The sequence below is a fragment of the Burkholderia sp. BCC0419 genome, assembly GCF_902830285.1.
GTDB lineage: Bacteria > Pseudomonadota > Gammaproteobacteria > Burkholderiales > Burkholderiaceae > Burkholderia.
Window position 1 is genome coordinate 171,840 of sequence record NZ_CADESR010000009.1, and the last position, 94,601, is coordinate 266,440.

Annotated in this window: 90 protein-coding genes and 1 tRNA gene (1 of these 91 only partly in view); 48 read left to right on the forward strand and 43 right to left on the reverse strand. The window is 66.4% G+C overall.

The window, feature by feature from the left end:
* The 15 genes from HWW87_RS30305 to HWW87_RS30375 form a co-directional block, all read right to left on the reverse strand.
* Positions 1–108 carry the beginning of an SLC13 family permease gene (locus tag HWW87_RS30305; RefSeq protein ID WP_175823382.1) on the reverse strand. It extends 1,023 nt beyond the left edge of the window, so only the first 108 of its 1,131 coding nucleotides appear in the window; the start codon lies at positions 106–108; its stop codon lies off the left edge, out of view.
* 10 nt (positions 109–118) lie between these two features.
* Positions 119–1,012 (reverse strand): ParB/RepB/Spo0J family partition protein, encoded by an 894-nt coding sequence (locus HWW87_RS30310; protein WP_174388700.1) that lies wholly within the window; start codon positions 1,010–1,012, stop codon positions 119–121.
* Between the two features lie 31 nt (positions 1,013–1,043).
* Positions 1,044–1,823 (reverse strand): ParA family protein, encoded by a 780-nt coding sequence (locus HWW87_RS30315; RefSeq protein ID WP_174388699.1) that lies wholly within the window; start codon positions 1,821–1,823, stop codon positions 1,044–1,046.
* A gap of 51 nt (positions 1,824–1,874) precedes the next feature.
* Positions 1,875–2,561 (reverse strand): 16S rRNA (guanine(527)-N(7))-methyltransferase RsmG, encoded by a 687-nt coding sequence (gene rsmG / locus HWW87_RS30320; RefSeq protein WP_175823383.1) that lies wholly within the window; start codon positions 2,559–2,561, stop codon positions 1,875–1,877.
* A complete protein-coding gene (mnmG, locus tag HWW87_RS30325; protein WP_175823384.1) occupies positions 2,558–4,528 on the reverse strand; it encodes a tRNA uridine-5-carboxymethylaminomethyl(34) synthesis enzyme MnmG in 1,971 nt (656 codons plus the stop codon). Before mnmG ends, rsmG begins: the two co-directional genes overlap by 4 nt.
* 536 nt (positions 4,529–5,064) lie before the next feature.
* Positions 5,065–5,820 carry an ABC transporter ATP-binding protein gene (locus HWW87_RS30330; protein ID WP_175823385.1) on the reverse strand — a complete coding sequence of 252 codons (756 nt, stop codon included), beginning with the start codon at positions 5,818–5,820 and terminating at the stop codon, positions 5,065–5,067.
* Complete coding sequence (locus HWW87_RS30335) at positions 5,820–7,604, reverse strand: branched-chain amino acid ABC transporter ATP-binding protein/permease (protein WP_175823386.1); 1,785 nt, start codon at positions 7,602–7,604, stop codon at positions 5,820–5,822. Before HWW87_RS30335 ends, HWW87_RS30330 begins: the two co-directional genes overlap by 1 nt.
* Before the next feature lie 4 nt (positions 7,605–7,608).
* Entirely contained in the window at positions 7,609–8,664 is a 1,056-nt protein-coding gene (locus tag HWW87_RS30340) for a branched-chain amino acid ABC transporter permease (RefSeq protein WP_175823387.1), read from the reverse strand.
* 198 nt (positions 8,665–8,862) lie between these two features.
* Positions 8,863–10,020: an ABC transporter substrate-binding protein gene (locus tag HWW87_RS30345; RefSeq protein WP_174432111.1), complete on the reverse strand. Its 1,158-nt coding sequence runs from the start codon at positions 10,018–10,020 to the stop codon at positions 8,863–8,865.
* Positions 10,021–11,073: 1,053 nt separating this feature from the next.
* Positions 11,074–12,051, reverse strand: coding sequence for a branched-chain amino acid ABC transporter permease (locus HWW87_RS30350; RefSeq protein ID WP_175823388.1), 978 nt, complete (start codon positions 12,049–12,051; stop codon positions 11,074–11,076).
* The gene (locus HWW87_RS30355; RefSeq protein ID WP_175823389.1) at positions 12,051–12,935 is read right to left on the reverse strand and encodes a branched-chain amino acid ABC transporter permease; all 885 of its coding nucleotides are present in this window, start codon (positions 12,933–12,935) and stop codon (positions 12,051–12,053) included. The genes HWW87_RS30350 and HWW87_RS30355 overlap by 1 nt, the downstream gene beginning before the upstream one ends.
* A gap of 128 nt (positions 12,936–13,063) precedes the next feature.
* Entirely contained in the window at positions 13,064–14,263 is a 1,200-nt protein-coding gene (locus tag HWW87_RS30360) for an ABC transporter substrate-binding protein (protein WP_174432108.1), read from the reverse strand.
* Between the two features lie 77 nt (positions 14,264–14,340).
* Positions 14,341–15,096, reverse strand: coding sequence for an ABC transporter ATP-binding protein (locus tag HWW87_RS30365; protein ID WP_174432107.1), 756 nt, complete (start codon positions 15,094–15,096; stop codon positions 14,341–14,343).
* Entirely contained in the window at positions 15,093–15,872 is a 780-nt protein-coding gene (locus HWW87_RS30370; RefSeq protein ID WP_027783147.1) for an ABC transporter ATP-binding protein, read from the reverse strand. The genes HWW87_RS30365 and HWW87_RS30370 overlap by 4 nt, the downstream gene beginning before the upstream one ends.
* Before the next feature lie 428 nt (positions 15,873–16,300).
* Positions 16,301–17,986: a choline dehydrogenase gene (locus HWW87_RS30375; protein ID WP_175823390.1), complete on the reverse strand. Its 1,686-nt coding sequence runs from the start codon at positions 17,984–17,986 to the stop codon at positions 16,301–16,303.
* 191 nt (positions 17,987–18,177) lie between these two features.
* Between HWW87_RS30375 and HWW87_RS30380 the strand changes: the two genes are divergently transcribed.
* A complete protein-coding gene (locus tag HWW87_RS30380) occupies positions 18,178–19,077 on the forward strand; it encodes a LysR family transcriptional regulator (RefSeq protein WP_175823391.1) in 900 nt (299 codons plus the stop codon).
* A gap of 265 nt (positions 19,078–19,342) precedes the next feature.
* A complete protein-coding gene (locus HWW87_RS30385; RefSeq protein WP_174432104.1) occupies positions 19,343–19,876 on the forward strand; it encodes a class IV adenylate cyclase in 534 nt (177 codons plus the stop codon).
* A 66-nt stretch (positions 19,877–19,942) separates the two neighbouring features.
* Here the strand turns inward: HWW87_RS30385 and HWW87_RS30390 are convergent, their stop codons facing one another.
* On the reverse strand, positions 19,943–20,428 hold the full coding sequence (locus HWW87_RS30390) for an Lrp/AsnC family transcriptional regulator (RefSeq protein ID WP_050016018.1): 486 nt from the start codon (positions 20,426–20,428) through the stop codon (positions 19,943–19,945).
* Positions 20,429–20,566: 138 nt separating this feature from the next.
* On the opposite strand from HWW87_RS30390, the gene phhA reads away from it, so the two are divergent.
* Together phhA and HWW87_RS30400 are read left to right on the forward strand one after the other, a co-directional pair.
* Positions 20,567–21,460: a phenylalanine 4-monooxygenase gene (gene phhA, locus HWW87_RS30395; protein ID WP_244107365.1), complete on the forward strand. Its 894-nt coding sequence runs from the start codon at positions 20,567–20,569 to the stop codon at positions 21,458–21,460.
* A 62-nt stretch (positions 21,461–21,522) separates the two neighbouring features.
* Complete coding sequence (locus tag HWW87_RS30400) at positions 21,523–21,900, forward strand: 4a-hydroxytetrahydrobiopterin dehydratase (RefSeq protein ID WP_279608059.1); 378 nt, start codon at positions 21,523–21,525, stop codon at positions 21,898–21,900.
* A 92-nt stretch (positions 21,901–21,992) separates the two neighbouring features.
* On the opposite strand, the gene HWW87_RS30405 is transcribed toward HWW87_RS30400, so the two are convergent.
* Entirely contained in the window at positions 21,993–22,223 is a 231-nt protein-coding gene (locus HWW87_RS30405; protein ID WP_006401493.1) for a DUF3717 domain-containing protein, read from the reverse strand.
* 122 nt (positions 22,224–22,345) lie between these two features.
* Here HWW87_RS30405 and HWW87_RS30410 point away from each other — a divergent pair, with 122 nt between their 5' ends.
* Both HWW87_RS30410 and HWW87_RS30415 read left to right on the forward strand, forming a co-directional pair.
* Positions 22,346–23,038 carry a response regulator transcription factor gene (locus HWW87_RS30410; RefSeq protein WP_006401494.1) on the forward strand — a complete coding sequence of 231 codons (693 nt, stop codon included), beginning with the start codon at positions 22,346–22,348 and terminating at the stop codon, positions 23,036–23,038.
* Positions 23,039–23,158: 120 nt separating this feature from the next.
* Positions 23,159–24,643 carry a sensor histidine kinase gene (locus tag HWW87_RS30415; protein WP_175823393.1) on the forward strand — a complete coding sequence of 495 codons (1,485 nt, stop codon included), beginning with the start codon at positions 23,159–23,161 and terminating at the stop codon, positions 24,641–24,643.
* Between the two features lie 147 nt (positions 24,644–24,790).
* Here HWW87_RS30415 and HWW87_RS30420 read toward each other — a convergent pair whose 3' ends face one another.
* The 7 genes from HWW87_RS30420 to mnmC all read right to left on the reverse strand — a co-directional run bounded on the left by HWW87_RS30420 (position 24,791) and on the right by mnmC (position 33,645).
* On the reverse strand, positions 24,791–25,312 hold the full coding sequence (locus HWW87_RS30420) for an SET domain-containing protein-lysine N-methyltransferase (protein WP_174388681.1): 522 nt from the start codon (positions 25,310–25,312) through the stop codon (positions 24,791–24,793).
* A gap of 177 nt (positions 25,313–25,489) precedes the next feature.
* Positions 25,490–26,602: an NADH:flavin oxidoreductase/NADH oxidase gene (locus HWW87_RS30425; protein ID WP_175823394.1), complete on the reverse strand. Its 1,113-nt coding sequence runs from the start codon at positions 26,600–26,602 to the stop codon at positions 25,490–25,492.
* A 210-nt stretch (positions 26,603–26,812) separates the two neighbouring features.
* Entirely contained in the window at positions 26,813–27,523 is a 711-nt protein-coding gene (locus HWW87_RS30430) for a glutamine amidotransferase (RefSeq protein WP_175823395.1), read from the reverse strand.
* Positions 27,524–27,551: 28 nt separating this feature from the next.
* Positions 27,552–28,190, reverse strand: a complete 639-nt coding sequence (locus tag HWW87_RS30435; RefSeq protein ID WP_175823396.1) for a MarR family winged helix-turn-helix transcriptional regulator — start codon at positions 28,188–28,190, stop codon at positions 27,552–27,554.
* 507 nt (positions 28,191–28,697) lie between these two features.
* Positions 28,698–29,813 (reverse strand): YbdK family carboxylate-amine ligase, encoded by a 1,116-nt coding sequence (locus tag HWW87_RS30440; RefSeq protein WP_059829849.1) that lies wholly within the window; start codon positions 29,811–29,813, stop codon positions 28,698–28,700.
* 14 nt (positions 29,814–29,827) lie between these two features.
* The gene (locus HWW87_RS30445) at positions 29,828–31,042 is read right to left on the reverse strand and encodes a cation:proton antiporter (RefSeq protein ID WP_175823397.1); all 1,215 of its coding nucleotides are present in this window, start codon (positions 31,040–31,042) and stop codon (positions 29,828–29,830) included.
* A gap of 671 nt (positions 31,043–31,713) precedes the next feature.
* Entirely contained in the window at positions 31,714–33,645 is a 1,932-nt protein-coding gene (gene mnmC, locus HWW87_RS30450; protein ID WP_175823398.1) for a bifunctional tRNA (5-methylaminomethyl-2-thiouridine)(34)-methyltransferase MnmD/FAD-dependent 5-carboxymethylaminomethyl-2-thiouridine(34) oxidoreductase MnmC, read from the reverse strand.
* Between the two features lie 388 nt (positions 33,646–34,033).
* On the opposite strand from mnmC, the gene HWW87_RS30455 reads away from it, so the two are divergent.
* A complete protein-coding gene (locus HWW87_RS30455) occupies positions 34,034–34,312 on the forward strand; it encodes an HU family DNA-binding protein (protein WP_006401505.1) in 279 nt (92 codons plus the stop codon).
* Between the two features lie 130 nt (positions 34,313–34,442).
* Here HWW87_RS30455 and HWW87_RS30460 read toward each other — a convergent pair whose 3' ends face one another.
* Together HWW87_RS30460 and HWW87_RS30465 are read right to left on the reverse strand one after the other, a co-directional pair.
* Entirely contained in the window at positions 34,443–35,756 is a 1,314-nt protein-coding gene (locus HWW87_RS30460) for a GTP-binding protein (protein ID WP_279608060.1), read from the reverse strand.
* A gap of 154 nt (positions 35,757–35,910) precedes the next feature.
* Positions 35,911–36,378, reverse strand: a complete 468-nt coding sequence (locus HWW87_RS30465; protein ID WP_175823400.1) for a lytic transglycosylase domain-containing protein — start codon at positions 36,376–36,378, stop codon at positions 35,911–35,913.
* Between the two features lie 379 nt (positions 36,379–36,757).
* Here HWW87_RS30465 and gspD point away from each other — a divergent pair, with 379 nt between their 5' ends.
* From gspD to gspF, 3 genes are read left to right on the forward strand one after another with little or no spacing between them, the layout of a single operon-like run.
* Positions 36,758–39,103 (forward strand): type II secretion system secretin GspD, encoded by a 2,346-nt coding sequence (gspD, locus tag HWW87_RS30470; protein ID WP_175823401.1) that lies wholly within the window; start codon positions 36,758–36,760, stop codon positions 39,101–39,103.
* A gap of 5 nt (positions 39,104–39,108) precedes the next feature.
* Entirely contained in the window at positions 39,109–40,599 is a 1,491-nt protein-coding gene (gene gspE / locus HWW87_RS30475; protein ID WP_347879307.1) for a type II secretion system ATPase GspE, read from the forward strand.
* Positions 40,600–40,603: 4 nt separating this feature from the next.
* On the forward strand, positions 40,604–41,821 hold the full coding sequence (gene gspF / locus HWW87_RS30480; protein ID WP_175823403.1) for a type II secretion system inner membrane protein GspF: 1,218 nt from the start codon (positions 40,604–40,606) through the stop codon (positions 41,819–41,821).
* Between the two features lie 37 nt (positions 41,822–41,858).
* Here gspF and HWW87_RS30485 read toward each other — a convergent pair whose 3' ends face one another.
* Positions 41,859–42,269 (reverse strand): general secretion pathway protein GspC, encoded by a 411-nt coding sequence (locus HWW87_RS30485; protein ID WP_174432091.1) that lies wholly within the window; start codon positions 42,267–42,269, stop codon positions 41,859–41,861.
* A gap of 177 nt (positions 42,270–42,446) precedes the next feature.
* Between HWW87_RS30485 and gspG the strand changes: the two genes are divergently transcribed.
* The 8 genes from gspG to HWW87_RS30525 are packed head-to-tail and all read left to right on the forward strand — an operon-like array spanning position 42,447 to position 48,431.
* The gene (gene gspG / locus HWW87_RS30490) at positions 42,447–42,899 is read left to right on the forward strand and encodes a type II secretion system major pseudopilin GspG (RefSeq protein ID WP_175823404.1); all 453 of its coding nucleotides are present in this window, start codon (positions 42,447–42,449) and stop codon (positions 42,897–42,899) included.
* A 39-nt stretch (positions 42,900–42,938) separates the two neighbouring features.
* Positions 42,939–43,508, forward strand: coding sequence for a GspH/FimT family pseudopilin (locus HWW87_RS30495; RefSeq protein ID WP_174432090.1), 570 nt, complete (start codon positions 42,939–42,941; stop codon positions 43,506–43,508).
* Between the two features lie 2 nt (positions 43,509–43,510).
* Positions 43,511–43,912: a type II secretion system minor pseudopilin GspI gene (gene gspI, locus HWW87_RS30500; RefSeq protein ID WP_175823446.1), complete on the forward strand. Its 402-nt coding sequence runs from the start codon at positions 43,511–43,513 to the stop codon at positions 43,910–43,912.
* The gene (locus HWW87_RS30505; RefSeq protein ID WP_175823405.1) at positions 43,890–44,591 is read left to right on the forward strand and encodes a prepilin-type N-terminal cleavage/methylation domain-containing protein; all 702 of its coding nucleotides are present in this window, start codon (positions 43,890–43,892) and stop codon (positions 44,589–44,591) included. Before gspI ends, HWW87_RS30505 begins: the two co-directional genes overlap by 23 nt.
* A 2-nt stretch (positions 44,592–44,593) precedes the next feature.
* Complete coding sequence (gene gspK, locus HWW87_RS30510; RefSeq protein WP_175823406.1) at positions 44,594–45,703, forward strand: type II secretion system minor pseudopilin GspK; 1,110 nt, start codon at positions 44,594–44,596, stop codon at positions 45,701–45,703.
* Between the two features lie 26 nt (positions 45,704–45,729).
* Positions 45,730–47,103 carry a type II secretion system protein GspL gene (gene gspL, locus HWW87_RS30515; RefSeq protein ID WP_175823407.1) on the forward strand — a complete coding sequence of 458 codons (1,374 nt, stop codon included), beginning with the start codon at positions 45,730–45,732 and terminating at the stop codon, positions 47,101–47,103.
* Entirely contained in the window at positions 47,100–47,606 is a 507-nt protein-coding gene (locus HWW87_RS30520) for a type II secretion system protein M (RefSeq protein ID WP_175823408.1), read from the forward strand. The genes gspL and HWW87_RS30520 overlap by 4 nt, the downstream gene beginning before the upstream one ends.
* A gap of 36 nt (positions 47,607–47,642) precedes the next feature.
* The gene (locus HWW87_RS30525; protein ID WP_175823447.1) at positions 47,643–48,431 is read left to right on the forward strand and encodes a type II secretion system protein N; all 789 of its coding nucleotides are present in this window, start codon (positions 47,643–47,645) and stop codon (positions 48,429–48,431) included.
* Positions 48,432–48,456: 25 nt separating this feature from the next.
* Here the strand turns inward: HWW87_RS30525 and HWW87_RS30530 are convergent, their stop codons facing one another.
* Positions 48,457–50,022, reverse strand: coding sequence for an efflux transporter outer membrane subunit (locus HWW87_RS30530; RefSeq protein WP_175823409.1), 1,566 nt, complete (start codon positions 50,020–50,022; stop codon positions 48,457–48,459).
* A 281-nt stretch (positions 50,023–50,303) separates the two neighbouring features.
* The gene (locus HWW87_RS30535) at positions 50,304–50,588 is read right to left on the reverse strand and encodes a multidrug ABC transporter ATPase (protein ID WP_175823410.1); all 285 of its coding nucleotides are present in this window, start codon (positions 50,586–50,588) and stop codon (positions 50,304–50,306) included.
* Positions 50,589–50,761: 173 nt separating this feature from the next.
* Between HWW87_RS30535 and HWW87_RS30540 the strand changes: the two genes are divergently transcribed.
* Together HWW87_RS30540 and HWW87_RS30545 are read left to right on the forward strand one after the other, a co-directional pair.
* Positions 50,762–51,250, forward strand: a complete 489-nt coding sequence (locus HWW87_RS30540; RefSeq protein WP_175823411.1) for a MarR family transcriptional regulator — start codon at positions 50,762–50,764, stop codon at positions 51,248–51,250.
* Between the two features lie 178 nt (positions 51,251–51,428).
* A complete protein-coding gene (locus HWW87_RS30545; RefSeq protein WP_175823412.1) occupies positions 51,429–52,991 on the forward strand; it encodes a DHA2 family efflux MFS transporter permease subunit in 1,563 nt (520 codons plus the stop codon).
* 72 nt (positions 52,992–53,063) lie between these two features.
* Here HWW87_RS30545 and HWW87_RS30550 read toward each other — a convergent pair whose 3' ends face one another.
* Positions 53,064–53,990 carry a LysR family transcriptional regulator gene (locus HWW87_RS30550; protein WP_175823413.1) on the reverse strand — a complete coding sequence of 309 codons (927 nt, stop codon included), beginning with the start codon at positions 53,988–53,990 and terminating at the stop codon, positions 53,064–53,066.
* Between the two features lie 142 nt (positions 53,991–54,132).
* On the opposite strand from HWW87_RS30550, the gene HWW87_RS30555 reads away from it, so the two are divergent.
* The 9 genes from HWW87_RS30555 (at position 54,133) to fliR (ending at position 60,089) form a co-directional block, all read left to right on the forward strand.
* Complete coding sequence (locus HWW87_RS30555) at positions 54,133–54,606, forward strand: CidA/LrgA family protein (protein WP_174433866.1); 474 nt, start codon at positions 54,133–54,135, stop codon at positions 54,604–54,606.
* Positions 54,607–54,619: 13 nt separating this feature from the next.
* Complete coding sequence (locus tag HWW87_RS30560) at positions 54,620–55,342, forward strand: LrgB family protein (RefSeq protein WP_175823414.1); 723 nt, start codon at positions 54,620–54,622, stop codon at positions 55,340–55,342.
* A 273-nt stretch (positions 55,343–55,615) separates the two neighbouring features.
* A complete protein-coding gene (gene fliL / locus HWW87_RS30565; protein ID WP_175823415.1) occupies positions 55,616–56,116 on the forward strand; it encodes a flagellar basal body-associated protein FliL in 501 nt (166 codons plus the stop codon).
* A gap of 22 nt (positions 56,117–56,138) precedes the next feature.
* Complete coding sequence (gene fliM / locus HWW87_RS30570; protein WP_174389746.1) at positions 56,139–57,137, forward strand: flagellar motor switch protein FliM; 999 nt, start codon at positions 56,139–56,141, stop codon at positions 57,135–57,137.
* Entirely contained in the window at positions 57,130–57,618 is a 489-nt protein-coding gene (gene fliN, locus HWW87_RS30575; RefSeq protein WP_175823416.1) for a flagellar motor switch protein FliN, read from the forward strand. Before fliM ends, fliN begins: the two co-directional genes overlap by 8 nt.
* Positions 57,615–58,190 carry a flagellar biosynthetic protein FliO gene (gene fliO / locus HWW87_RS30580; protein WP_175823417.1) on the forward strand — a complete coding sequence of 192 codons (576 nt, stop codon included), beginning with the start codon at positions 57,615–57,617 and terminating at the stop codon, positions 58,188–58,190. The genes fliN and fliO overlap by 4 nt, the downstream gene beginning before the upstream one ends.
* Positions 58,191–58,226: 36 nt before the next feature.
* A complete protein-coding gene (fliP, locus tag HWW87_RS30585) occupies positions 58,227–58,988 on the forward strand; it encodes a flagellar type III secretion system pore protein FliP (protein ID WP_059580391.1) in 762 nt (253 codons plus the stop codon).
* A gap of 17 nt (positions 58,989–59,005) precedes the next feature.
* Positions 59,006–59,278, forward strand: coding sequence for a flagellar biosynthesis protein FliQ (fliQ, locus tag HWW87_RS30590; protein ID WP_006491272.1), 273 nt, complete (start codon positions 59,006–59,008; stop codon positions 59,276–59,278).
* 28 nt (positions 59,279–59,306) lie between these two features.
* A complete protein-coding gene (fliR, locus tag HWW87_RS30595) occupies positions 59,307–60,089 on the forward strand; it encodes a flagellar biosynthetic protein FliR (RefSeq protein ID WP_174433861.1) in 783 nt (260 codons plus the stop codon).
* 128 nt (positions 60,090–60,217) lie between these two features.
* On the opposite strand, the gene HWW87_RS30600 is transcribed toward fliR, so the two are convergent.
* The 3 genes from HWW87_RS30600 to HWW87_RS30610 form a co-directional block, all read right to left on the reverse strand.
* Positions 60,218–60,682 (reverse strand): CPBP family glutamic-type intramembrane protease, encoded by a 465-nt coding sequence (locus HWW87_RS30600; protein ID WP_244107366.1) that lies wholly within the window; start codon positions 60,680–60,682, stop codon positions 60,218–60,220.
* 153 nt (positions 60,683–60,835) lie between these two features.
* Positions 60,836–61,063 (reverse strand): hypothetical protein, encoded by a 228-nt coding sequence (locus HWW87_RS30605; protein WP_175823419.1) that lies wholly within the window; start codon positions 61,061–61,063, stop codon positions 60,836–60,838.
* Between the two features lie 31 nt (positions 61,064–61,094).
* On the reverse strand, positions 61,095–62,237 hold the full coding sequence (locus tag HWW87_RS30610; RefSeq protein WP_175823420.1) for a cupin domain-containing protein: 1,143 nt from the start codon (positions 62,235–62,237) through the stop codon (positions 61,095–61,097).
* Between the two features lie 484 nt (positions 62,238–62,721).
* Between HWW87_RS30610 and HWW87_RS30615 the strand changes: the two genes are divergently transcribed.
* From HWW87_RS30615 to HWW87_RS30625, 3 genes are read left to right on the forward strand one after another with little or no spacing between them, the layout of a single operon-like run.
* Complete coding sequence (locus HWW87_RS30615) at positions 62,722–64,080, forward strand: TolC family outer membrane protein (protein ID WP_244107367.1); 1,359 nt, start codon at positions 62,722–62,724, stop codon at positions 64,078–64,080.
* The gene (locus HWW87_RS30620; RefSeq protein WP_175823421.1) at positions 64,077–65,336 is read left to right on the forward strand and encodes an HlyD family efflux transporter periplasmic adaptor subunit; all 1,260 of its coding nucleotides are present in this window, start codon (positions 64,077–64,079) and stop codon (positions 65,334–65,336) included. The genes HWW87_RS30615 and HWW87_RS30620 overlap by 4 nt, the downstream gene beginning before the upstream one ends.
* A gap of 40 nt (positions 65,337–65,376) precedes the next feature.
* Complete coding sequence (locus HWW87_RS30625; RefSeq protein ID WP_175823422.1) at positions 65,377–67,524, forward strand: peptidase domain-containing ABC transporter; 2,148 nt, start codon at positions 65,377–65,379, stop codon at positions 67,522–67,524.
* A gap of 184 nt (positions 67,525–67,708) precedes the next feature.
* On the opposite strand, the gene HWW87_RS30630 is transcribed toward HWW87_RS30625, so the two are convergent.
* Positions 67,709–68,422, reverse strand: a complete 714-nt coding sequence (locus HWW87_RS30630; protein ID WP_244107368.1) for a response regulator transcription factor — start codon at positions 68,420–68,422, stop codon at positions 67,709–67,711.
* A 323-nt stretch (positions 68,423–68,745) separates the two neighbouring features.
* Between HWW87_RS30630 and HWW87_RS30635 the strand changes: the two genes are divergently transcribed.
* The 8 genes from HWW87_RS30635 to HWW87_RS30670 all read left to right on the forward strand — a co-directional run bounded on the left by HWW87_RS30635 (position 68,746) and on the right by HWW87_RS30670 (position 80,511).
* Entirely contained in the window at positions 68,746–69,750 is a 1,005-nt protein-coding gene (locus HWW87_RS30635) for an ABC transporter substrate-binding protein (RefSeq protein WP_175823423.1), read from the forward strand.
* Positions 69,751–69,862: 112 nt separating this feature from the next.
* Complete coding sequence (locus HWW87_RS30640) at positions 69,863–70,660, forward strand: ABC transporter ATP-binding protein (protein WP_174389756.1); 798 nt, start codon at positions 69,863–69,865, stop codon at positions 70,658–70,660.
* A gap of 58 nt (positions 70,661–70,718) precedes the next feature.
* On the forward strand, positions 70,719–71,567 hold the full coding sequence (locus HWW87_RS30645; protein ID WP_175823424.1) for an ABC transporter permease: 849 nt from the start codon (positions 70,719–70,721) through the stop codon (positions 71,565–71,567).
* An 88-nt stretch (positions 71,568–71,655) separates the two neighbouring features.
* Positions 71,656–73,023: a sensor histidine kinase gene (locus HWW87_RS30650; protein ID WP_175823450.1), complete on the forward strand. Its 1,368-nt coding sequence runs from the start codon at positions 71,656–71,658 to the stop codon at positions 73,021–73,023.
* 13 nt (positions 73,024–73,036) lie between these two features.
* Positions 73,037–73,714 carry a response regulator gene (locus HWW87_RS30655; RefSeq protein WP_175823425.1) on the forward strand — a complete coding sequence of 226 codons (678 nt, stop codon included), beginning with the start codon at positions 73,037–73,039 and terminating at the stop codon, positions 73,712–73,714.
* A gap of 282 nt (positions 73,715–73,996) precedes the next feature.
* The gene (locus tag HWW87_RS30660; RefSeq protein WP_175823426.1) at positions 73,997–75,127 is read left to right on the forward strand and encodes a porin; all 1,131 of its coding nucleotides are present in this window, start codon (positions 73,997–73,999) and stop codon (positions 75,125–75,127) included.
* 339 nt (positions 75,128–75,466) lie between these two features.
* Positions 75,467–77,485 carry a site-specific DNA-methyltransferase gene (locus HWW87_RS30665; protein ID WP_175823427.1) on the forward strand — a complete coding sequence of 673 codons (2,019 nt, stop codon included), beginning with the start codon at positions 75,467–75,469 and terminating at the stop codon, positions 77,483–77,485.
* A complete protein-coding gene (locus HWW87_RS30670; RefSeq protein ID WP_175823428.1) occupies positions 77,485–80,511 on the forward strand; it encodes a DEAD/DEAH box helicase family protein in 3,027 nt (1,008 codons plus the stop codon). The genes HWW87_RS30665 and HWW87_RS30670 overlap by 1 nt, the downstream gene beginning before the upstream one ends.
* A gap of 267 nt (positions 80,512–80,778) precedes the next feature.
* Here the strand turns inward: HWW87_RS30670 and HWW87_RS30675 are convergent, their stop codons facing one another.
* The 5 genes from HWW87_RS30675 to egtB form a co-directional block, all read right to left on the reverse strand.
* Entirely contained in the window at positions 80,779–81,147 is a 369-nt protein-coding gene (locus tag HWW87_RS30675; RefSeq protein ID WP_175823429.1) for a hypothetical protein, read from the reverse strand.
* Between the two features lie 187 nt (positions 81,148–81,334).
* A complete protein-coding gene (locus HWW87_RS30680) occupies positions 81,335–81,589 on the reverse strand; it encodes a hypothetical protein (protein ID WP_175823430.1) in 255 nt (84 codons plus the stop codon).
* Between the two features lie 37 nt (positions 81,590–81,626).
* On the reverse strand, positions 81,627–81,932 hold the full coding sequence (locus tag HWW87_RS30685) for a hypothetical protein (protein WP_175823431.1): 306 nt from the start codon (positions 81,930–81,932) through the stop codon (positions 81,627–81,629).
* A 292-nt stretch (positions 81,933–82,224) separates the two neighbouring features.
* Positions 82,225–83,238, reverse strand: a complete 1,014-nt coding sequence (gene egtD / locus HWW87_RS30690) for an L-histidine N(alpha)-methyltransferase (RefSeq protein ID WP_175823432.1) — start codon at positions 83,236–83,238, stop codon at positions 82,225–82,227.
* Entirely contained in the window at positions 83,222–84,448 is a 1,227-nt protein-coding gene (gene egtB / locus HWW87_RS30695; protein ID WP_175823433.1) for an ergothioneine biosynthesis protein EgtB, read from the reverse strand. The genes egtD and egtB overlap by 17 nt, the downstream gene beginning before the upstream one ends.
* Positions 84,449–85,029: 581 nt before the next feature.
* On the opposite strand from egtB, the gene HWW87_RS30700 reads away from it, so the two are divergent.
* Positions 85,030–85,506 carry a carboxymuconolactone decarboxylase family protein gene (locus tag HWW87_RS30700; protein WP_011544480.1) on the forward strand — a complete coding sequence of 159 codons (477 nt, stop codon included), beginning with the start codon at positions 85,030–85,032 and terminating at the stop codon, positions 85,504–85,506.
* On the forward strand, positions 85,506–86,387 hold the full coding sequence (locus HWW87_RS30705) for a sigma-70 family RNA polymerase sigma factor (protein ID WP_175823434.1): 882 nt from the start codon (positions 85,506–85,508) through the stop codon (positions 86,385–86,387). The genes HWW87_RS30700 and HWW87_RS30705 overlap by 1 nt, the downstream gene beginning before the upstream one ends.
* Positions 86,388–86,487: 100 nt before the next feature.
* Here the strand turns inward: HWW87_RS30705 and HWW87_RS30710 are convergent, their stop codons facing one another.
* Together HWW87_RS30710 and HWW87_RS30715 are read right to left on the reverse strand one after the other, a co-directional pair.
* Positions 86,488–87,003, reverse strand: a complete 516-nt coding sequence (locus tag HWW87_RS30710) for a DUF2628 domain-containing protein (protein WP_175823435.1) — start codon at positions 87,001–87,003, stop codon at positions 86,488–86,490.
* Positions 87,004–87,313: 310 nt separating this feature from the next.
* Positions 87,314–87,390, reverse strand: a tRNA-Val gene (locus HWW87_RS30715).
* Between the two features lie 983 nt (positions 87,391–88,373).
* Between HWW87_RS30715 and HWW87_RS30720 the strand changes: the two genes are divergently transcribed.
* The 4 genes from HWW87_RS30720 (at position 88,374) to HWW87_RS30735 (ending at position 90,909) form a co-directional block, all read left to right on the forward strand.
* Complete coding sequence (locus HWW87_RS30720; RefSeq protein WP_175823436.1) at positions 88,374–88,940, forward strand: hypothetical protein; 567 nt, start codon at positions 88,374–88,376, stop codon at positions 88,938–88,940.
* Positions 88,941–88,956: 16 nt separating this feature from the next.
* Entirely contained in the window at positions 88,957–89,862 is a 906-nt protein-coding gene (locus HWW87_RS30725; protein WP_175823437.1) for an Imm72 family immunity protein, read from the forward strand.
* A 15-nt stretch (positions 89,863–89,877) separates the two neighbouring features.
* A complete protein-coding gene (locus tag HWW87_RS30730; protein WP_175823438.1) occupies positions 89,878–90,195 on the forward strand; it encodes a hypothetical protein in 318 nt (105 codons plus the stop codon).
* A gap of 450 nt (positions 90,196–90,645) precedes the next feature.
* Positions 90,646–90,909: a hypothetical protein gene (locus HWW87_RS30735; protein ID WP_175823439.1), complete on the forward strand. Its 264-nt coding sequence runs from the start codon at positions 90,646–90,648 to the stop codon at positions 90,907–90,909.
* A 136-nt stretch (positions 90,910–91,045) separates the two neighbouring features.
* Here the strand turns inward: HWW87_RS30735 and HWW87_RS30740 are convergent, their stop codons facing one another.
* On the reverse strand, positions 91,046–91,804 hold the full coding sequence (locus HWW87_RS30740) for an anti-sigma factor (protein ID WP_175823440.1): 759 nt from the start codon (positions 91,802–91,804) through the stop codon (positions 91,046–91,048).
* Entirely contained in the window at positions 91,801–92,322 is a 522-nt protein-coding gene (locus HWW87_RS30745; RefSeq protein WP_175823441.1) for a sigma-70 family RNA polymerase sigma factor, read from the reverse strand. The genes HWW87_RS30740 and HWW87_RS30745 overlap by 4 nt, the downstream gene beginning before the upstream one ends.
* Before the next feature lie 158 nt (positions 92,323–92,480).
* On the opposite strand from HWW87_RS30745, the gene HWW87_RS30750 reads away from it, so the two are divergent.
* Positions 92,481–93,569: a catalase family peroxidase gene (locus HWW87_RS30750; protein ID WP_175823442.1), complete on the forward strand. Its 1,089-nt coding sequence runs from the start codon at positions 92,481–92,483 to the stop codon at positions 93,567–93,569.
* A complete protein-coding gene (locus tag HWW87_RS30755; protein ID WP_175823443.1) occupies positions 93,566–94,099 on the forward strand; it encodes a cytochrome b in 534 nt (177 codons plus the stop codon). Before HWW87_RS30750 ends, HWW87_RS30755 begins: the two co-directional genes overlap by 4 nt.
* The last annotated feature ends 502 nt before the right edge of the window (positions 94,100–94,601 follow it).

Sequence of the window (94,601 nt, forward strand, 5' to 3'; positions counted from 1 at the left end):
ACGCACCCATTGCAGCACGATCAGGCCAAGCGCGAGCACCGACAGTACCGGTTCCTGCGCAAGCCAGCCGAGCCACCGGCGCGGCGCCGGTGTGCCCATCTGTTCCATGGGTTGCCCGTTACTCTTCGGTCGCGACGTTGCCGCGCAGTCGCGCGAGAATGCCCTCGAGCGCGTCGAGGTTGCCGAAGTCGATCAGCACCTGTCCTCGCCCGCGACGGCCGAGCTTGATCTTCACCGTCGACGCGAGCAGGTCGGACAACTCCTCTTCGAGGCGACGCGTATCGCGACCGCCATCGTCCTTCGCACGCGCCTTCACGGCCGGCGCTTCCTTCGTCGTGTGCGCGACGAGCTTCTCGGTCTCGCGCACCGACATGCGCTTGTTGACCACCTGATGCGCGAGCGTGATCTGCGTGGCCGCATCGACGGCGAGCAGCGCACGCGCGTGCCCCATGTCGAGATCGCCGGCCAGCAGCATCGTCTGCACCGGCGACGCGAGATTCAGCAGGCGCAGCAGGTTCGACACCGCGCTGCGCGAACGGCCGACCGATTCGGCGGCCTGTTCGTGCGTGAAACCGAATTCGTCGATCAGGCGCTGGATGCCGTGCGCCTCTTCAAGCGGATTCAGGTCCTCGCGCTGGATGTTCTCGATCAGCGCCATCGCGGCGGCAGCCTGATCGGATACGTCCTTCACGAGCACCGGCACTTCATCGAGGCCGGCCAGGCGCGCGGCACGGAAACGCCGCTCGCCCGCGATAATCTCGTATTTGTCTGATGAAATAGGCCGTACCAGGATCGGCTGCATCACGCCCTGTGCGCGAATGCTTGCCGCGAGCTCCTGCAGGCTGCCCTCGTCCATCCGCGTGCGCGGCTGGTACTTGCCGGCTTGCAGCTTGCCGAGCGCGAGCGTGTTCGGTGCCCCTTCGATCTTCACCGCTTCGGTGATATCGGCACTGCCGCCGAGCAGCGCTTCGAGGCCACGTCCCAAGCCCTTCTTCTTTGGTACCGCGTTCATGTCTTTCTTCCTCGCTTCGCTCATGTCCGGATCACGACACCTCGAACGCGCGCACGCGCTCGATCATCTCGGCACCGAACTGGATATACGCCTGCGCACCGCGCGAACTGCGGTCGAACACGACGCCCGGCAACCCGTAACTCGGCGCTTCCGCCAGGCGCACGTTGCGCGGAATCACCGCGTCGAACACCTTGTCGCCGAAGTGCGCTTTCAGTTGATCGGAGACTTGCTGCTGCAGCGTGATGCGCGGATCGAACATCACGCGCAGCAAGCCGATGATCTTCAGGTCGCGGTTCATGTTCGCGTGAACCTGCTTGATCGTGTTGACGAGGTCCGACAGCCCTTCCAGTGCGAAGTACTCGCACTGCATCGGGATCACGACGCCATGCGCCGCGCACAGCCCGTTCAGCGTCAGCAGCGACAGCGTCGGCGGGCAATCGATCAGCACGAAATCGTAGTCGTCGGCCACGTGCTCGAGCGCGGCCTTCAGGCGGCGCTCGCGGTTGTCGATGCTGATCAGCTCGATCTCGGCGCCGGACAGCTCGCGGTTCGCGGGAAGCACGTCGTAAGTGACACCTTCCGGACGCACGCGCGCGTCGGTCACCGACACGCCGTCGATCAGCACTTCGTACACGGTCGCTTCGCAGGCGGCCTTGTCGATCCCGCTGCCCATCGTCGCGTTGCCCTGCGGGTCGAGATCGATCAACAGGACTCGTTGCTCCTGCGCTGCAAGGCTTGCGGCGAGATTGACCGATGTCGTCGTCTTGCCGACGCCCCCCTTCTGGTTCGCAACGCAGAAGATCTTTGCCATCGTTGGTGTGTTCCCTTTACCTTCAAACAAACGGCGCGCTACTGCGCGCCTTCAATTCGCGTCGTCGACGGTCACTTCGAACAGATGCCGCTCCGCATCGAGCATCGGCACCGCCAGCCGGATCGTCTGCTTCACGCGGCTGCCTTCCGGCAACCGCGCAATCTCGTCGTCCGGGTGAACGCCCTTCATCGCCCAGATCGACCCGCCCGGCGCAACCAGATGTCGAGCAAGTTTAACGAAGTCGGACAGGTCCGCGAAAGCGCGGGATACGATCATGTCGAATTTTTCCGGCACGTCGACACCCGGCTGCAGCGATTCGACCCGCCCAGTGACGACCGACAGGTTCGCGAGCTTCAGCTCCGCGCGCATCTGCGTCTGGAAGGCAGACTTCTTCTGCACGATATCGTTCAGCGTGATCTGCCAGCCCGGCTCGACGATCGCCAGCACGATACCGGGCAGCCCGCCGCCCGAGCCGACGTCGAGCACACGCGCCGATGCACGGCCGCGCAGATGCGGGACGATGGAAAGCGAATCGAGAATGTGCTGGATCAGCATCTGCTTCGGGTCGCGGATCGCGGTCAGGTTGTAGACCGCGTTCCACTTGCCGAGCAGCGCGACATAGTCGAGCAGCTGGTTGCGTTGTGTATCCGTCAGCGTGAGGTCGAGTGCCGCCGTACCTTCGACGAGCATCTGTTCCAGTACGTCCCGATTAACCGCCGGCGCGCGACGCGCCGTCATTGTTGCGTCGGGACGCTGCCGTCCCCCTGCTCCGCGGCCTCTGCGGCCGTGCCGTTACGACGGCCCAGGCCGCGACGCTTCAGGTGCACCATCAGCAGCGAGATGGCCGCGGGCGTGACGCCCGAGATGCGCGACGCCTGCCCGATCGTTTCCGGCCGGAACTCGTTGAGCTTCTGGCTCACCTCGAACGACAGACCGCGGACTTCGCGGTAATCGATGCCGTCCGGCAGGCGCGTGTTCTCGTTCGCGTCGTTGCGCTCGATCTCGGATGCCTGACGCTCGATATAGCCCTGATACTTGATGGCGATCTCGACCTGCTCCTTGATCTGCTCGAGCAGCACCGGATCGTCCGTCAGCGGCTCCGCAGGACCGCACTCGCCGCCCTTCAGCCCGCACACGCCGTCGTAGCTCACGCCCGGGCGCCGCAGCAGCTCGGCGAGGCTGTATTCGTGATCGATCGCCTTGCCGAGCAGCGCGGTCGCCTCTTCCGCCGGCAGCGTCTTCGGCGTGACCCACGTCGACTTCAGGCGTTCGGTTTCACGTGAAACAGCGTCGCGCTTCCGGCTGAAGGCGTCCCAGCGCGCGTCGTCAACGAGCCCCAGTTCACGGCCGATCTCGGTCAGGCGCATGTCGGCGTTGTCTTCGCGCAGGCTCAGGCGATACTCGGCCCGGCTCGTGAACATCCGGTACGGCTCGGCCACGCCGCGCGTGACGAGATCGTCGACCAGCACGCCCAGATAGGCCTGGTCGCGACGCGGGCACCATGCATCCTTCTCTTGCACGTAGCGGCCCGCATTGAGGCCGGCCAGCAGACCCTGCGCAGCCGCTTCCTCGTAGCCGGTCGTGCCATTGATCTGGCCCGCAAAGAACAGCCCGTTGATCGCCTTCGTCTCGAGCGACGCCTTCAGCGCACGCGGATCGAAGTAGTCGTACTCGATCGCGTAACCGGGGCGCAGGATATGTGCGTTCTCAAGGCCGCGCATCGAATGCACGAGCTCGAGCTGGACATCGAACGGCAGGCTCGTCGAGATCCCGTTCGGGTAGAACTCGTTGGTCGTCAGCCCTTCCGGCTCGAGGAAGATCTGATGCGATTCCTTCGACGCGAACCGATGGATCTTGTCCTCGATCGACGGGCAATAGCGCGGCCCGACGCCTTCGATCACGCCTGTATACATAGGCGAACGGTCGAGACCGCCGCGAATGATGTCGTGCGTGCGCTCGTTCGTATGCGTGACCCAGCACGGCAACTGCTGCGGATGCTGCTCCGCGCGGCCCAGGAACGAGAACACGGGGATCGGATCGAGGTCGCCCGGCTGCTCGTCGAGCTTCGAGAAGTCGATCGTGCGGCCGTCGATACGCGGCGGCGTACCGGTCTTCAGGCGGCCCTGCGGCAGCTTCAGCTCCTTCAGGCGCGACGACAGCGACACGGCCGCCGGATCGCCCGCGCGACCGCCCGTGTAGTTGTTCAGGCCGACGTGGATCTTGCCGTCGAGGAACGTACCGGCCGTCAGCACGACTGCGCGAGCGCGGAAGCGGATGCCGATCTGCGTGACGGCGCCCACCACGCGGTCGCCTTCGACCATCAGGTCGTCGACGGCCTGCTGGAACAGCCACAGGTTCGGCTGATTTTCGAGCCGGTGGCGGATCGCGGCCTTGTACAGGATGCGATCGGCCTGCGCACGCGTCGCGCGCACGGCCGGTCCCTTCGACGAATTGAGGATCCGGAACTGAATACCGCTTTCGTCCGTCGCGGCGGCCATTGCGCCGCCCAGCGCGTCGACTTCCTTGACCAGATGGCCCTTGCCAATGCCGCCGATCGACGGATTGCAGCTCATCTGCCCAAGCGTTTCGATGTTGTGGGTCAGCAGCAGTGTCTTTGCGCCCATACGGGCGGACGCCAGCGCGGCTTCCGTGCCGGCGTGACCGCCACCGACGACGATGACGTCAAATTCTGTGGGAAAAAGCATGGTGGACTCCGTACGCAGAGCTGCGCACGAACCTATCAGAGAAATGTATGGGCCGAATTATAGCGGGTTCGCTTTTCACCCGAAGGCCGTCCGAATGGTAGGGTCTGTGCATTTCGGCGTTTTTTTAGGGGGGAAAGGCGAATTGCCGCGCCGGGTCTGCTTCGGCGGTGTGTACGAGTGTTCAACGCACATCGTCGTGCCTGTGCAAAAGCCGGGTTGATAGTCGCGCCCGCAAGTGTGGAACCCTAACCTGACCCATGTCTGTGGCAAGCCCAACACTCCGACCCGGACACCCTGTGCCCTCTTCCTCACAGCATTTCCGTCGGTTGTCCCGGGACTTATCCACTGAAGTGCGACGCATCGTCGGCCTGTGGAACAAGCCTGAGCAGCGCCGCACAGAGCTTCCGACTATTCCGGCGCGACTTATCCCCCGGTCCCGAACCGGCGATGTATCGAGCCTCCTCGCGACCTCGCAAACAAAAACGGCGTGTTTCACGTGAAACACGCCGCCCGTTTCCCGCCCACCGCACCGACAATCAAGCGGTTTTCTTCGCCAACCCGAGATACGTCTCGATTACACGCGGATTCTGCGCGAGCTCGGCAGCCGGCCCTTCCAGCGCAAACTCGCCCGTCTCCAGCACATAGCCGTAGTCGGAGATCTGCAGCGCCGCGCGTGCGTTCTGCTCGATCAGCAGCGTCGCAACGCCGGTACCGCGCAACGCGCTGATGATATGAAAGATCTCCTTCACGATCAGCGGCGCCAACCCAAGACTCGGCTCGTCGAGCATCAGCAGGTCGGGCTTGCCCATCAGCGCACGGCCGACCGCCAGCATCTGCCGCTCGCCGCCGGACAGCGTGCCGGCCGCCTGCCTGCGGCGCTCCTTCAGCCGCGGAAACAGCGCGAACACGTGATCGAGCTGATCGAGGAAGTTCGCTTCCCCAGCCAGCTTGCGCCGATATGCGCCCAATATGAGGTTGTCCTCGACCGTCATCGTACTGAACAGCTCGCGCTTTTCCGGTACGAGGCACATTCCGCGCGCGACGCGCTGCTCGACCGGCAACGCGCCGACGTCGTTGCCGCGATACACGACCGCGCCCGCCGCGTGTCCCGTTACCGGCAGCGCCCCCATGATCGCGTTCAGCAGCGTCGATTTACCGGCGCCGTTCGGGCCGATCACGCTGACGATCTGCCCCGCCCCGACCTTGATGGCAGCCCCGTGCAGCGCCTCCACCTTCCCGTACCGCACCGCCAGCCCGCGCACTTCGAGAATCGGCATCGTCGTGTCCGTCATCACTCCACCCCGCCCAGATACGCTTCGAGCACGGCCGGATCCTGCTGCACATCCTGCGGCAGCCCTTCCGCGATCCGCGTGCCGAACTCCATCACGACCAGCCGGTCGGTGAGGTTCATCACGAAATCCATGTCATGTTCCACGAGCAACACGCTCATCCCTTCGGCCTTCAGCCGCCGCAGCAGGTCGGCGAGTTGCTGCTTCTCCTGGTAGCGCAGGCCGGCGGCCGGCTCGTCGAGCAGCAGCAACGTCGGATCACAGCACAGCGCCCGCGCGATTTCGAGAATCCGCTGCTGGCCGAGCGCGAGGCTGCCCGCTTCGTCGTACATGTGCTTCTCGAGCCCGACGCGGCGGATCTGGCGCGCGGCTTCGGCCAGCAACTGCGCTTCCTCGTGTGCATTGAGCCGCGCGATGCTGCGCCACACGCCCGTATGACCGCGAAGATGGGCGCCGATCGCGACGTTCTCGAGCACCGTCATCGCCGGCAACAGCTTCACGTGCTGGAACGTGCGACCGATGCCGCGGCGGACGATCTGACGCGACGTCAGCCCGTCGATGCGCTCGCCACGAAACGTGATCGCGCCGCCGGTCGGCTTCAGCACGCCGGTCACGAGGTTGAACGTGGTCGATTTGCCCGCGCCGTTCGGGCCGATCAGCCCGATGATCTGCCCGGCTTTCACGTCGAAGCTGACGTCGTTGACGGCCACCAGTCCGCCGAACTGCTTGCGCGCGCTGTCGACGACGAGCAGCGGCTCGCCGGCCACGGGCTTCGCGCGCTGCGGCAGCGGGTCGGCCTGCTCCGGCACATGCGCGCGCGGCCCGCGCGGGAACAGCTTCGCGACGAACGGCCATACGCCCTGGCGCGCGTACTGCAGCAGCAGCACCATCAGTACGCCGAACACGATGATCTCGAAGTTGCCTTCCGAACCGAGCAGCTTCGGCAGCAGTGTCTGCAGGTAGTCCTGCAGCACGGTCAGGATCGCCGCGCCGAGCACCGCGCCCCATACGTGCGACACGCCGCCCACCACCGCCATGAACAGGAATTCGATCCCGTGGTTCAGGCCGAACGGGGTCGGATTCACCGCGCGCTGCAGGTGCGCGTACAGAAAGCCCGACACGGCTGCGAGCACGGCCGCGTAGACGAAGATCACGACGCGCATCCACGCGGTGTTCACGCCCATCGCCTCGGCCATCACGCCGCCGCCGCGCAGCGCGCGGATCGCGCGGCCCGGGCGGCTGTTGAGCAGGTTCTGCACCGACACGATCGCGGCCAGCACCACCGCCCAGATCAGGAAGTACAGGCTGCGGCCGCTTTCGAGCGGGATGCCGAACAGGTTCAGCGCCGGAATCCCGTTGATCCCGTCGTACTTGCCGAGCAGTTCGAGGTTGCCGAACAGGTAGAACAGCGCGAGGCCCCACGCGATCGTGCCGAGCGGCAGGAAGTGCCCGGACAGCCGCATCGTCACGGCGCCGAGCACGAGCGCGACGAGCGCCGTCAGCACGACGCCGACGATCAGCGCGAGCCACGGCGACACGCCGTACCGCGTCGTCAGGAACGCGGTCGCATACGCGCCGATGCCGACGAACGCGGCCTGCCCGAAGCTCGTCATCCCGCCGACGCCCGTCAGCAGCACGAGCCCGATCGCGACGATCGCATACAGGCCGATGTAGTTCAGCAGCGTGATCCAGTACTCGGGCACCTGCAGCGCGCCGGGCAGCACCGGCAGTGCGAACAGCACCACGAGAAACAGCCAGAAGGTCTTGTTGCGTACCATCGTCTTCATCGCGTCACTCCTCTTCCTCTTCCGCATGCGGCGTCACGAAGCTCCGCCACAGCAGCACCGGAATGATCAGCGTGAACACGATCACCTCCTTGTAGGCACTCGCCCAGAACGACGAATACGATTCGAGCACGCCGACGAGCAGCGAGCCGGCGGCCGCGAGTGGGTAGCTGACGAGCCCGCCGATGATCGCGCCGACGAAGCCCTTCAGGCCGATCAGGAAGCCCGAGTCGTAGTAGATCGTCGTCAGCGGGCCGACGAGGATCCCGGACAGCACGCCGAGCCCGGCCGCGAACGTGAACGCGAGCCGCCCGGCGTCGGTCGTGCCGATGCCGACGAGCTGCGCACCGAGCCGGTTCACCGACGTCGCGCGCAGCGCCTTGCCGGCGATCGTGCGGCCGAAGTACACGTAGAGCGCGCCGATCAGCACGAGCGCCGTGACGACGACCAGGATGCTCTGCACCGACACCGTCATGCTGCCGACCGCGAGCGACGCGTCCGAGAACCCGTTGGTGCGCGAGCCTTCCGCGCCGAACATCACGAGGCCGAGGCCGACCATCGCGAAATGGACGGCGACCGACACGATCAGCAGCAGCAGCGTCGTGCCTTCGGCGATCGGCTGGTACACGAGCCGGTAGACGAACGGCCCCATCGGCACGACGATCGCGAGCGTCAGCGCGATCTGCGCGAGCATCGGCATCGGCTGCGCGGCAAAGCTGCGCGTGATCGCGAACACCGCGAGCGGCAGCAGGATGTAGCGGCTGCCGAGCGTCGCGAGCGTGCGGCCGAGCTGATGGCGGCGTTCGCGATGCCGGATCAGGCCGCCGGCTTCGAGCAGGAAGCACGCGATGCCCATCACGAACAGCAGCCAGCAGGTGGCGGGGAATTTCTGCGCCTGCAACGCGGCCAGCGTCAGCGCACCGTAGGCGACGAATTCGCCCTGGGGAATGAAGATCACCCGCGTGACGGAAAACACCAGCACGAGCGCCAGCGACAACAATGCATAAATGGCGCCGGTCGTGATGCCGTCTTGCGCGAGGATCGCCGCAATCGAGAGATCCATACGTTTCGTGTATCGAGAAAATGCTGCGGAGAAACGAAAGGCGGAAACGGCCGGGGCGCGCGCCGCGATCGGCACGTCGCGCGCCATGCGGCGGGCCCCGGTAGTTCCAGGCGGCACGGGTGCGGCCATGGGGCGTGCCACCCTGCCGACGGCACACGCGGCGCCGTTCGCGCCGCGCACGCCGGTTTCACGTGATGCTTACTCGGCCTGCAACTTCCACTTGCCGTCGACGATCTGCACCATCACGCGCGCACGCGTGTCGAAGCCGTTGTGATCGGTCGCCGTCATGTTGATCACGCCGTGCGAGACGGGCAGGTCCTTCACGCTCTCGAGCGACGCGCGCAGCGCTTCGCGGAACGCCTCGGTGCCCGGCTGGCCCTTCTTCAGCGCTTCCGGGATCGCCCGCTGCAGCAGCAGGCCCGCATCCCACGCATGGCCGCCGAAGGTCGCCAGCGAACCGGCGCCGTACGCCTTCTCGTACGCGGCCTTGTAGCCGAGCGCCGGCTTCTTCACCGGATTCGAATCGGGCAGCTGGTCGGTCACGAGCACGGGGCCGGCCGGCAGGATCTCGCCTTCGCAATCCTTGCCGCACACGCGCAGGAAATCGTTGTTCGCGACGCCGTGCGTCTGGTACACCTTGCCCTTGTAGCCGCGCTCCTTCAGCGTCTTCGCCGGCAGCGCCGCCGGCGTGCCGGAGCCGGCGATCAGCACCGCATCCGGGTTCGAGCCCAGCAGCTTCAGCACCTGCCCCATCACCGACGCATCGGTCCGGTTGTAGCGCTCGTTCGACACCAGCTTCAGCCCGTTCTTCGCGGCCGCCGCGTCGAACGTCTTGTACCAGCTGTCGCCGTACGCATCGGCGAAGCCGATGAAGCCGACCGTCTTCACGCCGTGCTTCGCCATGTAGCCGGCGATCGCGTCGGCCATCAGCTGATCGTTCTGCGGCACCTTGAACATCCACGCGCGCTTCGCGTCCATCGGCGCGATGATCTGCGCGCTCGCCGCGAGCGAGATCGTCGGCGTCTTGCCCTGCGACACGGGATCGAGCATCGCGAGCGAGTTCGGCGTGACGGACGAGCCGATGATCGCGTCGACGTGGTCCTCGTCGATCAGCTTGCGCACGTTCTGCACCGCGCGGCTCGTGTCGGAGGCGTCGTCGAGCACGATGTACTGCACGCTCTTGCCCGCGATTTCCTTCGGCAGCAGCGCGATCGTGTTCTTTTCCGGAATCCCGAGCGAGGCGGCCGGCCCGGTGGCCGACAGTGTCACGCCGATCTTGACCTGCGCCGACGCCGTGGCCGCCGCACACACGAGGCCCGCGGCAAGCAGGGCCTCCATCCATCGATTCATCTTCATTTTCGTTGTCTCCAAACGCTGCTCGAAAAAACCATGGGTCGCTCGGGCGGCGCCCGGCTCCCAAAACAAGTTAATAATTTAACTATCTCGCCTGACCGCGCCTACGCTCGTTTTCCCGCGACACGCCGCCACGCGCCGCGCACCGATTGAAACGGCCGTTCGGCCGTCACGATGCGCAGCAGCGGTGTCGTCAGGATGAAGAAAGCGAAGAAATGAGGAAGCGCGCGGAAGAACGTTGCGCGCGCATCGATGGTCGGCACGCATGGCGAGCGATGAAACATCGGGACGCCGGCCGCTCATGCGAATGCGAATGCGGATGCAGATACGGATGCGAGTGCAACGACCCGCGCTGGCGCTGGCACGCGCATACAGGCCGCGGAACGGCTCGGGAATGCCGCGATGACCCGTCGCCCACCCCAAGACGAACGAACGGCGCCCGCCGCCTCTCCTGCCCCGCTCCACCGTGCTGCGCTGCTCATCCAACCGTACTCCCTCTTCTGCGTTGTGCTTGTAGGAGAACTGCCGACCGATTTTCCCGACCGCACGGTCGGCGAAAGCCGAGTGTAACGGACGCATTTCGCGCACGCCAACCGGGTAAGCCCGGAGCGCCTGTGCAGGATTGCGCATCGGCTGCGAACGGATCGCGGGAAAGGGAAAAACGGGGGACGCGGCGAAGCGCGGAAAAGACGCGGTGCGAATGCAAACGCGAAGGTGGCCGTCACGCGAGCCGATGCACCATCGAGGGAATCCGTGCACGCAAATGAAAAAGCGCTGTTGGATTCCGTCCAACAGCGCTTTGGGGTCCGGGCACTTTGTGCCTCGATTGTCTCCTCGTTCTCCACCTGCAAATTCGTTTCGCGGTGCATCAGAACTAGGGTGAATCTTAAAGAGGCTTAAGCACCACGACAACTTAGCATTTACCCCTATGGTGCATCGCCGCACGAAAATGGGGCACCAGCCTGCCGCGCGACGCCGGCCCGAACCCGCAGCGACGCCCTTCCCGGGCGGGCGAGATGGTGCTTCGCATCAACGCGGGCGACGCGCACGGCATGCTCACGACGAGGCCCTGAGCGGCTTGATCCGCGCGACCATCTCGCCGACGATGCCGCGCCGGAATGCCAGCACGCAGGCGATGAAGATCAGCCCGGTGACGATCGTCGTCGATTCGCCGAGCGAATGGAACCACGCGACGCCCGTCGTCGACGCGAGCCATTCGCCGATATCGCCGAGCCGGTCTTCCAGCGCCACGATCAGCGCGGCGCCCAAGAGCGGCCCGAACAGCGTGCCCATCCCGCCGACCAGCGTCATCAGCACGACGAGGCCCGACATCGTCCAGTGCGCGTCGGACAGCGTCTCGAAGCCGAGCACCAGCACCTTCAGCGAACCGGCCAGCCCCGCGAGCCCGGACGACAGGATGAACGCGAGCAGCTTGAAGCGGTCGGTGTCGTAGCCGAGCGAGATCGCGCGCGCTTCGTTTTCCTTGATCGCGACGAGCACCTGGCCGAACGGCGAGTGCACGATCCGCACGATGAACGCGCACGCCGCGACGATCACCGCGAGCACGACGTAGTACAGCGCGACGTCGTTCGACAGGTCGACGAGCCCGAACAGGCGCCCGCGCGGCACGCCCTGCAGGCCATCCTCGCCGTGCGTGAACGGCGCCTGCAGGTAGATGAAATAGACCATCTGCGCGAACGCGAGCGTGATCATCGCGAAGTAGATGCCCTGCCGGCGAATCGCGAACAGGCCGACGACGAGCCCGAGCAGCGTCGCGGCGAACGTCCCGACGAGTACGCCGAGCTCGGGCGTGAAGCCGAGCGTCTGGATCGCATAGCCGGTCGCGTAGCCGGCGGTCGCGAGGAACATCGCATGGCCGAACGACAGCAGCCCCGTATAGCCGATCAGCAGGTTGAACGCGGCCGCGAACAGCGCGAACGTGAGCACCTTCATCACGAACACCGGATACGCGCCGATGAACGGCGCGGCGAACAGTGCGGCGAGCAGCACGCCGTAGAGCACTTTTCTCTGCATCATTTTTCCTTGCCGAACAGGCCCGCCGGGCGGATCAGCAGCACGATCGCCATGATCACGAACACGACCGTGGCCGATGCTTCCGGATAGAACACACGCGTGAAGCCCTCGATCACGCCGAGCAGCAGCCCGGTGATGATCGAGCCGAGAATCGAGCCCATCCCGCCGATCACGACCACCGCGAACACGGTGATGATCATCGGCTGGCCCATCAACGGCGACACCTGGATCACCGGCGCGGCGAGCACGCCCGCGAACGCGGCGAGCGCGACGCCGAAGCCGTAGGTGAGCGTGATCATCATCGGCACGTTCACGCCGAACGCCTCGACGAGCTTCGGGTTCTCGGTGCCCGCGCGCAAATACGCGCCCAGGCGCGTCTTCTCGATCACGAACCACGTCGCGAGACACACCGCGAGCGACGCGACGACGACCCACGCGCGATAGTTCGGCAGGAACATGAAGCCGAGATTGGTCGCGCCGGACAGCTGCGGCGGCACGTCGTACGACTGGCCGGACGATCCGTAGACCGACCGGAACACGCCTTCGACGACGAGCGTGAGGCCGAACGTGAGCAGCAACCCGTACAGATGATCGAGCTTGTACAGCCAGCGCAGCATCGAACGCTCGACCGCGATCCCGAACGCACCGACGATGAGCGGCGCGAGCGCGAGCATCGCCCAGTACGGCAGCCCGAAATACGACAGGCCCATCCACGCGAGCATCGCGCCCAGCATGAACAGCGCGCCGTGCGCGAAGTTGATCACGTTGAGCAGCCCGAAGATCACCGCGAGCCCGAGGCTCAGGATCGCGTAGAACGAGCCGTTGACGAGCCCGAGCAGCAACTGGCTCAGCATCGCCGGCAACGGAATGCCAAAGATTTCCATCGACTTAGCCGTCAGAATGAGTTTCGTTGCGTGCGCAACGTTCATGCAGCGCGCATGCCGGCGGCGCAGCGGGCACATCGCTGCAGCCGCCACCGTGCGGCGCGCCCGTGCGCGCCGCTACGCGATGCTTACTTCCACAACGCGCAGCGCGTTTCCTGCTTGGTGCCGAACGCCTGTTCACCGGGAATCGTCGCGAGCACCTTGTAGTAGTCCCACGGTTCCTTCGATTCCGACGGCTTCTTCACTTCCATCAGGTACATGTCGTGGATCATGCTGCCGTCCTGGCGGATGTAGCCCTTCGCGTAGAAGTCGCTGATCTTGATCTTCTTCAGCTCGGCCATCACCTTGTCGGAGTCGGTCGTACCGGCGGCCTGCACGGCCTTCAGGTACGTCGTCACCGACGAGTAGTCGGCCGCCTGCAGGCTCGACGGCATCTTCTTCATCTTGCCGAAGTAGCGCTGCGCCCACTGGCGCGACGCCGCGTCGCGGTTCCAGTACCAGCTGTCGGTCAGCACGAGGCCCTGCGTCGTTTCGAGGCCGAGGCTGTGCACGTCGTCGATGAACATCAGCAGCGCGGCGAGCTTCATCGTCTTCGTGATGCCGAACTCCTTCGCGGCCTTGATCGAGTTGATCGTGTCGCCGCCCGCGTTCGCGAGGCCGAGGATCTGCGCCTTCGACGATTGCGCCTGCAGCAGGAACGACGAGAAATCCGACGCGGACAGCGGGTGGCGCACCGCGCCGAGCACCTGGCCGCCGTTCGCCTTCACGACGTCCGACGTGTTCTTCTCGAGCGCCTTGCCGAACGCGTAGTCGGCCGTCAGGAAGAACCACGTCTTGCCGCCCTGCTTCACCACCGCCGACCCGGTACCCTTCGCGAGCGCCATCGTGTCGTACGCGTAGTGGACCGTGTACGGCGTGCACTGCTCGTTGGTCAGCGTGTCGGCGCCCGCGCCGATGTTGATGTAGACCTTCTTCTTCTCGCCCGCGACCTGGTTCATCGACAGCGCGGTGGCCGAGTTCGTGCCGCCGACCAGCAGGTCGAGCCCGCCGCGGTCCATCCATTCGCGCGCCTTCGACGCGGCGATGTCGGCCTTGTTCTGGTGGTCGGCATAGACGACCTCGATCGGCTTGCCGAGCACCTTGCCGCCGAAGTCCGCGACCGCCATGCGGATCGCCTCGAGACCGCCCTGCCCGTCGATATCCGCGTAAAGCCCCGACATGTCGGTGATGAAGCCGATCTTCACGGTATCCGCCGCGTGGGCGGCGCCGGCGGTGAGCGCGGCGGTCGCGAGCGCGAGACAGGCCTGTGCGAGGGTCTTCATTTTCATTGACGTCTCCTGTTGTTCTGATGCGTTGTGGTTGTTCGAGGGCCGCCACGGCTAGCGGCAAGGGAAACGGGGCGGCGTCACACTCCGAGCAGGTCGTGCAGGGTCGGCATCTTGCCTTCCAGCTCGGATGCGCGGAAATGCTCGACGATGCTGCCGTGCTCCATCACGTAGAAGCGGTCGGCGAGCGGCGCGGCGAAGCGGAAATTCTGTTCGACCATCACGATCGTGTAGCCGCGCGCCTTCAGCGCGACGATCATCCGCGCGAGCGCCTGCACGATCACCGGCGCCAGGCCTTCGGAGATCTCGTCGAGCAGCAGCAGGTTCGCGCCGGTGCGCAGGATCCGCGCGACCGCGAGCATCTGCTGCTCGCCGCCGGACAGCCGCGTGCCCTGGCTCTGCCGGCGCGACGCGAGGTTCGGGAACATCGCGTAGATCTCGTCGAGCGACATCGCGTGCTCGAGCGGCCCGATCAGCGGCGGCAGCATCAGGTTCTCCTCGCACGACAGGCTCGAGAAGATCCCGCGCTCCTCCGGGCAGTAGCCGATGCCGTAATGCGCGATGCGGTGCGTCGCGAGGCCGATCGTCTCGTGGCCCGCGACCTTGATCGACCCGCTGCGGCGGCCCGTGAGGCCCATGATCGCGCGCAGCGTCGTCGTGCGGCCCGCGCCGTTGCGGCCGAGCAGCGTGACGACCTCGCCGCGATGCACGGTCAGGTCGACGCCGTGCAAGATGTGGGATTCCCCGTACCAGGCCTCCAGGCCCGTGATCTCCAGCGCAGGCGTACCGCTCTCGACGCCGCTCAATTCGCGTTCCTCCCGTTCGCTGTGCTTCATGCGTGCGCCCCCGCGAGCGCCGCGTCGGCACTGCCCATGTAGGCCTCGATCACGAGCGGATTCTTCGACACTTCCGCATACGAGCCTTCGGCCAGCACCTCGCCGCGTTGCAGGACGGTGATCGTGTCGGAGATCCCCGCGATCACGTTCATGTTGTGTTCCACCATCAGGATCGTGCGGCCGCTCGCGACCTTCTTGATCAGCGCGGTCACGCGGTCGACGTCCTCGTGGCCCATCCCCTGCGTGGGCTCGTCGAGCAGCATCAGTTCGGGTTCCATCGCCAGCGTCGTCGCGATCTCGAGCGCGCGCTTGCGGCCGTAGGCCAGCTCGACGGTCGGCACGTGCGCGAAATCGGTGAGGCCGACCTGCGTGAGCAGGTCCATCGCGCGATCGTCGAGCCGCTTCAGCGTGCGCTCGCTGCGCCAGAAATGGAATTCGGTGCCGAGTGCCCGCTGCAGGCCGATGCGCACGTTCTGCAGCGCGCTCAGGTGCGGGAACACGGCCGAGATCTGGAACGAGCGGATGATGCCGCGCCGCGCGACCTGCGCAGGCCGCTCGTCGGTGATGTCGATGCCGTTGAAGACGATCTGGCCGGCCGTCGGCGTCAGAAATTTGGTGAGGAGGTTGAAACAGGTGGTCTTGCCCGCGCCGTTCGGCCCGATCAATGCGTGGATCGCACCGCGCCGCACACGCAGGTTGACGCCGTTCACGGCGGTGAAGCCCCTGAATTCCTTCGTCAGTCCGCGTGTTTCCAGAATCGTGTCGCCGAGAATCATGTTCCCTTCCGTACGAAGTCAGGCGAAGCACCGGGAAGCCTGGCGCGAGCGCCGCGAACAGGTCAGCGGATCAGCGGTCTGCCCCCGGGCGCCGTGGTACGCCTCGAGGGTGGTCTCCCGCGCCGACGCGTATGCACATTGCGCAACATTGTCGCGCCGTTGGTGCAGTGCAATCATCGGGATTTGCACTTATAGGGGTGACCGCCCTATCGGACGCGGCACGCGGTTTCTCACCGCGCTTTTTTGACACGTGCATCATCATGCGTTGACCTGCTGCAGCACGTGGCATGCAAGCGCCGAAAAAAAACCGCGCAACGGCGCGGCTTGCACGGATCTTGCCGTCGAGCGGAAGCGCCGGCAGCTTGTTTCGCATAGCGAATCAGCGGGCGTTCGCATGACGGCCCGCTGGCGCACATGTCAGCGGGCCGTCATGCAGCCGTCGCCGCGGCCTCGGTTCGCACCGACGTCGTTTCGCGCGCCGCCCGGCGGTCGGCACGAATCATGTCGCTCGCGCGCTCGGCGATCATCAGCGTCGGCGAATTGGTGTTGCCTGACGTGATGAACGGCATCACCGACGCATCGACGATGCGCAACCCGGCGATGCCACGCACGCGCAGCCGGCTGTCGACCACCGCGCGTTCATCATCCGCACGCCCCATCCGGCACGTGCCGACCGGATGGAAGATCGTCGTGCCGATGGCGCCAGCCGCGTCGATCAGTTCGGCCTCGGTGCGGTACTGCGGGCCCGGCAGGATTTCCTCGGGGCGATAGCGCGCGAGCGCCGGCGCGGACGCGATCCGGCGCGTGAGACGCAGCGCGTTCGCGGCAACGTGCCGATCGTGATCGGTCGACAGATAGTTCGGCGCGATCGCCGGTGCGGTGCCTGGATCGGCGCTCGTGACGTGCACGCTGCCGCGCGAGCTCGGCCGCAAATGGCAGACCGACGCCGTAAAGGCGTTGAAGCCGTGCAGCGGCTCGCCGAAGCGTTCGAGCGACAGCGGCTGCACGTGGTATTGCAGATCGGGGCGCGTGAGTGCGGGATCGTCCGGATCCGATTTCGCGAACGCGCCCAGCTGCGACGGCGCCATCGACATCGGCCCGCGCTGCAGCAGCGCATATTCGGCGCCGATCATCAGCTTGCCCCACCAGTGCGCGGACAGCGTGTTGAGCGTGCGCACGCCGTCGACGCGAAACGCCATCCGCAATTGCAGGTGATCCTGCAGGTTTTCGCCGACGCCCGGCAGATCCTGCACGACGTCGATGCCGAGCGCCTGCAGCCGCCGGCCGTCGCCGATGCCCGACAGTTCGAGCAGTTGCGGCGAATTCACCGCGCCCGACGTCAGCAGCACTTCCGACCGCGCACGCGCGACGTAATCGGTGCCGCCGCCGTGGTACTCGACGCCGACCGCGCGCCGCCCGTCGAAGATCACGCGCTGCGCATGCGCGCCGGTGATCACGGTCAGGTTCGGGCGCGCCATCGCGGGCCGCAGGAACGCCTTCGACGTATTCCAGCGCACGCCGCGCTTCTGGTTCACCTCGAAATAGCCGACCCCGGTATTGTCGCCGCGGTTGAAATCGTCGGTGGCGGGAATGCCCGTCTGCTGCGCGGCCTGCGCGAACGATTCGAGGATCTCCCAGCGCAGCCGCTGCTTCTCGACGCGCCAGTAGCCGCCCGCGCCGTGCGCGTCGCTCGCGCCCGCGTGGTGATCCTCGCTGCGCTTGAAGATCGGCAGCACGCTGTCCCACGACCAGCCGGCATCGCCGGTTTCCTGTGCCCAGTTGTCGTAATCCTCGCGCTGGCCGCGCATGTAGATCATCCCGTTGATCGACGAGCAGCCGCCGAGCACGCGGCCGCGCGGATACGACAGCGCACGGCCGTTGAGCGCCGCTTCGGGCTGCGTCTTGTACAGCCAGTCGGTGCGCGGGTTGCCGATGCAATACAGATAGCCGACCGGGATATGAATCCAGTGATAGTCGTCCTTGCCGCCCGCTTCGAGCAGCAGCACGCTGATGTCGGGATCCTCGGTCAGGCGGTTCGCGAGCACGCAGCCCGCGGTGCCCGCGCCGACGATCACGTAGTCGAATTCGCCCTCGAGCGTGCGTTGAGTACTCACGGCGTGTCCCCTTCTTGCTTGTTGTGCACCGCGCGGCGCGATGCCGCGCGCATTTTCAGCATAGTGCGTCGCGTCGGGCGCCGCACTTGCAGCCCCGCGCGCCACGACCCGATGAAGCGTACTCCCGCGCGCGGCCGCCGATCCAATGAGTTATGCTGAACTGCGTTATAAGCCGCGCTCATATCACGACGATGGATCTCACCCTGCTCCGCGCATTCGCGACGGTCGCGCGCGAAGGCAACCTGACGCGCGCCGCCGCGCAGTTGCACCTGACGCAGCCGGCCGTCAGCCTGCAGATCAAGCATCTGCAGGAAACGCTCGGCGTCGCGCTGTTCACGCGCACGTCGCGCGGGCTTGCGCTCACGCGCGACGGGCAGACGCTGCTGCCGCATGCGGAACGCGCGCTCGCCGCGGCCGCCGACGTGCAGCGCGCCGCCGCCGCGCTGCGGCACGAGGTGCGCGGCCGGCTGCGGATCGGCACGATCCTCGATCCGGGGTTCCTGCGGCTCGGCGGTTTCCTGCGCGCGCTGGTCGAGACCCATCCGCAGATCGAGACCGCGCTGCGGCACGGAATGTCGGGCTGGGTGCTCGAACAGGTGCGCGCGCAGGCGCTCGACGTCGGCTACTACATCGGCCGGCCCGGCGACGACGATCCGCGCGACGATGCTCTGTTCCACACCGTCACGCTCACGCATTTCCAGTACCGCGTGCTCGCGCCGGCCGGCTGGAAGGAGCGCGTGCAGCGCGCGCACGACTGGCGCGCGCTCGCCGCTCTGCCGTGGATCTGGACGCCGCCGGCGTCCGCGCACCACCGGCTGCTGTCGCGGCGTTTCGCGGAGGCCGGCGCGCAGCCGGTGAAGGTCGCCGAGGTCGACCAGGAGCAATCGATGCTCGACCTCGTCAAATCGGGGATCGGGTTGACGCTCGCGCGCGATTCGACTGCGCTGGCCGAAGCGCACGCGCATGCACTGACGATCGTCGAGCGCGTGACGGTGCCGACCGAACTGACGTTCGTGACGCTCGCCGAGCGGCGCGACGAGCCGGCGATCGCGGCCGCGCTGCGGCTGATCGAAGCGCAGTGGGCGATATGAGCGTGGCTGATGTCGATGCGGGCGGCCGCGCACCGGGCGTCGACGCCTGACGCACTGCCGGTCGCCCGTCTGCAACCGACGCCCATGCGAGCAAGCGCATGCAGGCGACAAGGGATAAGGGAGCCGGCGACGCATCCGGATCGCCCGCCCCGCGTCGTGTCGCCGTGTCCGTGCCGCGCCCCGTCCGCTCGTCACGCCGCCTTCGCAGGCTTTTTGCTAGATTGTGCGTTCGCACACCGCGAGACCCCGATTGAAGGAGACCCGCATGGCCCGCAACATCGAGATCAAAGCCCGCGCCCGTGAATTCGACCGGCTGCGCGAACAGGCGGCCCAACTCGCGACCGAAGCGCCGTTGTTCTACCGCCAGCAGGATTTCTTCTACGACGTGCCGCGCGGCCGGCTGAAGCTGCGCCGCTTCGAGGACGGCACGCCGGCCGAGCTGATCTTCTATCAGCGCGACGACCGCGACGGCCCGAAGGCGTCGTACTACACGCGCAGCCCGGTGACGAACCCCGACGCGATGCATTCGCTGCTCGCGACCGCGCTGACCACGCGCGGGATCGTGACGAAGGAGCGGCACGTGTACCTCGCGGGCCGCACGCGCATCCATCTCGACCGCGTCGACGGCCTCGGCGATTTCATCGAGCTCGAAGTCGTGCTCGGCCCGGACGACGACGAAGCCGGCGGCGAAGCCGAAGCACACGAGGTGTTCGCGAAGCTCGGCGTGGCGCAGGACGATCTCGTCGCGGTCGCGTACGTCGATCTGCTGAACGCCGACACCCAGCCCGAAACGGCCTGATCCGGCCCCACCGAAGGCGACGCCGCGGGGGCCGCCTTCAGCGCCAGCGCCACTACTGCCTCCCCGTCACGCGGCGCCGGGCGCCAGGTGCGCGAGCGGCAGTGCACCGTTGCGCTTGAAGGTCGTCAGCACGATGTTCGAGCGCACGCTGTCGACGCCCGGCACCCGCATCAGCTTCTTCATCACGAACTGCGACAGCGCGTTCAGATCCGGCGCAACGATCCGCAACAAATAGTCGGCATCGCCGACCACCGCATGACATTCGAGCACTTCGGGCAGCACGTCGATCTGCTGCTGGAACTGCTCGATGATCGAATCGCCGTGATGCTTGAGCTTCAGGCTCGTGAACGCGGTCACGCCGAGCCCGAGTTTTTCGGGCCGCAGCATCACGCGGTAGCCTTCGATCACGCCGGCCGCCTCGAGCCGCTGCAGCCGCCGGCCGATCTGCGACGGCGACAGCGGCACCTGCTCACCCAGCTGCTGATGCGTCGCGCGACCGAAGCGCTGCAGCACGTCCAGCAGCGCGAGATCGAAGTGATCGAGTTCCAGCATGAGCATTCTCCGCATTGATTCACCATTTGATGCGTGATTATCGCATCATCTGGCAAATCGACGCCAACTATGCGCCCAATCCGCGCACAGCCCGCTCTACACTTGCATGGTTCCAACCACAGCGTGCAGAGCCTGATCATGTCCACCGTCGTCACCGCGAAACTGCAGGAGCAGTTCGACGCGGGCCTCGAAACCCGCGCCGATTTCACCATCGACCAGCCGCTGCAGCGCTACGGCCAGGTCGACCATGCGGTGTGGCAGCAGCTCTATGCGCGCCAGTCGGCCCTGCTGCGCGGCCGCGCGTGCGATGCGTTCGTCGCCGGGCTCGGCAAGATCGAGCTGCCGGCCGATCGCGTGCCGTCGTTCGCCGACGTGAACCGCCAGTTGAAGCCCGCGACCGGCTGGGAAATCGTCGCGGTGCCGGGCCTCGTGCCCGACCGCGTGTTCTTCGCGCATCTCGCGAACCGGCGCTTCCCGGTCACCTGGTGGATGCGCCGCCCCGACCAGCTCGACTACCTGCAGGAACCCGACTGCTTCCACGACCTGTTCGGCCACGTGCCGCTGCTGATCGACCCGGTGTTCGCCGACTACATGCAGGCGTATGGCCGCACCGCGCTCGCGGTCGCCGACGACGAAGCGGCGCTGGCGCGGCTCGCGCGCCTCTATTGGTATACGGTGGAATTCGGGCTGATCCGCGACCCGCGCGGCACGAACGGGCTGTCGATCTACGGCGCCGGGATCGTGTCGAGCAAGGGCGAAAGCCTGTACAGCCTCGAAAGCGCGGCGCCGAACCGGCTCGGGTTCGACCTGGAACGCGTGATGCGCACGAAGTACCGGATCGACACGTTCCAGAAGACCTACTTCGTGATCGACAATTTCGCGCAGTTGTTCGCGCTCGCCGACGTCGACGGCCGCGCACTGGCCGACCGGCTCGCGGCGCTGCCGGAATTCGCGGCCGGCGCGGTGCGCGAGACCGATCGCGTGCTGCATCGCGGCACGGGCGAAGGTTGGCCCGACGACGCCGACGCGTGACACGCCGGGCGCCGCGGTGCCGACCGCCGGCCGCCCGTCGCCCTGTCCGCAACTATGAAACAATGAACGATGCCGGCTTCGCCGCGCGGCGCAGCCGCGCGCGGGCGCCGTTACCGAACGAGAGGTGCAAGATGATCCACAAGCTCACATCCGAAGAACGCAAGACCCGGCTCGAAGGCCTGCCGCTCTGGACGGCCGTGGCGGGCCGCGACGCGATCCAGCGCCGCCTGCGCTTCGCCGATTTCAACGAGGCATTCGGCTTCATGACGCGTGTCGCGATCAAGGCGCAGGAGATGAACCACCATCCCGAATGGTTCAACGTTTACAACCGTGTCGACGTCACGCTGTCGACCCACGACGCCGACGGCCTGACCGAACGCGACATCGAACTCGCGCGGTTCATCGATGGTGCCGCCGCGCACGCGCAACCGGGCGCCTGAGTCCCGCCTCTACCGCCGCGCATCTTTCGGTGCGCGGCGCGTCAACTTTTCATTTCGATGAACGTTTTCTAGGATGTACTGAGCGAAAGCCTTCAGCTTTCCAAGCCATCCTTAAGGCGCACGTAAGTCTCGTACGCTTTCCGCGCTTTGGGGTCCAATCCTTCCAGTTGCAGCGCGCTTTCGCGCTGTACAATCAGCAGCGCATACGGCTTGGAGAGCGCGCTGGCCTCTTCGCAGAGTTTGAGTTCGTCGCCGCTCGACGGCGAGCGGGCGCGCCAGAAATTGATCGCGGCTTCTAGGTCGTGGATCGAAATATCGGACATGATTGGATTTAATCGTTCGCTGGCCGCCATGCTTGATGTCAGGCGATGCGGCGCCCCTGTGGAAACGGCTTCGTGCTGTCCGCGTGCCTGAACCGCCAACCCATTGTACTTGAGCGAACTTCATGCGACTCCTTCTGATCGAAGACGACCGCCCCATCGCACGCGGTATCCAGAGCAGCCTCGAGCAGGCTGGCTTCACCGTCGACATGGTGCATGACGGCATTTTTGCCGAACAGGCGCTGGCACAGAACCGCCACGAACTCGTGATCCTCGACCTCGGCCTGCCGGGCATCGACGGGATGACGCTGCTCACGCGCTTCCGCCAGACCAACCGCCACACGCCGGTCATCGTGCTGACCGCACGCGACGAGCTGAACGACCGGATCCAGGGCCTGAACTCCGGCGCCGACGACTACATGCTCAAGCCGTTCGAGCCGGCCGAGCTCGAAGCGCGCATCCGCGCAGTGATGCGCCGCAGCGGCCCGCACAGCGACATGCCGCGTCCGGAAGTGTCGCTCGGCGGCGTCCGCCTGTCGGGCGTCGACCGCCGCATCTTCAACGACGACAAGCCGCTCGAACTGTCGCCGCGCGAATTCGCGGTGCTCGAGATGCTGCTGCTGCGTCACGGCCGCGTCGTCAGCAAGGCCCAGTTGCAGGATCACCTCACGCATTTCGGCGGCGATCTCGGCGACACCGCGATCGAGGTCTACGTGCACCGCGTACGCAAGAAACTCGAACAGTGCCGCGTCGAAATCGTCACGGTGCGCGGCTTCGGCTACCTGCTGCAGGAAATCCGCCAGACGGCGAGCGTCTGAGCGACGCCGCGCGCCGGCCGGCCGCGTGCCGCCGGCGGATGCGTGCTGCTCCGCGTCGCCGCTCCCGGCGCACGACCGCGCCGCTCCCCGTGAGCGGCGCTTATCCATTTGCCCGTCGAAATGTCTCCTGATCCGGCTGTGACCACCAGCCTGCGCCGCTCGCTGCTCCGGCGCCTCGCCGCCCCGCTGTCGATGCTCGCGCTGATGAGCGGCCTGATCGCCTACTGGCTCGCGTGGCAATACACGCAGCACGTGATCGACCGCTCGCTCGCCGATCTCGCGACCGCCATCTCCAAGCAGATCCAGATCGCCGGCCCCGACGCGCAGTTCACGGTGCCGCCGCTCGCGCAGGCGATGTTCTCCGATCCGGCCGAAGCGCTGATCTACCGGATCAGCGACGGCGAGGAGGAACTCGCCGGCGATCCGAAGCTGCCGCTGCAGGGCATCAACGTGCGCCGCATGCATCACGCGTACGTATTCGAGGCCGAATACGACAATCGCGCGGTGCGGGTCGCGCAGGTGCGCGTCGACAACGTCGAAGGCGGCCGGCCGATGGTCGTCGAAGTCGCGCAGCCGGTGCGGCACCGCTACCGGATCGCGGCCGAATTCCTCGTCGCGATCATGATGCCACTGCTGCTGCTGCTGCTCGCGGGCTGGGGCATCGTGTGGCGCGTCGTGAACCAGCAGCTGGGCCCGCTCACGCATCTCGCCGATTCGCTGAACCGGCAGACCCACACGTCGCTGGAACCGGTCGACGAAACCGACGTGCCGCTGGAGATCCGGCCGCTGACGAGCGCGATGAACGCGCTGCTCGGCCGCCTGAAGACCGCGCTCGACGCGCAGCGCAAGTTCATCGCCGATGCCGCCCACCAGTTGCGCACGCCGCTCACCGCGGTGAAGCTCCATGCCGAACAGGCGGCCGTCGCGCGCGACCCGCACCAGACCTTCGCCGCGGTGCGCGAGCTGCGCGCGGCCGCGGACCGCGCGGTGCGGCTGTCCAACCAGTTGCTGTCGCTCGCGCGTGCCGAGCCGGGCGAACAGGCCGCACGCTTCGTCGATGTCGATCTCGCGGCGATGGCGTTCGAGACGGGCGCCGAATGGGTGCCGCGCGCGCTCGCGTCGCATGTCGACCTCGGCTTCCAGCGCAGCGACGATGCGGGCGACGACGAGAAGCTGATCGTGCGCGGCAACCCGGTGCTGCTGCGCGAGGTGATCGCGAACCTGCTCGACAATGCGCTGAAGTACGTGCCGCTCGCGCGGCCGGACGGCGCGCGGATCACGGTGAACGTCGCGCGCGCCGCGCTCGAAGACAGTCAGCCGGCCGCCGAGATCGTCGTCGAGGACAACGGCCCCGGCGTGCCCGCGAACCAGCAGGCCGACCTGTTCAAGCGCTTCTTCCGCGGTGACGCACAAAGCGGCAATGGCGTCGAGACAGGCGCCGGGCTGGGGCTCGCGATCGTGCACGACATCATTGCGATGCACGGCGGCACCGTGTCGTACGAGGATGCACCGGAAGGCGGCTCGCGCTTCGTGGTGCGGGTGCCGCTCGCCGCGCGGACGGAGCAGCCGGCCAGCGAAACGCCGGCTGCGGCGCCGACGCACTGAGCGATGCGCGGCGGGCAGCCGCCGGCCCGTTGACCGGGCGGCCCGCCGGAGCAGGAATGGAAAGACGGCAGCGAATGACGGGCCGCCACGACGCGGCAACCGTCGGCTGAAACGACAGCGGCAGCGCGCGATGCGCTGCCGCCGGCCTTACTTCTTGCTCTTCTTGTCCTTCGAACCGGACGCGGACTTGCCGTCCTTCTTCTTTTTCTTCTTCCCGCCTTCGTCGGACGTCGCGAGCAACGTGCCGCGGCACGACGCCGCACCGCAGTGGCACGCGTATTCGCGCTTGAGCTTCTTCGTCAGCTTCGCGTCGATCACGAGGCCGTAGTCGTAGAACAGCTCCTCTTCCGGCCCGATGTCGCGCAACGCGTGGATGTACACGCGGCCCTTGACTTCCTCGGCTTCGCAGTTCGGCGCGCACGAATGGTTGATCCAGCGCGCGCTGTTGCCGTCGATCTTGCCGTCGATCACGCCGCCTTCGTCGAGTGCGAAGTAGAACGTATGATTCGGCTCGCTCGGGTCGTGCGGATGGCGGCGCAGCGCTTCCTTCCACGAGATTCGCTCGCCCTTGTATTCCACTACGCGCTCGCCGGCCTTGATCGGCGCCACGGCGAACACGCCCTTGCCGTGTACTCCCGAGCGGCGCACCGCGATCCTGCGTGAACTCATCGAACCAATCCTTGTGAAGACGACTTGAATGGAAGCGGCCGCGATCGCGGCCGGGCGCCGCGCCAAACGAAAACGCGGCACCGGTCGGTGCCGCGTCGGGGCATGCGGCGAATCATCCGCATCCTACACGTTCGATATTGCTTCGTTCAACATCGCGCGCAATATTGCGCGATGCGCTCAGCGCTGGCCGAATGCGACGTCGCCGAACAGCGCCTTGTGCTCGCGCGGCTGCGAGCGCCAGTATTGCGGCGGCGCCGTCACCTGCGCGCCGAGTTCGGCCGCCGCGTGCCACGGCCAGCGCGGGTCGTACAGCATCGCGCGCGCCATCGCGACGAGATCGGCATCGCCGGCCTCGATCAGCCGGTTCGCATACTCGGGGTCGTTGATCAGGCCGACCGCGATCGTCGGCATGCCGACCGCCCGCTTCACGGCCTGCGCGAACGGCACCTGGTAGCCGGGCGACAGCGGAATCTTCTGCAGCGGCGACACGCCGCCGGACGACACGTCGATCCAGTCGCAGCCGCGGCGCTTCAGTTCGTGCGCGAACGCGATCGTATCGTCGAGCTCCCAGCCGCCTTCGACCCAGTCGGTCGCGGACACGCGCACGCCGACCGGCCGGTCTTCCGGAAACGCGGCGCGCACGATCTCGAAGATCTCGAGCGGAAACCGCATCCGGTTTTCGCGCGAGCCGCCGTATTCGTCGGTGCGCCGGTTCGCGAGCGGCGACAGGAACTGATGCAGCAGGTAGCCGTGCGCCGCGTGCACCTCGATCGCATCGATGCCGAGCCGCGCGGCCCGCCTGGCCGACGCGGCGAAGGCTTCGCGGATGCGGTTCAGGCCCGCGGCATCGAGCGCGAGCGGCGGCGTCTCGCCGTCCTTGTGCGGCACGGCCGACGGGCCATGCGGCAGCCAGCCGCCGTCGGCGACCGGCACGAGCTGGCCGCCTTCCCACGGCGCCGCGCTCGACGCCTTGCGCCCCGCATGCGACAACTGCATCGCGACGCGGACCGGCGAATGCTTGCGGATCGCGGCCAGCACCGGCTTCAGCGCGGCTTCGGTCACGTCGTCCCACAGGCCGAGATCGCCATGCGTGATGCGTCCGTCGGGTTCCACCGCGGTCGCTTCGATGCACAGCAGCCCCGCGCCCGACAGCGCGAGATGGCCGAGGTGAATCATGTGCCAGTCGGTCGCTTCGCCGCGTTCGGCCGAGTACTGGCACATCGGGGAAATCACGATCCGGTTCGGAAGGGTCACGCCGCGCAGCGTGAACGGAGAAAACAGCGCAGTCATGGAAGCCGCTCGCCAGGAAAGGGAAAGAGCGGACGAGCGTAGCACGCACGCTTGAAGCGTGCAGACGGCGCGATCGGCAGTAAGCGGATGGTCAGGTATGGCCGGCCGGATGCCGGCGGTGCGCGGAATAGGCGGTGTACGGCGATGCGCCGGCCCGCAACGGATGCAGGCCGGGCCCAACCTTTGCAGCGGGCGGGGCCGCCCGCGACGTCAGAGCCCGACGCTGCCGAGCCACTCCGCGAACATGTGCCGTGCGGCCGTCTCGAGCACGGGGCCATGCTGCGCGGTATCGGCACGCAACTGGCGCGCGTCGACGCCGGGCGTCGCGGCGATTTCGCCGGCGTTCGCGATCAGCCACGGTTCGAAGCGATCGGTACGGATCTCGGGATGACATTGCAGCGCCAGCACGTGCTGCCCCCAGGCGAATGCCTGGTGGCGGCAGGCCGGCGTCGACGCGAGATGGATCGCACCGCCCGGCAGGTCGAACGTATCGCCATGCCAGTGCAGCATCGACGTCGTCGCGCCGTCGAGATGGCGCAGCGGCGACGCGCGGCCGGCGTCGGTGAGCGTCAGCGGCGCCCAGCCGAGTTCGTGCTGCGCGGCCGGATAGACGTGCGCGCCGAGCGCCCGCGCGATGAACTGCGCGCCGAGGCAGATGCCGAGGATCGGCAGCCCCGCGTCGATGCGCTGGCGCACCAGCGCCAGCAGCGGCGCGATCGTCGGATACTGCGCATCGTCGTACACGCTGAGCGGGCCGCCGAGCACGACGAGCAGCGACGGCTCGCGCACGTCGAGCACCTCGACCCGCGACGATCCGACATCGACATAGCGCACCCGTCGACCGCGTTCGCCGAGCACCTGCTCGAAGCTCCCGAGATCCTCGAAATGCACGTGGCGGATCGCCACGACTTCAGCGTTCATCATCGGCCTCCCGGTCGATCGACGGACGTCAGCCTGCGAAGATCTTCCAGGTCTTCTTCTGCGTCGCCGCGTCGGCTTCTTCCTGCACCGGGCAGTCGAGACGCAGATCGCTGTCGGACATCGAGATGTCGAGCGCCGCGCAGTGATGCACGGTCTTCTTCGACAGCTTGCCCGGCCGGAAGTGGGCGCACGTCAGGCACATGCGCTGCGGCGGCGTCGCACCGGCCACCTGCAGCTCGCGCAGCGTCTTCAGCAGCGCGCGATACAGCGTGCCCTGCTCGTCCGCGCCGAGCTTGCCGACCGCTTTCGTCAGGAATTCAGGCCATTGCAGCGCCTTCTTCGCGGCCGTGCGGCCACGCGCCGACAGGCGTACGGCCAATGCCCGGCCGTCGTCCAGCGCACGGCGCTTCTCGACGAGCCCCTTCGTCTCGAGCGTGCTGACCGCATCGCTCGTGGTGGCCGCGGTGAGCTGCGTCTCGCGCGCGATCTCGCCGAGCCGCATCGGGCCCTTGCGCTGCAGCAGCAGCACGAGAATCTCGCCCTGCGTCGGCGTGAGGCCAGCGCCTTCCGCCCAATCCCATGCCTCGCTCCGCATGGCCGTGCTCAACCGCAGCAGGCTGTGGGTCACACGTCCCGAAGCCTGGTTCCCGTAAACGCCTTCGCTCATAGTCTTTTCGCTTTGCCGCCGCCCGGATGGCCGAGCGGCCGTAGTGTGGAGATCGAATCTATCTCAAAAACAGACGCACGCTCTCGAGTGCGTCAGCACGGCCGTCGCGAGGCACACGCGGCGGTCGCGTTCGCGGCGACCAGAGACACACGCATCGTTTCCGGTGTCCGCAAAGCCGACATTCTAAGCGAGAGCGGAAAATCGCACAGCTAAGTTATCCCCTGCACTCTGTGGAAAATCGCTGGATAACCGCATTTTTTCGTTGTGCGCGCAATGTCGCGCGCCCGCGAAGCGGGGCGCGCCGGTATTTTCCTGTTCGGATCAGCCATCGGCCGCACGGTAATGATCCACCGGGTTATCCCACCCGCAGAGCGTTGACTTTGCAGTGGAATATCGGGTTATCCACAGATTTTGAGGACGCCTGCCGATGATTTCGGCGCGACACGACGCCGACTGCCGTTCAGCGAATGGCAGTGCAGTCGATCCCGCAATCTGCAAAACATTTTTTCACCCACGCCAACGTAAGCACTGCTGCCGGACCGTCTCGTTCAGCGATTTTTCCTGTTTGAAAACGGTTCTCAACCACGATGCGTCGTTCACGCGCGCTTTCGCGAGCGCGCCGATCTCGTCGAGCGCCGCGCGCGAACCGAGCGCGGCCGCATGCGGCGCGATCCGGTCGAGCGTGTCGAGGATGTCCTCCGCGATCGTGCGGCGCTCGCCCGTCTGAGGATTCACGCAGGTGCCCTCGAGCCCGAAGCGGCACGCTTCGAAGCGGTTGAACGTGTAGACCAGGTAATCGTCCTCCGACAGCTTCAGCGGCCGGTCGGTCAGCAGGTAGCGAGCAAGTGTCTGGATGTAGCAGGCGATCGCCGCCGCGCGGTCGACCGACAGCGGCGTGTCCATCACGCGCACCTCGATCGTGCCGTAGCCGGGCTTCGGCCGGATGTCCCAGTAGAAGTCCTTCATCGAGTTGACGACGCCCGTGTTCACCATCTTCGTGAAGTACTCCTCGAAGCTGTCCCAGGTCAGCACGAACGGCGCGCGGCCCGACAGCGGGAACGCGAACACCGAATTCAGGCGCGCCGAATGGAAGCCCGTATCGACGTTCTGCACGAACGGCGACGACGCGGACAGCGCGATGAAGTGCGGAATGAAGCGCGACATCGAGTGCAGCAGGAACAGCGCGCTGTCGGGATCGGGGCAGCCGATGTGCACGTGCTGGCCGAACACGGTGAACTGCTTCGCGAGATAGCCGTACAGCTCGGAGATGTACTGGAAGCGCGGCGCATCGTAGATCTGCCGGTCGCTCCATTGCTGGAACGCATGCGTGCCGCCGCCGGCCAGCCCGACGTTGAGCTGGTCGGCCGCCTTCACGAGCACGTCGCGGATCGCATGCAGCTCGCTGACGGCCTGCTCGTGCGAATGGCAGATGCCGGTCGACAGCTCGATCATGCTTTCGGTGATTTCCGGCGTGATGTTGCCGGGAAAGGTCTCGCCCTGGATCAGGCGCATCAGGTCGGATGCCGCTTTGGTCAGGTCGTAGTTGTGCGTGTTGACGACCTGGATCTCCAGTTCGACGCCGAACGTGAACGGCTCGGAATTGACGAAGGTTTCGAGTGCCATGGCAGGTTCCGGAATCAGTTGCCGTCGCTGCGTTCGCCGACCGCCGACAGGCAGCGGTAGACGACGAACGGGCTGACGAGCTGCAGGATCACGATCGAGCACATCACGATCGCGCGCAGGTGCGGGTCGAAATTCGGATAGAGCTGGTAGGTATCGTCGACGAGCAGGTACGACAGCGCGGACATCGGCGTGAGCGCGATGCCGAGCGCGATGCCCTGCTTCATCCCGAGACCGCTCGGCTTCGCGAACGCGACGACGCCGGCCAGCTTCGCGGCGAGCCGCGTAACGATCAGCACGATCGCGAGCAGCCCGCCGAGCGCGATGTCGCCCCACGTGAACGACGTGAGCGTCAGCACGAACAGCACGACCGTCAGCAGCCAGCCGGCCGTGCCGAAGTGCTCGGGCCACAGCTGCGGCCGCGCTTCGAGGTTCTTCACGATGATGCCGGCGAGCAGCAGCGTGAGCAGCGTCGACAGCTTCAGCGCCTGCGCGACGGCGATCGCGAGCATCACGAGCCCGAACAGCGCGACGAACGAATGCTCGTCGCGCATCGTCGCGTTCATGTGACGGAACAGGTAATTGCACGAACGCGCGACGAGATACGCGACGATGAACGAACCGGCGAGCAGGTAGAGCGGTTGCAGGATCGTCGCGAAAACGTTGCCGTACGCTTCCTGGTGCAGCCAGCTCGTCACGAGCTTGGTCAGCACGATCGCGTACACGCTGTTGAGCGCGGTGAGCGTGATCAGGCGTTGCGACACCTGCCCTTCCGCACGCAGTTCGGTCTTGAGCTGGATCACCATCGACGGCGACGTCGCGATCGCGATCGCCGACAGCACCAGTGCGACCATCCCCGATACGCCGAGCGCGAGCATCACGAACAGCACGAGCACGAACGTGAGCGTGGCTTCCGCGAGGCTCGACGCGACGAGCCACGGATTGCGCCGGATCCAGCGCAGGTCGAGACGGCTGCCGAGTTCGAACAGCAGCAGGCCGAGCGCGACGTTCATCAGCAGCCGCGAGGTTTCGTCGGTGCTCGTGTCGATCACGCCGAATCCGAACGAACCGGCGATCAGGCCGATTACGGCATAGCCGGTGATGCGCGGCAGGCGCCACGCGCGGTAGCACAGCTCGCCGCACAGGCCGGCGGCGAACAGTGCGAGCCCGGCCCAGAACACGGCATCCGGCGCGAGCGGCCAGTTGGGCAGGAATGAGAACGCCGACTTCATCGTGGTGACTTCTCCTTTGGAAGCAACCGCCAGCGACGCGGGGTCAAGCGTCAGGAATGGATGCGCGCCGGCTGGGTATCGCCCCGAATGTGATTGTTGTGCTCGACGATGGCGGTACATGGGGTCCGCCTGTTCCGCCACAGGGCGGAACGTCGTTCAGGTTGCCGATCTGGATTGTCGGCCTGGTGTGTGAACGGACTGCGCAGTCTCGAAGATTCAGATTCGAAATCGTGCCGACCGTTCCATTGAAGCATGTCCGGCGCTTGGCCGAACGAACGCGAAGGAAACCGATTGTGCCACAGCTTTTTCGCTCCGGAACCGATTGAATCGACTCGCGGCGCTGTGCGGCACCCCAGGTCTTTGGTTTCAAAGGTTTACTTGTATATATACGTAGTAGAAGTTAACAAAGGACGCACAGTTCTGTGGATAACTCCGGTTTACGCTGGCAGATCAAGGTGTTGGCGAAACCATAACCGGTTGCACAGGCTGTTCGTGCACAGACATTTGAGTTGAGCAACTTTCGGGCCGATTCACAGCTGTGCCGAGTTGCCCAGTTTACGTCCACTGTGATTACACACGAAGTGCGTGCGGATTTCGCGAGGTTATCCACAGCATTGCGTGGATAACCTCGCGCGGGAAAATCGGGAAACTGTGAGGAGGTACGCGTCCGGTCAGTCCGTCGAAGCGACGCGGCGTGCGCGCAGAGCGCGGATCAGGAAGCGGGCGGGATCGACCGCGTCGGCGAGTTCGCGCTCGAGCGGCCACGGCTCGCCTTCGAGTTGCGAGGCGATCAGCTCGGCGCCGAGCGCAGCCCACACGAGGCCGCGCGAACCGAAGCCGAAGGCGCCGTAGAGGCCGGGCATGCGCGGCAGGTCGCGTGCCTGCGCACCGCCCAGCGCGCGTGCGTTCGCGGTGGCCTGCGCTTCGTCGGCGAGCGGGCCGACGAGCGGCAGGCGGTCGCCGACGACCCACCGGAACGCCACGCGCCCGCGCAGCGTGGCGGGATCCGGCAGGTCGCCGATCAGGCCCGGCAGCAGATGCCGCACGCGGTCGAGGTTTTCGGCGTGGCCGGCCGCGCGCATCGCGGGGTCGGTGTCGTCGGGTTCGAACGTGGCGCCGATCAGCAGCGTGCCGTCGTCGAGCGGGACCGCGTAACCGTCGCCGATCGTCGGGCACGGCAGCGGCGCCGTCGTGCCCGGCGGCAACAGCGTGAGCTGGCCGCGCACCGGTTGCAGCGCGACATGCCGCAGCCCGGCCAGACGCACGGCGTCGCCCGCGTTCGCGAGCACGACGACGGGCGCATCGGCCAGCGTGGCGCCGGTATCGTCGAGCGCATGCCAGGCGTCGCCCCGCCGTTCGAGCCGTGCGACGCAGGTGGACGCAAGCAGGCGCACGCGCTCGCCGGCTGCCGCATATTGCGCGGCGCACAGCCCGGCCGGCCAGACGGCGCCGCCGTGCGGAAACAGCAGGCCGCCATGCGCGACCGGCAGATTCAGGTGTGCACGCGCGGCATCGGCATCGAGCAGCGTCACGTAGTCGGACGGCGCGCCGAACGCATCGAACGCGTCGCGCATCCGCGCGAAATCGTCGGCCGATTCGGCGAGATGGATCATCCCGTGCGTGCTGCGTGCGAACGCATGCCCTGCGCGTTCGAGGGCGCGCCAGCGTGCGATCGCGTGCAGGAAGCCGCCGCGCGTGAGCCGGCTCGCGACGTTGTCGTCGCGCGTCATCAGCGGGTGGAACACCCCGGCCGGATTGCCCGACGCTTCGCTCGCGATCCGTTCGTGCCGTTCGATCAGCGTGACGTCCCAGCCGCGTGCGGCCAGGCGTTCGACCACCGCGCAGCCGGCGAGGCCGGCGCCGATCACGATCGCACGGCGCGCTGCAACGGGCAGTGCACGCGGCGGCTCGTGCCGGCGCGCGCGCCAGCGCGGCGCATATTCGCCGACGAGACGATCGTCGACTTCGCGGCACGTGAAACCTGTTTCGCCGAGCGCGTGCTTCACGTCGTCGGACTTTGCATGCGTCGCAAACGTCGCGTGTTCGCCGGCGATTTTCGCGAGTGCGCGGACGCCGTCGTTCGATGCCGCGGCGCCGTGGAGAAAAAACGCATCGGCGCGCGCGACGAGCTTCTTCAACAGGTCGATCGCATCGCCGAACGCGAGCGTGAGCACCACGCGCCCTTCGTCGAATTCGAGCCGGTGCAGGCCCGGCACGAGTATCGGCCATGCATCGATCAACGCGTCGACGTCTGCCGATATGGTTGTGTCTGCAACCATATGCGAAACCGCGCGGCGCAGGTCGTCGCGCGAGAACGGGTGCGGTTCGACCGCGACGACATGCAGCCGTTCGCAGCGTGCAGGATCATCGCGCCACGCGGCCCATGCCGCAAGGAAGCCGGCGCCCGCGCCGAATTCGGTCGTGACGATCGTGAACGTTCGGCGGCGCTGCCAGCGCGCGGGCAGCCCGTTGCCCGCGACGAACGCGCGATGCGCGTGCGCGAGCGTGCCGGATGCACCGCGATGAAGCTCGCCGAACTCGGGCGAGACGAGCGTGCCGTCGTCGCGAAACGCGAGCGTGGCGGAAACAAGTCGGTCGGGCATGCGAAACAAAAAACGTGGCAGCCAAGCCTGGCAAGGGATTGCGGGAGGCCGTCCGAACGGCCGTTGGAAAAGGGCAACGGGGCGACGTACGGGCGGACCACGCTGCGTATCCTGTCCGGTTGGCGCAGGTCAAAAAACGGGCAATCGACGATTCATTCGGCGAAATACCGATGAAAATCTTTGAAACCCTTGTCGTTATTGGGTTTGCGCTGCGCTATCATAGCAACGCCGTACCGCGGGGTGGCCACCGGCAAGCCGGAGGGCGCGTCGCGCGGGCCAGGATTCGGCGCTGTGTCGTCGGAGTCTGACTCTCGACGGCACGGTTCGCGCACGTATAATCGGCGCGTTCGCGCTGTTCGTGTCAACCTAACCTGATAAAGGAACCTTAATGAACAAACAGGAACTGATCGACGCCGTCGCCGCCCAAACGGGCGCCAGCAAGGCTCAAACCGGCGAAACGCTGGACACGCTGCTCGAAGTCATCAAGAAGGCCGTGTCGAAGGGTGATGCGGTTCAGCTGATCGGCTTCGGCAGCTTCGGTTCGGGCAAGCGCGCAGCACGTACGGGCCGCAACCCGAAGACGGGCGAAACCATCAAGATCCCGGCAGCCAAGACGGTCAAGTTCACGGCTGGCAAGGCGTTCAAGGACGCCGTCAACAAGCGTTAAATCCGCGCCTGTTCCAGAAAAAAACCCGCCTCTCGGCGGGTTTTTTGTTGGGTATGCGCGGCATTTTCGCCACAGTCCGCGCCGCTCTTGCAAAAGTTAACGGTTACTTTTACAAGCCGTTACAACGCGATCACGCGTGCACGATTTGCGTGTCGCCATGATCGTCGTCGTCGTGCGAATCGACATCCCACGCCGGGAACGGATCGTCGAACGCGGCCCATCCCGCCGCGCCGAGTGCGAACTCCGCATCGGTCAGCAGGCACGCGTCGAGTTTCGCGCGCCAGGCATCGGCGTCGAGCGCGATGCCGATCAGCACGAGTTCCTGCCGGCGATCGCCGACCGTGCGATCGTCGAGATCGCCCAGCCATTCGGTGCGGATTTCGGCGAGCAGCTCGTCGTCGTCCGGCCATTCCGCGCGATCCTGCGCCGCCCACCACAAACCCGCCGGCCCGTGCCGGCATACGCCGCCCGCCTGCGACAGCGAACCCGCGATGTCGTTGCGCGTCGCGAGCCAGAAGAACCCCTTGCTGCGCAGCACGCCCGGCCACTCCTGATGCAGCAGCGCCCAGAGTCGTGCCGGGTGAAACGGCCGGCGCGCGCGGTAAACAAAATTGCCGATCCCGAATTCGTCGGCTTCGCCGTGCACGTGCGCATGATGGTCGTCATGGCAGTCGGGGTCGTCGCAATGCGTGTGACCGTGGTCGAGCGACGTGAGCCAGCCCGGCGCGTTCGCGGCTTCGTCGAAATCGAAGCGGCCGGTGTTCAGCACTTCGTCGAGCGGCACGTTGCCGAACGTCGACACGACCTGGTGCGCGCGCGGATTGAGCCGCGCGAGGATGTGCTGCAGGCGCGCGAGATCGTCCGCGCCGACCAGGTCGGCCTTGTTGATCACCAGCACGTCGCAGAATTCGATCTGCTCGATCAGCAGCTCGACGAGCGTGCGGTCGTCGTCTTCCGACGCGGCGATGCCGCGCGTCGCGAGTGCGTCGTCGGAGCCGTAGTCGCGCAGGAAGTTGTACGCGTCGACCACGGTGACGAGCGTGTCGAGCCGCGCGACGGTCGACAGCGACGCGCCGTCGTCGTCGACGAACGTGAAGGTTTCGGCGATCGGCATCGGCTCCGCGATACCGGTCGATTCGATCATGATCGCGTCGAAGCGGCCTTCGGCGGCGAGGTTGCGGATCTCGATGAGCAGATCGTCGCGCAGCGTGCAGCAGATGCAGCCGTTCGACATTTCGACGAGGCGCTCCTCGACGTGCGACAGCGCCTGCGCATCGCGCACGAGCGACGCGTCGATATTGACCGCCGCGAGATCGTTGACGATCACCGCGACTTTCAGGCCCGCGCGGTTCGCGAGGACGTGGTTGAGCAGCGTGGTCTTGCCGGCGCCGAGGAAACCGGACAGCACGGTGACGGGCAACGGCTGTTTCATTGCCGGATTCATGATGATATGCACCAACGGAAAAGATGAAAAAGCGGCCGCGGCGCCCTGCCGGGGCGCGATCGGCCCGCACGCGGGCGAAACGGCGGCGTCAGCCCGCATTGTGCATCAAACGCGCGCCGGCCGGCCCGGCGTCAGCCGGCGATGCGGCGCGGAATCACTGAGCGGCCTGGGTGGCCTGAACGGGCGGCAGCAGCTTCCACTGCGTCAGGATCCCGGCGATCTGCCGCGCGTACTTGTCGCGCAGCGACGGCGTTTCCGAATGATAGGCGCCGACCGCCTGCCACGTGTTGCCGTAGCGGTTCATCTTCTGTTTGAGATGCCACGCGGCGATGTACACGTTCTTGCACGGTTCCATCAGCGTGTCGCGGCCGATCCCGTAGCGCGACAGCGTCGGCAGGTGGATCGAATTGATCTGCATCAGGCCGTAGTCGACCGAGCCGTTCGTATTCTTGTTCAGCGCAGCGGGCCGGTTGCGCGACTCCTGCCACGCGATCGCGCGCAGGATCAGCGGATTGACCTGCTGGTATTTGGCCGCTTCGTCGAAACAGTCCGCGCGTGCGTTGCCGCTGGCGAACCACGCGCCGGCGGCGATCAACGCGATCGAAGCGAACCGTCTGTTCATCGTGCGGAAAAGAAAGGGAATTGCGCGAAGCTCGGGAAAACCCGTGCCTGTTATTCGTGCGACGAGAAACGTGCCGCCCGTATCATACCGGCAGACCGCCGGATTGCGACAGGCAGGAACACGGCAGCCCGGTTATACCGCATTTCCGTGTCGGTTCATCGCGAAATGGGGGCGACGGCAGCGGCGACGGCCGGCATGCGGAGTGTGACGCCGATCCTTACATATTGCATACGATTCACCGGATACATGTCGTATGTGAGACAGTCTTCGGATCAATGTGATATTTCGGACATGAAAAACTGCTAATGTCGCCTCTTTCGGACTTGGATCCCAGCACTACCGCCGGAAGTGGCCTGAGCCGGCATCGACCCATTCATCCATGACAAGAAATCGCTTCGTTATGCGGCGTATCGCCACGACCCTGCTCGTGGCCGGCATCATCGTCTCGCAGGCCGCCTACGCTCAGGTCACGCTCAACTTCGTGAATGCGGATATCGACCAGGTCGCGAAAGCGATCGGCGCCGCGACCGGCAAGACCATCATCGTCGACCCCCGTGTGAAGGGGCAGCTCAATCTCGTGGCCGAACGACCGGTGCCGGAAGACCAGGCGTTGAAGACGCTGCAGTCGGCGCTGCGCATGCAGGGCTTCGCGCTCGTGCAGGATCACGGCGTGCTGAAGGTCGTGCCGGAAGCCGACGCGAAGCTGCAGGGCGTGCCGACCTATGTCGGCAACGCGCCGCAGGCGCGCGGCGACCAGGTGATCACGCAGGTGTTCGAGCTGCACAACGAATCGGCGAACAACCTGCTGCCCGTGTTGCGGCCGCTGATCTCGCCGAACAACACGGTGACGGCCTACCCGGCGAACAACACGATCGTCGTGACCGACTATGCGGACAACGTGCGCCGCATCGCGCAGATCATCTCGGGCGTCGACAGCGCCGCGGGCGCGCAGGTGCAGGTCGTGCCGCTGCGCAACGCGAACGCGATCGACCTCGCCGCGCAGTTGCAGAAGATGCTCGACCCGGGCGCGATCGGCAACAGCGACGCCACGCTGAAGGTATCGGTCACGGCCGACCCGCGCACCAACTCGCTGATGCTGCGCGCATCGAGCGCGTCGCGCCTCGCGGCCGCGAAGCGCCTCGTGCAGCAGCTCGACGCGCCGAGCGGGGTGCCCGGCAACATGCACGTCGTGCCGCTGCGCAACGCCGATGCGGTGAAGCTCGCGAAGACGCTGCGCGGGATGCTCGGCAAAGGCGGCAACGACAGCGGCTCGTCGGCGTCGTCCAACGATGCGAACAGCTTCAACCAGAGCGGCGGCTCGTCGTCGAGCGGCAACTTCTCGACCGGCACGTCGGGCACCCCGCCGCTGCCGTCGGGCGGCCTCGGCGGTTCGTCGTCTTCGTCTGCATATGGCGGCGGCGGCTCGTCCGGCGGTGGCGGGCTCGGCACGGCCGGTCTGCTCAGCGGCGACAAGGACAAGGGCGACGACAACCAGCCGGGCGGGATGATCCAGGCCGACTCGGCGACCAACTCGCTGATCATCACCGCATCCGATCCGGTTTACCGGAACCTGCGCTCGGTGATCGACCAGCTCGACGCACGGCGTGCGCAGGTCTATATCGAAGCGCTGATCGTCGAGCTGAACTCGACGACGCAGGGCAACCTCGGCATCCAGTGGCAGGTCGCGAGCGGCCAGTTCCTCGGCGGTACGAACCTGAACCCCGGGCTGGGCCTGGGCAACAGCATCATCAACCTGACGGCCGGCGGGGTGGCCAACGCCGCCGGCGGGATCACCGGCGGCGGGCTGGCCTCCAATCTCGGGCAGTTGTCCCAAGGGCTGAACATCGGCTGGCTGCACAACATGTTCGGCGTGCAGGGGCTCGGTGCACTGCTGCAGTATTTCGCGGGCGTGAGCGACGCGAACGTGCTGTCGACGCCGAACCTGATCACGCTCGACAACGAGGAAGCGAAGATCGTCGTCGGCCAGAACGTGCCGATCGCGACCGGTTCGTATTCGAACCTGACGAGCGGCAACACGAACAATGCGTTCAACACCTACGACCGTCGCGACGTCGGCCTGACGCTGCACGTGAAGCCGCAGATCACCGACGGCGGAATCCTGAAGCTGCAGCTCTACACCGAGGATTCGGCGGTCGTCGCGGGTACCACGAGCGCGCAGACCGGCCCGACCTTCACGAAGCGCTCGATCCAGTCGACGATCCTTGCCGACAACGGCGAGATCATCGTGCTCGGCGGCTTGATGCAGGACAACTACCAGGTATCGAACAGCAAGGTGCCGCTGCTCGGCGACATTCCGTGGATCGGTCAGCTGTTCCGTTCGGAATCGAAGGTGCGCGCGAAAACCAACCTGATGGTGTTCCTGCGCCCGGTGATCATCTCCGATCGCGGTACCGCGCAGGAAGTCACGGCCAACCGCTACGACTACATCCAGGGCGTGACGGGCGCATACAAGTCGGACAACAACGTGATCCGCGACAAGGACGACCCGGTCGTCCCGCCGATGCCGCTGGGCCCGAGCCAGGGCGGCACGCCGGCCGGCAACCTGTTCGATCTCGACAAGATGCGTCGCCAGCAGTTGCAGCGCCAGGTCGCGCCGGTGCCGGCCCAGCCGCTGCCCGAGGCGACGCCCGCGCAGCCGCAAAGCGTGCCGCAGCAGGCGGTGCCGCAACAGCCGCTGACCACCGCGCCGGGAGCCTCGCAGTGAGCGACGTGCTCGCGTCCTCCGCCCACGACGGCGCGCCGGGCGAACGCCAGCCGCCGTCGCCGCTCGCCGCGCGCCTGCTGCCGTACGGCTTCGCGAAGAGCGGCCAGGTGCTGATCGCGCACCAGCTCGACGACACGCTGGAGGTGTGGATCAGCGAACGCACGAGCGACGCCGCGCTCGCGGAAATCGCGCGCAACTTCGGCTCGATCGCCGTGCATCGCGTGCCGGCCGACGAGCTCGCGCAGGCGATCAACCAGGCCTATGCGCGCCAGGACGGCAGCGCCGCGCAGGTGGTCGGCGAGGTCGAAGGCGAAGTCGACCTGTCGCGGCTGATGCAGGACATCCCCGAGGTCGAGGACCTGCTCGAATCGGAAGACGACGCGCCGATCATCCGGATGATCAACGCGCTGCTCACGCAAGCGGCGCGCGAACAGGCGTCGGACATTCACATCGAGCCGTTCGAGAATGCGTCGGTCGTGCGCTTTCGCGTCGACGGCACGCTGCGCGACGTCGTGCGCCCGAAGAAGGCGCTGCACGGCGCGCTGATCTCGCGGATCAAGATCATGGCGCAGCTCGACATCGCGGAGAAGCGCCTGCCGCAGGACGGCCGCATCACGCTGCGCGTCGGCGGCCGGCCGGTCGACGTGCGGGTGTCGACGCTGCCGACCGGGCACGGCGAGCGCGCGGTGCTGCGTCTGCTGGAAAAGGATGCGAAGCGCCTGAACCTCGAAGCGCTCGGGATGGGCCGCGACACGCTCGTCCAGTTCGACAAGCTGATCGCCCGCCCGCACGGCATCGTGCTCGTCACGGGCCCGACCGGCTCGGGCAAGACGACCACGCTGTACGCGTCGATGTCGCGGCTCGAAACCGCGACGACCAACATCATGACCGTCGAGGACCCGATCGAATACGACCTCGGCGGCATCGGCCAGACGCAGGTGAACGAGCGGATCGGGATGACCTTCGCCCGCGCGCTGCGCTCGATCCTGCGCCAGGACCCGGACGTGATCATGATCGGCGAAATCCGCGACCTCGAAACCGCGCAGATCGCGGTGCAGGCGTCGCTGACGGGCCACCTCGTGCTCGCGACGCTGCACACGAACGATGCGGCGTCCGCCGTCACGCGTCTGACCGACATGGGCGTCGAGCCGTACCTGCTCGCGTCGTCGCTGCTCGGCGTGCTCGCGCAGCGCCTCGTGCGCCAGCTGTGCCCCGTCTGCAAGGAAGAGCGGCACGAGGAAGGCCGCACCGTGTGGCATCCGGTCGGCTGCGACAAGTGCGGGCATTCGGGCTATTCGGGCCGGCGCGGCGTGTACGAACTGCTGCTGGTCGACGATTCGATCCGCGCGCTGATCCACCGCAACGCGGCCGATGCGGAGATTCTCGCCGCGAGCCGCGCGGAAGGCATGCGCACGCTGCGCGACGACGCCGAGCGCTGGCTCGCGGCCGGCGCGACGTCGCTCGAGGAAGTGCTGCGCGTGACGGGAGGCGCATAGCGCGATGCCGGCATTCCGTTTCGAAGCAATCGATTCGGCGGGACGCGCGCAGAAAGGCGTGATCGATGCCGACAGCGCGCGTGCCGCGCGCGGTCAACTGCGCACGCAGGGGCTTACGCCGCTCGTCGTCGAGCCGGCCGCCAGCGGGACGCGCGGCGCGCGCTCGCAGCGGCTCGCGTTCGGCCGCAAGCTGTCGCAGCGCGAACAGGCGATCCTCACGCGCCAGCTCGCGAGCCTGCTGATTGCGGGGCTGCCGCTCGACGAGGCGCTCGGCGTGCTCACCGAGCAGGCCGAGCGCGACTACATCCGCGAACTGATGGCCGCGATCCGCGCGGAAGTGCTCGGCGGCCATTCGCTTGCGAATGCGCTGGGCCAGCATCCGCGCGATTTTCCGGAAATCTACCGTGCGCTCGTCGCGGCGGGCGAGCACACCGGCAAGCTCGGCATCGTGCTGTCGCGTCTCGCCGACTACATCGAGCAGAGCAATGCGCTGAAGCAGAAGATCCTGCTGGCGTTCACGTATCCGGGCATCGTCACGCTGATCGCGTTCGGCATCGTCACGTTCCTGCTGAGCTACGTCGTGCCGCAGGTCGTCAACGTGTTCGCGAGCACGAAGCAGCAGTTGCCGATCCTCACGGTCGTGATGATGGCGCTGTCGGACTTCGTGCGGCACTGGTGGTGGGCGATCCTGATCGCGGTCGCGCTCGTCGTGTGGTTCGTGAAGGCGACGCTGTCGCGCGCCGGGCCGCGGCTCGCGTTCGATCGCTGGGTGCTGACCGCGCCGCTCGCCGGCAAGCTCGTGCGCGGCTACAACACGGTGCGCTTCGCGAGCACGCTCGGCATTCTCACCGCGGCCGGCGTGCCGATTTTGCGCGCGTTGCAGGCGGCCGGCGAGACGCTGTCGAACCGCGCGATGCGCGCGAACATCGACGACGCGATCGTGCGCGTGCGCGAAGGCTCCGCGCTGTCGCGCGCGCTGAACAACGTGAAGACGTTTCCGCCGGTGCTCGTGCACCTGATTCGTTCGGGCGAGGCGACGGGCGACGTGACGACGATGCTGGATCGCGCGGCCGAAGGCGAAGCGCGCGAACTCGAACGCCGCACGATGTTCCTGACGAGCCTGCTGGAGCCGCTGCTGATCCTCGCGATGGGCGGCATCGTGCTCGTGATCGTGCTGGCCGTGATGCTGCCGATCATCGAGCTGAACAACATGGTGCAGTGACGGTGCGGCCCGCTTCGGATTGCCGGGCCGCCGCCGTTCAGCGCATGTAGATCGCGGGGGACGGCGTGTTGGCCGGCAGTTGGACTTCGGTGCGGGCGCCGTTGCGCTCGACGATGATCGAGCGGGGGCGGACTTCGGCGAGTTTCGCGCCGGACGTCACGTCCGCGCCGAGCGACACCGCACGCGGCGGTTCGCCGCCAATGCCGACGATCGCCGCGCCGCCGTGATCGAGCGCGAGAATGCCGAACAGGTGGATGTCCTGGACGGGATTCTTGTCGAGCTGACCGCCGAAGAGCGCGGCGGCGTCCTCGGTGCGGATCGGCAGCCGCGCGGCGGCGGCGGGCAGCGGCGCTTCGCGGGCCGACAGCGTGACGACCCAGTAGGTGGCCGTCGCGCACAAACCCGCGAAGAGGGCGAGGGAAAGGATCCGGATCGAGAGCGCGTTCATGCGCGCTATTGTACGGATGTATATGAAATTTGCGTTGGGTGAAAGCCCTCGGCGATGCGCGCCTTACAATGCGTGCTCCGCGCCCGCGGTATCGGAAGGTTGCCGTCAGGCAATCGTCCCGAATGCGCCGGGTGCGTCACTCAATCGACGACATTTTTTGGAAAGAGGTAGTCAGTCATGCAAACGTGGATCACTCGCCGCAACGCGGCCGTGCGTCGTCAGCGCGGTTTCACGCTGATCGAGATCATGGTGGTGGTCGCGATCCTCGGGATCCTGGCGGCGCTGATCGTGCCGAAGATCATGAGCCGCCCGGACGAGGCGCGCCGCATCGCCGCGAAGCAGGACATCGGCACGATCATGCAGGCGCTCAAGCTGTACCGTCTGGACAACAGCCGCTATCCAACCCAGGAGCAGGGCCTGAACGCGCTGATCCAGAAGCCGACCACCGATCCGATCCCGAACAACTGGAAGGACGGCGGCTATCTCGAGCGCCTGCCGAACGATCCGTGGGGCAACGGGTACAAGTATCTGAACCCGGGCGTGCACGGCGAGATCGACGTGTTCAGCTACGGCGCCGACGGCAAGGAAGGCGGCGAAAGCAACGACTCCGACATCGGCTCGTGGCAATGAGCCGGCGCTGATCGACCCGACGTTTCATTCCCGTTCTTCATGCTCGCCATTCGCACGACCTCCCGCTGCGGCCGCGATTGCCGTGTGCGTCGCGGTGCGGTGCCGTCCGTACCGGCAGGTGCCGATGGCGGCTTGACGAAGCACCGCGCGGCGCGGCGTCGCGCGCGCGGCTTCACGCTGCTCGAAATGCTGGTCGTGCTCGTGATCGCGGGGCTGCTCGTGTCGCTCGCGTCGCTGTCGCTGACGCGTAATCCGCGCACCGACCTGCGCGAGGAAGCGCAGCGCATCGCGCTGCTGTTCGAGACGGCCGGCGACGAAGCGCAGGTGCGCGCGCGGCCGATCGCATGGCAGCCGACCGCGCACGGTTTCCAGTTCGACGTGAGCTCGCCCGACGGCTGGCGCACGCTGCGCGACGACCTGCTGCGCCCGCGCGACTGGGACGGCGGCGTGACGGGCGCGGACATCGATTACCCGGGGTCGGACACGCGCGCGAACCGCGTCGTGTTCGGCACCGAGAGCATCGACACTCCGGTGCGCGTGACGCTGCATTCGGCCGCCGGCAGCGCGACGATCGTCGGCACCGGCAACGGCCGCTACGAGGTGCAATGACGATGCGTCGTCGCCTGCCCTTCCCCGTTTCTTCCTCCCGCGGCTTCACGATGATCGAGGTGCTGGTCGCGCTCGCGATCATCGCGGTCGCGCTCGCCGCGTCGATCCGCGCGGTCGGCACGATGGCGACCAACGCGTCCGAGCTGCATCGCCGGCTGCTCGCCGGCTGGAGCGCCGACAACGCGCTCGCGCAGCTGCGGCTCACGCATGCGTGGCCGGAGGTCGGTGAACAGAGTTTCGACTGCTCGCAAGGCAACGTGCAGCTCGTCTGCACGCAGCGCGTGAGCACCACGCCGAACCCGGTGTTCCGGCGCGTCCGGATTTCGGTGAGCATGCCCGGTCGTTCCGGCGTGCTCGCGCAGATGGTGACGGTGGTCGCGAATGAAACCAGCCGTCCGCTCTGACGCGCCGATGCGACGCCCGTCCGCCCCCTCGGCCCGCCCCGCCGCCCGCGGCTTCACGCTGATCGAGCTGATGATCGCGATCGCGATCCTCGCGGTGGTGGCGATCCTCGCGTGGCGCGGGCTCGACCAGATCATGCGCGGTCGCGACAAGGTCGCGTCCGCCATGGAAGACGAGCGCGTGTTCGCGCAGATGTTCGACCAGATGCGCATCGACGCGCGGCTCGCCGCGACCGACGACGAGGCCGGCCAGCCGGCGATCAGCGTCGCCGGCAATACGCTGCAGATCGTGCGCGTACTCGACGTGCCGGGCGTCGCGCCGCGGCTGCAGGTGGTCCGCTACCGGATCGCCGGCGGCCGCGTGGTGCGCTATGCATCGCCGCCGATCGACGACACGAACCGGCTGCGCACCCTGCTGAAGGACAGCGGCGTCGAAGGCTGGAGCTGGGTCGCGCTGATGGGCGGCGTCGGCGCGATCGACGCGAAGCTGTACGTGCCGCGCGTGGGCTGGACCACCAACCTGCAGACGGCCGACGAAGCGCTCGCGCAGAACAACGACGCGCTCAAGGTGCCGCAGATCGGCAACGCGCCGCCCGCGCGCGCGGTGACCGGGCTGCAGGTCAGCATCGGCGCGACGTCGCTGCGCGTGCCGGTCACGCGCATCTTCCTCGTCGGGGAATGACGATGCGTGCGCGCCCTTCCCGCCGACTGCCTGCCCGCCGCCAGCGCGGCGCCGCGATCATCACCGCGCTGCTCGTGGTCGCGCTGTCGGCGATCCTCGTGTCGGGGATGCTGTGGCGCCAGCAGGTGCAGATCCGCCGCATCGAGAACCAGCGCACGATCGCGCAGGCGCAGTGGATCGCGCGCGGCGCGCTCGACTGGACCCGGATGATCCTGCGCTCCGAAGGCGACACGGCGCCCGGCATCACGTATCTCGGCGGGATCTGGGGCGTGCCGATCGCGAAGACGAAGCTGTCGGATTTCCTCGGCCGGATCGGCGCACCCAACGATAGCGGCGGCGAAGACACCTATATCTCCGGCTCGATCGAGGACGCGCAGGCGAAGTTCAACCTGCGCAACCTCGTGTCGTCGCCGGCGCCCGGCGTGCTGCAGCTGAACGTCACGCAGATGCAGGCGTTCCAGCGCCTGCTGACGACGCTCGGCTACGACGCCGCGTTCGCGAAGCGCATCGCGCTGCAGGTGCGCGCTGGCCTGCTGCACTCGGCCACGCGGTTCCAGATGCCGAACCTGCCCGGCGGCGGCGGGACCGCCGCGACCGCCGCGACCGCACCGGTGACGAGCGGCGACATGCAGGGCAGCGGTTTCACCGACGATCCCGGGATGGCCGGCGGCGACCGCGGGCCCGCGCCGCTGATGATGACGCGCGTCGGCAGCCTGCTCGACGTCGACGGCGTGACGCCCGAGATGGTCGCGCGGCTGCGCCCGTTCGTCACCGTGCTGCCGACCACGACGCCCGTGAACATGAACACCGCGCCGGCCGAAGTGATCGCGGCGCTGGTGCCGGGGATGAGCGTGTCGTCCGCGCAGGCGCTCGTGTCGCGCCGCGAGACGGTATTTTTCCGGAACGTCGGCGACGTGCAGCTCGCGCTGCGCGGCGCCGGCGCGCCGCCGAACGTGACGATCGACTCGAGCCTCGTCGACGTCAATTCGAGCTATTTCATCGTGCACGGCCGGATCCAGCACGAACGCGCGGAGGTCGACCGCACCTCGCTCGTGTATCGTGATCCGACCACGCACTCGACGCGGGTCGTGCGCATCCGCGACCAGCTATAACGACGCCAATCGGGAGAGGAGCTCTTGTGAGCACGTTGATTGTTTCTTTGCCGCCGCGCGAGCCTGCCGTGCCGTTGCAGGAATGGCAGTGGCCCGAGCTGCCGTTCACGCTCGTCGACAAGGCCGGCCAGGTGCAGCGCGCGGGCCGCGCCGCGCTCGCGCTGCTGCCGCGCGCGAACGCGACGGTGCTGATCGTCGCCGCGCGCGACGTGCTGCTGCTGGCCGCGACCGTGCCGCCGCTGAAGGGGCCGAAGCTGCGCCAGGCGCTGCCCAACATCGTCGAGGATCAGCTGATCCAGGATCCGCTCGGCTGCCACATCGCGCTCGACCCGGCCGCGCTGCCCGACGGGCGCCGCGTGCTGGCCGTCGTCGATCGCGCGTGGTTCCGCACGATCTGCGACGCGTTCATGGCGGCCGGCCACCGGCACCTGAGCGCGGTGCCCGCGACCCGCTGCCTGCCGGCGCCGCACGCGCCGGCCGAAGCGGCATCCGCCGTACCGGCCGACGGCGAGGCCCTCGACGCCGCCCCGCTTGCCGCGGTCGCGGCCGAGCTGCCCGCCCGCCCGGCGACGGTCGCCGCGGTGCTCGGGCTTGCGACGGCGGTCGAACCGGTGCTCGTCGAAGCCGGCGCGCTGCCGGCCGCGGCCGGTGCGCCGCGCCTCGAGCTGGCGGTCGCGCGCGGCGCGCTCGGCGAAGGTTTCGCGGCGCCCGCGTCGCGCGCGGCCGGCACGCTGGCCGCGCTCGCCGGCGGCGGTGACATCGAACTGTACGAACTCGGCGAACCGGGCGCGGAGCCGCGGCTCGCGTCGGTCAGCCGCACCGACGCGCCGCTGCTGGCGGGCGCCGCGCCGCTGTCGTTCGACACGTTCGCGCGCCGGGCGCTGACCGAGCCATTCGATCTGTGCCAGTTCGAATTCGAATCGCAGCCGTGGCGCTTCGACCGCGCGACGCTCAAGCGCCTGCGCGTGCCGATCGCGCTCGCCGCGGCGACGCTCGGCGTCGCGGTGATCGGGATGAACCTGCACTGGTGGAAGCTGTCGCGCGAGCGCGATGCGCTGTCCGCGCAGATCACCGAGACGCTCCTGTCCGCGTTCCCGAAGACGACCACCGTGCTCGACCCGCCCGCGCAGATGCAGCGCCAGCTCGACCAGCTGCGCCTCGCGGCCGGCGAGCTGTCGCCGAATGATTTCCTCGCGCTGTCGAGCGGCTTGTCGCGCTCGATGGGCGCGCTGCCGCTGAACGGCATCGCGTCGCTCGACTATCACGACCGGCGGCTCGACGTCGGCTTCAAGCCGGAGGTCAAGGTCGATCCCGATTTCACGCAGCGCCTCGCGCGTAACGGACTGTCCGGCGAAGTCGACAGCAACACGGGCAAATGGACGATCCGGAGCCGCTCATGAAAACCGAACAACTGAACCAGACGCTGGCCCAGTTCTGGGGCGAGCGCTCGCCGCGCGAGAAGACGCTGCTCGGCTGGGGCGGCGCCGTGCTGGCAATCGCAATCGCGTATTCGGTGCTGTGGTCGCCCGCGCAGGAAGGCCGCGCGCGGATCCAGCGCGAGCTGCCGACGATGCGTCAGGAACTCGCGCAGATGACCGCGCAGGCGAACGAGGCGAAGTCGCTCGCGGCCGCCGCGCAGGGCGTCGCGCCGACCGGCCTCGCGCTGAAGGACGCGCTGACCGCGTCGCTGTCCGATCACGGGCTGCAGGGCGCGCAGGTGCAGATCGTCGGCAACGGCGTGCAGATCCAGATGAAGAACGTGTCGTTCCCGGCATGGACGCAGTGGCTCGACGATGCGCGCCGGCAGTTCAAGGTGCAGGTCGGCGAAGCGCATGCCACGGCGCTGAAGGACGACGGCCAGGTGGACCTGACGGCCGTGATGCAACCTTCCGTCCAGAAATAGATGACGGCAGTGGATGACGCAAACGAAGGTCGGCCGATGCGGCCGTGGGCAAGGCGGCTCGTCGCCGTATTGCCGTGGGTGCTGGCAGGCGGCCTGGCGACCGCTGTGACGCTCGTCGCACTCGCGCCGGCCGCGTGGATCGCGCCGCAGTTCGCGCGTGCGACCGGCGGCCACGTGAATCTCGTCGATCCGGACGGGTCGCTGTGGCACGGCTCGGGCACGCTGATGCTCGCGCCGGGTGCCGACCAGAGCGCGGCGACGCTGCTGCCGGGCCGGGTCGAATGGACCACGCACTTCTGGCCGCTGCTGACCGGGCGCGTGCAGATGCGCATGCGGCAGACGGAAGCGATGCCCGATGCGGTCACGCTCGATGCGACGTGGCGCGGCGCGGTGCTGTCGGCGGGCACGATGGCCGTGCCCGCCTCGCTGCTCGCGGGGCTCGGCACGCCGTTCAACACGCTCGACCTGCAGGGCGACGTGCGGCTCGGCTGGAGCGACTGGCGGCTGTTCGGCAACAACGCGTTCGGCCAGTTGACGGTGACGATCGATTCGATGAGTTCGCGCGTGTCGCGCGTGAAGCCGCTCGGTTCGTACCGCGCGGTATTGCAGGCGAAGGGCGCGGGCGCCGATCTCGACCTGTCGACGACGCAGGGCCCGCTGTTCCTCGACGGGCACGGCAGCTTCGGCCCCGGCCAGGGATCGTTCCGCGGGACCGCGCATGCGGCGCCCGAGCAGCAGGCGAACCTCGCCGGGCTGCTGAACCTGCTTGGGCATCCGATCGGCAACAACCAGGTTTCGCTGATCTTCGGCGACGCGCAGCGCTGATTGCGCGCGTCGCCCGCTTCCCTTCCTACTTCTGCGCGAGCGGCGCGACGGCCGACGGTGCGGTGGCCGCGGGCGCGGCCGCACCGGACGCCGGCAAAGGCGCCGCCATGTCGCCGTTCTCGCGCGCCATCTCCGATACATTCCAGCCGCCGCCGAGCGCCTTCACGAGCCCGACCGACGACACCATCCGCTGCCCGGCGATCGTCGCGAGCTTCTGCTGCGCGGTGAATGCGGTGGTCTGCGCGGTCAGCACGTTCAGGTACGCGACCGTGCCGGCCTTGTACTGGTTCGTGACGATCGCGAGCGCGTGCTCGGCGCTGTCGACGGCCTGCCGCTGCACGTCGATTTCCTGCGCGAGGATGCGCTGCGACGCGAGGTTGTCCTCGACGTCCTGGAACGCGGTGAGCACCGCGAGGCGATAGGCGGCGACGTCCTGGTCGTAGGTCGCGCGTGCGGCGTCGGTCTGCGCGGCGCGCAGCCCCGCGTCGAACAGCGTGGCCGCGAGCTGCGGGCCGACCGTCCAGAAGCGCGCCGGCAGCGTGAACAGCTGCGACCACACCGAGCTCTGGAAGCCGCCGGTGGCCGACAGCGTCAGGGTGGGGAAGAACGCGGCGATCGCGACGCCGATCTGCTCGTTCGCGGCCGCCGCGCGGCGCTCGGCCGCCGCGATGTCGGGCCGGCGCTCGAGGATCGCGGACGGCACGTCGACCGGCGTGATCGGCGGCTCGGCCGCGAGCGGGTTCGGCGGCAGCGAGAAGGTCGACGCCGGTTCGCCGATCAGCGTCGCGATCGCATGCTCGTACTGCGCGCGGGCGACGCCGTTGTCGATCTGCGCGGCCTGCGCGCTCTGCAACTGCGTCTGCGCCTGGATCACGTCCGCGCGCGCGGCGACGCCCTGCGCGTACTGGTTCTGCGTGAGCAGCAGCGATCGTTCGTACGACTTCACGGTGTCGTCGAGCAGCTTTTGCAGCGCATCGGACGTGCGCAACTGGAAATAGGTCTGCGCGAGCAGCGCCTGCTGCGACAGCCGCGCGTTCGCGAGATCGGCCGCGGCGGCCGCTTCACCCGCGCGCTGCGCGCTGACGGTGCGGCTCACCTTGCCCCATAGGTCGGGTTCCCAGCTGGCGTCGAGGCCGACGCTGTAGCTGTTGTTGATCGACCCGGTCGACCCGCTGCCGAAATTCGACGACGAGCCCGACGACAGCGACGTGCGCGGCGTCCGCGCGCGCGAGCCCGATGCGGTCAGCCCGACGGTCGGGAAATACGCGGCGCGCGCCTCGGTGACGAGCGCACGCGCCTGCCGATAGGCAGCCGCCGATTGCGCGATGGTCTGGTTCGACGCGTTGAGCCTGCCGATCAGCGCATCGAGCTGCGGATCGTTGTAGACCGTCCACCACGCGCCGCGGTCGGCGCGATCGGCGGGCTGCGCGACTTTCCAGCCGGCCGGCGCTTCCTTGAAGGCGGCGGGGATCGACGTGTCGGGCCGGTGATAGTCGGGCCCCACGGCGCAGCCGGCGAGCAGCACGGCCGTCGCAATGGCGACGGCGGCGCTCAGCGGGCGAACGGCGCGCGGGAGGGAGGCGTACGGCATGGTGGTTTTCCTGTCTGGGCGTGGCGGCCGGCGAGCGGCGCCGCGCGATGCGGTCGTCATGCCGCTGGCGGACAAATGGTAACTGACGGCGGGAAAGCCGCGCAGCCCTAAGGGTACGGTGCGCGGTGGCCCGGATGTGTTACCGGCGCGGCCGGCCGGTTTACCGGCCATTACGGCTTGCTTGCGGGAAAACGGGCATGCGAATGGGCGTACGACACCGGCCGCGCGTGACGCGGCCGGCGATCAGGCGGGATCGTGTGGAGGACGCGAGCGGTGCGGCATCAGTGGCAGCGCACGGGCACCGGGACGGGTTCGGCGGCGGCCCGCCATGTCGACGGCTCCGTCGCGGCCGGCTGGCTCGTGCGGCGGGCGGCACCCTTCGCGTTGCGCTGCCGGCGATGATCGAACCACGCGAACCCGAGCGCCGCGAGCGAGCCGCCAGGCACGACCAGCATCGTCACGTACAGCGCGATCTTCCAGCCGCGGTGCGGCCCGGAGAACACATGATGAGCGGTATCGGTCAGGTTGCGGCGCAGCGCGCCGGCGGCATTTTTCAGGAACAGCATCGCGAACATCCTCGGGGTGCCCGGCAGCGCGGGCCAATCGGTCAGAACATAGTCTCCGGCAGTGCAACATGCACGTCGTAACTGGTTGACTCAAATAATATTGACTAAGCAATCATTTTTCAAGATACTGGGCGCGTTTTAACCCGAAACGCACTATTGCTGCGCGCGCAAGTATGATCGGCGGCCTCTACGATCCCGAGAACATCGCGCTGGAAACGAGCCTCGGCTATTACCTGTCGAAGGCGAAGCAGGCGCTCGTCGAGCGGATGGATCGCGCGCTCGAGCCGCTCGACCTCACCGCGCAGCAGATCGGCGTGATCCTGCTGCTGTCGCGCGGCTACGCGCGCACGCCGTTCGAACTGTCGCGCAAGATGTCGTACGACAGCGGCTCGATGACGCGCATGCTCGACCGGCTCGAACGCAAGGGGCTGATCGCTCGCGCGCGCAGCGAGCAGGACCGCCGGATGATCGAGCTGACGCTGACCGAGCGCGGCGTCGAAGCCGCCCGCGCGCTGCCGTCGCTGGTCGCGACTGTGCTCAACGCGCAGCTCGAAGGCTTCTCGGCCGACGAACTCGCGACGCTCACCGGCCTGCTGCAGCGCTTCATCGCCAACGGGCCTGGTTCGACCGGCTGCCCGAAGCCCGACGAACCCGACTGCTGATGCGCGCGGAGCCCCTCATGTCTAGGTTAAACATCCGCTTATTTCTCTGTCTGGGCAGAAGATGACGAGGCACGCGCTCCGTTTTTTCCCTTTTTCATTCCATCCGGCCGGGCCGCGCTGCGTCGCGCGCCCGTGCGTTGTGCCGGCGCGTCGTACGCGCCGCGTCTAGGAGATTCCGATGTCCGCCACCACGGCATCCGCCCCCTCCCCCGCTGCCGCACCCGCGCCGCTGACCGGCGGCGCGCTCGCGCTGCTGACCGTCGGGCTCGCGCTCGGCACCTTCATGGAAGTGCTCGACACGTCGATCGCGAACGTCGCGGTGCCGACCATCTCGGGCAGCCTCGGCGTCGCGACGAGCGAAGGCACGTGGGTGATTTCGTCGTACTCGGTCGCGTCCGCGATCGCGGTGCCGCTCACCGGCTGGCTCGCGCGCCGGGTCGGCGAGGTGCGGCTGTTCACGCTGTCGGTGCTCGCGTTCACGATCGCGTCGGCGCTGTGCGGCCTCGCGACCAACTTCGAGACGCTGATCGCGTTCCGGCTGCTGCAGGGCCTCGTGTCGGGGCCGATGGTGCCGCTGTCGCAGACGATCCTGATGCGCAGCTACCCGCCCGCGAAACGCGGGCTCGCGCTCGGGCTATGGGCGATGACGGTGATCGTCGCGCCGATCTTCGGCCCGTTATTGGGCGGCTGGATCAGCGACAACTACACGTGGCCGTGGATCTTCTACATCAACCTGCCGATCGGCGTGTTCTCGGCGACCTGCGCGTACTTCCTGCTGCGCGGCCGCGAGACGAAGACGTCGAAGCAGCGGATCGACGCGATCGGCCTCGCGCTGCTCGTGATCGGCGTGTCGTGCCTGCAGATGGTGCTCGACCTCGGCAAGGACCGCGACTGGTTCAACTCGACGTTCATCGTCGCGCTCGCGCTGATCGCGGTCGTGTCGCTCGCGTTCATGCTCGTGTGGGAGGCGACCGAGAAGGAGCCGGTGGTCGACCTGTCGCTGTTCAAGGACCGCAATTTCGCGCTCGGCGCGCTGATCATCTCGTTCGGCTTCATGGCGTTCTTCGGCTCGGTCGTGATCTTCCCGCTGTGGCTGCAGACCGTGATGGGCTACACGGCCGGCAAGGCCGGCCTCGCGACCGCGCCGGTCGGGCTGCTCGCGCTCGTGCTGTCGCCGCTGATCGGCCGCAACATGCACCGGCTCGACCTGCGGATGGTCGCGAGCTTCGCGTTCATCGTGTTCGCGGGCGTGTCGCTGTGGAACGCGACGTTCACGCTCGACGTGCCGTTCAACCACGTGATCCTGCCGCGGCTCGTGCAGGGCATCGGCGTCGCGTGCTTCTTCGTGCCGATGACGACGATCACGCTGTCGAGCATTTCCGACGAGCGGCTCGCGAGCGCGTCGGGGCTGTCGAACTTCCTGCGCACGCTGTCCGGCGCGATCGGCACCGCGGCCAGCTCGACGTTCTGGGAGAACGACGCGATCTACCATCATGCGCGGCTGTCGGAATCGGTGAGCGTCTATGCGCAGAACACGACCGACTACCAGGGCGCGCTCGCGCAGCTCGGCATCGTCGGGCAGACGGCCAATGCGCAGCTTAATCAGCTCGTCACGCAGCAGGGCTTCATGATGGCGACCAACGACTTCTTCCACCTGTCGGCGGTGATGTTCATCGCGCTCGCGGCGCTCGTGTGGATCACGAAGCCGAAGAAGGGCGCGGGGCCGGCGATGGGGCATTGAGGTCACGACGGGCGGCCATTATGGCCGCCTTTTTTGTTTCGCCGTTCGCTTCATCGCCCGGCCGGGCGCCCCTCACCCCCTCGCCCGCAATCCCCCAAACGCCAGATCGTCGGCCGGCGCGAGCGGCAGCGTCGCCCGCGCGACGTCGAGCCACGCCCGCGCCGCGTGCGACAGGTAGCCCTTCTTCAGCCAGCCGAGCGCGATCGCCCACGTGATTTCCGGCTCGACGATCGGCCGGCACGTGAACTGGCCCGCGTCGAGCCGCCGGCAATACGGCTCGGGCAGCAGCGCGATGCCGACGCCCGCATGCACGAGCGCGGCCATGAAATCCCAGTGGCCGCTGCGACTCACGATCGACGGCGTGAAGCCGGCCTGCCGGCACGCATCGAGCACCGCATCGTGCAGCGCGAGGCTTTCCGCGTAGAACACGAACGATTCGCGCGCGAGATCCGCGAGCGGCACGGTCGGGTGGTCCTCCCAGCGCGACTCGCGCGGCGCGACGAGCCACAGCGGCGCGCGCACCATCGGCAGCCGCTCGAACGTGCCGGGATCGACCGGCTCCAGCAGCCCGCCGAGTTCCAGCTCACCCGACGTCAGCGCGGCCTCGATCATCCGCGCGCCCTGCTCGAACAGCTTCAGCTCGATGTTCGGATAGCGCTGCTTGTAGGCGGCGATGATCGGCGTGAACAGCGAACCGCCGAGCGGCGGAATGCCGATCGTCAGCTCGCCGCGCCCGAGCGTGCCGAGATCGTTCAACTCCGACTGCAGCTGCGCCTGCGCGGCGAGCACGTCCTGGCCGCGCTGGAACACGATCCGCCCGGCGTCGGTCAGCACCATCTGGCGGCCGTCGCGCAGCAGCAGCGGCGAACCGATCTCGTCTTCCAGCGCCTTCACCATCTTGCTGATGGTCGGCTGCGTGACGAACAGCTTGTCGGCCGCCGCGGTGAAGCTCTGCTGGCGAACCACCTCGACGAAGTACCGCAGCGCGCGCAATTCCATCGAACACTCCCCAGATTGGTGCAGCAACACTCAAACGAATTCCGAATTGGAATGACAAGGATAGAGACAAGTCATTTTATTTATGGTTAGGGGAAACCCTATACTTGCGCCATTGACAGAAACATCTGTATGGAGCCCCGCCATGAACAAGCCGACCGCTACTGCTGCCGCCCGCCCTGCCGCTTCGGGCAGCCTCGCGCACACGGGCCGGATCGTGCTGCAGGCCGCCGCGCTCGGCGTGCTGTGGATGGCGGTCGACTGGGCCGTGCGCAAGGTCGGGCTGCCGATTCCGTCCGGCGTGATCGGCCTGGCGGTGCTGCTCGTGCTGCTGTTCTCGGGCCGCGTCGCGCCGGCGTGGGTCAAGGACGGCGCGAACTGGCTGCTGTCCGACATGCTGCTGTTCTTCGTGCCGGCCGCCGTCGCGGCCGTGCAATACGGCGGGCTGTTCCGCGAGGACGGCTGGCGCATCGCGCTGGTGATGCTCGCCGGCACCGCGTTCGTGATGGTCGCGGTGGCCGTGGCGGTCGATCTCGCCGCGAAGCTCGAACGCCGGCTCGCCGTGCAGCGCGTGTTCGCCGAGCGCCGCCGGATGCGCCTGAGCGCCGTCGCGCACTGAGCCGGAGCCGCCCATGCTCGCTGCGCTATCGAACCTGCCCGCCGACCGCGTGAATACTGCGATCTCCGTCGGCTGCTTCGTGCTGACGGTCGTGCTGTATTTCGCGTCGAAGCGGCTCTACGCGTACAGGAAGACGCTGCTGTTCTCGCCGCTCGTGTTCGTGCCGGGCGTGCTGGTGCTGCTCGTGCTGCTGACGGGCATCCCATATTCGGTCTATTTCCGCGACACGCGCTGGCTGATGTGGCTGCTCGGCCCGGCGACGATCGCGTTCGCGGTGCCGATCTACGAATATCGTGACCTGATCCGCCGCCACTGGCTGTCGCTGTCGGTCGGCGTCGCGGTGGGGATCAGCGCAGGCGTATGCGGGTCGCTGCTGCTCGCGAAGCTGCTGCACCTGTCGCCCGAGCTGCAGCGCTCGCTGATGACGCGCTCGGTGTCGACGCCGTTCGCGCTTGCCGTGTCGGACAAGATCCACGCGCCGAAGGACCTTACGGCCCTCTTCGTGATCGCGACCGGCATCTGCGGAATGCTGCTCGGCGAACTGGTGCTCGCGCTCGTGCCGATGCGCACGCGGCTCGCGCGCGGCGCGCTGTTCGGCGCGGCCGCCCACGGCGTGGGCACCGCGAAGGCGCGCGAGATCGGCAACGAGGAAGGCGTCGTGTCCAGCCTGACGATGATGATCGCGGGCGTCGCGATGGTGCTGATCGCGCCGCTGCTGTCGCTGCTGCCGATCTGACACCCGAGGGGCGGGCACCGCTGCCCGCCCTGCCATTCTGCCCGCCCGCTCCGTCTGACGGCCCGGTTCCCGCCGGCCGCGCTCCGCCCCCGCCTCCCGCCTGACCGTTTTCCCCGCCGTTCCTGCCCGGCATCGAGCCGATACCGCGCCGACGCCCGGCCGACCATCGGGACAATCGGCTGAGATAGCCGCAATTCCCCCCTCTTTTCCGCCCATCGGCCTCGGCCCGGATGCCGAACAATGCATGCTACGAGACATCACGCACGCATTCACATGGCCACGACTGCAACCCCGACCGCCGACAAGCCGGCTTCGTCCGGCAAGTTCAAGCGCATCGCGCTCATCGCCGTCATCGCGCTGGGCGCGGCTGCTGCCGCCGCCGGCGGCATGTACGTGTTCCTGAGCAAGGCAGGCGTCGGCCATGCGAGCGCGCCCGCCGAGCCGGCGCCGCTGGCCGCGCCGGTGTTCTTCGCGCTCGACCCGCTGACCGTGAACCTGCAGTCCGACGACGGCGCGCAGCATTACCTGCGCGTCGGCCTGTCGCTGAAGCTCACCGACCCGAAGGCGCAGGAGCAACTGACCGCGCGGATGCCGGAAATCCGCAGCCGGATCCTGCTCGCGCTGTCGAACAAGCATCCCGAGGAACTCGCGACGCCGGACGGCAAACGTTCGCTCGCGACCGAGCTGCGGGACCTGATCGAGCAGCCGACGCAGCCGGGCAACCAGCGCGCGAAGGTCGACGACGTCCTGTTCACCGAGTTCGTCGTCCAGTAACGCGGCCGCGAAAGGAGCGCGTATGGGTCACCAGGAGTTCATGTCCCAGGAGGAGGTCGATGCCCTCCTCAAGGGCGTCACGGGCGAAACCGATGCAGTCGACGAGCAGCGCGACACATCGGGCGTCCGCCCCTACAACATCGCGACGCAGGAGCGAATCGTCCGCGGCCGGATGCCCGGCCTCGAGATCATCAACGACCGCTTCGCGCGCCTGCTGCGGATCGGCATCTTCAACTTCATGCGGCGCACGGCGGAAATCTCCGTCAGCCAGGTGAAGGTGCAGAAGTACAGCGAATTCACCCGCAACCTGCCGATCCCGACGAACCTGAACCTGGTGCACGTGAAGCCGCTGCGCGGCACGTCGCTGTTCGTGTTCGACCCGAACCTCGTGTTCTTCGTCGTCGACAACCTGTTCGGCGGCGACGGGCGCTTCCATACGCGCGTCGAGGGCCGCGATTTCACGGCCACCGAGCAGCGGATCATCGGCAAGCTGCTGAACCTCGTGTTCGAGCACTACACGGCCGCATGGAAGAGCGTGCGGCCGCTGCAGTTCGAATTCGTGCGCTCGGAGATGCACACGCAGTTCGCGAACGTCGCGACGCCGAACGAGATCGTGATCGTCACGCAGTTCTCGATCGAGTTCGGGCCGACGGGCGGCACGCTGCACATCTGCATGCCGTACTCGATGATCGAGCCGATCCGCGACGTGCTCAGCTCGCCGATCCAGGGCGAGGCGCTCGAAGTCGACCGCCGCTGGGTGCGCGTGCTGTCGCAGCAGGTGCAGGCCGCCGAGGTCGAGCTGACCGCGAATCTCGCCGAGATCTCGTCGACGTTCGAGAAGATCCTGAACCTGCGCGCGGGCGACGTGCTGCCGCTGGAGATCGAGGACACGATCACCGCGAAGGTCGACGGCGTGCCGGTGATGGAATGCGGCTACGGAATTTTCAATGGTCAATATGCGTTGCGCGTGCAGAAGATGATCGGCGCGAGCGATTCGATGAAGGAAGGTGGATATGAGTGAGCTGAACCAGACGCCCGACGACGACATGCAGGCGATGGCCGATGCAGCCCTCGCGGCGTCGGCCGCCGACGCGAAGGCGCCGGCCGCGGCCGACGAAGATCCGGGCATGGACGACTGGGCGGCCGCGCTCGCCGAGCAGAACGAGCAGCCGGTGCAGGCGGGTGCGACGGGCGCCGGCGTGTTCCAGCCGCTGTCGAAGGCCGCGGCGAGCTCGACGCACAACGACATCGAGATGATCCTCGACATCCCGGTCAAGATGACCGTGGAGCTCGGCCGCACGAAGATCGCGATCCGCAACCTGCTGCAGCTCGCGCAGGGGTCGGTCGTCGAGCTCGACGGCATGGCCGGCGAGCCGATGGACGTGCTCGTGAACGGCTGCCTGATCGCGCAGGGCGAAGTCGTGGTCGTCAACGACAAGTTCGGTATTCGCCTGACCGACATCATCACGCCGGCCGAACGTATCCGGAAGCTGAATCGGTGAACGTCGTGAAGTCCGGCCACCGCATGCGCAACGCGATTGCAGCGGCGGCTACGATCGCTGCCGCATCGCTCGCGTGCGCGCCGGCCGGCGCCGCCGACATGAACGCGGTCAACCATGCCGGTTCGATCGCGTCGAGCGTGACGGTCGGTTCGGCCGCGCCGTCGCTCGGCATCGGCGCGGTGCTGCAGACGCTCGTCGGGCTCGCGGTCGTGATCGGCCTCGTGTTCGCGTGCGCATGGCTCGCGCGCCGCTTCGGCTTCCAGCCCGCACGGCGCGGCGGCCCGCTGAAGGTCGTGTCGAGCGTCGGGCTCGGCGCGAAGGAAAGCGCGACGATCGTCGAGATCGGCGACACCTGGCTCGTGCTCGGCGTCGCGCCGGGCAACGTACGCCTGCTGCATACGCTGCCGGCCGGTTCGGCGGCGGCCGCCGCGACCGTGGGGCCGACCTCGGCCGGCACATCCGCCGGCGGTAATGCGTCCGACGCCGGCCTGCCCGGCACGTTCGGCGCGCGGTTTCGCGACGCGCTCGCGGGCGAAGCCGCGAAACGCCTTGGTCGCGGCAAGGACCGCTGACATGGCGCCGCGCCCTCTTTCCGACCTCGCATTCCGATGAAACACGCATTCCTGCGGCGCGCGGCGCGCGTCGCGCCCGTGCTGATCCTTTGTCTCGCACCGGCGCTTGCCTACGCGCAGGCGAACGGCCTGCCCGCGTTCAACGCGAGCCCGGGCCCGCACGGCGGCACCACCTATTCGCTGAGCGTGCAGACGATGCTGCTGCTCACGATGCTGTCGTTCCTGCCGGCGATGCTGCTGATGATGACGAGCTTCACGCGCATCATCATCGTGCTGTCGCTGCTGCGCCAGGCGCTCGGCACTGCGACGACGCCGCCGAACCAGGTGCTCGTCGGCCTCGCGATGTTCCTCACTTTCTTCGTGATGTCGCCGGTGCTCGACCGTGCGTACAACGACGGCTACAAACCGTTCTCCGACGGCTCGATGCCGATGGAGCAGGCCGTGCAGCGCGGCGTCGCGCCGTTCAAGACCTTCATGCTGAAGCAGACCCGCGAGACCGATCTCGCGCTGTTCGCGAAGATCTCGAAGGCCGCGCCGATGCAGGGCCCCGAGGACGTGCCGCTGTCGCTGCTGGTGCCCGCGTTCGTCACGAGCGAGCTGAAGACGGGCTTCCAGATCGGCTTCACGGTCTTCATCCCGTTCCTGATCATCGATATGGTCGTCGCGAGCGTGCTGATGTCGATGGGGATGATGATGGTGTCGCCGTCCACCGTGTCGCTGCCGTTCAAGCTGATGCTGTTCGTGCTGGTCGACGGCTGGCAACTGCTGATCGGCTCGCTCGCGCAGAGCTTCACGTAAGCGGAGGAACACGCGCGATGACGCCCGAACAAGTGATGACGCTGGCGCACCAGGCGATGATGGTCGGCCTGCTGCTCGCAGCCCCGCTGCTGCTGGTCGCGCTCGCGGTCGGCCTCGTCGTGAGCCTGTTCCAGGCCGCGACGCAGATCAACGAAGCGACGCTGTCGTTCATCCCGAAACTGCTCGCGGTCGCCGCGACGCTCGTGATCGCCGGCCCGTGGATGCTGACGACGATGCTCGACTACCTGCGGCAGACGCTGCTGCACGTCGCGACGCTCGGCGTCGGCTGAGCCGCGCGTCCGGCTCCGTTTCACGACGATGTTCTCGGTCACCTATGCGCAGCTCAACGGCTGGCTGACGGCTTTCTTGTGGCCATTCGTGCGGATGCTCGCGCTCGTCGCGACGGCGCCGGTCGTCGGCCACGCGGCGGTGCCGGTGCGCGTGAAGATCGGCCTGGCCGCGTTCATGGCGCTGGTCGTCGCGCCGACGCTCGGCGCGATGCCGGACGTCACCGTGTTCTCCGCGCCGGGCATCTGGATCCTCGTCACGCAATTCCTGATCGGCGCCGCGATGGGCTTCACGATGCAGATCGTGTTCGCGGCCGTGGAAGCGGCCGGCGACTTCATCGGACTGTCGATGGGCCTCGGCTTCGCCACCTTCTTCGACCCGCACACGAGCGGCGCGACACCGGTGATGGGCCGCTTCCTGAACGCGGTCGCGATGCTCGCGTTCCTCGCGGTGGACGGCCACCTGCAGGTGTTCGCGGCGCTCGCCGCGTCGTTCCAGTCGCTGCCGGTGTCGGGCGACCTGCTGCACGCGCCGGGCTGGCGCACGCTCGCCGCGTTCGGCGCGACCGTGGTCGAGATGGGGCTGCTGCTCGCGCTGCCGGTGGTCGCGGCGCTGCTGATCGCGAACCTCGCGCTCGGCATCCTGAACCGCGCGGCACCGCAGATCGGCGTGTTCCAGGTCGGCTTTCCGGTGACGATGCTCGTCGGGCTGTTGCTCGTGCAGCTGATGGTGCCGAACCTCGTGCCGTTCGTGTCGCACCTGTTCGACATGGGGCTCGATGCGATGGGGCGGGTGCTGATCGGGTGGCGGTGAGGCGGGTCGTTCGTCCGAGGTACAGGCTCCGTCTCGACCCGGTCATCAAGATTTCCTCTGGGTTCAGAACCTATTTGCCAGCCAATTGGGACGAATCTACCGATTGACCAGGGAATGACGCGTTCGCGTTAGATGAGGATACTTGCCAGCGTGTTGCGGGCGGCGTGGGCGGTGGCGACGACCCAAAACGGACGGCCACCGGGGTAATCACGCAACACGAAGACCGTTGCGAAAATCAGTCCGCCCCATAAAGCGACTGCTACGTACAGAATGCTGTAGCCGTGCGTTGCAGCGAACAAAAGAGCAGAAGCACCGATCGCCGACCAAACGGCCCTCCCGAATATCCAGCGAATCAACCGAATGGGAAGCCACTGGAAGAGAAATGTTTCCACTATCGGTGCAGCAAGCGAGCCAACAAACAGGCGGGTCAATAGACCATACTTCACTATTTCAGGCAGCGCGCCTGAGGAGAGGTCGATTGGAAGTCCGAATATAAATTGGCCACCCCAAACAAAAATGCCGGCGACGTATGTGAGAACGCAAGTCAGAAGTGCAGAAACAAGCACCGAGCTACGCGAGATGGTACGAATCATGCTACTATCAGCGCAGTCTTTCATTGCGATCACCTCCACTCCCAATGGAAGTCTTTGGATAAAACTTCGCCAATAAAAATTTCTGAAATAAGCACTCGAAATTTTCCGGTAAACCTCAGGCATGCCCCGCCCAGCACCCCAAAGTGTCAAAGATTACTGGCCATCCGCGTCGTTTCCTTGGTTATTAAAGTCGCCCATAGCGTTGTACATAGTTATATCGTCGACCGCCAGTTTATTTCTAGAAATCCAGTCCACGGCATATTTAATTAAATCATATGTCGCATCCATTCCCTTGCTTACAAACCATCCAATAACGGCGCCTTGCACCATACCGTTACCCGCGCTAACCAAGTTAATTTGGTCGTCTGTCAAGATTTCCATTTTTTGCCCTCCGTTTCCATCAATTTATCAGTTAAATAAGCTCAAGCACATCGATTTCTAGTAATTTTAAAATCGAAGACTCGAATTCTTTGGTTGATATCTCGCAAGCGCAGGCGCGTAATTCTTTGTAGGAAATAGCGCCCGTCGACGCAAAGATAAAATTATGTAGCTTTTCAAGATTTCTTCCAAGTGGCAGTGGTGCGCCATTTATTTTTTCATCAATAGTGGTGCTTCTTATCGGTGTATTCGCAAGAAACTTCGCCTCCGTATCCAGCTGGAATTTTGATCGGAAGGCGTGCAATTGCAGATTTGGTTTCGATGCCTCTCTAAAATTCCGTCGTCTGCGATCGTTGTAGTTCGTCAGCAGATTGTGATCCTCAACAATTCGTGCCAGCTCACTTGCCACCAACCCGAGATCGATGTCCCGTCTTTCTCCAAGAGGAATCGTCTGCCTGAATGTATCAAAATCGCCAATAATTTCGTTTGCCAGGTACTTTATATAATCTGAAATAGTGGACTCATGTACGCCCACGGCCAAATGAAAAGTTTCCTCCTTCAAGGGAATTGCAGTGTGCCACCATCCTCTCGGTAGATATAAAATATCTCCGGCATCGATTGTGACGTCCATATAAGGTTCGGTCGGACATTCGGATTGTTTTCCAGTGCTTCGTTGATGCTTCAGTGGCAACGCATGTGTAGGTTCGTAGATCAACCATCGTTTCCTACCCATCATTTGAACTGCAAAGACACTATGCGTATCCCAGTGTTTTCCGAATGATTCATCTTCTCCGAATGCAATGTATCCGTTCGCGACGGTGTGCTCGCCAATAAATCTTGAGATCCACTTGCATATCAATCTGACCTTGTACGAAGTCAACTCCATTCGATTAAATACAAGCGTTGTGCCGTTTCGAAGCTCGTCGTATAGGATGCTCTTTTCAAGCCTGCGTCTAACTTGCCCCAGTTCGCCACAATTTACGATGTATTTTGATTCATCAAGAAATCCACCCTTGTTCAATCTTGGTCCTTGCGTCATAGATTCGCCAATATATATCGCCTCCGATACTTCGTCCCATGACAAAAAATTGCTTCGCAACGCATCTCTGAACAGAACGGGATGTTTGTCGAAATAATTTTCAACAAAATGGCTGGCCTCCATATTCAACTCGATCATGCGACATCGCCTCCAGAAAGCGTCGCCCCGCCATCCTCAATGAATGACTCGAAAGGCATGGGAAAATAAACAATCTTGTAATGGCAGGTGAAGCCCACATTCCTTCCCCGCATTTGGAAAGTATTCCCAAATAAAAATCAAATCTATAGTGAAACATCCAATTTTTGATGATGTCACCGGCTTGCCGAAAACAGACGGGTGTCCACGGCTGCCAATGGTCGGCTGGTGACGGGGTCTCGCTCCGACCGGCCCCCTCGCGCTTCCTTTGCAGACGCACATGCCTGTGCTTTGCTTTGCGCAGCATGCCGCTATTTCCGCTCTGTACTCAGTCGCGTTCCCGGGTCGCAACCATGCATGCACCGACCGGAAATTGGACGAACGACGATATCGTGCTGCCATGCACTCCTGAATAATCCTCTACTTTGCGGCGTAACCTCGCCGCGGTTCCCGCGACCGACCGACAGGTAGCGCCGCGCACAGGCAGATGCTCTCGACACGATCCTTCCGGCTGATGGCCATTCTCGGCTGGCTCGGTGCCGCATGGCCCGCTCACGCAGCGAACCTGCTCGACGCGGTGAACGCGGCGCGGCGCTTCGATGCGAGCATCAGCGCGGCGCGCAACGCGCAGCTCGCCGGCCGCGAGAAGCGCTGGCAAGGTCTTGCAGGCCTGCTGCCGCGCGCCGAGCTCAACGGCGGCTACACGAAGCAGGACCAGCCCACCGCGGCGTATGCGGCAGCGGTCCGCCGTCACAGCGCTTCCGCAACCGTCACGCAGCCGCTGCTCGATCTGTCCCGCGTCGCCAATTTCAAGCGCGGCGGCACGCTCGCCGATCAGGCCGACATCGAGTACGAGAAGGCGTCGCAAACCCTGATTACCGATGTCGCCAGCGCCTATTTCGACGTCCTGTTCGGACGCGAAGTGCTGCAGGCCGCCGAAGCCGCGCAGCAGGCGTTCCATAAGCAACTCGACCAGGCGCAGGCCGCGCTGAGAATCGGCGACGGCACGCGGACTGACGTCGACGAGGCGCGCGCAAATCTCGACGAAGCGCTGGCGCGCACGGTGAGCGCGCAAACCGATCTAGCAATCGCGAGCGGCACGCTGCAGCGGATTACCGGGTTGACGGCGGCAGAGTTGTCGCCGATCTCGTGGCAATGCGCGCCGCAGGCCGCGCCGGTCGATCTCGCGACCGCGATGGACAACGCAGCCCGCGACAACGTCGACGTGCGGATCGCGGGCAAGCAGCTCGACCAGTCGCAGGCCGACATCGTCGCCGCGACGGGCGCACACCTGCCGGTCGTGAACCTGCAGGCGAGCTTCGGCACGAACTGGAGCCGCGGCGCCAACGAGAACGGACTCGACACTGTGTTCGGCACGACGTCGAAAACCCGTTCGTCAATGATCGGCGTGACGGTCACGATCCCGCTGTTCGCCGGCGGCGGCGCGCTGTCGGCGAGCCGCGAAGCCTACCGCCGGCGCGACCAGGCACGCGACGCGCTCGAGGATGCGCGCCGCAAGGCCCGCGAGCGCGCCCGTGCGGCCTATCTCGGCATCACCAACGGCGTCGCGCTGATCCGCGCGCAGGAACGCGTGCTCGCGTCGGCCGACAGCAAGATGAAATCGACCCGCCTCGGGCGCGAAGTCGGACTGCGCACGCAGATCGACGAACTGAATGCCCAGCAGCGCTATTTCGAAGCGATCCGCGATCTTGCCGACGCCCGCTACCGCTACCTCCGTGCGCGGCTGCAACTGTCCGCCGCGCTCGGCACGCTCGGCGACGACGACGTGGCCGGCATCGGTTGCCGCGCTAACGGCCCAGCGCCTGCCGCTGGGATCCGATCATGACCGATTCCTTGTTCCGCCAGGAAGCGCTCGACGCGACCCGGCACAAGCTGCTGGGTACCGTCAGCCTGTACTCGCCGCCCTGGCGCTGGCTGATGATCGGCGTCGCGACCGCGTTGACGTTGGTAGTCGTCGCGTTTTTCGTATTCGGCAGCTACACGAAACGCGAGCGCGTGACCGGTCAGCTGTTGCCGGCGACGGGGCTGCTGACGGTGGCACCGCCGTTGACGGGCACCGTGGTCGGCACGCGGGTCCGCGAAGGACAGACGGTCGCGGCCGGTGCGGAACTGCTGGCGATCTCGGCCGAAGTGGCGACCGAACTTGGCGGAACGCGCGAAACGGTCGCCCGGCAATTGAAGTTTCAGCGCTCGCGCCTGGAGGCCGATCTGACTAGCCAGTCGCAACTGAGCGGCGAAGCGCAGCGCGGCCTGCGGACGCGCGCGGCGGCATTGGACGACCAGCTCACACAGATCGCACGGCAGAACGCGCAGCGGCTGCGCCAGGCCGAACTCGCTCAACGCCAGCTCGACAAGCTGCAGTCGATGCGTGAGCAGGGCTATGCATCGAACAGCCAAGTCGAGCAGCAGGAAGGCGTGCTGCTCGACGCGCAGGCGCGGCTGCAGGAACTCGCCCGCCAGCGCCTCGACGTCGGCCAGCAACTCGACCAGACCCGCCAGCAGTTACGCGAGCTGCCGCTCACCACCCGCAATCAGCAGAACGACATCCAGCGCAAGCTCGCGGACGTCGATCAGTCGATAGCCGAGAACGAAGCGCGTCGCACGGTCATCCTGCGCGCACCGCAGGCGAGCGTCGTCGCCGCGCTGCTCGCGAAGCCCGGGCAGATCGTCAACGCGGGCCAGTCGGCGGTGTCGCTGTTGCCGCAAGGCGCGCCGCTCGAGGCGCAACTGATGGTGCCGAGCCGCGCGATCGGCTTCGTGCGCGCCGGCGCGCGTGTGGTGCTGCGCTACGAAGCGTACCCGTTCCAGAAATTCGGCCAGCAGTACGGGCGCGTGACCGAGGTGTCGCGTACCGCGCTGTCGCCGCAGGAAGTCGCGAACCTGACCGGGCACACCAATGTGCCGGAGCAGCTATACCGCGTCGTCGTCGCGCTTGATCGCCAGGACATCGTCGCGTACGGCAAGCACGAGGCGCTGCGGCCCGGGATGGCGCTCGAGGCCGACGTGCTGATCGACCGGCGCCGGCTGGTCGAGTGGGTGCTCGAGCCGCTGTATGCGCTCGGCAGCCGCGTGTCGAGCTGATGCGCGCCCTCAATGCATTCGTTACGGAGCCCGTTCAATCATGAAATGGATCGATGCGTTGCAATTCGGCTGGCGCCGCCGCCTGCCGGTGATCCTGCAGACGCAGGCGGCCGAGTGCGGGCTCGCGTGCGTCGGGATGGTCGCGAGCCATTTCGGCCACGACCTCGACCTCGTCAGCCTGCGCCGGCGCTTCAGCCCGTCGCTGAAGGGGGCGACCCTCAATGACGTGATGCTGATCGCATACCGGCTCGGCCTCGCTTCGCGTGCGTTGCGGCTCGAACTCGGCGAACTGAGCAAGCTGCACCGCCCGTGCGTTCTGCACTGGGACATGAATCACTTCGTCGTGCTGAAGTCGGTGTCGCGCGGCCGGATCACGATCCATGATCCGGCACGCGGGCGTCGCGACGTGCCGTTCTCCGAAGTGTCCCAGCACTTCACCGGCGTCGCGCTGGAGCTGATGCCGTCGCCGTCGTTCGAGCGCATCCAGGCGCGCGAAGCGATCTCGATGGCGAAGCTCGTCGGCAACGTCACGGGCATCCGCGCGACGTTCGCGCAGGTGCTGCTGCTGTCCGCGGCGCTGGAAGTGTTCGGCATCGTCACGCCGTTCTACATGCAGTGGGTGATGGACCAAGTACTGGTGTCGGCCGATGCGGACCTGCTGACGCTACTCGGCATCGGCTTCCTGCTCGTCGTGCTGTTTCAAAACGCGGTGTCGGCGTTGCGCTCATGGGTGGTGACGTGGTTCTCGAGCTTGCTCTGCGTACAGTGGACTGCCAACGTCTGCGCGCACCTGCTCAGGCTGCCGATGGCGTATTTCGAGCAGCGCCACATCGGCGACGTCGTGTCGCGATTCAGTGCGATCAATACGATCCAGGCGACGCTGACCACGCAGTTCATCGGCGCGCTGCTCGACGGCGTGATGGCGACTGCAACACTTGCGATGCTGTTCGTCTACAGCCCGGCACTCACGTGGCTCGTGCTCAGCCTGTTCGCTGTGTACGGCGCGATCCGGTGGATCGCGTACCGGCCGTTCCGGCAGGCGAACGAGGAACAGATCGTGTATGCGGCGCGCGCCCAGTCGAACCTGCTCGAATCGATCCGCGGCGTGCAGGCGATCAAGCTTGCGAACAAGCAGGAAGCGCGCGTCGCCACCTATGCGAACGCGGTAGTCAATTCCACCAACAAGCATGTCGCGATCCAGCGGCTGTCGATCGGCTTCTCGACGCTGCATGGCGTGATTTCCGGTGCGGGCCGCGTGGTGCTCGTCTGGCTCGCGGCGAAGCAGGTGCTCGACGGACAGTTCTCGGCCGGAATGCTGGTCGCGTTCGTCAGTTTTGCCGACCAGTTCATGGCGCGCGGCGCCGGGCTGATCGGAACGCTGATCGACTTCAGAATGCTGCGCCTGCACGGCGAGCGTCTCGCCGACATCGTGCTCACCGACGTCGAGGGCGACATGGAGGCAAAGATCAGCCGATCAACGGACGTGAGCCGTGCGGCACCACCCGCGATCGATGTACGCGACGTGCATTTCCGTTATGCGGAAACGGAGCCGTGGGTACTCGACGGCTGCTCGTTTTCGATCGCCCAGGGTGAGTCGGTTGCGCTCATCGGTCCGTCGGGCCAAGGCAAGACGACGATGGCGAAGCTGCTGCTCGGCCTGCTGACGCCCGAGCATGGCAGTGTGCACGTCGATGGTATCGACATCCGTAAGCTCGGCCTGCATCCATATCGCGACCGGATCGGCTGCGTGATGCAGGACGACATCCTGTTCGCCGGCTCGATTGCCGACAACATCGGCTTCTTCGATCCGCAGCCCGACGACGCGCGAATCGAGGAAGCCGCGCGGCACGCGCAGATTCACGACGACATCGTCGCGATGCCGATGGGCTACCGGAGCCTCGTCGGCGACATGGGGTCGTCGCTGTCGGGCGGGCAGCGCCAGCGCGTGCTGCTCGCCCGCGCCTTCTACCGCCGGCCCACGATCCTCGTGCTCGACGAAGCGACGAGTCATCTCGACACCGACCGCGAATCCCTGATCAACGACGCGGTGCGTGACATGAACGTCACGCGAATCATCATCGCGCACCGGCCCGAGACGATCCGGAGTGCGGATCGCGCGATCGAAATTGCACATGGCTGCACACGCGAACTGGATATCGACGCCTTGTTCCCGACACAGCCCGCATAGCATAGCGACACGAATGCTCGCTACGCGCGGCGCGGAGGGACGGCCGACGCCGATCCGGCCCATGACGATCGGCAACATGCAACTTCATGGCCTTGGAGCTTCCCATTCAGCCCCCTCGACGATTGAAACAGGTCGTGCCAAAGGCGCGGCGACGTTCACGGTCACCTGCCGGCAGTAAACCTCGTCAAATCAGCCCGCTTTCGTACGCGTAGCGGATCAGATTGGTATTCGTATCGGCCTGCAGCTTTTTCATCGCCGTGTATTTCTGCGTCGACACAGTACTGACGGAGCGGCCGAGCTTCTCTGCAATGCTCGCGAGCGAGTGGCCTAACGCGAACAGGCGCACGACATCAAGCTCCTTCTGTGTCAGCCTTGGGAGTGTATCGCGGCCGCTCGCGCCGGATTGCTCGACGATCGCGCGGACTGTCGGCGAAAAATACCGCGTTTGGGCGGCGCGCAAGTGTCGGCACGCACGTACGATCTCGTCGATCCCGTCTTCCTTGCTGACGATGGCTTTCACACCCAGTCGCAGCGCGGCCGCGAAGATGCTCGGATTTTTTTGCGCGGTCAGCATCACGCATTGCGCACTCGGCGCGACGTCGCGCAGCTTGCGCAGCAACCTCAGGCCGTCGATCGGTTTGTCGCCCCGATTCATCGAATAGTCGACGACGATGAGATCGACCGGGGAGCGCGTCAATGCGTCGATCAGCCCCTCCCCGCTATTGCAGCAATGCGAGATGAGGAAATCCGGTTCCCATTGCGGCAGGCGCTTCAGCATTTCGATCACGACTGGATGGTCGTCGGCAATGGCGATGGTGGTTAGACTCATTGGATCGTCGAAATGAAATATCAAGTCAGAAAGCGAACCGAACAGATTACGAGAAATCAGAGTCGGCACTTGGGCAACGCGATGCGTCCTCATCGACCAACGCTTTTGTCGTGATGTCGTACTTCCGTAATTGGTCTGGGCGCAATGGATAATTCTCTTCGTGCTTGCCAAAGCGTAATGCCGAGAAATCGGCATAGATAGGCCTGTTGCCATTCCAACCTGCGGCGCAATCCGGCTGGGGGGCGCTCTTCGAGTATTCGCGTTGGATTCGTGGAAAACCCCTAAACGAATCGCCAACCCGCGAAAGGTTGCAGAAGGTTTCGCCTCCCTATACTCGTTAAGACGATGCAGCAAGCATCGCGCCATACGAATACAACGAAGGAGACAACCCGATGCGACCCATCCTGCGCACCCTCGCCGTGGCAGCCAGCCTGAGCTGCACGCTTGCCGCTCACCCCGCTTTCGCCGACGACGGCGGCAAGATCACGATCATGGTCGGCGGGATCGCGAAGCTGATCTACCTGCCCGCGCGCCTCACGCAGGAGCTCGGCTACTTCAAGGCCGAAGGCCTCGACGTCGAGCTGCTGTCGCAGCCGGCCGGCGTCGACGCCGAGAACGAGCTGCTCGCGGGCGCCGTGCAGGGCGTCGTCGGCTTCTACGATCACACCGTCGACCTGCAGAGCAAGGGCAAGGACGTGAAGGCGATCGCCGTGCTCTGCCAGGTGCCGGGCGAAGTCGAGATGGTCTCGACCAAGGCCGCGCCGACCTTCAAGTCGATGGCCGACGCCAAGGGCAAGACGCTCGGCGTGACGGGCCTCGGCTCGTCGACGAGCTTCCTCACGCAATATCTCGCGCTGCAGCACGGCGTGCCGTCGACGCAGTACACGATGCTGCCCGTCGGCGCCGATGCGAGCTTCATCGCCGCGATCAAGCAGGGCCGCATCGACGCCGGGATGACGACCGAGCCGACCGTGTCCGCGCTCGAGAAGATGGGCGACGCGAAGGTGCTGGTCGACATGCGCACCGTCGACGGCACGCGCGCCGCGCTCGGCGGCACCTACCCGGCCGCAAGCCTGTACGTGCAGTCGGCCTGGGCCGATGCGCACAAGGCGGAAGCGACCAAGCTCGCGCACGCTTTTGCCAAGACGATGCAGTTCATCCACACCCATAGCGCCGAGGAAATCGCCGCCAAGATGCCGGCCGACTACCAGAAGGACAAGGCGCTGTACGTATCCGCGCTGAAGGCGTCGCTGCCGATGTACACCGCCGACGCGAAGATGCCGGCCGACGGCCCGGCGATCGTGCTGAAAGTGCTGTCGGCGTTCAATCCGTCGGTGAAGGGCAAGCACGTCGACCTGGCGCGCACCTACACGAACGATTTCGTGAACGCGAAGTAAGCAGCCACGCCGGCGGCGGCGATCCCGCCGCCGTGCGTGCCCCGTTCCGGCCCGATTGACCGGCCCGGCGCCGCCACGATGCGACGCCCTCTTCACCCGCAGGACAAACGCGATGAACCAGGCAGTTTCCCCGAGCACACCGGCGATCGAGTTTCGCAATGTGTCGTGCCGCTTCATTTCGCCGGAAGGCAAGGCCACCGTCGCGCTGCGCGACTTCAGCATGAACGTCGCACGCGGCGAATTCATCGCCATCGTCGGCCCGACCGGCTGCGGCAAGTCGACCACGCTGAACCTGATCACCGGGCTGCTCAAGCCCGTGTCGGGGGAAGTCCGCGTGATGGGCCGTCCGGTCGACGGGATCGACCCGCGCATCGGCTTCGTGTTCCAGGCGGACGCCGTGTTCCCGTGGCGCAACGTGATCGACAACGTCGCGGCGGGCCCGCTGTTCCGCGGCCGCTCGAAGGACGTCGCGTACGCGCAGGCCGAGGAATGGATCCGCAAGGTCGGCCTCGACAAGTTCACGAAGCACTACCCGCACCAGCTCTCGGGCGGGATGAGGAAGCGCGTCGCGCTCGCGCAGACCTTCATCAACCAGCCGGAAATCCTGCTGATGGACGAGCCGTTTTCCGCGCTCGACATGCAGACGCGCACGCTGATGCAGGACGAGCTGCTGCAGCTGTGGTCCGCGAACAAGGGCTCGGTCGTGTTCGTCACGCACGATCTCGAGGAAGCGATTGCGCTCGCCGACCGCGTATTCGTGCTGACCGCGCGCCCCGCGACGCTCAAGCGCGTGGTCGAGATCGACCTGCCGCGTCCGCGCGTCATGTCGGAAGTGCGCTACGACGCGCGCTTCATCGAGATTTCCAAGAACATCTGGCACGACCTGCGCGAAGAAGTGCAGATCGGCTGACGCATAGGCCGCACGGCAAGCCATGGCAACACACAGCAAGGACAGGAGCATGACCGACATGACGCTTCCTACCACCGCCCTTCCGGCGACCACGCTCGAGGACGACGAGCGCGCCGCGCAACGCCGGCTGCGCCGCCGGCGCAACCTGATCGTCACGCTGCGGATCGCCGTACTCGTGATCGTGCTGGGCGGGTGGGAACTCGCCGCACGGCTGAAGTGGATCGATCCGTTCTTCTTCTCGATGCCGTCGCTGATCGTCGACCAGCTCCAGGACTGGTTCGTGAACGGCACGTCGCAGGGCCCGCTGCTCACGCAGGTGTGGGTCACGCTCGAGGAAACCGGGATCGGCTTCGTGATCGGTTCGGTCGCCGGCGTGATCTGCGGGATCGTGCTCGGCCGCAACAAGCTGATGGCCGACGTGTTCGGCCTGTACATCCAGATCGCGAACTCGATTCCGCGCGTCGTGCTCGGCTCGATCTTCGTGATCGCGCTCGGCCTCGGGATGGCGTCGAAGATCGCGCTGGCCGTCGTGATGGTGTTCTTCGTCGTGTTCGGCAACGCGTTCCAGGGCGTGCGCGAAGCGGATCGCTACCTGATCGCGAACGCGCAGATCCTCGGCGCGTCGCGCCGGCAGATCACCACGTCGGTCGTGATCCCGTCCGCGCTGAGCTGGATTCTCGCGAGCCTGCACGTGAGCTTCGGCTTCGCGCTGGTCGGCGCGGTGGTCGGCGAATTCCTGGGTTCCAAGCAAGGGATCGGCCTGTTAATCTCCACCGCCCAGGGCGCGTTCAACGCGAGCGGCGTGTTCGCGGCGATGATCGTGCTGGCCGTGGTCGCGCTGGCCGCCGACTACCTGCTGACGCGGATCGAGAAGCGGCTGCTGAAGTGGCGCCCCGCGGCGTTCTGAACGCCGCTGATCGACGCCTGACATGACACACAAGACCGCGCCGGCGACCCCGGCGCGGTTCGGCATTTCGGAGAAGGAGCGCAACAGGATGGCGCACAGCCTGCGCGGGCGGCTGCTGTGGTGGCTGCTGCTGCCGCTCGCGGTGTTCGTGCTGATCGCGGGCGCGATGTCGTACGACACCGCGCGGACCACGGCCGCGCTCGTGCAGGACAGCGCGCTCGTCGCGTCCGCGCGCACGATCGGCGAGGACGTCGAATGGCGCAACGGGCGGCCCGCGGCCGACGTGCCGCCGGCGGCGCTGGAGATCTTCGAATCGCCGTCGGGCGACTCGGTGTTCTACAAGGTGATCGACGGCCACGACCGCCTGCTCGCCGGCAATCCGGCGCTCGACCTGCCCGCGCGGCACGGCATCGAGCCGACGCTGTACGACACGTCGCTCGACGGCGTGCCGCTGCGCGCGGTGGCCTACGACCGCCAGCTGTACGACGAGGGGCAGATCGAGACGGTCACGGTGGTCGTCGCGAAGACGACGCGTTCGTACGGCGCGATGGTCGCGACGATCTGGCGGCCGCAGCTCGTGCGCCTGTCGCTGATGCTGATGCTCGCGGTGGTGCTCGTCTATCTCGGCCTCACCTTCGAGCTGCGCCCGCTGATGAAGCTGAAGGACGACGTGGCCGACCGCGGGCCGATGGAACTGGAACCGATCCGCCCCGAGCGGCTGCAGCACGAACTGCGGCCGATCGTCGACGCGATCAACCAGTGCATCGCACGCCTGAACACGCATACGGCCACGCAGCGCCGTTTCATCGCGGATGCCGCGCACCAGTTGCGCACGCCGATCGCGGTGCTCGACACGCAGATCCAGTACGCGCAGCAGCGCGGTAACGGCGATCCGGACCTGGCCTCGGTGCTCGACAGCATGCAGCGCAGCAGCCGCAAGATGGCCGACGTGACCGACAAGCTGCTGCTGCTCGCGCATGCGGAAGCGACGCCGCCGACGCTGCTCACGCATCGCGTCGATCTCGCAGCCGTGGTATCGAGCGTGCTGGAAGAAACGATCGTGCTCGCGCAGCGGCGCGACATCGACCTCGGCGCCGATCTCGGCGAGCGGCTCGACGTCGCGGGCAGCGACAGCCTGCTCACCGCGCTGGTGATGAACCTCGTCGACAACGCGGTGCGCTACACGCAGCCGGGCGGCTGCGTGACGGTCTGCGCGCGGCGCGACGGCGACGCGGTCGTGCTCGACGTGGTCGACGACGGCCCCGGCATCCCGGCCGAAGCGCGGCCGCACGTATTCAAGCGGTTCTACCGCGTGTCGGCCGATACCGAGGGCTCGGGCCTCGGGCTCGCGATCGTCCGCGAGATCGCGCAGGCGCACGGCGGCAGCGCGTCGCTCGCGCCGGGGCTCGGCAATCGCGGTATCGTCGTGACCGTGCGGCTGCCCGCTTTCGATTGAAGAGAACGCCGTCATGAAACTTTTGCTGGTCGAAGACAATGCCGAGCTCGCGCACTGGATCGTGAACCTGCTGCGCGGCGAGGATTTCGCGGTCGACTGCGTCGGCGACGGCGAACGGGCCGATACGGTACTCAAGACCGAACGCTACGACGCGGTGCTGCTCGACATGCGGCTGCCCGGCATCAGCGGCAAGGAAGTGCTCGCGCGGCTGCGGCGCCGCAACGACAACGTGCCGGTGCTGATGCTGACCGCGCACGGCTCGGTCGACGACAAGGTCGACTGCTTCGGCGCGGGCGCCGACGACTACGTCGTGAAGCCGTTCGAGTCGCGCGAGCTAGTGGCGCGCATCCGCGCACTGATCCGCCGGCAGGCCGGCGTCGGCACGACGCAGCTCGTGTGCGGCGATCTCGTCTATGCGTTCGGCACGCGCGAATTCCGCTGCGGCGACGCCGTGCTCGCGCTGCGCCGCCGCGAGCACGCGATCCTCGAAACGCTGATGCTGCAGCAGAACAAGACGGTGTCGAAGGCGCGGCTGATGGACAGCGTGTTCGCGCTCGACGACGAGCCGAGCGCCGACGCGATCGACATCTACATCCACCGGCTGCGCAAGCATCTCGCCGGCAGTACGGCCGAGATCATCACGCTGCGCGGGCTCGGTTACATCCTGCGGATGAAGAGCACGCACGATTGACGCGGCACGCATCCGCGCCCTCTCATATCGATTCGTAGAGCGAATCGTTGTCGAGTCCCGCCCAGTGCCCGGCGGGACCGCTTCCGCCCGGCTGCCCCTTCCACGATTATTGCGCGTTCGGTGTTTTCACCGATCCGATTCTTTCCGCCGGGAAAGCGGCGTGAAGGATTGCACCCTCTACGATGCTACGCGTCGGCCCTCTCGCTGTGGCCGGCAGGAGTCGGCATACATTACGTACTGCCAACGAAAAGATTTCAATGCGGCAGCTCGGAGGAGACGATCTTGAAACGAAAAACCCTTGCCCTTTCCATCGCGGCGGCAGGCCTGTGCGCCGGCACCCAGGCGCATGCGCAATCCAGCGTGCAGCTCTACGGCCTGATGGACCTGAGCTTTCCGACCTACCGGACCCACGCCGACGCGAACGGCAAGCACGTGATCGGGATGGGCAACGAAGGCGAGCCGTGGTTCAGCGGCAGCCGCTGGGGCCTGAAAGGCGCTGAAGACATCGGCGGCGGCACGAAGATCATCTTCCGCCTCGAAAGCGAATTCGTGGTCGCGAACGGCCAGATGGAAGACGAAGGCCAGATCTTCGACCGCGACGCGTGGGTCGGCGTCGAGGACGAGCGCTTCGGCAAGCTGACGGCCGGCTTCCAGAACACCATCGCGCGCGACGCGGCGACGATCTACGGCGACGCGTACGGGTCCGCGAAGCTGTCGACCGAGGAAGGCGGCTGGACCAACTCGAACAACTTCAAGCAGATGATCTTCTACGCGGCCGGCCCGACCGGCACGCGCTACAACAACGGCGTCGCGTGGAAGAAGCTGTTCAGCAACGGCATCTTCGCGAGCGCCGGCTACCAGTTCAGCAACTCGACCTCGTTCGCGACCGGCTCCGCGTATCAGGCCGCGCTCGGCTACAACGGCGGCCCGTTCAACGTGTCGGGCTTCTACAACCACGTGAACCACAACGGCTTCAGGAATCAGACGTTCTCGGTCGGCGGCAACTACACGTTCAGCATCGTGCGCCTGAATGCCGGCTACTTCCGCTACAACGGCGATCAGGGCGCGCTCGGCCAGCGTCACGACGATTCGTGGACGGTGTCGATGAAGATCGCGCCGAAGGGCGCGCTCGACTACGAGCTCGGCTACCAGCAGATGCGCATCAAGAACGCCGCGAACAACGCGGACGGCTTCACGCCGAACGCCAACCTCGGGGCGTTCAGCCTGACCAACGGCGTCGCCAACGGCTTCAAGGAGACGATCTACGGGTCGGTGTTCTACCACCTGAGCAAGCGCACCGAGGTGTACCTGGCCGGCGACTACATGAAGCTGCACGGCGGCTACACGGTGTCGTCGACGTTCGGCGCGAAGAACCAGCTCGAACTGACGTCGGGCATCCGCACGCGCTTCTGACCTGCGGCCGGGGCGCGTCGCGCCCCGCCGTTTCTCTCCATTCGGGATTTCTCCATGCGGGCACGCCGGCGCACTGCGCCGACCGTGCCCTTTTTTTCGTCCTTGCCGCGGCGGCGCCGAATGCCCGCCGCACGGCCGCCGGCCGGCCTGTGCGACAACCGGCCCGAACCCGCTCGCGGCCCGTCCGGCGGGCGATCGCGGCCGACGCCCGCCCGCTCGCCTCACATCGGCGCTTGACCTGCGCCGACCGACTCGCTAGCGTTTCGGGTTTGCCCGGGCGGCCATTGCCGCCGGTGCCGTGAGCGCGCCCGACGTCCTGGCGCGCGCGGCCGGGCTCCGATGGAAAAGACGATGCAGAAACTCGATGCGGCCAGCCCGCAGGCGATGTCGACGGATTTCACCGCCGACAACGTCGCGCGCCTGAAGGCGCTGTTCCCCGAACTCGTGACCGAAGGCCCGGACGGCGCGTCGGTCGACGTCGACGTGCTGAAGGCGCTGGTCGGCGAACGCACGGTCGGCGACGCCGACGAGCGCTACGGCTTCCACTGGCACGGCAAGCGCAGCGCGCGCCAGGCCGCGCTCACGCCGTCGACGGGCACGCTGCGGCCCTGCCCCGACGACAGCGTCGCGTGGGACGACACGCGCCATCTGGTGATCGAGGGCGACAACCTCGACGTGATGAAGCTGCTGCACAAGAGCTACGCCGGCAAGGTGAAGCTCGTCTACATCGATCCGCCGTACAACACCGGCAGCGATTTCGTCTACCCGGACGACTTCAGCGACAGCATCCGCCACTACCTGTCGATGACGGGCCAGGCCGACGGCGGCGTGAAGCGCAGCACCAACACCGAGGCGAACGGCCGGTTCCACACCGACTGGCTGAACATGATGTATCCGCGCCTGAAGCTCGCGCACGCGCTGCTGTCCGACGAGGGGCTGATCGCGGTGCACATCGACGAGCACGAAGTGCATGCGCTGGTGCTGATGCTGCGCGAGATCTTCGGCGAGGAAAACGAGCTCGGCGTGGCCGTGTGGGACAAGCGCAACCCGAAGGGCGACGCGCGCGGCGTCGCGTACCAGCACGAATCGCTGGTGCTGTTCGCGCGGAATGCCGAGACGCTGCTCGAACAGGCGCCGCTCAAGCGCCCGAAGCGCAACGCGCAGCGCATGCTCGACGCCGCGCACGACGCGGTGTACCGCAGCGGCAACCCGAAGGACGCGCAGAAGGCGTACCGCGCGTGGATGAAGGCGCAGACCAACCTGTCCGGCGGCGAAGTGATGTACGACCGGCTGTCGGCGGAAGGCCGCGTGTACCGCCTCGTGTCGATGGCCTGGCCGAACAAGAAGAAGGCGCCGGAAGAGTATTTCACGCCGCTGATCCACCCGGTCACCGGCAAGCCGTGCGCGATGCCGGCGCGCGGCTGGCGCAACCCGCCCGCGACGATGCAGGCGCTGATCGAGCGCGGCCAGATCGAATTCGGCCCGGATGAAACCACGCAGCCGCAGCGGATCTACTACCTCGACGAGAACATGTACGAGAACGTGCCGTCGGTGCTGCCGTTCGCCGGCTCCGACGACGCGCTGCTGAAGGCGCTCGGCATCCCGTTCGACCTGCCGAAGCCGGTCGACTTCGCGGCGGCCGTGATCGGCTGGTGCACGCGCGGCGACGACATCGTGCTCGATTGCTTCGCCGGCTCCGGCTCGACCGGCCACGCGGTGATGCAGGTGAATGCGACCGACGGCGGCGCGCGCCGCTACATCCTCGTGCAGCTGCCCGAGACGCTCGACCGCCGCGACAAGACGCAGCTGGCGGCCGCCGATTTTTGCGCGAAGCTGAAGAAGCCGCTGACGCTCGCCGAAATCACGAAGGAACGCCTGCGCCGCGCCGCGCAGCAGGTCGCGCGCGACTATCCGGAAAGCTATGGCGACCTCGGCTTTCGCGTGTACCGGCTCGACACGACCAACGTGATCGAGTGGGACCCGCGCCGCGACGATTTCGACCATGCGCTGTTCGCGTCCGTCGAGCACGTGAAGACCGGCCGCACCGAGGACGACCTGCTCGCCGAGCTGACGCTGAAACTCGGCCTCGACCTGTGCACACCGGTCGAGCATCACAAGGTGGCCGGCAAGACGGTGCACCTGATCGGCCGCGCGATCGTCGCGTGCTTCGACGCGCGCATCTCGCGCGATGACGCGGGCCCGCTCGCCGACGGCATCGTCGACCTGCTGGACGCGACCGGCGCGTCGCGCGACGTCACGTGCCTGTTCCGCGACAGCGGCTTCGTCGACGACGTCGCGAAGCTCAATCTCGCCGCGCTGCTCGAACAGCACGGCGTGAAGCGCGTGCGGAGCCTGTGATGCGGCTGCATTTCGAAGCGGATCTCGACTACCAGCGCGAGGCGATCGACGCCGTCTGCGACCTGTTTCGCGGCCAGGAATCGTATCGCGGCGACTTCAGCGTGCTCGCGAACGCCGCGCCCGGCACGACGGCCGCCGCACAAGGCTCGCTCGGCTTCGCGGTGTCGGAGCAAGGCGTCGGCAACCGGCTGTCGCTGACCGACGACGCGCTCGCGCGCAATCTCGCCGACGTGCAACTGCGCGGCGGGCTGCCGCCGTCCGGCTTGCCCGGCTCGCGCGACTTCACCGTCGAGATGGAGACCGGCACCGGCAAGACCTACGTGTACCTGCGCACGATCTTCGAGCTGAACCGCCGCTACGGTTTCACGAAATTCGTGATCGTCGTGCCGTCGATCGCGATCAAGGAAGGCGTGCACAAGACGCTGTCGATCACCGAGGATCACTTCCGCGCGCTGTACGCGGGCGTGCCGTACGACTACTTCCTGTACGACTCCGCGAAGCTCGGCCAGGTGCGCCACTTCGCGGCGAGCGCGGCGATCCAGATCATGGTGATGACGGTCGCCGCCATCAACAAGAAAGAGATCAACAACCTCTACAAGGACAGCGAAAAGACCGGCGGCGAAAAACCGATCGACCTGATCCGCGCGACGCGGCCGATCGTGATCGTCGACGAGCCGCAGAGCGTCGACGGCGGCCTCGAGGGGCGCGGGCGCGAAGCGCTCGCCGCGATGGCGCCGCTCTGCACGCTGCGCTATTCGGCCACGCACGTCGACCGCCACCACATGGTGTACCGGCTCGACGCGGTCGACGCGTACGAGCGCAAGCTCGTCAAGCAGATCGAGATCGCGTCGGCGATCGTCGAGGATGCGCACAACAAGCCGTACGTGCGGCTCGTCGGCGTGTCGAACCGGCGCGGCGCGATCAGCGCGCGCATCGAGCTCGACGTCGCGACGGCGGCCGGCGTGAAGCGCCAGATCGTGTCGGCGACCGACGGCGACGATCTCGAGCGCCTGACCAAACGCGCGCTGTACGCGGGGCTGCGGGTCGGCGAAGTGCATGCGGTGAAGGGCGCCGAGTATGTCGAGCTGCGCCATCCGGAAGGCGAGGCGTTCCTGTCCCTCGGCGAAGCGTTCGGCGACATCGACACGCTCGCCGTGCAGCGCGAGATGATCCGCCGCACGATCCGCGAGCATCTCGACAAGGAATTGCGCCTCGCCGAGCGCGGCGTGAAGGTGCTGTCGCTGTTCTTCGTCGATTCGGTCGAGCGCTATCGCCGCTACGACGAGAACGGGATGCCGGTAAAGGGCGACTACGCGCTGATCTTCGAAGAGGAATATGCGCGCGCGGCCCGGGTGCCGGCTTACCGTGCGCTGTTCGACGGCGTCGACGTGGCGCTCGAAGTCGAGCGCGCGCACAACGGCTACTTCTCGATCGACCGCAAGGGCGGCTGGACCGACACGAGCGAGAGCAGCGCCGCGGCCCGCGAGAACGCGGAACGCGCGTACGGCCTCATCATGCGCGAGAAGGAAGCGCTGCTGTCGTTCGACACGCCGCTGAAATTCATCTTCTCGCACTCGGCGCTGAAGGAAGGCTGGGACAACCCGAACGTGTTCCAGATCTGCACGCTGCGCGACATCCAGACCGAACGCGAGCGCCGTCAGACGCTCGGCCGCGGGCTGCGCCTCGCCGTCGACCAGGACGGCGAACGCGTGCGCGACGCGGGCGTGAACACGCTCACCGTGATCGCGACCGAGCGCTACGAGTCGTTCGCGGAGAACCTGCAGAAGGAAATCGAGGCCGATACGGGCATTCGTTTCGGGATCGTCGAGGAACACCAGTTCGCGGCGCTGCCGGTGCAGGAAGACGGCGGCCCCGCGCATGCGCTCGGCATCGAGCTGTCGCGCGTGCTGTGGAACCATCTGCACGAGCAGGGCTACGTCGACGCGCAGGGCAAGGTGCTCGACCGGCTGAAGGATGCGCTGCGCCAGAGCGCGCTCGTGCTGCCGGATGCGTTCGAGCGGCTGCGCGCGCCGATCGTCGCGACGCTGCGCAAGCTGTCGGGCCGCTTCGCGGTGCGCAACGCCGACGAGCGCCGCGCGATCGCATTGCGGCGCGACGCGTCGGGCAAGGCCGTCGTATTTGGCGAGGATTTCCGCGCGCTGTGGGATCGCATCCGCCATCGCACCGTGTACCGCGTCGAGTTCGACAACGCGAAGCTCGTGCGCGACTGCACGGCCGCGTTGCGCGACGCGCCGGACATCGCGCGTGCGCGGCTGCAGTGGCGCAAGGCCGAGATCGACATCGGCAAGGCCGGCATCGAGGCGATCGAGGTGGCCGGCGCCGGCACGGTGCTGCTCGACGAAGGCGAGTTGCCGCTGCCCGACCTGCTCACCGAGTTGCAGGACCGCACGCAGCTCACGCGCCGTTCGCTCGCGACGATCCTCGCCGACAGCGGCCGGCTCGACGATTTCCGCGTGAATCCGCAGCAGTTCATCGCGGTCGCGGCCGATGCGATCAACCGCTGCAAGCGGCTCGCGCTCGTCGCGGGCATCGCGTACCGCAAGCTGGGCGAGCGCCACGTGCATGCGCTCGAATCGTTCGAGAGCGAAGCGCTGACCGGTTATCTGCGCAACCTGCGGCCCGATGCGCGCAAGTCGATCCATGAAGCGGTCGTGTGCGAGACGGACGCGGAGCGCGCGTTCGCCGATGCGCTCGAAGGGCACGACGGCGTGAAGCTGTACGCGAAGCTGCCGGCGTGGTTCCGCGTGCAGACGCCGCTCGGCAGCTATCACCCCGACTGGGCCGTGCTCGCGGAACAGGACGGCGGCGAGCGGCTGTACTTCGTCGTCGATACACCGAATGCCGACGGCCACGTGCCGAGCGAGCACGAGCGCGCGAAGCTCGCATGCGGCGAAGCGCATTTCCGTGCGCTGACCGATGGCGACGGCGCGGCGCGCTTCGTGCGCGTCAGGCAGGCGGATGCGCTGTTCGAACCTGCGGCGCCGCTGGCGGGCGCGGGACGGTGAGACGAAGGGCGGCGATGAGCCGCCCTTTTTACTGGCGTGTGCCCCGTCCTTATCGACCCGCGCCGGGTACCCGCGCCTCGCCCATTCCTCACACCGGTTTTCGTTCCGTCATCCGCGTGAAAGCCATCCGTATTCTCGTGTGCGGGCGACGCAGTTACGGCTGGTTGCAAATCGGGGCGGCATGATGCTTTCGGTCGACAGCCACGTTGCGTTTTCACCATCAAAAAGGGCGCCGAAGCGCCCTTCTCGTGCATTCACAGGCTGCGCTTACAGCGTGCGGCCGAATGCGTTGCGATGCGAATGATGCGTGGACGTCGACGCATGCGCGGTATGGCCATGTGCGTGCGAGTGACCACGGCCCGGCTGCGCGCCGGCGCGATCGGCGATCGTGTCGGAACGGTCGGCCGCCCGCGCCAGGCCCTTGTCGCGGTCGCCCGCGTGCATGCCGTTCGAGTTGCTCAGCGCCTGGCCGCTCATGTGGCCGCCCGACATGCCGCCTGCGTTGCCGCCCGAGCCGCCTGCGCCATGACCACCGCCGTTGCCCCCGCCATTGCCGCCAGCCGCCGCATAGGCAGACACCGAGCCGAGCGCGAGCAGCGCGGCCGTCAGGACGGACAGATATCGTTGCTGTTTCATCTAGTGCTCCCTGGAGCGCGTTGGTGTGACTGCATTTTATGAACGCACAAAATTCACGCCGCACGACGTTGTAAATGATCGTAACGACGCGTGCGGCACGCATTCGTCGGATCAATCCGGGGTGTGCATGCACGCGGGAACGAAGCACCGGAGCGACGCCACGGCATCGCCACGGTGACGAGGTCGCTTATTGCGCCGGCTGCGTGCCCTGCGCGGCGGCCTTGTGCTGCGCGGCCTGCTCTTGCGCCTGCTTCTTCGCCATGTGATGGCCGACGATACAGCCGCCGACCGCACCGACCACAGCGTGGTGCCCCGCATAGTGGCCGGCCACACCACCGACCACCGCGCCCTTCATGCAGCCCGCCGCGTGCGCGCTGCCGATCGTTGCGAGTGCAACGACGGCGGCGGTGGCGCAGATCCTGATGGGTCGAATCGACATCATGCGATCACTCTCCTCTTGTGGTGATCAACCGGACCGCTCAATGCCAGCGGTCGCCGCGCCAGCCGCCGCGGTCGCGCCACTCGTGCTCGCGCCATTCACGGCGGCGCCACTCGTGTTCGCGCCATTCGCGCTGACGCCAGCCGTCGCCGCGCCAACCGTCGTCGCGATAGCCGACCGGCGCATACATGACCGGCGGAGGCGGCGCCACGTAGACGGGCGCCGGCGCCGCGTAGACGCCCGGCACGCCGATGCCGACCGACAGGTCGACGTGGGCCGACGCGACGCTCGAGGCAACCAGCGCCGCTACACCGAGAACTGCACCGAGAATAAGTTTCTTGCTCATTTCGCGACTCCCTGCACGTGTCGTGCGTCATGTGACTACGGTTCGGAGTCTAGGCACCGGACGCTGACACAGGTGAAACGGGTATGCGAGACAGGTAACGGACGTTTACGGGTACCCGCGGAGCCTTATGGCGCAAGGAAGATGCGGCATTCCAGACACCGTTGCAGCGATGCATCGGGTCGGTAAAAAGGGGATTTTCGGCACGAAACCGGCGATCGGATCGCACCCGCCGGTGTGCAAGAGAAGCGAACCGCCCTCACCCCGCGGCGCGAGCGGTTCGCAGCAGCGCGCGTTACGCGCGGATGTCGTCGACGCTGCGCAGCCAGTGCACGCTGAACAGGTTGTCCGCGTCGGTCCACACGGTATCGGGCTCGAACCCGGCGCGGCGCGCGATCGCGTGGAAGCCGTCGAGCGTGAACTTGTGCGAGTTCTCCGTGTGGATGCGCTCGCCGGCTTCGAAGCGGAACGTGTGGCCGCGCACATGCACCGTCTGCGCGACGTCGCTGACCAGATGCATCTCGATGCGCTGCCGCTCGCGGTCGTAGAACGCGCAATGCGAGAACGCATCGACGTTGAAATCCGCGCCAAGCTCCGCGTTCGCGCGCACCAGCAGGTTCAGGTTGAACTGCGCGGTCACGCCCTGCGCGTCGTTGTACGCGTGATGCAGCGTGCGCTCGTCCTTCACGAGATCCGCGCCGACCAGCAGGCCGCCGCCGCGCAGCAGCCGCGCCGCATCGCGCAGGAACGTGTCGGCTTCTTCCGGTGAGAAGTTGCCGATCGTCGAGCCGGGAAAGAAGCCGATGCGCCGACGCGGCGTTTCGGCCAGCTCGGCCAGTTGCTCGGCCTTCGTGTAGTCGGCCGCGAGCGGCGCGACGTCGAGCCATGGATAGGCCGACCGCAGCCGCGCGGCCGCGCCGTGCAGGTAGTCGGCCGAGATGTCGACCGGCACGTAGCGCGCCGGCGCGTTCGCGTAGTTGCCCGCGAACGCGTCGAGCAGCACGCGGATCTTCTCGAGCGAACCCGCGCCGAATTCGACGATGTCCGCATGCGGGCCGACCCGCCGCACGATCTCGGCCGCGCGGTCGCGCAGGATGCCGAGCTCGGTGCGCGTCGGGTAGTACTCCGGCAGTTCGCAGATGCGGTCGAACAGCGCGGAGCCGGCTGCATCGTAGAAGTATTTCGGCGGAATGCTGCGCGGCGTACGCGACAGTCCGTCGATCAGGTCGCGCTCGAACGCGCTCGGCCGCGAATCGCGGGCGGGTTGCAGGCCACCGCTCGTGGCCGTCAGGTCAGACGTCTCGCGCAAGTCGCACTCCCGTGAATTGCCAGCGTGCCGCCGGCGGAAAGAAATTGCGGTACGTCGGCCGTTCGTGCCCGGGCGGCGTCGCGATGCTGCTGCCGCGCAGGACCTGCTGGCCGACCATGAACTTGCCGTTGTATTCGGCCGCTACCCCGGCGAGCGGCCGAAAGCCCGGATACGGCTCGTAGGACGAACGCGTCCACTGCCAGACGTGCCCGAGCATCTGTTGAATACCGTCCGCGCCGAACGCGGTTTCCCATTCGAATTCGGTCGGCAGCCGCGCGCCGGCCCATTCCGCATACGCGGCCGCCTCGTAGAAGCTTACGTGGCACACCGGCGCGTCGGGCGCGAGCGGTTCGACGCCGTGCAGGCCGAAGGTGCGCCGCACGCGTGTGGCGGCCGCATCGTCGTCGTCCGGCATCCAGTACGCGGGCCCTTGCCACCCTTCCCGCTGCACCGTGGCCCAGCCGTCGGACAGCCAGAATTCGGGGCGCGTATAGCCGCCGTCCGCGACGAACGCCGCGAATTCCGCGTTCGTCACGAGGCGGTTCGCGATCTCGTACGGCCGCACGAGCGCCGTATGACGCGGCCGTTCGTTGTCGAACGAGAACGCATCGCCGTCGTGGCCGATCTCGACGAGCCCGCCCGGCTGCGGCAGCCAGCGCAACGGGCCGGCGTCGCCCGCGGCGAGCGTGCCTTCCGCATCAGCGCCGGTGCGCGGCCGGAACGCCGGCCGCAACGGGTTGCACGAGAACGCATGCAGCATGTCGGTGACGATCAGCTCCTGATGCTGCTGCTCGTGATGCAGACCGAGCACGAGCTCGGGCGCGATCGCATCGAGCAGCGCCGCATCGGCGCCGGCCAGCGCGCGCAACATCGCGTCGTCGACGTACTGCCGGTATGCATGCACCTCGTCGAGCGACGGGCGCGTGAGCAGCCCGCGCTGTGGCCGCGGATGGCGCGGGCCGAGCGCTTCGTAATAGGAATTGAAGAGGAACTGGAATGCGTCGTCGAACGGCGCGTAGCCGGGCACGCGGCGCATCAGCACGACGGTTTCGAAGAACCAGGTCGTATGCGCGAGATGCCACTTCGTCGGACTCGCGTCGGGCATCGACTGCACGGCCTGGTCTTCGGCGGATAGCGTCGCGGTCAATGCGATGCTGTGGGCGCGCACGTCCTGGTAACGGCGCTGAAGCTGTGATGCAAGGAGGCTCATCGGTTTACCGTTCACGTCGCGATTCGCTGCGTTGCGTTGCCGGAAAAGGGAAAGCCTTGCGCTGGAGTGCGCGCGGCTGACGTGCGATTTGCTGCTGCGTCGTCGGGCAGCCGGCGCGCGCGCCGGGCCGCTGGTGCGGCTTCACTTCATCTGCCCGTGCAGAACAGTATGGTCCAGAAATGTGAACGTCGCGAATCGGATTTCGGATGAAACGAAGGCGAAAGAAAAATGAAAGCATTCTCGATGGGGGCGTCGCACGCGTCACGAACCGTCGGCGGCCGTCGTGGCCGGGTTCGGCCGACAGAGGCAATACGCGTGCCCACGATTGCGCACTACTGACGTCCGGTGACAGCGGCACGGCATGCGTGAAAGGTCGATGGCGCGCGTTCGTCGAAGGAGCGGCGTCATGCAGCCGATTCGTCAGTCGATATCGCGTCCTTCTTGGCGCTCCGCTCAAAGGCTCCGCCCTTCGCGTGCCGTCGCTTTCTTCTCCGGCCGCAAAAAATTTTTTGCATCGATGTCACACCCGCGGGGGGCTCGCTCGTCATATCAGCGGAACCCACACGAAAGGAGAAGGAACCATGACTGCGAAACTCAATCCGTTTGCCGCCGCTCCCGCGCTGATGAAGAGCTGGATGACCGTGTCGGTCGCCGCTGCCGGGAGCCTCGAGCCGACGCTGATCGAGCTGGTCAAGATCCGCGCGTCGCAGATCAACGCGTGCGCGAACTGCCTTAACATGCACACCGTCGAGGCGCGCGAGCAAGGCGAGACCGAGCAGCGTATCTACCTGCTGTCCGCGTGGCGCGAAGCGCCCTGCTACACCGACCGCGAGCGCGCGGCGCTCGGCTGGACCGAGGCGCTCACGCGGCTGTCGGAGGGCCACGCGGCGCACGAAGCGGCCTATGCGGCGCTGAACGACCATTTCAGCGAGGAGGAACAGGTGAAACTCACGGTGATGATCAACGTGATCAACGGCTGGAACCGGCTCGCCGTCGGCTTCGGGCTGTGGGTCGACCCGGCCGACGCGAAGGCCGCCGCCGCGAAGATGGTGGCCTGATGCCGAACCTCGACCCGGCCACCGGCAGCACCGACGAACGGGCCGACGCGGCGGCGAGCTTCGATCCGCTGCGCCGCACGCTGATCCGCGTCGCGTACCGGATGCTCGGTTCCGTCGCGGATGCCGAGGACATGGTGCAGGAGGCGTTCATCCGCTGGATGGACGTCGACCGTACCGACGTGCGCGTGCCCGAGGCGTTCCTGCGCCGCATGGTGATGCGCATGTGCCTCGACCAGTTGAAGTCCGCGCGGCACCAGCGCGAGACCTATATCGGCCCGTGGCTGCCCGAGCCGGTCGTCGAGGAAGACGAACAGGACGACGTCACGCTGCCGCTGCTGCTCGCGCTCGAACGGCTCTCGCCGCTCGAACGGGCGGCGTTCCTGCTGCACGACGTGTTCGGCCTCGAATTCGACGAAGTGGCCACGACGATCCAGCGCGACCCGGCCGCGTGCCGGCAGCTCGCCGCGCGGGCTCGCACGCACGTGCGCGAGGCGCGACCGCGTTTTCATGTCGAGAAGCAGCGCGGGATCGAACTGGCCGAAGCATTCTTCGCGGCGTCACGCAGCGGCGACATGCGCGCGCTCGGCGCGATGCTCGCCGAGGACGTGAGCCTGCATTCGGACGGCGGCGGCAAGCGCACGGCGGCCGGCAAGCCGGTGTTCGGCTTCGAACTCGTGATGCGGGTGCACGCGTACCTGGCCGAGCTGTTCGCGACGCATGCGTCGAAGCTCGTGCGGGCCGGGTTCATCAACGGGCTGCCGGGTTTCGTCACGCTGGAAGCCGACGGCGAGCTGCAGACGACGGCGCTCGAAATCGACGACGGCAAGATCGTCGCGATCTATGTCGTGCGCAATCCTGACAAATTGAAGCATCTGCATTGAGGGCGGCGCGAGCATGCGCCGTGTGCCGTGTGGATGCATGGCGACGGCGCCGTCCGCCCTCTTCTTGCTGCCCTGCGTTGCCGATCACCGGCGACCGCGATCAGTACATCGCGCCTCCGGCGTTGCCGATCATGAACAGCAGTACGCCGAGCAGCGGCGTCGCGACGGCGAAACCGGCCGCCGCCAGCCAGTTCGTGCCGCCTTGCGCCTCGAGCAGCGCGAGAAACGATTCGCGGGACGTCGCGTTCGGCCGCAGTTTTTCGATCTGGCGTTCGACGTGCCGCTTGTAGAGGCTGTTCCCGCACCAGCCTAGCGAGACCGCGATCGCAATCGTGGCCGGGTCGAGCATGCTCGATTCGAAGTATCCCGGGAAGTACAGCAACTCGACCAGCGTGATGCCGAGCGTGACGGCGAGCACGGCGGCCGCCTGCCAGTACATGCATCGATACGCCATCCACACCGGGCCCAGGACGCACGCGGCCCAATTCCACGACAGCCGGCTTTTGCGCGATTCGGCAATTTCCCATTTTCGTGCGTACCAGGCGGCTTTCGGGCCGACGTAAGCGGCTATTTCGTCGTTGCTTGCGGACGACGCGGCGGTCGTGACCTCGGACATGATGTGTGCTCTCAGCTGCGCGGATCGCGCGTCGTTGTTCTGATGCAGAGGAAATCGGGCGACGGGCGAAGCCGCCGCGTCGATGCGCACACGATTCTACGCGCCGTGCAGCGGCAGTTGTGTGGCGGATCGGATTGTCGATGACGATGCGATGCCGGGCCGCGTATCGCGCAACGCATCGGGGCTTCATGCGTTGTTTCGGACCGGAAAAGAAAAACGCCACGCGAAGTTGCCGCGTGGCGTTTGTATGTTTGGCGAGCCGCGTTGCCTGTAGGCAAGTTGTGCTGCCGGACCCCTTCATTTTGTTCGTTGGTAGGCTCGATTGGATTCGAACCAACGACCCCCACCATGTCAAGGTGGTGCTCTAACCAACTGAGCTACGAGCCTAAGAAGCCGCGAATTATAGAGAGGGTTTTGGGGGAGCACAAGCCCCTTCGTGAAAATTTTTTGAAATGGCCGCACGGGGGCTGACGATCGACGCTGCGTGGCGATGCCGGCAGCGTTGGCTTCATCTGTTCGCATCACCGCAAAACGTGTCGATGTGCTGCTGTGTTATCCACATTGCCCTCTGGATAACCATCCGGCAAGCCTCTGGATTCACAGTGGAGCGATTGAGGATATGTCGGCGCGGCTGTGAATCGACGAAAAGTTGTTCTGTGCTGCCGGGCGCTGTTCACGTCGCGCACCCAGGGTTATGCATTTCGCTTCGCGCTGAGAATTCAGTGCGTTACAGAGGTTATCCACTGTGACGCACAGGGCTTGTTAACTATCACTACGTATATATACGAACCCTGTTAACACCTTTGGATAAGCACAGTCCGTCGACTGTGATTCGCTCAGGATATGCACTGCGTGCAGCGGGCGGATGAACGAAGCGGAACTCTGTGAAGCGCTCGAGCGATGCGCGAGCCTTCATGTCTGTAGAATCGCCGGCATCCAGAATGCAAAGGCACGGCGAACGGGCTCGCGGCACATGACTGATTCTTCGTTGACCCGGCTCGACGCGCCCCCGATATCGAGTATTACCGGGAGATCGGCGTCGTTCGAAGCGGGTACCGTTCGGTTGCATGGCGCGGGCCGGCGCAATACGTTATCGAACGGCATGACTGAATCACGCGAGGCAACGCGATGACGTAGCCATCGATAACGACGAGCGACACGATGAAACCGAAGCAAGACCCGGGCGCCACGAGTGCTACCCGCAACCGGAGCCGGTAATGGGACCGATCATGTGTCATCGGCACGGATACGATAACGGGATCACGACATCGACGGGCATCGCCGCGCGTATCCTGCAGCGCGGGCAATTCCTGTCAGGCGAACTCGTGAAGGTCTCGCTCGACCGGCCGAAATACAGCCGTGAAATGTGGATGCTGCGCGCCGAACTCGACGCGCACGAGGTCGATGCGACCTTCGTCGACAACGTTGCGCACGTGAAGGCGTTTCCGAAGATTGCGGCGCTGGAGCGCTTGCGGGAGCATATGTGTTCGGCATGCCTGGACGAGCTGCTCGTGCGCTCGGGCGAGGCGCCCTATAAGCCGACGACGAAGGGGCAGGCATTCGATACGTCCGTTGTCGCGGCGGACGCAAAATGGCCGTCGAATCACGCGCAATGTGAGCTACACGGATTGATCTTGCCGACGCGCACGTCGCCGGCTATCGAAGCCGCGATCCTGTCGATCGACGTGATCCGCGACGATTGCCATGTCGTGGAGGTGACGGATGGCAGCATGAAGCACGAACCGAAGCACTGGTTCGACGAAGCGTTTCTGCGCAAGGTGCTCGGGCCGGATATCGACATCGTTGAATCGACGTTCCGCATCGACGATCGGGCGACGTTCGTGAGGCTGTGGGACGCCGGTGAGCGTGTGTGTCCGGTATGCCTGCGGGAGGTGTTGAAGCGCAGCGGCCTGGACCGCGACGACACGCCCACATGAGCGCAACGGAGCAATCGTGACGGACACGCTCAAGCAGTACGACATGACGGACGACGCCACCCGGCGCAAGATCTTCTGGCTGCTTCAACGCCTGACGAGCCTGTCGTTCTGGACGCGCAAGCGCGATGCGTTTGCGCGATTCGCGAACGCGTACGAGCATGCAGTGAACACGTGGCCCGATGACGATCCGGATGCCATCCAGGACACCCACTTTCCGATCATCGCCGACATTCTTGCTGCTTACGATCGAGGGCTGACCGAGCTGGCCTGTGGAAACCGGCTCGGCTGGCGGAGCGGTGGGCCGTTCGAGCACGTGTACCGGCAATATCATCTTCTGGACGCGTATTTCTACCCTCATCCCGATTACTGGGATCGCGGTGGGCAGATTGGCCCATACCCGCCGAAGATCGACGCGCTGGCCCGACTGCTGCATGCATCGGAATACCAGATGGAGTATGCGCCGCTCGATTCGGGCGATCGATTCGGCAGCCTCGCACCGCTGCGCTCGGCAAGACGGCTGTTGTCCCCGGATGCCTATGAGCGCAACTTCCACACGCTTTCGTACCCGGTGTTTCCGGAGGCGCTGCCCGCGGTTCCGCAAGCGGTGGGCCCGATCATCTGGACCGGCCGCAAAGTGCCTTGCGACGGCATCTGGGAGCCTGTCGTCGTCGAGTGGTCGAGGCGGCCGGGCATCATGCCGATCGTCATGCCCAGTTTGCGTAATGGAGGTTGCTTCAATTATTTCATTCGGGGCACGCGTGCCCCGAACCTCACGGATGATTTTCCGGGATTGCTCATCCCGACGTGCTGGCGATTGCTGTGGGAAGACCGGCGTTACGCGGACGGCGTCATTCCCGACGAGTCGCAGTATTTCCTTGAGCCGCTGCAGATGTCGCCCGCGAACCCCAACCAGACGCGGTGAGATTCGGAGAACGCGATGAGCACATTGAATTTCGGCACGCTCGACCAGTGTTCGGTCACGCTCAACACCGCGACGTTGCTCGGCCTGAAGGCGGCCTACGAAGACTTTGCGGCGACCGGGCAGGATCTGCACAACTTCGAGATCTGCATCACGGACAAAAGGGCATCCACGGTGGATCCGGGGCCCGACGACGATGTCATCACCATCACGTTCATGGCGAAGCTGATTCCCGGCCTGCGCGGGCTGGGCAATGCAAACCGGCTCGGGAAGTCGATCCACTACGTGATCGCGCCGGAAACTGGAGAGATTCTTGGTGTATTCGGGACGAAGTGACCCGAAGTGCGGGCGGCGCTGTGTGGATAACCGACCCGAGAAACGGATCCAAACACTGTGCGTTCGATCGGTGAGCGTCGACGCGAATCATGCAAGATACGTTGCCAGGATAGCGTGTCGCTCGACACCGACGGGGATAATCGATCGCCTTACCTCGCGATCGAATGGATCAACGATCCCGTGGGCTCAAGGTCACGTGGACCAACATCGACGGTGCGGGCCCGGTGACCCGCGAGTACCGCTACGAAGGTAGTACGTCCGTGAAGCGCAAGAAATAGCCGCATGTGGACAACCGGCACACCGATCCAGTTGAAACCCTGTGCATCCGACAGGTGAGGATCCCGGTTTCGATGGACTCGTCGGCCTGAATGCCTTGTCCGGCAAGGCTTCGCCGACAACGAAAGAGGGAAGTGAACAAATCGCCGGCGACGTCCGGAAGTCGAGGGCCTTGTGGATATCGTCGACCCCAAGCCACTCGAAAGCCTGTGCATTCAACTGGTGAAGGCAGTCGAACCCGGGGAGACGGCCGGTCAATCACCTGGGTTTGTGGATATCGACGCTCAAAACAACCCGAAACGCCGTGCATGCCGAAGGCGAGCGAACCGACCGATGTCAGCATGCGGCACCGCCATGATCGATGTGGATATCCCGTTCCGCGGCGACTCGAAACCCTGTGATTTTAAAGGTGAGGGCGCCGGCGTGGTTTCGATGTGAATAACAGCCAGGGAAAGTCAGTCGAAACACTGTGCATTCGAGTGGTGAGCGTGAACCGGTTCAAGCCCGCCGAGCCGCCCCGCAAAAGGCGCTGGCGGCCACCACCAACCGCCAACCGGGCGCGCATCGTACCACTTCAAGTCTGCTGATCGAGCGCCTGCACGACTGCCTTCTCCCCGAGGCTCCCGGCCGGCCCGACCACCGCATAGTTGAGCCCGTTCACCGATCCGTACCGCGCCAGCAACGCGCCATCCACGCGTTGCCCGGCCGGCAGCAGCCGATGTTCCGATTCCGCCGGCCGGAGATAGAAGCTCAACGTCCGCCCCGCGTCATCCTGATAGAGCACCATCGCGGCCGTGGCCCCGCTGTCCGTCGTGAACAACCGTCCGCCAACCGGCATGAACCCCGCCGTGCTCAAATCCGGCAGCTTCGCCGCAGCCCCCACGCGCCGGGTGAGCCACCCCTGCAAATCGCCCGCACCGGTCGGCCGGTAATCGACCTTCGCCGTCTGATCGACCACCATCATTCGGTAAGCCTCGACCGCATCGCTCATCGGCGCAATGGGCGGCGGCGCGTTCCACCCGCGGGCCTGCCACCCGCCGAACGTCCCGAGCCCGACGCAGAACATGAACGAAGCCGCCATCGCGAACCGCATCCGCGAGCGCTCCGCCCGCCGGCCGCGAATCGCCGCCGGGTCCAGCGCGGGATTATCGGCCGGCATCCGCACGCTCTCCAGCGCGGCCCGCAACCGCTGCGCGTCCTGCTGCCATTGCTTCACCTGTTCCGCGCGCGCCGGATGCAGCGCGAGATAGCGCTCGACCGCGGCGCGCGCATCGTCGTCGAGCTGGCCGTCGACATAGGCCTGAAGGTCATGTTCGTTCGGAGGCGTGTTCATTTTTTCATCAACCGCAAGGAAGGAGCGGGAAGTTCGCCGTCGCTGAGCTGGCACAGCGCCTGGCGCGCGCGGGAGAGCCGCGACATCACGGTGCCGATCGGCACGTCGAGCAGGTCGGCGACTTCCTGATACGTGAAGCCTTCGACCGCGACGAGCAGCAGCAGGCTGCGCTGTTCGTCCGAGAGCCGGCCGAACGCTTCGAGCGTCGCGCGCGCCGCGAATTCGCGTTCGGCGGACGGCCAGTGCGCTTCGTCGTCGTCGCGGATGCGGCCGAGCAGCCACGCGTAGCGTTTCGCGCTGCGTTTCCCGTCGAGAAACTGCCGGTACAGGATCGTGAAGAGCCAGCTGCGCAGCGATGCGTCGTCGCGACGGCTTGTCCAGCGCGATAGCGCGCGCTCGAGTGTCGACTGGACGAGGTCGTCGGCCGCGTGGACATCGCGCGCCAGCCACAGCGCGAAGCGCCGCAGCCGAGGGATGAGTTCGCGCAATGCTTCGTCGTCGAGGGCGGTGGAGGGCATGGCCGGGCCGGTTGCCGAAAGGGTCGTAGATGCCGCGTAGGACGCCGGCCGGCATCGATTATTCCACCAGGCACCGGAAAAAACTTTTCGTGGAATAAAGCGGTGCGGGCGGCGTCCTACGCGCGTTCGACAATGATCTGACGATCGGGAGTGCATTCATGAAGCAATCTTCCTCTTCTTCGCCGCAGCGCGAGCCTGGGCGCGGGTGGTGGCGCTGGGCCGTGATCGGCGGCGCGGTGGCCGGCGCGGCCGCGGCGTTCGGGTATGCCGGCGGGTGGCTCGCGCCGGCGCGCCTGACCCCGCACCGGCTCGTCGACGCGCTGCAGACCAACAGCGGTATCCATCCCGGCTTCCGGCGCAATCACGCGAAGGGCGTGTGCGTGACGGGCTATTTCGAAGGCAACGGCGCCGCGAGCGCGTATTCGGTCGCGCCGTTCTTCAAGGCGGTGCGCACGCCGGTGGTCGGGCGCTTCGCGTTGCCGGGCGGGAATCCGTACGCGCCCGACAGCAGCGTGCCGATCCGCAGCCTCGCGCTGAAGCTCACCGCGCCGGGCGGCGAGCAATGGCGAACCGGGATGAACGCGATGCCGGTGTTTCCGGTCGCGACGCCGCAGGCGTTCTACGAGCAGACGCTCGCGACGCGGCCCGATCCGAAGACGGGCAAGCCCGATCCGGCGAAGGTGAAGGCGTTTTTCGGTGCGCATCCGGAGGCGGCCGCCTTCCTGCAATGGGTGAAGAGTGCGAAACCGAGCGCGAGTTACGTCACCGAAAGCTATTACGGGTTGAACGCGTTCTACTTCGTCGACGCGGCCGGCAAGCGCCAGGCGGTGCGGTGGCGCGTCGTGCCGGAGCAGACGGCCGGCGCCGGCGACGTCGCGACGGCCGCGGATCCGAACGTGCTGCAACAGGACGTGACGCAGCGCATCGCGGCCGGTGCGCAGAAGTGGAAGCTGCTGGTCACGCTGGCGGAGCCCGGCGACCCGGTGGACGACGCGACGAGGATCTGGCCCGCGCAGCGCACGACGATCGATGCGGGCACGCTCGTGCTCGACCGCGTGGAGGCGCAGGACAGCGGCCCGTGCCGCGACGTGAATTACGACCCGACGGTGCTGCCGCAGGGGATCCAGGTGTCGGGCGATCCGTTGCTGGCGGCGCGCTCGGCCGCGTATGCGGATTCGTATCTGCGGCGCACGAGTGAAGAGGCTGGCGTGGCAGGCGCGGCGCGATTGAGTGGGGAGGGACGATGATGAAGGCTTCGACGACGTTTAGCTTGCCGGCGAGAGTGCTGCATTGGGTGATGGCCGCGATGATCCTCGCGATGCTGTTCATCGGGGTGGGGATGGTGGCGTCCGTTTCCGAACGGCACGAAATCCTGGTGGCGATTCACAAGCCGCTCGGTGTGGCGGTGCTGGTGCTGGTGTGTGTGCGGATCGTGGTGCGGATTCTGTCGAAGCCGCCGGCATTGCCCGAGGATCTGCCGTGGTGGCAGAAGGTGGCCGCGCACGGGTCGCATCTCGTGCTGTATGCGCTGATGGTCGCGATGCCGCTGATCGGCTGGGCGATGCTGTCGGCGGGCGGGTATCCGGTGACGCTGGGCGGCGGCGTGCAGTTGCCGGCGCTGGTGTCGGCTGATCCGGTGACGTTCGCGTGGCTCCGGGTCGCGCACCGGGTGCTGGCGTATCTGTTCTTCCTGACGTTCCTCGCGCACTTTGCCGCGGCGCTGTATCACGGGCTGATTCGGCGGGACGGCGTGGTGAGGGCGATGGTGGGGCGGTAATCGACGGAAGGTTGCGTTCGATGCGGCGGGGCTGTTCGCGGGCGACTGAGACTGCTCCTGCCGTGTCGCCTATATATGAGCACTAGGAGGTGCTCAGCGGTCCCCGCCATAGCATGTCAAAAATATTTCACAAAAGGGGTTGCGGAGACCGGGCCAGATGCATAGAATCACGCCTCTTTCGCGCTAACGGAAACGCAGCGCGAGGGGAGAAGAGAGAAGCGGTACTGTTGAAGTCGGTTTTATCGATTCCAGTGCACGCGAAATTAAACCGCAGTCGTCGCAACGAAGTAGTTAAAAAAGTTGTTGACGAGTTTTAAAAAACGGTTGATAATCTCGCTTCTCTGCTGCTGAAAACGCAGCGCTGCTGAGAAACACGGAGTTTCTCGCAGAAATGCTCTTTAAAAATTAACAGCCGATAAGTGTGGGCGCTTGATGGAAGCGAGCTGATCCTCGGATCAGATAGCGAAAGTATCAAGAGTCTCACACTAAAGTAAGTCAGGTT

What these genes read in the sequence shown, in the direction of transcription:
- HWW87_RS30310 (WP_174388700.1), bottom strand. Translation starts at nt 1,012, where the DNA reads ATGAACGCGGTACCAAAGAAGAAGGGCTTGGGACGTGGCCTCGAAGCG.
- HWW87_RS30315 (WP_174388699.1), bottom strand. Translation starts at nt 1,823, where the DNA reads ATGGCAAAGATCTTCTGCGTTGCGAACCAGAAGGGGGGCGTCGGCAAG.
- rsmG (WP_175823383.1), bottom strand. Translation starts at nt 2,561, where the DNA reads ATGACGGCGCGTCGCGCGCCGGCGGTTAATCGGGACGTACTGGAACAG.
- mnmG (WP_175823384.1), bottom strand. Translation starts at nt 4,528, where the DNA reads ATGCTTTTTCCCACAGAATTTGACGTCATCGTCGTCGGTGGCGGTCAC.
- HWW87_RS30330 (WP_175823385.1), bottom strand. Translation starts at nt 5,820, where the DNA reads ATGACGGACACGACGATGCCGATTCTCGAAGTGCGCGGGCTGGCGGTG.
- HWW87_RS30335 (WP_175823386.1), bottom strand. Translation starts at nt 7,604, where the DNA reads ATGAAGACGATGGTACGCAACAAGACCTTCTGGCTGTTTCTCGTGGTG.
- HWW87_RS30340 (WP_175823387.1), bottom strand. Translation starts at nt 8,664, where the DNA reads ATGGATCTCTCGATTGCGGCGATCCTCGCGCAAGACGGCATCACGACC.
- HWW87_RS30345 (WP_174432111.1), bottom strand. Translation starts at nt 10,020, where the DNA reads ATGAAGATGAATCGATGGATGGAGGCCCTGCTTGCCGCGGGCCTCGTG.
- HWW87_RS30350 (WP_175823388.1), bottom strand. Translation starts at nt 12,051, where the DNA reads ATGCAGAGAAAAGTGCTCTACGGCGTGCTGCTCGCCGCACTGTTCGCC.
- HWW87_RS30355 (WP_175823389.1), bottom strand. Translation starts at nt 12,935, where the DNA reads ATGGAAATCTTTGGCATTCCGTTGCCGGCGATGCTGAGCCAGTTGCTG.
- HWW87_RS30360 (WP_174432108.1), bottom strand. Translation starts at nt 14,263, where the DNA reads ATGAAAATGAAGACCCTCGCACAGGCCTGTCTCGCGCTCGCGACCGCC.
- HWW87_RS30365 (WP_174432107.1), bottom strand. Translation starts at nt 15,096, where the DNA reads ATGAAGCACAGCGAACGGGAGGAACGCGAATTGAGCGGCGTCGAGAGC.
- HWW87_RS30370 (WP_027783147.1), bottom strand. Translation starts at nt 15,872, where the DNA reads ATGATTCTCGGCGACACGATTCTGGAAACACGCGGACTGACGAAGGAA.
- HWW87_RS30380 (WP_175823391.1), top strand. Translation starts at nt 18,178, where the DNA reads ATGGATCTCACCCTGCTCCGCGCATTCGCGACGGTCGCGCGCGAAGGC.
- HWW87_RS30385 (WP_174432104.1), top strand. Translation starts at nt 19,343, where the DNA reads ATGGCCCGCAACATCGAGATCAAAGCCCGCGCCCGTGAATTCGACCGG.
- HWW87_RS30390 (WP_050016018.1), bottom strand. Translation starts at nt 20,428, where the DNA reads ATGCTGGAACTCGATCACTTCGATCTCGCGCTGCTGGACGTGCTGCAG.
- phhA (WP_244107365.1), top strand. Translation starts at nt 20,567, where the DNA reads ATGTCCACCGTCGTCACCGCGAAACTGCAGGAGCAGTTCGACGCGGGC.
- HWW87_RS30400 (WP_279608059.1), top strand. Translation starts at nt 21,523, where the DNA reads ATGAACGATGCCGGCTTCGCCGCGCGGCGCAGCCGCGCGCGGGCGCCG.
- HWW87_RS30405 (WP_006401493.1), bottom strand. Translation starts at nt 22,223, where the DNA reads ATGTCCGATATTTCGATCCACGACCTAGAAGCCGCGATCAATTTCTGG.
- HWW87_RS30410 (WP_006401494.1), top strand. Translation starts at nt 22,346, where the DNA reads ATGCGACTCCTTCTGATCGAAGACGACCGCCCCATCGCACGCGGTATC.
- HWW87_RS30415 (WP_175823393.1), top strand. Translation starts at nt 23,159, where the DNA reads ATGTCTCCTGATCCGGCTGTGACCACCAGCCTGCGCCGCTCGCTGCTC.
- HWW87_RS30420 (WP_174388681.1), bottom strand. Translation starts at nt 25,312, where the DNA reads ATGAGTTCACGCAGGATCGCGGTGCGCCGCTCGGGAGTACACGGCAAG.
- HWW87_RS30425 (WP_175823394.1), bottom strand. Translation starts at nt 26,602, where the DNA reads ATGACTGCGCTGTTTTCTCCGTTCACGCTGCGCGGCGTGACCCTTCCG.
- HWW87_RS30430 (WP_175823395.1), bottom strand. Translation starts at nt 27,523, where the DNA reads ATGAACGCTGAAGTCGTGGCGATCCGCCACGTGCATTTCGAGGATCTC.
- HWW87_RS30435 (WP_175823396.1), bottom strand. Translation starts at nt 28,190, where the DNA reads ATGAGCGAAGGCGTTTACGGGAACCAGGCTTCGGGACGTGTGACCCAC.
- HWW87_RS30440 (WP_059829849.1), bottom strand. Translation starts at nt 29,813, where the DNA reads ATGGCACTCGAAACCTTCGTCAATTCCGAGCCGTTCACGTTCGGCGTC.
- HWW87_RS30445 (WP_175823397.1), bottom strand. Translation starts at nt 31,042, where the DNA reads ATGAAGTCGGCGTTCTCATTCCTGCCCAACTGGCCGCTCGCGCCGGAT.
- mnmC (WP_175823398.1), bottom strand. Translation starts at nt 33,645, where the DNA reads ATGCCCGACCGACTTGTTTCCGCCACGCTCGCGTTTCGCGACGACGGC.
- HWW87_RS30455 (WP_006401505.1), top strand. Translation starts at nt 34,034, where the DNA reads ATGAACAAACAGGAACTGATCGACGCCGTCGCCGCCCAAACGGGCGCC.
- HWW87_RS30460 (WP_279608060.1), bottom strand. Translation starts at nt 35,756, where the DNA reads ATGAATCCGGCAATGAAACAGCCGTTGCCCGTCACCGTGCTGTCCGGT.
- HWW87_RS30465 (WP_175823400.1), bottom strand. Translation starts at nt 36,378, where the DNA reads ATGAACAGACGGTTCGCTTCGATCGCGTTGATCGCCGCCGGCGCGTGG.
- gspD (WP_175823401.1), top strand. Translation starts at nt 36,758, where the DNA reads ATGACAAGAAATCGCTTCGTTATGCGGCGTATCGCCACGACCCTGCTC.
- gspF (WP_175823403.1), top strand. Translation starts at nt 40,604, where the DNA reads ATGCCGGCATTCCGTTTCGAAGCAATCGATTCGGCGGGACGCGCGCAG.
- HWW87_RS30485 (WP_174432091.1), bottom strand. Translation starts at nt 42,269, where the DNA reads ATGAACGCGCTCTCGATCCGGATCCTTTCCCTCGCCCTCTTCGCGGGT.
- gspG (WP_175823404.1), top strand. Translation starts at nt 42,447, where the DNA reads ATGCAAACGTGGATCACTCGCCGCAACGCGGCCGTGCGTCGTCAGCGC.
- HWW87_RS30495 (WP_174432090.1), top strand. Translation starts at nt 42,939, where the DNA reads ATGCTCGCCATTCGCACGACCTCCCGCTGCGGCCGCGATTGCCGTGTG.
- gspI (WP_175823446.1), top strand. Translation starts at nt 43,511, where the DNA reads ATGCGTCGTCGCCTGCCCTTCCCCGTTTCTTCCTCCCGCGGCTTCACG.
- HWW87_RS30505 (WP_175823405.1), top strand. Translation starts at nt 43,890, where the DNA reads ATGAAACCAGCCGTCCGCTCTGACGCGCCGATGCGACGCCCGTCCGCC.
- gspK (WP_175823406.1), top strand. Translation starts at nt 44,594, where the DNA reads ATGCGTGCGCGCCCTTCCCGCCGACTGCCTGCCCGCCGCCAGCGCGGC.
- HWW87_RS30520 (WP_175823408.1), top strand. Translation starts at nt 47,100, where the DNA reads ATGAAAACCGAACAACTGAACCAGACGCTGGCCCAGTTCTGGGGCGAG.
- HWW87_RS30525 (WP_175823447.1), top strand. Translation starts at nt 47,643, where the DNA reads ATGCGGCCGTGGGCAAGGCGGCTCGTCGCCGTATTGCCGTGGGTGCTG.
- HWW87_RS30530 (WP_175823409.1), bottom strand. Translation starts at nt 50,022, where the DNA reads ATGCCGTACGCCTCCCTCCCGCGCGCCGTTCGCCCGCTGAGCGCCGCC.
- HWW87_RS30535 (WP_175823410.1), bottom strand. Translation starts at nt 50,588, where the DNA reads ATGCTGTTCCTGAAAAATGCCGCCGGCGCGCTGCGCCGCAACCTGACC.
- HWW87_RS30540 (WP_175823411.1), top strand. Translation starts at nt 50,762, where the DNA reads ATGATCGGCGGCCTCTACGATCCCGAGAACATCGCGCTGGAAACGAGC.
- HWW87_RS30545 (WP_175823412.1), top strand. Translation starts at nt 51,429, where the DNA reads ATGTCCGCCACCACGGCATCCGCCCCCTCCCCCGCTGCCGCACCCGCG.
- HWW87_RS30550 (WP_175823413.1), bottom strand. Translation starts at nt 53,990, where the DNA reads ATGGAATTGCGCGCGCTGCGGTACTTCGTCGAGGTGGTTCGCCAGCAG.
- HWW87_RS30555 (WP_174433866.1), top strand. Translation starts at nt 54,133, where the DNA reads ATGAACAAGCCGACCGCTACTGCTGCCGCCCGCCCTGCCGCTTCGGGC.
- HWW87_RS30560 (WP_175823414.1), top strand. Translation starts at nt 54,620, where the DNA reads ATGCTCGCTGCGCTATCGAACCTGCCCGCCGACCGCGTGAATACTGCG.
- fliL (WP_175823415.1), top strand. Translation starts at nt 55,616, where the DNA reads ATGGCCACGACTGCAACCCCGACCGCCGACAAGCCGGCTTCGTCCGGC.
- fliM (WP_174389746.1), top strand. Translation starts at nt 56,139, where the DNA reads ATGGGTCACCAGGAGTTCATGTCCCAGGAGGAGGTCGATGCCCTCCTC.
- fliN (WP_175823416.1), top strand. Translation starts at nt 57,130, where the DNA reads ATGAGTGAGCTGAACCAGACGCCCGACGACGACATGCAGGCGATGGCC.
- fliP (WP_059580391.1), top strand. Translation starts at nt 58,227, where the DNA reads ATGAAACACGCATTCCTGCGGCGCGCGGCGCGCGTCGCGCCCGTGCTG.
- fliQ (WP_006491272.1), top strand. Translation starts at nt 59,006, where the DNA reads ATGACGCCCGAACAAGTGATGACGCTGGCGCACCAGGCGATGATGGTC.
- fliR (WP_174433861.1), top strand. Translation starts at nt 59,307, where the DNA reads ATGTTCTCGGTCACCTATGCGCAGCTCAACGGCTGGCTGACGGCTTTC.
- HWW87_RS30600 (WP_244107366.1), bottom strand. Translation starts at nt 60,682, where the DNA reads ATGATTCGTACCATCTCGCGTAGCTCGGTGCTTGTTTCTGCACTTCTG.
- HWW87_RS30605 (WP_175823419.1), bottom strand. Translation starts at nt 61,063, where the DNA reads ATGGAAATCTTGACAGACGACCAAATTAACTTGGTTAGCGCGGGTAAC.
- HWW87_RS30610 (WP_175823420.1), bottom strand. Translation starts at nt 62,237, where the DNA reads ATGATCGAGTTGAATATGGAGGCCAGCCATTTTGTTGAAAATTATTTC.
- HWW87_RS30615 (WP_244107367.1), top strand. Translation starts at nt 62,722, where the DNA reads ATGCTCTCGACACGATCCTTCCGGCTGATGGCCATTCTCGGCTGGCTC.
- HWW87_RS30620 (WP_175823421.1), top strand. Translation starts at nt 64,077, where the DNA reads ATGACCGATTCCTTGTTCCGCCAGGAAGCGCTCGACGCGACCCGGCAC.
- HWW87_RS30625 (WP_175823422.1), top strand. Translation starts at nt 65,377, where the DNA reads ATGAAATGGATCGATGCGTTGCAATTCGGCTGGCGCCGCCGCCTGCCG.
- HWW87_RS30635 (WP_175823423.1), top strand. Translation starts at nt 68,746, where the DNA reads ATGCGACCCATCCTGCGCACCCTCGCCGTGGCAGCCAGCCTGAGCTGC.
- HWW87_RS30640 (WP_174389756.1), top strand. Translation starts at nt 69,863, where the DNA reads ATGAACCAGGCAGTTTCCCCGAGCACACCGGCGATCGAGTTTCGCAAT.
- HWW87_RS30645 (WP_175823424.1), top strand. Translation starts at nt 70,719, where the DNA reads ATGACGCTTCCTACCACCGCCCTTCCGGCGACCACGCTCGAGGACGAC.
- HWW87_RS30650 (WP_175823450.1), top strand. Translation starts at nt 71,656, where the DNA reads ATGGCGCACAGCCTGCGCGGGCGGCTGCTGTGGTGGCTGCTGCTGCCG.
- HWW87_RS30655 (WP_175823425.1), top strand. Translation starts at nt 73,037, where the DNA reads ATGAAACTTTTGCTGGTCGAAGACAATGCCGAGCTCGCGCACTGGATC.
- HWW87_RS30665 (WP_175823427.1), top strand. Translation starts at nt 75,467, where the DNA reads ATGGAAAAGACGATGCAGAAACTCGATGCGGCCAGCCCGCAGGCGATG.
- HWW87_RS30670 (WP_175823428.1), top strand. Translation starts at nt 77,485, where the DNA reads ATGCGGCTGCATTTCGAAGCGGATCTCGACTACCAGCGCGAGGCGATC.
- HWW87_RS30675 (WP_175823429.1), bottom strand. Translation starts at nt 81,147, where the DNA reads ATGAAACAGCAACGATATCTGTCCGTCCTGACGGCCGCGCTGCTCGCG.
- HWW87_RS30680 (WP_175823430.1), bottom strand. Translation starts at nt 81,589, where the DNA reads ATGATGTCGATTCGACCCATCAGGATCTGCGCCACCGCCGCCGTCGTT.
- HWW87_RS30685 (WP_175823431.1), bottom strand. Translation starts at nt 81,932, where the DNA reads ATGAGCAAGAAACTTATTCTCGGTGCAGTTCTCGGTGTAGCGGCGCTG.
- egtB (WP_175823433.1), bottom strand. Translation starts at nt 84,448, where the DNA reads ATGAGCCTCCTTGCATCACAGCTTCAGCGCCGTTACCAGGACGTGCGC.
- HWW87_RS30700 (WP_011544480.1), top strand. Translation starts at nt 85,030, where the DNA reads ATGACTGCGAAACTCAATCCGTTTGCCGCCGCTCCCGCGCTGATGAAG.
- HWW87_RS30705 (WP_175823434.1), top strand. Translation starts at nt 85,506, where the DNA reads ATGCCGAACCTCGACCCGGCCACCGGCAGCACCGACGAACGGGCCGAC.
- HWW87_RS30710 (WP_175823435.1), bottom strand. Translation starts at nt 87,003, where the DNA reads ATGTCCGAGGTCACGACCGCCGCGTCGTCCGCAAGCAACGACGAAATA.
- HWW87_RS30720 (WP_175823436.1), top strand. Translation starts at nt 88,374, where the DNA reads ATGCTGCGCGCCGAACTCGACGCGCACGAGGTCGATGCGACCTTCGTC.
- HWW87_RS30730 (WP_175823438.1), top strand. Translation starts at nt 89,878, where the DNA reads ATGAGCACATTGAATTTCGGCACGCTCGACCAGTGTTCGGTCACGCTC.
- HWW87_RS30740 (WP_175823440.1), bottom strand. Translation starts at nt 91,804, where the DNA reads ATGAACACGCCTCCGAACGAACATGACCTTCAGGCCTATGTCGACGGC.
- HWW87_RS30745 (WP_175823441.1), bottom strand. Translation starts at nt 92,322, where the DNA reads ATGCCCTCCACCGCCCTCGACGACGAAGCATTGCGCGAACTCATCCCT.
- HWW87_RS30750 (WP_175823442.1), top strand. Translation starts at nt 92,481, where the DNA reads ATGAAGCAATCTTCCTCTTCTTCGCCGCAGCGCGAGCCTGGGCGCGGG.
- HWW87_RS30755 (WP_175823443.1), top strand. Translation starts at nt 93,566, where the DNA reads ATGATGAAGGCTTCGACGACGTTTAGCTTGCCGGCGAGAGTGCTGCAT.